This window comes from Silvimonas terrae, from assembly GCF_014202765.1.
GTDB lineage: Bacteria > Pseudomonadota > Gammaproteobacteria > Burkholderiales > Chitinibacteraceae > Silvimonas > Silvimonas terrae.
Map to the genome: position 1 here is coordinate 444,110 of NZ_JACHHN010000004.1, position 114,712 is coordinate 558,821.

Genomic DNA, 114,712 nt, shown 5'->3' on the forward strand with positions numbered 1-114,712 from the left:
GGAAGTGTTTCGGTTAAGGCATGCGCAAACTGGGGGCTCCAGTTACTGGTTCTGATGCGGAGCCCTAAATGACCCCCGTTCTTCTGTTACTTGCCAGGTTTCTTGTCAGCATGGTGGCCTGCCTGGCTATCTTGTGGGCGCTCTGTGTCCCGCTGGACAAAGTACTCAACCGGACCTGCCCGGATGAACACGCTGCCACGTTCTGGCTGACCGACACCAAAGTGATGCTGATGATCACGCCCTTGCTGCTGGTGCTGATCGTCGATTTGACCACGCACTTTAATGACCCGCTTGATAGCTTGCGCCTTGCCCTGATAGCCACCCTCGGCGGGTTGCTGCTGGGACTGTATGCCATCGGCAAACGGCTGGCCCAGTTTGTGGTTCTCCCCAAACAGCCCGGGAGTGCCCCATGAAAGTGCTACTTACCGGAGCCAGCGGCTTTATTGGCCGCAATATTTCGGCGGCGCTGACTACACAGGGGCATGAGGTGGTGCCGGTATCACGCCGCCACGGGGTAGATTTCGCGCAAATGCAGGCACCAGCGTGTTGGCTGCCATACCTTGATGGCGTCGGTGCAGTGGTCAACTGTGTGGGGATCATTGGCCCGCGCGGTTCACAGTGCTTCAACACCCTGCATACCATCGCCCCATCTGCCTTGTTCACCGCATGTGCCCAAGTGGGGGTTCGCCGGGTAGTGCAGATTTCCGCGTTGGGTGCTGATAACGCCGCTTTTTCTGCATATCACCGCAGTAAGCGCGATGCAGACGACCATTTGCGTAGCCTTGATCTGGACTGGTTTGTACTGCGACCGTCACTGATCTATGGCCGGGGTGGAACCAGCGCAGATCTGCTGCTACGCCTGGCGCGCCTGCCGCTGATTCCTGTGATTGCCGGGGGCCAGCAACCGTTGCAGCCAGTGCATATCAGCGACGTGGTCGCAGCAGTTTTGCAAAGTATCAGTGCCCCTCAAACCCGGCTCACCCTGGATGTTGCGGGCAGCCAAATCTTCAGTTTTATCCACTGGCTGGACTTGATGCGCAAAGCCCAAGGCCTGGCTCCGGGCCGCTTCGTGAGCATCCCGTTCGCCCTGGCCATGGCGGGCACCCGCCTGGGGCGCCCCATCAGCCCAATGTTGCAACCAGACAATCTGCGCATGCTGCAAGCTGGCTATCAATGCGATATCGAGGCTTTCGCCCGGTTCCTCGGCCGCATGCCCTTGGTGGTAGAACCAGACCTGTTTTTCTCCGACGCCACATTAAAAAGGGGCCAATCATGAGCTTCACCTTGATCAAGACTTTGCACATTCTCAGCATGGTATTGCTATTTGGTACCGGCCTTGGCAGCGCATTTTACAAATGGATGGCGGATCGCAGTGGCGTCGTGGCACATATCGCGGTGACCAATCGGCATGTGGTGCTGGCGGACTGGATATTCACCACCCCCACTGTGATCTTCCAGCCCTTGAGCGGCTTGTGGATGGTTCATCTGTTCGGCTTGCCACTGACCACACCCTGGGTGGCAGCAAGCTTGAGCCTCTATGCCCTGGCTGGTGCATGCTGGTTGCCCGTAGTGTGGTTACAAATCCGGATGAAACAGATGGCTGACGTCGCCCTGGCCAGGCAGACCGGGCTACCCCAGCACTATTGGCAACTGGCACGGTGGTGGTTTTGGCTGGGCGTACCTGCGTTTATATCAATGGTATTGGTTGTAGCACTGATGGTGTTTAAACATATCCCGGGAGCACAACTATGAAAAGTTTGATGCAACAAGCACTTGGTGACGACTGGGCTAAACTGCCGCCCGCCTTGCAAGCCCATTATCGTTCCGGCAAAACCACAGATATCGGCCATATGAATATCGAATACCCACGGTTTATGCAGTGGTACCTGAGCGTTCTGCATGTCTTTGGCGCGCTGATTAACCGGCGTGGTGAAAATTTGTCTACCACTGTGGAGAAGGACTTTGCCGGTGAGCGTCAGTACTGGCGGCGGACGATCAAGTACCCAGATGGCCGACTGGTCCGCTTCAACAGTTTCTGGATCGCAAAAGGCCCGAATCAACTTGTCGAGTTTGTGAACCCCCTACTTGGGCTGCAAATGAAGGTTCGTGTCCATGACAGCCAGTTGCATTATCAGGGCGTCAAATTTGTGGTGAAACTGGGGCCGCTGCTGCTACCGATTCCTGAATGGCTGGCCTTGGGTCACACCGATATTGTTGAAGTGGCCGTAAACGAAAAACAGTTCGTGATGGACTTCCGGCTGACTCATCCGCTGTTGGGACAGATATTTCGGTATTCAGGCAAATTCGAAGCCGCCGTAAGTCAAACTTGTGAATCGTCCCAAGCCCCGTAGCCCAATGCCAGCCTCAGGTTCGAGGCTGTTTCAAGACCCGGGACTAACGCCGTCCGAGTACCTGAGCAGTGGCGCATGCAAGCGCTAACAGAAGGCACGCAGAGCTGGCGGTAAGACCGCTTGGGCCGATGACCTGCCTGTGGTATTTGGGGACTGGCAGCAAATCGGCCGAAACAGAAGCTCGACCACTCATTTGATGCGTGGCCGCTATCCGCCAGTTCGCGCCCCTTCTGGTATCCAGAAACTCCAGGGCGATTCAGGGCGCGGCGATTTCATAGAGCCCGGTGGCGTTCGGATCTGCCACGTACACATTGCCTGCGCTATCCACAGCAATACCGTCAGGGGTCCGCAGTGACACTGTGCCGGTAGAAACCGGCGTTGCCGCTGCTCCGCCCGCCGCAAGCTTGTAAATGGTAGAGGTGTTGGGACTGGTCACGAAGAGATTGCCATTGGCATCTACGGCAACCTGCCAGGTGGACGGAATCGAGCTGGATCCTGGGACCAGGCTCACCGTTGTACTTCCTGCAGGGATGATATAAACGCCGGCAGCAAGGTTGGTCACATACAGATTACCCGCCGGGTCCACGGCGAGGAATGCCGGACCGAGGATCGCATTGGTGATCAGGGTTGCCGTAGAGCTACCCGGAGCGACTTTGTAAATGCTGGCGGTATTTTCATCCGTCACATACACATTGCCTGAGGCATCGACAGCCACGCCGGTGAGCGCACTGAATGTCTGATTAATTGTCAGTGTGGTTGCCGTATTGGCGCCTGGCGCAATTTTCCAGATCACATTGTTGTGAGTATCCGCCACATAAAGATTGCCGCCTGAATCCAGTGCCAGGCTCGCGCAATAGCCAAATGTCGTGCCTGGCACAACCGGGGTCGCGGTGGCAGCGCCCGGCGCAATTTTATAAACATGCCCGCCGAAAAATTCGCAGGTGTACACGTTACCGCTGCCATCCACCACCACGCTGGCAAGCCCGGAAAAAGTGGTTGAAGGGGCAAGCCGGACCACCTGAGAACAACTGACCGCGACCGTGGTGACATCCGCCACCACATTGGCACCGCTCCCGCCGCTGACCGAGCAGATCAGACCTGCTGGTTGGGTGCCGACAGTGACGTTATAACTTGCACCCTGGGTGATCCCGTTAGTAAACGTGAATGCGCCGTTGGCGGTTACGGTGAAGGTATCCGTACCGTTGTTTTTCAGAACCAGCGTGCCACTGGTCAAACCAGACACCGTGCCGCCAACGGTATAGGTGGTGACGACTGGCGTGGGCGTGGGTGTCGTCACGGGGGTCGGCGTACTCACTGGCGTCGGCTCTGCGGTGGCCTTGGTCGCAACCGGTGATGAATCACTGGAGTCAAGCACGCAGCCAGTCAGTGCAATCACCATTACGCCAGCGAGAAGATACGGGGACCAGTTCATGACATTCGCAAAAAAGGGGGGAAAGTGAGCGAATGTTAAGGTGCTCCCTGCAGTTGCGCACCTTAAGGACGTCAGCGTGTCGCATTATTCGTGAAAGCACGCAAGGCCTGGTCGACGTCACCCCGAATTTGAGTATGCTGCGATTCGGCCTCCATGGATCGCGCTGGTTTTCAATGTGCAGGATGGCCAATTGCCTGGCCAAAGTAGACTTTCGCTGCCGTACGCGCCAACTTCCGCTCTGGCCGATGAGCCGCTAGCGATCCCCCGGCGGCAAATCGGCCTGAGCGGACTTTCAGGCCAATGTGCTAAATTGGCCGCTGTGGGCCAGAAGCAGCCAATCGGCATGAGGCCGAAAAACAGTCGGCCCCGCGTAATAACGATAACGGCCGCCGTGGTTAGTCACTGAGTTTCGTTCCGTAGAACAGGCAGCCAAGGGGCGCCGTCGATTCTTGGCAGGATAGGCGGCGGAGTCTGCAGATAAGCTTTACGTTATGCACTACTGAATGCATGGACACTAATCCGATAAAAGCAGCCATTCCTCTCTGGTACGCTCAAATGGCGTGGGCAAAAGAACTCATCATGCGGAGCTTTTGCTTGCAGAGGGCAGACGATATTCTCATGAGAGAATTGCGCGGTTTTCGTGCCATACCCGGAACCGCATGGTTTATTCGCACGCATGGCATCGGCGTTGATATTTTCAAAACCCCGGACGTCGGTGGAATCGACTTTGATTTCGATAAACCTCACCCCGACCCTTGGCGTATGCGGATAGGTGATGATGTCGTTGTCTTTCAGGCCCAGTTCATCGAATGCTGCGCGCCGGAAACTGTAAATGGCAATCGCAGGCATGTTCCACAGAACGGCTTCAAAGGCGCGGTGGTATTTGACCTCGTAATCGAAATCCTTGATTGAGGTTTTGGCACCCGCAGGCGGCTGGCCACCCAGTGGTTCGCCTTTGCCGCCCGCCACGCCGGTCAGTTTGACGGGTTCGGTATCGGCCAATGCCTCGCTGGTAGAAAGGGTCACCGTGCTTGCTACTGCCGTTGCTGCACTCGCCAGCAAAAAATTGCGTCGATCCACTGCGGTCTCCCTGGTCGGTCCATTGCAAAAAAGACAAGCGCCTCGACGGATGCGAGGTCGCCAAAGGCAATGAATTATCTTAGGCAGACATGCCGCTTTATGCCCAGGGGCTACGGGGCGGACGCTGAGGATCACCCAAGCCCACAGGCAGGCCAGCAACTCAAGCCAGGGCCTGGAGGCAAGGGGTGAGGATGGGTGTAACCGCAATGAGTCGTTATGCCAGCTTTGGCCGCCTTGTCGCCAGCCTGTGTAGAAGCATCGGCAGATCATCTCCCGCCAGACCACTCAGTCAGACGGGCAGGAGATGATCAAACCCCCGTGCTTCAGGGGGCCGCAATCTCGTAGAGTTGATTCGGACTTTCTGCGGCAAAGTACACATTGCCCGCCGCATCTACCGCAATGCCCTCAGCAAGTCCCACCGTAATCGACCCTGTTGGAATAACGCTGGCAGACGATCCGCCTGCGGCAAACTTGTAGAGCGCGTTGTCAGAAAAGCCGGCCGCAAACAGGTTGCCATGTGCATCCACGGCCGTTTGCCAGGCTTGAAGGCCGCTTGAGCCGGGCACCAGCGTGGCGGTTGAACTGCCGGCAGGAATTTTAAAAATGCCCAACGCAGTTCCGGTTGATACATACAAATTCCCGCTAGCATCCACGCTCAGGAATGTCGGGGCCAGGAGTGAATTGATCAACAGCGTGCCGGTCGAAGACCCCGCCACAAACTTGTAAATACTGTGCGTGCTTGTATCCGCCACGTACATCGTCCCCGCCGCATCCACGGCGACACCTGTTGGTGCCGTGAATGTGGGCGACGTGAGCGCGAGCGCAGTTGCTGTATTTGCTCCGGCAGCAATTTTCCAGATCACGCGGTTGTGGTCATCTGCGATATACAGATTGTCGCTGGCGTCCAGGTTCATACTTGCGCACGAGGTAATACCGGAACCCGCGGCAATGATGGTGGCCGTTGCTGCACCGGGCGGGATTCTGTAGATGGTCGAATCGAATGCCTTGCAGGTGTAAACGGTGCCATCGCTCGCCACGGCGACGCTCCCGAGGGACGGGAAGGCGGTACTTGGGGCAATCTGCACTGTCTGACCACACACGACTGAGACGCTCGTGATATCCGTGACGACATTGGTGCCACTCCCCCCGCTGACCGTACAAATCAGGCCGCCCGGTTGTGTACCCACCGTGACCTGATAACTCCCATTAAGCGTGACACCATTGGCGAACTTGAAAGCGCCGCTCGCCGTCACGGTCAAGTCATCCGTCCCGTTATTTTTCAGCACCAGCGTGCCACTGCTCAAACCAGACACCGAACCACCAATCGTGTAAGTCGTCACTACCGGTGTTGGCGTCGGCGTCGGCGTCGGTGTAGGGGTGCTGGCCGGCTCCGCCGCCGAGCTGGCCGCAGCGGGTGCGGGATCACTGGAATCAAGCACGCAGCCAGTCAATGCCAGCACCATTACGCCAGCGAGAAAATACGAGGGAAGTTTCATGACAATCGCATCACTTGGGGAGGTGGGGCGGATGTTAAAGCGCTAGTCGGTGTTGTGCATCTTATAACCGTCAGCGTGTTGCATTCTTCGTAAAAGACCCAATGCCCGGCCAATATTTCGGCGCCGCTGTGGTGACCGTTCAGCTACGCATGAATGGCCCCATCGCCGACGACGTCGGGGTAGTAGCCCGATTCAGCATCCCATCCGTTTGGCTTCGCACGGAGGCCCCTGGGGGCAGGCACTGGCCAATTTGGCACGTTGGCCCCAATGACCGCTTCGGCTGAATTGCTGCCGGCCATGGGGAAACTCCGGCGCCACAGCCAGAACCGACAGCGTTAACCTGGATCAACCAAGCGGCAGATCGGAATCTGCATCTGCGTGTGGTTTCCGCAAGGCAAAAAAACAAGGGCTCCACTTGGAACCCTTGTTTTTTCTTAAAATGAGATATCAACTTTAATTGTTGATGTTGACAATTAAAGTTGATATCTCAACTGTGACCGCCCTCGTAGTCTCTTCCCGGGTGCCGACTTCTTTGAGCAACTACCCCTAAACCAGTACAAAAAACCAAGGTGCCCGCTCTCGGGGCCCAGGCAGTTCATTCCTGCAGTGTGCTGTCCAGATCCAAATGCCTTCATTCATGGCGGTGATTGCCTCCATGGCTGGCTGCAAATCGGCCAAAGCGGTCTTACCGACTATCAGCGCTGAATGTCCGCTTTGGAACGTGTATCCGTCATTGTCCCGGGGTCCTGGACTGCATCACTCCGGAGGCCCTTGTACCATCCGTCGAGGCCGGCAGTTGTCTGACGAAGTCGGGGCCGTCCACCGTTTATCAAATGACACCTGCAATCAATGCACTAGTGCGGCCGTGGCCTCAAAATATAGATGGACATGCGCTGTGTTAGGGGATACGGTGGTCTGGCTGATATGCACCAGACCGTCCGCTCTTAGGTCTTTCCCCTCGTTCACATGTTTTTCTGGTTTTCGAGTCGAACTCCCCCTTGAAGATATTCTTGGCGTTTATTCGCAGGGTGCAATTTTGCGCCTGATAACTTCGAAAGGAATTCGACATGACAACTCAAACAGGTACCGTGAAGTGGTTTAACGATAGCAAGGGATTCGGCTTCATCACTCCCGATGATGGTGGCAAGGATCTTTTCGCGCACTTTAAAGAAATACAGAGCAGCGGCTTCAAGACGCTGAGCGAGAGTCAGCGCGTGCAGTTTGAAGTAACCCAAGGGCAGAAAGGCCTGCAGGCGTCAAATATCCGCGGCCGTGGTTAATGCTTGCGGCTCTACCGGGTTAGACCGATCCTGACTCTCGTCCCTGAAGGCGCGGCTTGCCCGCGCTTTTTTCTTTGCTGCACAACAGTGCACCCTTTAAGAAGGCTGTGAGAAGCTACGGAATGCATCTTCGAGTTGAAGGGCAGTCTGTTCGCCAAAACAAATTGCTGGTAAGGAAGGCGCTAAAACTCCGCTCGGAGGATTTCGCCTTGTCAGTCACTCGATCTGCTGGTTTGAAAACGCACTGACCACTCATAGAGCGGGTGGGGATGCCCATGAAATGGAAGGCGAACGAAGCGGCCGCAGCTGGCGAACCCGGCTTTCAGTAGTCTTGGACTTCGTGTGCTACCGAACAGACCTGAAGGTTGCCGAAGCAAAAAATACTTTCAGGCAATCCGGGTGGACCTGCCTAAGTAGGGGCGGAGGTAAATATCATGAACAACCTGACATTGTTGGCAATGGCTATGGCGGCTGCCCCGCAGGAAATACGCCGTGAGGTCCGTATGAAGAAGCTCAGGAGGTCAGCTTGTGGCAATGCGTACAAGCAACATTTGCAAATCGTCGGTTACTCCAGCCAGCCACATGCACGAACCCGGGTTTCACCATCCAATAAAATCCTGTTTTTTCCCACGTAACCTGAAATAGGACCAGGACCATGATGACCATTTTCCCTGTAGCGATGGGTTTCTCAACTTTTTCACCGACCTTGCTCAATAAGCGCATTTCGCCTGCCCAGCGCATGTTTTTCCGGGCTCGGCTGTTTGCTCAGGGAGCGGAGTCAGCCAATGCTGTTGATTTCATTCCGCCCATCGCGGACCAAACGACTCACATGAAGCCAGTTTGACCAGGCTGGAGCAAAAAACCACCCCCATTGCATTGAGGGAGGAAACATTGGGGGTAATTATGGCAACGACAATCACTGTCTACAGAATCCGTTTCTGGGACATCAACACCTGCCAACATGTCCTTTCAGAAGGCTTCCTGACCAAAGAGGCGGCTGAGGCCGAGCATCTTGAAATTGAACCCAGAAGCGGGATCGATGTAGAACGCAGCGCTGTTTTACACGGACGTTATCCACCATCGAGAGCAGTCCAACAAACATTCTGAAAACCTTCGTCACGTTGTATGTGCGCTGCACATGTTCGCCCTGTTCCCGGTACCGGACACGCAAGGCATCTGCGGCAACCCGGAAGCATGGGTTTGCGGTCTGGTTCATTTCGGATTGGGGCAAGCCTCACTAATCGCATCAACTGACGGGTCGATTGGCAAGTCGCCACGGGGAGTCAGGAATGTCCAGCATCAAGGAACTGCGCACCAAGATCAAAAGCGTAAAAAACACGCAGAAGATCACCCGCGCTATGGAAATGGTCGCGACATCCAAGATGCGCAAGGCGCAAGAACGCATGCGTTCGGCCCGTCCTTATGGCGACAAGATCCGCGCAGTTGCGGCCAATCTTTCGCAAGCATTTGTGGATTACCCGCATCCGTACCTCCAGAAGCGCGAAAGCGTTAAACGGGTTGGCCTGATCGTGGTTACGTCGGACAAGGGCCTGTGCGGTGGTTTGAATACCAACGTGCTGCGCTTGGCCGTCAACAAGATGAAAGAGTTTCACCAGAATGGCGCCGAAGCCTCTGTTACTGCGATCGGTAACAAGGGCATGGCTTTCATGAGCCGCAACGGCGCCAAGGTGATTTCTTCTGCAGTTGCCCTGGGCGATACGCCTCACCTGGAAGCCTTGATCGGTCCGATCAAGGTGATGGTGGATGCGTTTGTCGCGGGTGAAGTGGATGAAGTCCATCTGGTGTACACCAAGTTCGTCAACACCATGAAGCAAGAGCCGACGGTAGAACAGTTGTTGCCGTTGTCGGGCGAGGCCTTTGGCCAGCCTGAACACAAGTACAACTGGGAATACCTGTACGAGCCGGATGCAAAGACCGTCATTGACGAGTTGATGAACCGCTACGTTGAAGCGCTGATTTTTCAGGCTGTAGCTGAGAACATCGCATCCGAGATGGCTGCGCGCATGGTGGCCATGAAGGCTGCAACCGACAACGCCGACAAGGTGATCGGCAACCTGCAACTGCTGTACAACAAGACGCGCCAGAGTGCGATCACGACTGAGTTGATGGAAATTGTTTCCGGCGCATCTGCGGTTTAGTTGAAAACGACGACTAGCGAGTCGGAGCTGTAATTGCCATCTCTGTGGCAGGTTCCTCTCAAGTGATTGGCACTATGGTCATGTTTCTTGTGCGTCACTGATTGCTCTACGGCTTATCAACGATCTTGAGTTACAGGTGGTGGATACCCCTGGTATTGCTCCACGTCTTGGGCAGTTCGAAGCGTAAAAGGACATTACCGATGAAAGCTTTCGTCTATAAAGGCCAGCTGTCAAAGGGCTTGGAGGACCGGCCCAAGCCGGAAGTAATTGCCTCCACAGACGCCATTGTCAAAATCACTAAAACCACCATTTGCGGCACCGATCTGCATATCCTTAAAGGGGATGTCCCAACATGTAAGCCAGGGCGCATTCTCGGGCATGAAGGCGTTGGTGTTGTTGAATCCGTGGGGCACGGGGTCAGCTCGTTCAAACCAGGTGACCGGGTATTGATCTCCTGCATCAGTGCATGTGGCAAATGTGATTATTGCCGCAAGCAGATGTTCTCTCATTGCACCAGCGGTGGCTGGATTCTGGGCAATACCATCGATGGCACACAGGCCGAGTTTGTGAGGGTTCCCCATGCGGACAACAGTTTGTACCCGATTCCGGAGGGTGCTGACGAAGAGGCGCTAGTGATGCTGAGCGACATTTTGCCCACTGGATTTGAGTGCGGGGTACTCAATGGCAAGGTACAGCCGGGTAGCTCCGTGGCTATTGTGGGGGCTGGACCGATCGGGCTTGCCACATTGCTCACTGCGCAGTTCTACTCGCCAGCAGAAATCATCATGATCGACCTGGACGATAAGCGGCTGGAGGTCGCAAACCGGTTTGGTGCAACGTCGGTGATAAACAGTGCAGATGGCAACGCAGTCGAAAAGATCATGCGACAAACGGGTGGCCGTGGGGTGGATGCGGCCATCGAAGCGGTGGGTATTCCTGCCACTTTTGCATTGTGCGAACAAATCATCGCGCCAGGAGGCACCATCGCCAATATTGGTGTTCATGGCGTAAAGGTCGATTTGCATCTTGAATTGCTGTGGAGTCGCAATATCTCCATCACCACGCGCCTGGTGGATACCTCCAGCACCCCGATGTTGCTCCGGACGGTTCAGTCGCGCAAAATCAACGCCAAACAACTAGTTACACATCACTTCAAACTCGATCAGATCATTGAGGCGTATGAGACTTTTGGGCAGGCCGCAACGACCGGCGCACTGAAGGTCATTATCGAGGCAGGCTGAATGATGTCTGACCCGATTATCTTTTCCCTTGGCCATACACCGATTCGAATAGGGCATTGCGTTGTCCTCATTCGCCTGCGCAACTGGCTGAACATGTACATCTTCAGATCAAACTGGCTGCGTGACCTGTTTCCCAACATGGCCATCCTGCTTTTGATCGGTCTTTGTTCCGTGCTAGGTCTGGCAGCGTACATGGCCATCGTGCTGTGTGTGGCCCTTAAAGCTTGAGGATGCGTTGTAACGTGGCAGACGAACGCCCGTGAAGGCATCAAATTTGCCAGAAATCCCTGATTTTCGCTGCTACGGTTTTGCGGGAGGAGATCAAAGTCGCAGAAGCCATGGGTGTGCCAACGCACAGATTGAGGGACGAGAAAGGCGCACATTGGCTACTTCTGTCTCAGATAGAAATATCTTAATGGCGTCTGATTTTGATCTGAATGGCATCTGATTTTGAGTTTCGAGCCAGGTTGAGCCAGACCGAAACTCTGATGAGGCGGTCAATAAAGGAGCACTGTAGAACCAGCAGGTGTTGGACAAATTCAGGTTCACCACGGGTTGGCGGCAGGGTAAGCAGAAGTGCCTCGTGCCTGACGGTACTGCTGCCGGTTAAGCCACCAGACCAAACGTCGTAGACGAGAACATGGTGTCGGTCGACCAGAATACATGGCGCTGCGCACCAGAAGCTCGTGTGCAAGGAGCAACGATCATGAATCTAATCACTATATTTCTGGTGGCTCTGCTTGTCCTTATGGGCCTAGCCGTCGGAGATTGGGTCAACCTTTACCTGGCTTTGCCAATTTTTGCTGTCGCACTCGTCGTTGGGGCCTCTCTTAAGGTGGCCAATGTATGGCAAAAATTTGTCATTCTGAGGCTGGGCAAGTTGCAGAGCGTCAAAGGGCCAGGGCTGTTTGCAATTATCCCGATACTGGACAAAGTAGTAGCCATCGTCGATGTTCGTATACAAACCACGGCTTTCAACGCCGAGCAAGCATTGACGAAAGATACCGTTCCAGTAAACGTCGACGCGATCATCTTCTGGCACGTTCACGATGCAGAAAAAGCGGCATTGGCCATTACCAATTACCGAGAGGCCATTGATCGGGTAGCGCAGACCTCGCTGCGGGAAATGATCGGTTCTTCGATACTGGCCTCACTGCTATCCGATCGCAAGGAGGCGGATTTGCAATTAAAGAACGAAATTGGAACAAAAACAGCGCCCTGGGGAATCTCGGTCAGTTCGGTGGAAATTCGTGACGTTGCCATTCCGGTAGCACTGCAGGATGCAATGTCACGACAAGCGCAGGCTGAACGCGAAAAGCAGGCGAGAGTGATTCTTGGGTCTGCCGAAGCTGCAATCGCTGGAAAATTTGTCGAGGCCGCAGACATATACGCCGGGCATCCGGCAGCTCTCCAATTGCGGGCGATGAACATTATTTACGAAACAACGAAAGAACGCGGCACAACCATTCTGATACCGAGCTCAATGGTTGATAGTCTGAATCCTTCAACGACGTTAGCCCTCGCTTTCGGAAGTAAAGCCGTGGCGGAGCCTTCAGTCGGGCGGACAACCAGAACAGAGTCGGGCTCTGTTTGACCCCAAAGTTGAAGTGCTGATTTGCATCCCAAATTGACCCATCGGGAGGGCGATAATCAGCACGCAGGAGTGCCGCAAGTCCAACTGAAGCAGAGCGGGTTGAGATTTAAACCGAGAAATCAGCTGCATGATCGGCATCTCATGAACGCCGTCTGTTTGTGCAAGTGGTTTTTCTGGCACGGCAATCCGGGTCAAGAAGCTAGCTAACAACTCTGCAGCTCTGTTGGCTATCGAACAATTGGGCCTCAGCCCGAAGGTCTAATTGGGGGTGTGCAAACGCAGAGCAGGTCCGGGCCATCATGATCAGCGAACACCATTATTTGCCTTACGAAGAGCCCGCAGTTATTTTTCTGGCAAAGACGTCAGGGTGCTCTATCGACTTCATAGTGCAACTTTACGAAGCCGAAATGGCAAAACTCAAGATTGGTGCCCACATAACCAGCTATATCCCATTGCTGGCCATGCGGAATGTCCGGAACAAGCTGGAAAAGGATCCCGCGCACTGGCCGCGTGCAAGGATCACCAATGGCACACGAAATGTGTATCAGCGTGATCACAACAGGTAAAGCATCATCGCGAATAGAGGCGCTGATCACGCCGCCAATCCCGACCAGCGCGAGCACCATCAATGAAGTTGCGACGACGCAATGAGTGGAAGTGGATTTATTTCAAATAGAACTTGGTGAGGAAGACGAAACCAATCCGGGCCACTTTGGCCGGGCATTTGCGCACTGGCTAGCTGAACCCTTCAAATTGCAGGGCGACCGAGTACAAGCAGTTTTGCCAGAAGACTGGGGCTGGTGCGTTATGCTTGCCGCGCAAGCCGTTTCCCTTTTAGGTGAGTTGCAGCCACAGGGATGGCTGCCTAAATGGATGAGGTGCGTTTGTGACCAATTAACCGGGAGTCTTGCAGTGGCTTTGTAGCGGACAAGCCAGGCTTGATCGTTGAAATACGCATCTGAAGTTTTGCCCATATCGCCATTTGTGGCATCAATCGTAAAGCGCTCATAATCATTCACATTGCGCAACATGGCCCTTCCCCTTGGCAATCTCTCATGCCCAGTGCTCGACAGAGCCCGACGGAGGCATCACGCGTGCGATCAAAAGTGCGAATACGATGCGCGTTGCTAGACACCGTAAGGTACTAAGACATCCATTTCGGTGCGCTATCGCACATACCCCCATTTTCTTTCGCTGGTATGCCAAATAGGTCAGGCATTGCTGCAAACCGCTGCGTCCAGGCAGCGCGTGAGTTAGTGCGGATTCTGGTCACCGGGAGGGTTGGTTCCAATTAATGCGGTCGGTGGCTCTCGCTCACTTTGGCGGCTGTAGCTTTTTTCGGGACCGGCAGTTGATTCCGGCGGTGGTAGCCGAACGGCCTGGCAGCTCCTCGTAAACCCGGCTACGGCATGCGGAGGGCGTTGGTGCAGCCCTGGCACATCGGGGTAGCGCAATTATTCCGTACTCATGATAATCAATTGACGCTTGGGTTATGAGCAAAGCTACTCAGCGTGCCAGTTTTGCATGTTTGGCGCGATACATTGCCTGGTCGGCTTTGCACACCAGTAGTTCAGGTGTATCTCCGTCCTCTGGAAAAACACTGCAACCGATGCTCGCCATCGCCACGACGTTGCGGCCTGCCAGTTCATGCGATCCCGCCATCAACCGGCTTAGCTTGTTTGCCATCCGGGTCACGTTTTCAGGTTTGATTTCGGATGCCACCACGACAAATTCATCTCCTCCGAGCCGGCATACCGTATCTACTTCTCTTACCGCGTCGCGCAAACGGACGGCAACGCCTTGTAATAACAAGTCGCCGATCGCGTGTCCCAACTGATCATTGATGGTCTTGAATCCATCGAGGTCGAGAAAATAAACAGCCAGATGACTCCTGTGCCTTTTGGCAATCGCGATATCCCGGGTTAAATGCCGCCATAACACTGACCTGTTAGGCAACCCTGTCAGTGGGTCGCTTTCCGAGGCCTTAATGGCTGCCGCCAGGACAAGCTGTACCGCATCTGCATCACGTGCAGCCTCACCGATCTGCGCCAGCAATCTTTGGTTTTCCTGGAGCACACCACGAACGCTGGTCAGGTCGCGCCACGCCTCAGATTCATTGATCTCGGCCTGAAGCAGGTCCAGCGTTGTCTCGGCCAGTTCAATCTGGTGCCGTAGCTCTCGCAGCCTGAGCCTGGCTCTTCCCGTATACGACGGGGCCCGGTTCATGACGCGCGATCTTTCAGAGCCCGGCAGGCGGGAAATATCTCCCATTGCGCACATCCGCTGCGTTGACTTCGACACCGGTACTGATATCAACCCGGGCGTGCGCGTTATGCGCAGCGATCAGGGTCACAAACCCTTCGGACAGCACCGAGTGACTGGTATTGATATCCCAGAAACGCACCCGGTAAACAGTCACTGAACGTCGGGGGTCTTCACTTTTATGTCGCCGTTTGAGCCATTGCCGGCGAGCGTATTTATGCTCAAACTGGCTGATTTCACCTTCTGCCTCATTGGGCGACATCCCATAGTTTTGCTGAAGATTCCGGGAAAGCTCATTGTGGCGCCCGGCTGTTTTGCGGCGCGCCTTATCCTTGGGTCGATACCAGCCCATTTCAACGCAGCCTCCCAGCCAGGACCAGCGCTTTGCGATCAGTTGCCAATTCATGCTACCTCCTGAAACTGCCCGGGCAGGCTCACCGTTGAACGTCAATGGCACGTTACGGAACAGAGGCCAAAGTTGTATCGTCCCGGCCTTATCGGCATAGCGTCAGGCAATGCCGGGGTTTTGTAGTGAGAGTGTCAATCAGACCATCCACACCGCGCATGTGGCGAACGGCTGAGATGATTCTTGCTCGCTGATGGTTCCATTCCAGCTGTCCCGTCAAAGTGACCCAGCCACATTCAACGCTGACTTGAATCTGGCTCGGAGCAAGCTCTGTCATTTGCTCCAGGAAACGCATAATTTCCGCCATCAGTTCATTATCTTGCTCCCGGCTCGCTTCCAGAAACTGGGAGGGACTGCCCCACGGGGTGTATTTGAAACCGCCAAGAGCAAGCGTCGTATGCTCGTTTTCTACCCACAGTTGCCCACGGGGTGCTTTTCTTGTTTCAGTCGGATCATTGTCCGCTTGATGATAGCGGGCAGACGTCGCCCACTTTCGGCGCGAACGAACTTTGGTTTCAAACTCGAAATCGGATTCCATGGTGGTTCTTCCACTTGCCAAGGAAGGTCCAGTGTGTGCCCTGCCTGCGCTTTCATCGGTGCGCCAGCGCACGCATGAGGTACGGCCAGGATGGACCGCTCCGCTGCCACCTGGGTACAACGATCAATCACGATCAGACCTTGCCATGCCGGGTACCTCTAGGGGCAACACAGCCTGCGGCCCTCTTCGGACCCACTTTCTACCATGCCTGAAAGGGTCATACCCTGCTGTCTGCCAACGCGTGCGCTTGCGTTTGAGGCCAGGGGGATCTGGCATCCGCAACACCAGGCGCTGTAAAAAGTGGTCCGGAGCAGGCGACCTGCTGAGGCGGATCTTCTGATGTATCAACATGCATCTTTCTCTCTCCTGACTAGGAAAAACCAAATTTGCGCAAGTCGATGCAATGTGATCTGTGCGGTACCGCACAAATGAGGGCTTTGTTGTTTTTAAACCACCAGTCACGCGGCGGGCTTCTGGCCCCGATCCATCAGATCACCCGATGTGGCGAGGCGTGAACGTGACCAGGGCGATGTCCATTGGATATAAAAACTGGGTCCCCGGGGCTTGGGCACGGAGGCCCCCGGCGAGATCCGGCAGACCTTGCCTGTACCACAACCTGCAACGTCAATACGGAGATGGATACAGACCCGCCTGCTGCGCTGCAATCATCGGCCGCGTAAATGGAAGTGTTGCAAGGGTGGATATGAACGCATTGGATGTCGTGCGAGATAGGGAGGAAATGCCTTACGATCTGCAACTTTTCTTTCGAGTGTTGAATTATGGCTTTCAACTCAAGAAACAAATGTCTTGCTGCTTATGCGCAGCGGCCGCCTTCTTGTGTACTGGCTGCGCCACAACCCGAACTTGAATAGCACCTGGGTAGGTGCAGCTGCCTTGGCATTAAAACTGGAGCAACGCTAACCATGAGCAGTGCAAAATCGTCACCATCAGTTCGCACAAGGATCCGACGGCTGCCGGAACTGGCTAATCACGACCGGAGTATGCTGCATCAGATCATCGATGAGGCCTATGTCTGTCATATCGCTTTCACAGCCGGGGGCGAGACCCATTGCATTCCAACGTCGCACTGGAGAAAGGATGATTATCTGTACATCCACGGCTCCAATGGCAGCCGCCTGATCAAGGCTCTGTCAGGTGGCAATGAGGCATCGGTAGCAATTACGCTCCTGGATGGTCTGGTGCTGGCCAAATCTGCATTCAGTCACACCATGAATTACCGCTCGGCTGTCATTTACGGTCAATTCGAAGTCGTGCAGGGCAAGACACAGAAGCTGGAAGCGCTGGATGTCTTCATGGACAAGATCGCGGAGGGACGCAAGTCCGAAGTACGACCAGGCAACGCCAGGGAGGTCAACGCGACCACCCTCTTGCGCATCCCGCTCACTGAGGCCGCAGTCAAGGTCAGCCAGTCAGGCCCCTCGGACAAGGAAGAGGACGTTGGTCTTGCGGTCTGGGCAGGGGTGCTGCCTTTGAAAATGACCGCCATGCCGCCTGTTGCAGCAGACTACACTGCGGATGTTGCCATTCCTGCTTATGTGAAGACCTGGACAGAATAATTTGCTGTTGGAACCGAACGCGGCGTGACCAATAGGGTGCGCGATAGTGTCGGTAACTGACATGCTGCGATCAGGGGACGGCGGATGCAGCGTCCCGGTTTGGCCCCAAAGTGGACTCCTGACAGAATACCTGGTGCTTTTCCAGTGAAGACAAGAACCCCCATGCAACGCTATCTAACATCAAGTAAGTACATTGATTTCGAAGATGCTGAAATTACAGCACTTGCTGCGGAGCTTGCGCAAGGCGCTACGTCTGAACATGAGCTAGTGCGCCGTTGCTTCGGGTTCGTGCGGGATGAGATTCGCCACAGCGCTGATTTCAAGCTCAATCCAGTGACCTGTAAAGCCTCCGACGTGCTTCGACACAGAACAGGCTTTTGCTACGCGAAGAGTCATCTGCTGGCTGCACTCTTGCGAGCCAATGGTATACCGACTGGCCTGTGTTACCAGCGCCTGTCTGTGCACGATAGCGGCCCGGCGTATTGCTTTCACGGATTAAACGCCGTCTATCTTCAAAATATCGGTTGGTATCGAATTGATGCGCGGGGGAATAAACAGGGGGTCAGTGCCGAGTTTGACCCGCCAAGGGAGGCTCTTGCATTTCTGGTTCGCGAACCGCAAGAGCGCGACTTGCCGGAAATCTGGGCTGAGCCGCTACCGATCGTGGTCGAAGTACTTGAGCGTTACACGAGCCATGACGAAGTCTTTGCCAATTTGCCTGACGTCGAACTCACCATTTCCCTGGATGTGAGCGCTGTTTCTGCATGCGCTCTTGGCCCATCCCGGGCTGGTTCCGCGGCGGAATCCATTTGTAGTCTGACATCGGGTCTGTCCCTGTAGCCGAACGATGCATTATCGCTGAGCGACTGCCCAAGTTGCAGTCGATCTGAGGTAATGAAACAAAAAATCACCAGCCTGAGCTGGTGATTTTTTGTTTCAGAAACGGAATTTAGCTGCCTTTGTGGCTTTGCTGGCCCGCCTTGACGTGTTGTTCGTGGGAGCCTTTGTCCTGACTTCCTTTGTTGGTGCTGGACTTGTCAGTGGTCGACTTGTCGTGTCCGGACGAGGAGCCCGTTTGCTCTTTTGGGGCAGTTTTCGAGCCGGTGTTATTGGAAGAATTGCGGGTGTCATTGCTGGCCATGATGTAACTCCTGTAGAAGCACTGAGTGCTCCCGATTTATGCGCTGCGCATCGCAACGTGAGATCACCATATGCCCTTCAACACACGGTCCACATCAGTCATATCATGAGTTCAGCGTGGGCCGCTCCGAGCCGGGTTGTAGGTACGCTGTCAGAGGCCATCCTTTTTTCTCACGCTCGGCCCACAACTATTGATTTGCATCCAAACCTGATGCAGTAATTTGCACCGAAAACTGACCCACGTAGAACACCGTTACGGCTCGGTCAGCACAAGCAGGATGTCGGCATACCAGGTGACATTGAGGCCCAGTTTTTCGTCCTCGAGCAGATCGTGTGAGCCGACGTCAATCCGCGATGAATGCACACCCAGCAGCAACCAGGGAAAATCATCATCGGGCAGGTTATTACCGGTGACACGCAAGACCACCGGTGCGCCGCTGGTGCCTCGGTGAGTGCGGCCATCCGTCAAAAAATAGCCTTTGCCCTGAAAACGCAAGCCAAACGCCGAAGCGATGATGGCATGCCTCACCACCGGCATATGGTGCAAAGTGTCATGAAAACCCAGCGGAAAGCCAACCACCAGCACGGAGCTGCCGACTATGGTCTGGTTTTGCAGGTTAAACAGATGATCGGGCGTGAAAGCCCGGTAGATCATGCCGGCAGGAAGCGCCGTGCGTTCCAGTTCAATCACTGCGACATCCACTTCGCCTGCTGAATCCGTCCCCTGACGCCAGACAGCTATGCCATTGCGGTACAGCGGAATCGAAAACCCGATGGATTGGGTCAGGTTGACCGGGTCGGTGTGCAACTCGATTTCAATCCGGTCCGGGAAGTGGTTACTGGGTTCATCAATCATGACGTGCCGGCTGGTCACCAGAAACAGACGTGCATCCCGCGCGAAGAAAAAACCACTGGCATTGGTCAGCGGCAATCGCTGTTGAAAGGTGTTCAACCGTGCCGCCGCAAGCAATAACGAATTTGTCATGAGGATATCTCCGCAGAGCGCCAACCCACTGATTCAAACTTCCCACGCTATCGCCAACCAGATCCGCGCTCCGTACGCTAGCGCACAGATTGCGGGGCTGACGCATGGTCCTATGATGCCTTTGGCGTGGAGACTGGTGCGATGAATCAACACACAGACGACCCGCCTCCAAAACCCACCTTCACCGGCCCACTCTTTACCGCTCAGGATGTGGCCAACGCAGCGCAGAGCCACTTTACCGGTCTTAAACGCGTTGTATTCCATGTGATGGCAGAGACAGGGGTCGTTACCATTTCTGGCACGGTAGAGAGCTGGGCCGACCACAATCTGGCCGGGCTGATCGCTTTACAAACGCCCGGGGTGCGTCAGGTGATCAATAATCTGACCGTGATTTACCGATAACCCCTCACTTGCCCGCATTGCCCCGCTGGTCATTACCCCGGACCCGAGTCTAAAACCACGGTTGAAACCGTCTACCCTCATCCAAGTGCGCGCGGGAAGGGAAGGCGTACACTGCATCGCAGGCGCAAATATTGTGGGCACACGTCAGAACTCACCCGGAGCGGCGTCATGGCAATTGGGTTGGACGCAATAAAAAATCATCTGTTGGCGGCGTTACCACCCGAAGAACTACAGCGCTGGTTACTTCATCTTGAACTGGTCGATCTGCCCTTGGGCCAGGCCCTGTATGAGTCCGGCTCAAAAATGAGCCATGTCTATTTCCCGACTACCGCGATCATCTCCCTGTTGTATGTCATGGAAGATGGCTCGTCCGCCGAGATTGCCATTGTGGGGAATGAGGGCATCGTCGGTATCTCGCTGTTCATGGGGGGCGAGTCGACACCCAGCCGTGCGGTGGTCCAGAGTGCGGGCCAGGGCTACCGGCTCAAAGCGCAAGTCATGAAAGATGAATTCAATCACGCACCAGTGCTGCATTTGATGCTTCGCTATACCCAAGCGCTGATCACCCAGATGGCGCAAACGGCCGTCTGCAATCGCCATCACTCCCTAGACCAGCAATTGTGCCGCTGGCTGTTGCTAAGCCTGGATCGGCTACCCGGGAATGAGCTGCTCATGACGCAAGAACTGATTGCCAATATGCTGGGCGTACGGCGCGAAGGGGTCACACAAAGTGCGCTCAAATTGCAGGAGGCAGGGCTGATCAACTACTCCCGGGGCCACATCAAGGTGCTTGATCGCGCCGGGCTGGAGAAACGAACCTGCGAATGCTACGCCGTGGTCAAAAGAGAATATGACCGGCTGCTTCCCCCAACATCAGGTGGTTAAGCGCAAGAAGATGCGTTTCGTGTGCTGCCGCACAGAAAGTATCCGGCAGCACCAGGTATATTGGACGTTCGATCTCGACCGGAAATGCCCCGATGACATCCGGCGTGGCGCTTCAAAATCCATATCTGCTCACGCCTCAGCCAGGCAACCTCTAACCGTCTTTGGCACGCCCCAAATGACCTTGCCGTGCATGCCAATAATATGAAACGGGCTACGCCGACAAGGTGTAGCTGATGCTGGTGCGCGTTCAACGGATTTCCCCGGGTTTCAATGCTGACACTAAAAGCGGGAGCCTCATCATGTCTTTACTCTCCATCCGTTACCGCACCGCCAGAGGGCCACGTTCGTTTGATCTTGAATACGATCAGGATATTTCGGCGGTACACATTGATTCACTTGTACTGCAAGCGGCCATCCAGAATGAGTTCAAGGAAGACATGTCCCTGAGACGCATTACTGATTTCGCTCTAGGCGAAAAAGCACACCTCGAAACCATCGAAGCGGTAGCGCGCCGTATTGGCCTTTTCGATATTCAATATCTCACCGGCGAAGGCATGAAACACATACAGGCAAAGCACCGCTTTCTATACCGGTAGCGGGTACATGACTTCTGGCTTGGCCTTGCGCACCATGCGCTCATGGTGTGGGTGGGTCTGTTTCACGTGCATACACACGTTGTCCGCTCAGCGCCTTGATAAACGGTGCAAGATCCGCCGCCGGGTCGTCTCCACCGACCAGAAACAGCGCTGGGTCGGGGGAACCGTCGGGTAAGGCGGCCGGTATGCCTGCTGCTGGCAAGAGATCCTGCGCGCGGCCGGTCATCAGCAGTGGCTTGCCATGTCGGTACTGCAACTTCAGGAACTCCAGCGCGAGGCCATTGTGGTCGAGCTCCTGCTCGATGGTCACACCATCCGCGACGATCACCGCGTCAAACAACACAGACGGGCTGGCTGAGAGCGGTATATCTACCGCCAGACTTTCACCGTCAGCGGAGATCACTTGCAGCCTGGCGGCGATCACCTTGACGTTTGCCCCTTGCTCTCGCAGCGTGTCACGCATGAGATTGACTTTGTCCGGAGGTGAATCCGCGTCCGCCAGGATGGCGATTTTGCGGGTTCGAATACCTTTTTCGCCAAGGCGAGACAACAAAGAAAGCCCCGGAGAGGGATCATATTGCACGTCAGGCGCTGGCCCGACCGCAGGCATGGCGAGGGGAACTTCAAACCCCAAGCCGACTGCAACTTGGGCAGCAAGCCTTGCATCTACATTGACCAGCATCGACACCACACGCTGGCGAATGGCCGGCGTTTGTACATGCGCCAGTTCAAAGCGAAACGCGTCAATAATGTGTTGTTGCTCCGGTGGCGTCTGGCTTTGCCAAAACAACCGGGCCTGAGAATAGTGGTCAGCAAATTTTTCAGGCTTGCCACGCACTTTGTCGGCAGCGATATGTTCGGCAAAGCTGGTAAAGCCGGCCATGCCGGCTTGAAACGGACAGCCGCCGCCCAGCGAATTGGGTTCATACGCGACGCGGCCACGCGGTATAGCCTGCCGGTGGATACCGTCTCGCTGGTTATTGTGAAGCGGCGCCAAGGGCGCATTGATAGGCAATTCGTGAAAGTTGGCACCGCCCAGCCGGCTGATTTGCGTATCCAGATAAGAGTGGATGCGCCCCTGCAGTAGTGGGTCGTTGCTGAAGTCGATGCCTGGCACCACGTGCGCGGTGCAAAAAGCCACTTGTTCGGTTTCGGCGAAGAAATTATCCGGATTGCGGTTCAAGACCATTCGGCCGACGGGTGTCAGCGGGACAAGTTCTTCAGGCACCAGTTTGGTCGGGTCCAGCACGTCAAACGGGAAGCTATCGGCCAGTTCTTCGTCAAAGATCTGCAGGCCAAGCTCCCACTCGGGAAATTCGCCCGCTTCGATGGCTTCCCATAAATCGCGTCGGTGAAAGTCAGGGTCGGCACCGGCCAGCCTGGTGGCTTCATCCCATACCAGCGAATGCGTTCCGTCGACGGGCGTCCAGTGAAACTTGCAAAATACGGACACCCCCTCGGCATTGACCAGCCGGAAGGTATGCACACCAAACCCTTGCATCATCCGGTAGCTGCGCGGAATCGCCCGGTCTGAGGTATGCCAGAGCAGCATGTGCGTGGCCTCTGGCGAGAGGGAGGCAAAATCCCAGAACGTATCGTGGGCACTGGCCGCCTGCGGGATGCCGTTGTTGGGCTCGGGTTTGACCGCGTGGATCAAGTCCGGAAACTTCATGGCGTCCTGAATGAAGAACACCGGGATGTTGTTACCGACGAGATCCCAATTGCCTTCATCCGTGTAGAACTTCACCGCAAAACCACGCACATCACGAACCGTATCGGCCGAGCCGCGCTCGCCCGCCACGGTAGAAAATCGTACGAATACTGGCGTGATCTTGCCCGGTTGCGCAAACGGTGTGGCGCGCGTGTGCTCAGACAAATCGACTAAGCTTTCAAAATAGCCATGCGCGCCAGAGCCGCGCGCATGCACAACGCGTTCCGGTATGCGCTCATGATCAAAATGGGTGATTTTTTCACGAAGGATAAAGTCCTCCATCGCAGTCGGGCCGCGCAAGCCCGCTTTCAGCGAATTCTGGTTATCTGCTATCGGAACGCCCTGATTGGTGGTCAAACGCTGCCCCGTGGCATCAGTGCGGGCGCGATCCAATGATTCGCTGGCCGGACTGGCACCAGCCAAAGGTTGCCCCGCGCCTGCTTTGGCAGAAGGGGTGATTTCACTGATCGTGCTTGCCGTGCCGGGCCATGATGGCGGGGGCAAATGAGCCCCTTCGGCTGGACGAAGAGCCAGTTCACCGTACTCACATTCTTTGGTGGAATTGAATGGCATTCCTTCGGCCAGCGTTTGCGCGGCCTGCACTTGCTCGGCTTGCGTATTCAGGCGCTGCTGCCGCTCAGCTGTCGTGACATCGGTTTTATTGGGGGCACCGTTCCCCGCGATTGGACGCTGGCCTTTATTTGGCCCCAACGGCTTTTTGAACTTGGTGTGCATAGTCCGCCTCACTCCTGACTGAATCACATACTGCCTCGTGCTATTTGGCCATCGGTGAACGGAAGTGGCCCTGTGGATGCGATCGGGTTCAGTGGGCGTCTACCACTTCGCTGTCGGGAGACAATGATTGCTTGAGCTGCTGCATTTGCTCTCCCAAGTCTTCCAGATTGAGCGCTTTCAGTCTGCGCACTTTGGGGAAAAGCTCGTTTTCTTCTTCCTTGACATGGTGTTCGATGAATTCCGACAACACCGTAAAACGGGAATCAAACATCTCCTCGCCCGGCTTCATGACGGAGAGTTGTGCGATCAGGTCTTTGCAACTGGCATGTTCAACTAAGGCTTCATCAATCATGTCGCCATCCTTGCCCAGCGCTGCTTTTACGGCCGGATAAAAGATTTCTTCTTCAATACGGGTGTGAATGCGCAGCTCGGAACAGGCTTGTTCCACGATGCGGGCTTTGTCTTCCAAAGCGTCTTTACCCTTGCTTTTTCCAAACTGCTTGAACAGTTTCTTGACCTTGGTGTGGTCCGCCATGAGCAAGGAAGTTGCCGGATCATGGCCTTTGCTGCTGTTGGCTTTGGTATGCGAAGCAGTTTTCGCGGACTTGCGGGCTGAACCAGATTGGGTATGCGTGTGTGATGTTGTCATCATGGATCTCCTGAGGTTGGAAGTAACCCCAGTTGATGGTATGCGCCCCTGCAAGGAGATGCTGTCCGCCTTCCCCGTATTTGAATGAGGGTGGCTGGCCTGCCTGCGCCTACAAGACGAAACCGGAAATGAATCTGTACACGAGCGGGAGCGTGAAATCCAATCGGCTACGCGCACTGCAAAAATCACCGTCCTGCCTGTGGAACGCCATGCCTTTTCAAGTCGCGTTTGATGAGAAGGCCGTTTTTTCTGGTACCCAGAGGGGAGTACCCGATGTTCGCAGATCAGTCACTGGCTTCTGGTTGCGGGGAGGCCTGCCTGGCGCATGGGAAGGCGCATGATCCGTGCAGTGTGGCGGAATGTCAGTGACGTGGCCTTCCAAAAACAGAATGTTGCTGTGCCCCGACTTGCCGCATCAGCCAGACCACACAAGGTTTGCTGCTACAACTTTGCCTGCAACTGCACCATTTCCGTGATATCCGTGAACGTAATGACCACGCCATCAATCACATCCTCCTGAGTACGGTAGGGCATGATTCGCACCCGGTACCATTGTCCTTTGCTGGTCCCAGCCTGTTTTTCCTGAAATACCAACGTCCGGAGCACCTCACGTGTATCTTGCTCCAGATCAAGCGAGTTAAAGTCAGTCACAATGTCTGACAAAGGGCGACCAATGTCACCCGGGATCAATTTAAACAATGGTGTAACGTGAGAGGTAAAACGCCGCACCCGCAAATCATTATCCAGGAAGATAGTCGCAATTTCCGTACTGTTCAGCAAATTCATTAAATCATTTTTGATTTCGGATAGATCCTCCATTTTGGATTGCAGTTCGGCATTCACGGTTTGCAATTCTTCGTTCATTGACTGCATTTCTTCTTTGGAAGTGGTCAACTCCTCATTGGTTGATTGCAGTTCTTCGTTGGTCGACTGCAGCTCTTCGTTCGCCGAGCGCAATTCCTCCATTGAGGATTGCATTTCTTCCTGCATTGCTTGCAGCGCCTCACGGGTTCGTTGCAATTCTTGCTGCAACATCTCGCTGGAAGACGATGTCGTCGACTTGTTGCCCTTCCTGGCTGGCTTTGGGGTTGCAACGTCATAAAAGACAATCAGGACCTGACCCCGCAGGACATCCGGTTTTTCAATTGCCCGCACCGTCACATCGACCACTTGCGCACCTCCGCCCCCGGGGATGACGACGCCCTTGAGGTAAAGAGGTCCCTCATGTTGCAGTGCTTTTCGAATAATGCCAGCCAATGCTTCACGCAGGCCCTCACGGGCCATGGCATGTATATTGATGTTGACCTTGCCAGCGGCCGGCTCAAGGTAAGTACCTGTGCGCCCGCTAATGTAAATGATGTCGCCTTCCGCGTTGACCAGCACCGCAGGCGGTGCGTAGTTTTGCTGGATTAACTGGTCGATCAGCACACCTGGGCTATCGGTAACAAGCGAACCATGCGAAGGGGTGGGACTCAAAGCGGTATGCTCCAGCGTTTTATTGGGAAATGCCAATTCTGACAAGGACATAAGTTGCTCAATACGCCAGTACACGCGGTTTTTGCTTGAGCCTGGCGAGAACAGGTGGCTGGACGTCCCTAGCGACTCCGCGCGGCCCAGGATCAAAAGTCCATCACGGTTCAACGCATAATGAAACAGGGGCAGCAGTTTTTTTTGCAGTTCAGCGCCAAAATAGATGAGCAGATTGCGGCAGCTTAGAATATCCAGCCTGGTGAAGGGTGGATCCGAAATGATATTTTGCGTCGCAAAAACAATCATATCGCGGACTTCTTTTTTTATTCGATAGCCATTTTCTTCTTCTGCAAAGTAGCGCTCCAGGCAGACCGCTGAAACCTCTGCGACAATTTGCCCGGGGAACAGCCCTTTTCTTGCGCGGTTGATCGCGTCTGGATCCAGGTCAGTTGCATAGATCTGCAAGGTAAAATGGCCAGCCGGTTTGAACCGGGCAAGCGCATCCATGAAAGTAATGGCGAGCGAGTAAGCTTCTTCGCCGCTCGAGCAAGCTGCCACCCACACACGCAATGGCTTGCCCCCTGGATTTCTGGCGAACAACGCCGGAAATGCTTGATCACGCAAATAGTCCCATACCTCTGGGTCACGGAAAAAATGGGTAACGCCAATCAACAATTCTTTGTGCAGGAGTTCAATTTCCTGAGGCGTGTCTCGCAGATACTGGACATATTGTGCCATGTCGTGAATGCGGTGAATGGCGGAGCGCCTTTCAATCCGCCGCTCCATGGTGTTGCTTTTGTAGAGCGAAAAGTCGTTATGGCAATGTTCTTGCAACAGGGCGATGATCTCTTGCAGCAAGTCTTGTTGATCTGGCGCCTGTTGCGACGTGACAGGGCGAGCCAGGTGCTTTGCAAGTAAAACTGGCAGTTGTTCGGGGGACGCAATGATATCCACAACGCCCGTTGCGATGGCAGATGCCGGCATACTATCTGCCGCAGCCGTCACGGGCTCCTGAGCAAGACACAGACCTTTGTTCTGCTTGATGGTGCGTAATCCGTCCGCACCGTCCGAGCCCATGCCCGACAACACGATGCCAACGGCTTTTTCACGTCGCTCCAGGGCGAGCGTCCCAAAGAAAAAATCAATCGGCAAGCGCAGTGCATGTGGTGCAGCCGGTTCAAATAGACGCAGCTTGTCGCCGGAAAGCGAGAGATTCCGGTTGGGGGGAATTACGAACACATGATTCGCCGCCAAGGGCGTATTGTCCGCGACCTCAATAACAGACATCGACGTTGACCGCTGCAGTATTTGCGGCAAAGCGCTGACATGTGCTGGCGCAAGGTGCTGAACGATGACAAAAGCAAAACCGCTATTAGCCGGGACGTGTGACAGGAATTTTTCCAGGGCATCGAGTCCCCCGGCCGAGCAGCCGATCCCCACAACGGGAAAATCGACGGGATGCTCTGCACTTTGGTCCGTCGATTCACATCCTTCAAAGGGAGGCAAATGCCGATGAGCGAAACGGGCTTTCTTTGCTGAACGCAGCATGCATACCTTTAGCCTAGGCCATCTGAACGTGGCACGCTAGACCAGCGCACCCTGTCAGGAAGAGGCAATCGCGTACTCTCTTTCGGTTTCCGCCTGCTTGATCTCATCCAGTCCGGTTAACGCGATCAACAACAGAGGGGTCTGGTCATTCCCAAGGTCCGGTTTGCATCGGATATGGACCAGAAAAGGGGCACCGCCCTTGCGCTCAAGAGCAACAACAAGACTGGTGCGCTGATTTTGTGCGGGTTTGAGCGCCCCGTCAAAGAAAGCGCACCATCTTTCTTGCTCATCCCGAGCCATGAAGGATTTGAAACTCTGACCAGAAAGCGTGTCCCGCGTGACGCCCAGTATGAGGACCGCGGCCAGATTGGCTTCCTGAATCGCGCCCTGCGGGTCGACGGACATGTACCCGGCCGGCGCAAATTCGTAAAGTTGCGAATAACGGTGACGAGCCTCGTCCAACAAGCTATTGGCCTCTTGTAATTCAAGCAGTTGCATCTCTAGTTCGATCTTGTGCACCAGCAACTCATGGGCCAGCGCCTCGGTCGCACGCGCTTCTTGCCGTAGTGGCGACAGGCTGCAAACCATGGCTTCGGCCACTTTTCTTTGTGAGGCCCTCTTTTCCATCCAATCTGTTGGCTGTTTCATGGAACGTGATCCTTTTCTGCAGTCCGGGGGAGGCTGTCCAGATGCTTTGGATGCAACGAATTGCTCTGCTCCCGAATCACGCAAAGGCGGCATGGATGGAAGTACTCAGCACGCGACAAAGCATCCGCGTCGCAGCACCGGAAACGGCCAAATCATCATATTCCTCTTTTATCACGGCGTTGCATCCGGGTATCTCTTTCTTCATTACTTGCCGCTTGGCTACTGAAATATACGCACGTCTCGGACTAATCAAACACCTGATATACCCAGTTGCCTGCGGTGCCAGAGCCAGTAAAAAATGAGGCCAGTGACAGCGTAGCGACAGCAATTCATTCAGCCAGACCAATAACGATTCAACAAATCACCAAAGCCCCAAATGACTGTCCCGACAAAGCTCACCGCAGGGCCCCACACACCAACTGCCGCCCGCGTTCGCTTATCCACAAGGACCCATTCCGGCGCCGGTACGCCCATTTGCTCATAATGCGCCGGATCGACATGACTGAGACCAGTCTCGACTTGCTGCACATGCGCGATGATGTCCTCACGGATAATGCTGGCCCTTGATAACAAGGTAATGCCAACCGAAACCACCAACGCACCAAAACGGGCAAACCATATGAAATTTCTCAGCAAAAATCCGAGTAGCAGCCCCGATAACGCCAATACGATGGCAAGGAATAACATCGCGCAGGTGTTGCCAAACAAGGTACGCATATCTCCTTTCCTTCTGCATCAAACCTCACAACTTTCAGCCCTTGGGGTTTGAACAGGGACGACTGAACATTGCGCGAAATTAGCGGGGGCCCTCAGGAAAAATGCACCTTACAGACCACGGGAAGGTCGGGTAATGGCAAAGATCGGTTTCAACATCATGCAGGCCGGAACAGTCCCGTCTTGGTCAGGTTCTAGCCTGCATTAGATGCTGCCTTACTTGATTTGCATCTCATCTTTGACGGACTTCACCCCACTAATGCCTTGGGCCACTTGAACGGCCTTGGCTGCTGTTGCCCTGGAATTCACAAGACCACTTAGCTTGACAGCGCCCTTATCCGTAATGACTTTGATATCGAACACCTTGAGCGTGGGCTCATCAAAAATGGCCTCCTTCACTTTGGTCGTGATGACGCTGTCGTCAAAATATTCACCAGTGGCCTCATGCTTTGACGTAGATGCACAACCCATGATCGATAACAGCGCAATCGCGGCAAAACACGTGAAAAGACATTTGCAGAATTGTTTCATGACTTGTTTCTCCAGTTTTTACAACCGGCCAACGCTAGTGAAATGGTTGGCTAGGGTCGGGAGCACTCTATGAAAAATGTACCCCGCGCTAACCGGGCCCCTGGAAGAAGCCGTGGATACGGTCAGCAACGCAGGGTGCTGTTGGCGGTGGCTCTACCCCGTCGAAGAGATTGGCCCCGATAATGCCGAACCTGTCCCGCTCAACTGCACCACACCTGGTCACTGAACGGCGCGCGTAATCCCTGAAAAGCGTGAGCATGTTGTGGGAAATAAACTTAAACTGGCTTGTGATCAAGCCACCACAACCGCGAAAAAGCAATGACACCAACACCAGCCAGAAATCCGATGCTCAAATAAAGACTGCCGCGCAGTGCGAGTATCGAACTGATGCCAGCCGCCATAGCCATTGCCAACAATGTCAGTTTGTTCATGATATTTACCTCCGCCCCTACTTAGGCAGGTCCACCCGGATCGCCTGAAAGTATTTTTTGCTTCGGCAACCTTCAGGTCTGTTCGGTAGCACACGAAGTCCAAGACTACTGAAAGCCGGGTTCGCCACCTGCCGTGGCTTTACAATCATCATCGCCGTCATTCGACCTTGGGGTATCTGACCCCGGTTGAGTTTAAGCAGCGCCATTCAGCACTCAGTGCTTAACCTGGTGTCCACGGGGACCGGGACAGACCAGTCCGCTTTGGATCGGTAGCTGAAATCGGCAAGGGTTACTATCAACTTCCGCTTTGGCCGATAAGCAGTCAAATCATCTTCGAGCAGTGGAACCGCAAACTACGCAAGTTCGCTAGGTGCCCCCTTTACGTCTACCTCGGCCCGAGCCATCCAAGCGGTTCTGGCAGGTAGGCTTCATGCGTGAATTCGATTACTAGTGCGTAGATTTTGTTAGAAATGGCACTTCGTGCTTATTTTTTATTACGAATTCGTGCTTCGTCATCAGTGGCGGTGGAATGGAACCTCTGGTCTGGCGGGTCTGCAACCCGGTTCGCAAACATTACACGCTCTCCTTGCCCAACCAGACCTTCCCATCTTGAGTTCGGAATGGCCGATTCGGTCGATAAGCAGTCGAACCCACAAAACTGCAAAGTGGTGGCAGCGGCAACACCATGTCCGGAATCTACGCGCGGTTTAGGCAAAGGCACAAAAGATAAGGGCTCCACCTGGAACCCTTGTCTTTGCTTAAAGTGAGATATCAACCTTAGCTTTGAGATATCAACTTTAATGTAGAGATATCAACTTTAATTGTCGAAATCAATTGTCGAAATCAACAGCCGCCCTCATTCCACGGTCACTGATTTTGCCAGGTTGCGTGGCTTGTCAACGTCGGTGCCTTTGCGGCAGGCGGTGTGGTAAGAGAGCATTTGCAGCGGCAGGGTGAGCACCACCGGGGCGAGCGGGCCGGCGGCGGCGGGCAGGGTCAGCACGCGGTGGCAGCCCTCGTGGGCGGCTTCGCAGCCGGGTTCGGCCAGCAAGAAGACCTTGCCGCTACGGGCTTGTACTTCACGCAGGTTAGAGACCACTTTTTCCAGCAACTCGTCGTTCACCGCGCAGGCGATCACGGGCATGTCTTCATCCACCAGCGCCAGCGGGCCGTGTTTGAGTTCGCCGGCGGCGTAGCCTTCGGCGTGGATGTAGGCAATTTCCTTGAGTTTGAGCGCACCTTCCAGGGCGATCGGGAACAGGGTGTGGCGGCCCAGGAACAGGGCATTGTGATAGTGAGCCAGTTCTTGCGCCCAGGCTTCCAGTTTGCTGTCCATGGCCAGTACTTCTTCTACCAGCACGGGCAGGTGGTTGAGGGCTTCGGTGATGTCTTTGAGTTGAGCCGGGTTCAGTGTCTTGCGGCTGTGCGCCAACGATGCGGCAAAGACGTACAGCGCCACCAGTTGGGTGGTGAACGCCTTGGTCGAGGCCACGCCGATTTCCAGCCCGGCCTGGGTCAGGAATAGCAGGTCTGATTCGCGGGTCAGGGTGGAGTGCGGCACGTTGCAGATGGCCAGCACTTTCACGTCGCCGCGTTCACGGGCGGAACGCATGGCGGCCAGCAAGTCGGCCGTTTCGCCGGATTGGGAGATCGCAATGATCAGCGTGCCGTCTTGTTCACGCCCCTTTCGGTAGCGGTATTCACTGGCGATATCAACACTGCACGGCAGGCCTGTCCATTCTTCAATCCAGTAACGGGCGACAAGGCCGGCGTGATAGCTGGAGCCGCAGGCCACGATGCGGATGGCCGGCGTGTGGGCAAAGAGTTCATCGGCTTGCGGACCAAACAGTGCGCTCTGACAACCCAGTTCCAGCACCCGTTGCAAGGTGTTGGCAATGGCAGTGGGTTGTTCAAAAATTTCTTTTTGCATGAAGTGGCGATAGTGGCCCAGGTCTGCCGAATCGGCCGCGACATCGACAGTCCGCGCCTGGCGGGTGACGGCTTCGCCAGCGGCGTTGAAGATGCGCACTTCGCTGCGGCTCAGTTCAGCCAGATCGCCTTCTTCCAGATAAATCATGCGCTGGGTGACGGGCAACAGCGCGGCAATGTCAGAGGCAAAGAATTGCTCGCCAAAGCCAAGGCCCAATACCAGCGGGCTGCCGCGACGGGCGCAGATCACACGGTCTGGATAGTCACGGCTAAGTACGCCAATGGCAAAGGCACCCGTCAGGCGGCCAACCGTGGCTTGGACGGCGGCCAGCAGATCGTTGGCGCGATGCAGGTAGTGATGGACCAGGTGGGCGATGACTTCGCTGTCGGTCTCGGAGGTAAAGCGGTAGCCCTGTGCCTGCAGTTCAGTGCGCAAGGCGTTGTGGTTTTCGATGATGCCATTGTGGACGATCAGCACGCTGTCGCCGCCCAGATGCGGGTGGGCATTCAGTTCGGTCGGGGCGCCATGGGTGGCCCAGCGGGTATGGGCCAGGCCCGCCAGGGCGGTATGGCCGTCTGCTTTGGCAGCCAGGTCAGCCACACGGCCTGCGGCGCGCACACGTTCAAAATGGTCGGCAGAGGCCAGCGCGAGGCCACTGGAATCGTACCCCCGGTATTCAAGCCGTTGCAGCCCGGCCAGCAGCATGGGCACAACATTGCGTTCCGAGATGGCACCAACGATTCCACACATGGGAGAATTCCTGTTTCACGATTTTGTTGCCGTGCACAAGACACGGTTGAGCACCGCAATGTACGCAACGGCACTGGTATCGTCGTTACACAAAAACCCTGAAACCACTTGGGGCGTTTGTAGCGGGCACTGTAACACTACTTCATGTGTAGACAATTGCCGTACAACCCGCAAAAATACTGTGTTTATTGTGAAAAAAGCCTGACTCGTCCGTACTGCACGGCGCACCATCCGATGATACCTTTTTTCAAAGTGGTATTATCGATCTGCGGTATCTCACCGGCATATTGCTGGTTTCCGACGGCGGTGAGGTGCGTGATTTCCCCGTCAAAGGGGCTCAGAAGTGAATCACGTCACCCGATTCCAGCCGCCGGATCAGTGCACTACCCCCGGTCTGGTCGTGCAATTCACGCATGATCAGGTCATGATCAAACGGTTTGAGATGCGTAATGCGAATATCCAGCCCTGCGGGTAACACCTTGAGGGCAGCAACCAGCCGTTGCGGGGTCAGGTGGCGTGAGGCGCGGGCCAGTGTGGCCTCGTGATCCGCAAACGCGGTCTCTATGATCAGTGTTTGCAGGTTGTCGATGGTGTTCACGGCCTGCCAGAACGGTGCGTGATCGTCCGTATCGCCCGAGAACACCACAGAGGCGTTGCCACTATCCATCTGGTAGGCCACGGCGGGCACGGTATGCAACACCGGCAGCGCGGTCAGCGTCAGACCGTCCAGTGTGAACACGTCTCCCCGCTCCATGACTTCATAGCGCAACAGGCCGCAATCCGGCTGCGGAATCTGGGTGAAATCCGGCCAGACTTGCCAGTTGAAAACGTGTCGCCGCAGCGTATCCAGCACAGACTGGCTAGCATGTACCGTGACTGGTGCGGTGCGTACCGGCGCCACGGTATCGAGCAGCAGCGGCAGGCAGGCGATGTGATCCAGATGGGCATGCGTCAGAAATACATGGTCGATCTGCGCCAGTTCTGCCAGCGGCAGGTCGCCAAGGCCGGTGCCGGCATCGACCAGAATATGTTTACCCAGACGCAGTGCCGTGGTGCGGTTACCCGCCCCGATCCCGCCGCTGCATCCCAAAACCTGCAGTTCCATCCTCTCTCCGCTTGCCAGGCCTGAGCCCGGTGGCTGGTCTGCGCCAAGTTTAACCCTGCTGAAGGGCGATCTGGCGCTGTTTATGTATCAAGCTCGTGGCACCTTGGCCCGGCCGGTTTTTATTTGCTTTCAAATACATGCACGCCATCCCAGGCTGCGGGTGGCGGCGTTTGCTGCAGGTATTCCAGCCGCGCTTGCCAGACGGCATACAACGCGCAATCGGCTTCGGCCCGCAGCGCTTGCAACAGCGCCAGCGCCGGTGCCCACTGGCGTGCCCGGTATGCGACCAGGACCTGGGCAAAGTCATCGACCTGCGCTTGCAAGACCGGGTCTGCAGCACTTGAGAGCGGTTCATACAAGGTCACGGCGTCTTCCCGCCCTTTGACCCGCACCCGATCGACTTCCCGGTAGATAAACCCGGGGGCTGCATCCCGCGTGGCCCCGGAGACCAGTACGGGCACACCGTAAAACTTGGTCAGGCTTTCGATCCGGCTGGTGAGGTTAACCGCATCGCCCATGGCCGTATAAGTAAGCCGGTAACTTGACCCCATGTCACCGACTGTGGCTACGCCGGTATGCACGCCCACGCCGACCACCACTTGCGGCCAGTTGCGCTCTGCAAAGCGTTCGTTCAGCGGGCCCATGGCCGCACTGATATTGAGCGCTGCCAGCACGGCGTTGTGTGCTTGCAACGGATCAGGAATCGGCGCACCCCAGAATGCCATCACGCAATCACCAATGTATTTATCGATGGTGCCCGGTTGGCCGCTACGGATGATGGTCGAGATCTCCGTCAGGAAAGCGTTCATGAACTGGGTCAGTTCCGCCGGGGGCATGCTCTCGCTGATGGAGGTAAAGCGGCGGACATCGGTAAACAGGATGGACAACTCGCGGCTCTGCCCCACCATGGTGTAGCGGCCAGGATCGGCACTCATGCGGTCGACCAGTTCCGGCACCACATACTGGCCGAACAACTCCCGCAGTTGCGATTGCCGCCGGGTCACGAACATATAGCCCCAGGCCATGTTCAGTACGTACAACAACAAGACCAATGTGAGGGTGGAGGCAAACGGGAAATCCACATGCTGCACCCGCCATAGCCAGATATCTCCGGCCACCAGAACGGCCAGCAACCCCAGCACCACCACCGATGCCTGCAGTGGCGGACGTCGCGCCAGTAACCAGACCAGCATGGGGGTGAGCAGCGCCAGCAAGACCACTTCGGCCCCCAGGAGGTAACCAGGTCGCTCTGGCAAAGCGCCATCCAGCATGGCGGAAACCAGGTTGGCATGGACTTCCACCCCAGGATAAGCCTCACCGACCGGGGTCACACGCAAGTCATTCAGGCCTGGCGTGGTGGCTCCCAGCAGAACAATCCGGTCTTTGAGTGCGGTGGGCGGAATATTGCCGTTGAGGACATCCACGGCCGAGAAATAATCAAACGAGTGCGCCGGGCCACGATACGGCACGGTGGCGCGACCAAAGCGATCTACGGCCAGCCGCAGCGGCCCCACCGTGAGCGCTTCCAGTTGTGGCACACCTGCCCCGGCTTCAATGACCGGTGCAATGGGTGCATTGCCCAGTGCTTCACGCACCAGTGCCAGCGAGAGTGCGGGGTAGAGCTGGCCGCCAATCTGCACCAGCAGCGGCACCCGGCGGATCACCCCATCCGCATCGACCGCCGGTACAAAATGTCCACCGGCCGCGGCCGCCCCCTGCAGTTGCGCCAGATTGGCACCGTAGTGTTGGGCACGCGGGATATCTGCGGCAACCGGGGCCAGGGCGTCTGCATCCAGCGCTGGTGGTGGTAAGGCACCCGTGGAGACGGCTTTGGGGTCCTGGCTGTAGTAGAAACCGAGCACAGTCTTGCGCTGCCGCAGTGCGGTGGCAAAGCGGGAATCGGTCTCCAGACGCGGGGCGATGCGTTTGAGGGTGGTGGCAAACTCGGGCACATCTGAGAGTTCACCGCTGGCCAGGCGACGCAAGGTGGCAAGGCCGGTACTGTCGTCGGTTTCCGCAAACACCACGTCAAAGCCGAGGGTGGCGGCGTGATCCCGGGTAAACACCTGATCCACCAATCGCGCCATGACATCACGTCGCCACGGCCAGCGGCCCAGCGCGGCCAGGCTTTTTTCATCAATATCAATAATGGCGACACGCGGGTCCGGGCCACTGGCTGCGGCCAGGCGTACCCGCGTGTCATAGAGATAGGCATCCAGCCGATCCAGTGCCGGCAAGCGCAGCATGCCCATGGCGTGAGCCGCCAGCAGCACGAAACAAAGCAGACCCATGATGATCTGCGGCCAGTGTTTTCTCAGCAAGCGTCACCCTTGGTGTGGCGGAGCATTCAGATAACAGCGGAATTTACGGGAAGTCTGTGGATGGGGCCAGTTGCACAACGCGTTCAGGCAGACCCAAGCCTTTCTGAATGTTGACCGGCAGGCGTTGGCAGTGGCCATCCGCCCCGTGACGGGTACTCCTCCCACCAGGCCACCAGACGCTGCAGGTGATCGTTGCAGCGGGGTGGAGGTAATCCGGAGTGACTGTCCTGGCCCCGATTGCCACCCCGGATTCTCGCCTGCGGCTTCATCCGGGCTACGGGCTGGCCAGGCGCAGACAGTACGAACTTGTACGGCAAGCGAGCATCACGCCGCCAGCGTGGCTTTATTCGCCGTAATCAGCGGTAGAAGAAGGCCATTTTTACTCCCGCCAGCTCAATCAAGTCTTCTTCCTTGAGCGGATGCGGTGTAGCACCGATTTCGCGGTTGTTCACCAGCGGGCGCTTGGGGCCTTCGATGTGCGAGATCGCGTAGCCGTCGCTGCGCCGGCCAATCGACGCCACCTGAATGCCGGCTTTGCCCAGCGTGGTACTGGCTTTGGAAAGTTCGACTTCGCGGCCGGCAGCGCTACCGGTCAGTACGCGAACGACCCCCATGCGCTTGCCTTGCGGGCGGGCGGCGCTGGTCGGCGGCACCAGCAATTGTGTGGCTTCAAAACCGTCTGCGGTCGCCGGGCGTGGTGCGGCGTTGCTGGTATGAAAGGTGAAGACGTGCTTGCCGATGCGCACCTGATCACCGTCATTGAGCTTGCACTGGACAATGCGCTGGCCATTCACCGAGGTGCCATTGGTGCTGCGCTGGTCTTCGATCACGTATTCGCCGCGCATGCAGCGGATCAGCGCGTGCTCGCCCGAAATCGACAGGTGATCCACCTGGATTTCATTATGGGGGCGGCGGCCAATGCGCGTGACATCCGGCTTGAGCTGGAATTCGTTGATGTAGTTGCCAGAGAGGCTCAGTATCAATTTAGCCATCGTCTTTCCCGTAATCCCTTCAACCTTTCTTGTGTTTATACGTCTGGCCGGCGTGTGGACTACGCGGCTCATGCCGACGGTTCATGGCCGTCTTTGGGCAAAAACTCATGCCACCATCCGGATAGCTTGTCGCGCCATCCATCCCCAGGTAGCGGTCGTTTGATCTCTGTCAGTACGACCGAGCTATTGTCCTTGCCTCCGGCATTATTTGCCTCCTGGATCAGATATGCGGCGGCCATCGGCAGATTGATGCGCATGGCGGTCAGCACATCTACAACGGTGGCCACGGGAACATCGTCTGAAACGCCGTCGGAACACAGCAGATAGACGTCTCCGACCTCGACGGCATGCTGGTGGATTTCCACCTCCACGGTCGGGCCGATACCCACGGCACGGGTGATCAGATTGCGGTGGCTCGACTGTTCTGCCTCAGCTTGCGTAATCAGCCCAAGGTCTACCTGCTCCTGCAAAAACGAGTGATCCCGGGTTAACTGATTCAGCGTTTCCCCGCGCAAACGATAAAGCCGGGAGTCTCCGACATGCGCCACATACAAACCGCTATCACGCCATAACGCCACCACCAGGGTCGTGCCCATGCCACGGTAATCAGCCTGACTGCTTGCCGCAGCAAACACCGCCATATTGGCCTGTTCGACGGCCTCAACCAGCCAGGAAATCCACTGCACGGGTTCCGGGGGTTTACCGGTGGCCGGTAGCGGCACCGTGCGCAAGAAGCTCACCACGCGCTCTACCGCCATTTCACTGGCGACTTCGCCCGCGTTGTAGCCGCCCATACCGTCGGCCAGTACGGCAAAGCCGTGCACCGGGTCCAGATGGATGGCGTCTTCATTGTGGCCACGCACCAGCCCGGTATCGGTCTGGCCGACCATGGTCAACGCGTGAGAGTAATCAGGCATGGGCCGCTCCTGTACTGCGCGCCAGAGGCAACCCGGCATTGGCGTTCCGGGCATCTGGCATGCGTCTGGTCCGCAATGGATTGCGGGCACGGTGTTGTTTTAGGTGTTATCGCTTTGCGCGCGGTTTTACGGTTTGGCAGCCCCGCATTCTAGGGGTTCACCGGAACGGGGCCAATCAAATCCAGCCGAGCTGCCTGGCGCCGTTGTTTTACTGTCACAGAAAGCAGCCACGCAGTCAGGCGGAAGTTTCCACGGAAACGTCATATTTGCGCGGGGTGGCCAATAAAAACGGGCAGCCGCTGTAAAGTGGCTGCCCGTTTGAAACGGCATATGAGAAACCCGGTGAGACACTCCCGGTTTCAAGGGATATCGGCGTAAGGCATGCGCCGGGCAATGATGCTGGTCTTGCGCAACAAACGCCGGTCGTTGCGGTGCGCATCATAAAACCGCGGGTCCGGCACCATGGCCGCCAGTTTGGCCGCCTGGCTCACGCCCAGATTCGCCGCGCCGGTACGGTAGTAATAGCGGGAGGCCGCCTCCGCGCCGTAAATACCGTTGCCCCACTCGATCACGTTGAGATAGATCTCAAAGATGCGGCGTTTATCCAGCATCTTTTCCAGCATGACCGTGATGATGGCTTCTTCCAGCTTGCGCCAGGGCGTGCGGCGGCTGGACAGAAACAGGTTCTTGGCCAGTTGCTGACTGATGGTGGAACCGCCCGCCACAATACGGCCCTTTTTCAGGTTTTTTTCCCACGCGGCCTGAATACCTTCCCAGTCAAAGCCATCATGATCCAGGAATTTGGCGTCTTCGGAGGCCACCAGCGCACGCTTGAGGTTGGGCGAAATCTGGCTGTACGGCACCCATTTGTGCCGCAACTCGGCCTCCGGGTCGTCTTTTTGCAGCCGCGCCAGACCTTCTTCCATAAACGCCGTGTCATCCGGGTTATGGTCTTTCCACCACCAGACGTGGCCGAAAATCCACAGGTTCCACACCAGGAACAACAACAGGATGGCCAGCACAATACGGCCCAGCCACCAGCCAAAAGAATGATTTTTCACAATGGGTTGCGACGAGCGCCCGCAAGATGAACAAAGACCGCCCAAGAGGACGGTCATCCGGTTTGCCGCGATTCTAGGCGCCTTGCTTACAAGCGGGCAATGGCGATTTTGTCAGGAACAGTACACCAGGCACCTTCGCCAGCGCTGCGGGCTCAGGCCGCCAGCCCGGCGCGCATCATCTCCAGCACGGGGGTGACGTCTGGCGTATGGCCGGTCCACAAGCGGAACGCCTCTGCGGCCTGCCCGACCAACATGCCCAGGCCGTCCACCCGCTGCGTGACGCCTGCCTCACGCGCTTGCGCCAGGAAAGCGGTTTCGCCTTTGCCGTACATCATGTCGTAGGCCAGTGCGCCGGACGCAAACACCCTGGCCGGCAGTGGCACACGCTCGCCGCCCAGGCTGGCGGAGGTGGCGTTGATCACCACGTCAAACGCCCCTTCAATCCCCGCAAAACCGCAGCCACGGAGCGGCACGTTTTTGGTGTGTGCTTGCAATTGCGCCGCCAGATCAACCGCCTTGGCTGCAGTCCGGTTGGCAAGCAAGATGGCTGCGGGTTGCTGACCGGCCAGCGGCAACAACACGCCGCGCGCCGCGCCGCCGGCCCCCAGCACCAACACGCGTTTGCCAGCCAGCGACGTGTGTCGCAACAGGTCTGCGACCAGGCCCGCGCCGTCGGTGTTATCCCCCAGCAAGGTGCCATCCTCTTGCACCTTGAGCGTGTTGACCGCGCCCGCTGCGGCAGCACGCTCGGTCAGATGCGTGGCCAGTTCATAGGCTGCCTCTTTGAACGGCACGGTGACATTGCAACCACGCCCACCCTCTGCCATAAAACGGCGCACGGTGCCGTCGAAGTCTTCCAGCGGCGCCAGCAGGCGTTCATAGCCGAAACCGGCCAGGGCGAACTGGGCGGCGAATGCAGCGTGGATTTGCGGAGACTTGCTGTGGGCAATCGGATTGCCAATGACGACGTAACGCATGATAGGGGGTCTGAACGTGGAAGCGGCCAGTGTGGTGCGCAGGGGCCAGCCGGTCAAGCCGCCAGCGCGGGTGTGGGCATGATGCCGGGCAAGCGCGCCATCTCACGGGCCAGGTAATCCACCAGCAGGCGCACCCGCACAATGGCGGCGCGTTCCGGCACGATCAACAGGTTCAAGGGCATGGGTGGCAGGGTGTAATCCGGCAAGACCCGCACGACCACCCCGCTCGCCAGCAGATCGTCAACCAGCCATAAATGGGTGGGAGAGAGCCCGCGCCCGGCCGCCATGGCCGCGCGGGAGGCCAGGCCGTGATCCACACGCAAGCGGCCGGTACTGGGTACGCTATGCGTTGCGCCATCCGGCCCACGCAAACTCAAGGTGTCGCTGCTGGCAATGTTGATCATGCGTATGCCTTCCAGCCCGATCAAATCTGCAGGCGTTTGCAGTTCGCCCTGGGTTGCCAGCCACGCCGGTGCGGCCACCAGCACGCGCTGGCTGAATCCCAATGCACGCCGCTTCATATTGCTGTCCGTCAGCGCGCCCAGCCGGATCGCTACATCCACGCCTGCTTCCACCAGGTCAATGCGCTCATCGGTCAGGCTCAGGTCAATCTGGATATCCGGATATTGGTCCTGGAAGGCAAAGATCAGCCGGCTGACATGCAGTACCCCCAGTGCCGCGGTGCAGGACACCCGTACCAGACCCGCGGGTGCGCCCCGGGCATCCCGCATGTCGTCACTGGCCTGATCCACCAGCCGCAGAATCTGCGTGCAATGCTGGTAGTAGCGGCGTCCTTCTTCCGTGAGGGTCACGCTGCGGGTGGTGCGGCTGAGTAGCGGCAGGCCGATAGCGGATTCCAGCTCATGCAAATGCCGGGTGACGGTGGATTGCCCGACGCGCAATTCGCGCGCCACAGCGGAAAGATTGCCGCGCTCGGCCACGCGCACAAAGGTGCGCATGCGTTCCAGCGTGATGTCAGCGCCAGCCAGCGAAGATTTATCCATATTTCGGCAAGATCATATGCGCTCAATGCGTATTCCGGATAAGTCTGGCACGCCCTACCATGGTGGTCAATTCACGTTGACGGAGCCAACACCATGAAAGTATTGATTGTTTTTGCCCACCCGGAACCCGCATCGCTCAGCGCTGCGTTGCGGGACGAAGCCGTTGCGGCGCTCAAGGCAGATGGGCACGCGGTCCAGATCTCCGATCTGTATGCCATGAACTGGAAAACCACCGTGGACAAGGCCGACTTCCCCGCCATGGCCCCGGATACCCGGCTGAAAGTGGCGGCCCAGTCCAGCGCTGCGTTCGCGGCGAACGCCCTCACCGATGACGTCAAAGCCGAGCAGGAAAAACTGCGCTGGGCCGATATGCTGATCCTGCAGTTTCCGCTGTGGTGGTACACCATGCCGGCCATTCTGAAAGGCTGGATCGACCGCGTTTATGCCTACGGTTTTGCCTATGGCGTGGGTGAGCATAACGATCGCTACTGGGGAGAGCGCTTTGGGGAAGGCACCATGGCCGGCAAGCGCGCCATGCTGATCGTCACCGCTGGCGGCTGGGCCGAGCACTACAGTCAACGCGGCGTCAACGGCCCCATTGATGATCTGTTATTCCCGATCAACCACGGCGTCCTGTACTACCCCGGTTACACCGTGCTGCCGCCCTTTGTGAGCTACCGGGTCGACCGGCTGGATGAAACCGGCTTTACCCGTACCGCCGCCGCACTGCGGGAACGCATGCAAACCCTGGCTACCACCGAACCCATTGCCTACCGGCGTCAAAACGGGGGGGACTATGTCATCCCGACGCTGGAACTGAAACCAGACCTGGAAGCGGCGGGCACCAGCGGCTTTGCCTTACATCTCAACCCGACTGTCTGATCGCCCGGTCAACAAAAAAGGCGTGCCGGTTTGACCGCACGCCTTTTCCAGTACCGCCTGTCTCAGCACATCAGCCTTGCGCCCACGGCAACTTGTGGCCTTTCCAGCCGTTTTTCTGGCCGCGATGCTGGTGCTCGTCCTTCTCGCCCTCAAAGCCTTCCAGGATGTTGTACGCCTCAGAGTAACCATGCTTGGCGGCCAATGCCGCAGCATCGTGCGAGCGTGCACCGGTTCGGCACAGAAACAGCACCACGTTTTGCGGATCAACCTGCGCCTTCAGTTGGGTGAGGAATTCCGGATTGAGTGCCATGTCCGGATAGCGCTTCCACTCAATCAGCAAGGCATTGGGCACCGTGCCGACAAACTGCCACTCGGCATGCGTACGTACATCCACAATTCTGGTTCCTGGCACCGCTTGCACCAGCGCCCAGGCCTCATCGGGGGTGACCGCCCCGGAATACGCCAGCGCAGACTCACTGGCGCGTTGACGGGCTTTTTCGAGGATGTTGCTCACGGTACTCATGACGGCATTCCTTTCTCTTTTTCGATCTACAAAATTCAGCGCCCCGGGCCGCAGCAGGCCCCACATACCAATTCTAGCCCTGTTCTTTGCGTCATGAACAATTCATAAAGCGGTGCATGCACGCACAACTTTGCCCCAAAATGATGCACAAAACTGGTGCATTTACGTGGTGCATGCACCATATCGGGTTGTATAGGTAAAACCCGCAATACGACGGATTGTTGTGGCACAATGACTCCCGGCAGGGAAAGTAGCCTGGCACAGTTTCTGCTTCATATCGTTCCGACCCGAGCCGGCAGTAGTGCTGCACCTGATACTGCGGCGACGAGACAACACTCATTCAAACTATCTCTTGCACCAAGGAGAGCTCAGATGGCGGTAGCCGACGTACTCAAGTTGATCAAGGAAAACGACATCAAGTTCGTTGACCTGCGTTTCACCGACACTATTGGTAAAGAACAGCACGTGACCGTGCCGTCCCACGTCGTTGATGAAGAATGGTTCGAACACGGCCACGCTTTCGACGGTTCCTCCATCACTGGCTGGAAGGGTATCCAGGCTTCCGACATGCTGCTGATGCCGGATGCTTCTACCGCCAATATCGACCCGTTCTTCGACGAACCGACCGTGTTCATGACATGTGACGTGATCGAGCCGGCAACCGGCAAGGGCTATGACCGCGACCCGCGTTCGCTGGCCAAGCGCGCTGAAGCCTATCTGAAGGCGTCCGGGATTGGTGACACGGCTTACTTCGGTCCGGAACCTGAATTCTTCATTTTCGACAACGTCCGCTGGAATGCCGACCTGTCCGGTTCCTTCGTCAAGATCGGCTCCGAAGAAGGTGCGTGGGCCACTGGTCAAGAGTTCGAAGGCGGCAACCTGGGGCACCGTCCGCGTCTGAAGGGCGGCTATTTCCCGGTCCCGCCGGTTGACAGCCATCAAGACATCCGCGCTTCCATGGTGCTGGTGCTGGAAGAACTGGGCGTGCCGGTTGAAGTGTTCCACCACGAAGTGGCGAACGCTGGCCAGAACGAAATCGGTACCAAGTTCAGCACCCTGACCCAACGCGCAGACTGGACCCAGATCCTGAAGTACGTGGTTCACAACGTGGCGAACCAGTACGGCAAGACCGCGACTTTCATGCCCAAGCCGATCGTTGGCGACAACGGTTCCGGCATGCACGTTCACCAGTCCATCTGGAAAGACGGCAAGAACCTGTTTGCAGGCAATGGCTACGCTGGCCTGTCTGAAACCGCCCTGTTCTACATCGGCGGTATCATCAAGCACGCTCGCGCACTGAATGCCATTACCAACCCGGGTACCAACTCGTACAAGCGTCTGGTTCCGCACTTTGAAGCACCGGTGAAGCTGGCTTACTCCGCCAAGAACCGTTCTGCTTCGATCCGCATTCCGCACGTTGCGTCCGACAAGGCTCGCCGTATCGAAACCCGCTTCCCGGATCCGCTGGCCAACCCGTACCTGTGCTTTGCGGCACTGATGATGGCCGGTCTGGATGGTATCCAGAACAAGATCCACCCGGGCGATCCTGCAGACAAGAACCTGTACGATCTGCCGCCGGAAGAAGACAAGCTGATCCCGACCGTGTGTGCATCCCTGGACGAAGCCCTGGACGCACTGGACAAGGATCGCGAGTTCCTGACCCGTGGCGGCGTGTTCACTGATGAGTGGATCGACAGCTACATCGAACTCAAGCAGAACGATGTGAACAAGATCCGCATGTGGACTCACCCGGTCGAATTCGACATGTACTACAGCCTGTAATTCTGATGCCTGTCTCAGACAGGCGCAGAACGACCCAAAAACCCGCACCAAGCCTGGCTTGTGCGGGTTTTTTTCATGTTTGGTCCCGGTCTTCAATGCCCGCACTCTCCGGTTTGAGGGCAGACTCGATGAGCGTATAGATGCCAGCAAAAAACCAGCCTGTATCAACCGGCCGGTTTCTTCCTGGGGGTCAGTTATAAGACATGGTAAATGTAGCCAGCGCCTTGATTGTGCCGGGCGAAACAGCACCAGTGCGGATATAACGCGCAGTCAGGGGTACTTGCAGTTTGCCGTTGGGAGACGCACCAATCAGCCATTGATTGGCCGTACCAGGCGCAGCAGAATCAGGGCCAAACAAGATGGGGGTGCCTGCCTTCAGTATCTGAATACCTACCCCACTGGCAGTTGAGTCTGAGGTGACGGCCAGCGTGTCCCCCCGATTTGCCTGATTCACGCTGTCCGTCAGGACCATTGAAATATTCGCACCCGTTGTACAGGTGAATTCCAGCATGAATGGCTGGCCACTGGCCACTGCACCCACGCCACTGGCCAGCGAGTTAACGCTTATTTTGGGTAGCGTGACGGTGACGTTGGCACTGTTGGCAGCGCACGTCGCTTGCGTCAGCGAGCCGGTTGCTACACCCGAATAAAGATTCCCCTGCCCCCAACTGGAGGGTGAATCTGATGCGACAAAAGCAATCGAGACGGCCGGTGATGTCGTGAGTGTAGAAATCCCCCCCTGGATCGGTCCGGTGACGACCAATTCTGCTTTTACGCTGATCGGGGTGCCCATATACCCTCCCCCGAGCGGGCCTGAATACGCGCAGGTGAAGGTCGCTTTACCGCTAGTCATGACAACATCGCCACTGCTGCAGGAGTCAGCATTAAAGGTATATCGCACCCCCAGACCTGCGATGTTGGTCTTGTAGACGGTTGTCCCGTAGGCGAGTTCAGCCGTGGTCGCAAAGGTCACCGTATTTGTCCCACTGGTAATCATGTTACCGCTCTGGAGAAACCGGCATTGCATCGTATAGGTTTGGGTAGCCAGGGTACCTATTGAGGTTCCGGCCGTGATATTCGCTGGAATAGCAATAGACCCGCCGGGCAGTGTCCAGTTGTAACTCCCACTATTATTGCAAGTCATATTCGCGTGGGCAGGTACGGACGCCAGCCCTAGCCACAAGGTCAACATTGCAAGGACAAGGAGCCTGATGAGCGATACCGCACGGCCATCGCCGTGTTGACCGCCAGAGAGCAAAACACAGCCTGGCGCTGTACCTGAAATACGCTGTTTATGTTTACGCATCGTGAACTCCAATCGTCTTGCAAGTGCGGCGGCGCGGGCTCACCGGTCGGTCAAAAAAGAGCCGGCAGTGGCGACCACAGTGGCCTCTGTTTGCGGCACACACCTGGCTTCCAGTGTGGCAAAACCACTCTTGGCCGTTTGGGGGGCTTTACCCAGTTGTTTCGGATCAAGCTGGTAGCTGATCCGGCATGCTTTGCCTTCGCTCAGTTGCAGCGTCAGCACACCTTTGTCGGCAATACCACGGGTAAAGACCGTGCCCCCCTGGCCCACAACCCCGACGTTAGCGCCGCTGTCATCCAGCACGCTGGCGCCAAACGGTGCGGGGCGGCCATCCGCCAGCACGGTATGGATAATGACGGTGCGACCACTCACGGTTTCAAACTCGATGCGCGACACCGCACCGGCACGTGGAACGACCTCACCACGGGTGCTCTTGAATTCCACATCACCAGTCAGGTTTTTGGGATCCAGCGTCACGGCGTTTGAACGATACGGCACCAGATCGGGCACCAGTGCATAACCAAACTGGTCCACTTGTACCCCAGCCAGGCCATTGATCTGCGCACCTTCTGCGCCCGGTGCGTGAACCAGCGCGACCGCGTCAAGATTGCGTGGCGACAGGGTGACGCCACCGCGATGCACCACAAGGCCACCGGTCGCCCCGGCGGAAACCTGGGTATAGCCGCTGCTGTGGCTCACGCTGCCATTCAAGGTGGTAACCGCACTGGCGTACTGCGCGTTGACACCCACGCTGGTCGTGGTGGTGCTGTTGTAGTTGGCATTCACGCCGTAAGACAGTGCCGCGTTTTCCAGCGCGGTGCCGGAAAGGCTGGTTTGTGCGGTCGTGCCACTGTCTTTGCCATAACCCACGGAGCTATACAGCGTTTGTGAATGCGTGCCGAAATTCAGCGGGAGCGACATCGACAGGTAGACCCGGTTGTCTTTCTTGCCAAAGCCATCATCGGTACGCTGCGCCGAGACACTGTAGGCAACGCCATGGTACGTATTGCTGTAACCCGCCTGGTAGTTGGCGTTACTACCGCTTTGTTGCCAATAATTTTGCACCGAGCCATTCACATAAATCTGCCCCTTGCCAATGCTCTGGTTCAGATTCAGTTCAAACCGGTTACGCGGCCGCTGATAGCTATCCAGCGTGCCACTGCCGCGCTTTATGGTGTCATACGCGGTTATGGCATCATTCAAGCCGAAATAACCCTGCGTTGAATACCGGTACGCGGCCAGACCCATGGTCGTGCCGGTATCGGCCACGGTTTTGCTGTAGCTGGTACGCATACTCAGCCCGCGCTGGGTTGCGGTGCCAGGCAATTGAGTGCTGGCCCCTGTCACGTCAAAGCCCACCGCGCCCCATGAGGTATTGAGCGCAGCGCCGCCCATTACGGTGACATAGCCCTGATTGGTGGCACCCGCAGCGCCATAACCGGTAAGCAGATTGGTCAAACCGCGTTGCATGCCAAACTGCGCCAGATACGGGCTCTGGAGCAGGTTATCGTTGCGCACCTGGCCTGCGCTGACGGCATAGCGTGTCACACCGGGGCGCAACGATTGCGGTACGGCAGAGTTGGCCACCGAATAGCTTTGCTGGCTGCCGTCGGCTTCGGTCACGGTAACCACCAGGTCACCGCCGTAGCCCGTGGGGTTCAGATCGGTGATCTCAAACGCGCCGGGCGCAACGGTGGTCTCGTAAATCACCTGGTTGTTCTGGCGTACCGTCACGCGGGCGTTGCTGTTGGCGGTGCCGCGAATGACCGGAGCATACCCGCGCAGTGAATCGGGCAGCATGCGGTCATCAGAAGACAATTGCACACCGCGCACACCCACCGAATCAAAGTACTCGCCGCTGGTATGGCTATCGCCCAGTGTTAATTGCGAGCGCCAGCCGGTGATATCACGCTGGGCATACGTATCCAGATTGGTCCAGGTACGGGTGCTTGTATCGCCGCTGTGGTTCCACTGCATGGAGCCGCGATTGCGCAAACGCCAATCACCCGCGTTCAGACCCGTCTCCAACCCAAGATAGGTTTGGCTGGATGAGCCATTCTCACCGGTGCTGTGATAGGTGTTGGCGTTGTAATTCAGAGTGAGCGCGGTTTCGCCACTATCCCAGCGCGACGGGTCAACCTGGCCACGGGCCGACTGGCGTAACGCCACCTGGGGAATGCTCAGATCCAGACGATAAGTGGCACTGTCGTAGCTCGCGGTGGCGTTTTTAATGGCCTCCGCGACATCAATACAGGCATCCGCCTGGTCCGCCGGGCTCAGTGTGCTGACGTTTACGCCGTAATGGTCCAGCATGGCGCGGGTAAAACACGGTCTGGCCACATCGCCGCCGGCCACGTCCGTGAACGCGACATCGCCGCGCTCAACAAAAAGGTTGTTCACATACAGGTCAACCCGGTAAGTCCCTGCCGCCAGCGGGCTGGTTCTGGCAAACTTGCTCACGTCAATGGCCGTACCGGTGCCCCGGAGAAACGCCGGGTTAAACATCAACGGTGCCGAACTCGCAGTCACATTGTCAGAAGTTGCTGCAAACGCATGCGGCGCGCTTAGCAAGGCGGTAGCGATCATGATGCTCAGGGTGCTGCGTTTCCATTGCGGAGCCAGGGGATGTACCCGGCAATGTGTCTGGTAAGAGCTGCTCATATCGAAACCAATTTTCATCAAGTGTGAGGCCCCGTCACCACGCGAAAGAAGCCAGGTACCGGTTTACGTTTAACGGGTCAACGTTGCGGTGTGGTCGTCCATGGCGCCGTAGTCATTCACGCTCTGGAACACCACGCTGGCGTCCGCTGCAGGGTGCGTATTCGCCGGCAAGGCAAAGTCATACGAACCCTTGGGCGGAATCATCTGGGGTTGCAGGTCAATGGCTTTGCTGCCAGAGAGACTCAGCTTGTTCAGCGAGATGTAATAACCGGTGGGGTTGGTTGCGCGTAGCACAGCGGCGCCGTTCTGATCAGTCACCAAAGACCAGCGCACCTGATCGACGACCCTGGAGGTATCCCCCGCCAGTTGAGCCGGGCGAAAAAACATCTTGATGCGGGTCCGGAAGGCAAATTGCAGTTGGTTGCCATCAGCGCCGTCTTCCGACGGTGGAATATCCAGGACGTTGAGGTAGAACACCGATTCACGATCCTGCGGCAGGGCTTCACCGGTATACACAATGCGCAATGCCTGGCCTTTACCCCCATTGACGCGGGAAACAGGGGGGGTGAGCGTAAAGGGCACGCGGATGTTTTCCGGCAATGCGTTTGCGTCGCCATCATCAATCCACGTTTGCACCAGCGAAGGCTTTTTCCCCTCATTGGTCATTTGCACGGTGACTTCACGGTTTTGCGCCGGATAAATCACCCGGGTGCCCGCCAACGAAATATTGGCATTGGCGGAAAAAGAGATAAAAGCAGTGGCCAATACGGCCCCGATCGCTGCAATGCGACGAATATCCAGTTTCATGGGGAACTCCAGTAAAACGAAAGACGCATGCAGTAACAGCAACCGGATACGCCAGAAAAAATAAAACGCCCGCGGGTCGATTCGCGGGCGTTTCAGCGCGGCGCGAGTAAAGCGAGGCTTAGTTGTAAATCATGGTGTAGGTCACGGAACCCGATACCGGACCGGCCTTCAGGGCGTCGGTATTGCGGTGATAACGTGCACCGTAAGTGATCTCGCCAGTCTTGGAAGCCGAGTCAATAGCGCCGCCCTGGATGGTGCTGGCAGTGCCTACCTTGATGGCAGACTGGTCTGCGTTCACCAGTTCAAAGTCAACGCCAGCGCCGGTGCCGGCAGCAATGACGCGACCTGCTGCATTGGTCGTGGCACTGGATTCAAAACCAGCCTTGGCGCTTGCGCTGGTACAACCGTCGCCGCTCAGGGACAACTTGAACCAGGTCAGGCCGGCCACATCATCGGCGTTCGGCAAAGCGGCAGTAGAAACCTTGGGCAAGGTCACTGTGCCGTTTTGACCACCGTCGCCACCGACGACCACGGCACATGTCGCTGCGGTCAATTCACCATTGATGGTGATGGTGCCGTCAGACGCCATGGCAGCCGGCGCAGCAACTGCGCCCACAACAGCGGCCATAACAATGGAAAGAAGATGATGCTTTTTCATGGTGAACATACCTTTCAGTTTGAAAATACAAAAATGTGACTCCCCTTTCACCATGCATGATTCGCCTGAGATTCAGTGGGATGGCTGAATGATGTCACCCGGTAAATTCGGGAAATATCGAACTAATTCGAAAGAGCGGCGCAGGGGTTCACTTTTTTCTGGTCAACGATTTGCGCCATAGGTCATTTTGAGAAACTGAAGGGCGGCACAAAGCCACGCGGGAGTGCTCGCGGCAAATCTGGACGCGCGCGGGGCCTGCCGCACTTTTCCTTGATTCATTTGTCATTCACTCAGCGTCGGTCCACCCAGGGAGTCGTTGCCATGAACACCGCTTTGCAAAATCTGAAGGCCGAGCTGGAACAATTTGGCGAAGCCAATGACAGCCAGGAAACCGGGCACGGCCGGCGCATGCTCAATATCACGCGGGATACCGGGGAGTTTCTGGCGGTGATGGTGCTCGCCACCGCCGCGCGGCGCATTCTGGAAATTGGCACCTCCAACGGGTATTCCACGCTGTGGCTGGCGCAAGCCGCGCAAACCACCGGCGGGCTTGTAACAACGCTGGAATACGCTGAAGACAAAGTCGCCATGGCCAGCGCCAATTTTGCCCGCGCCGGATTGGCGGCCCATATCAATCAGGTGCATGACGACGCCGGGCGTTATCTGGCAGAAGCGCATCCGGCCTCGTGCGATCTGGTGTTTCTGGATTCGGACCGGCAGCAATATGCGGCCTGGTGGCCTGTGCTGGCGCGGGTTTTGCGACCCGGTGGCGTGCTGATTGTGGACAACTTCATATCGCACAAAGCAGAAATGGCGGACTTTTATGCCCTCATAAAAATAGACACTGCTTTCGAGACAAGTATTGTCCCCGTAGGCAAAGGTGAGCTCATTGCCGTCAAACACCCCGATTAAAACCGAATATCCATGCGCTCTTTCCTTACCAACAAAGAAAGCGTAACCTCGTGGGGCTATGCACCAACCCACCCATACACCGGTTCTGCATGTTTACATTCAATCTGCCACTGCGTTCTCGCCTGCGTTATTTCCTGCCACTCCTGATCATTCAGGTCTTAAGCGGCTGGCTCAGCGTGGGTGCGGGTGCGCTACCGGGCGACAATGTATCGGCCATCTGGTTGCCCAGTGGTGTGGGCGTGGTTGCCATGCTGGTGTTGGGGCGGCCGGGGCTAGTGTGCGTATGGCTGGCCAGTTTGCTGGTATGTATTCCGGTTACGGCACAGATTACCGGTCTGAGCATGGCCTGGCGCATGGGCCTGGCCGCCGCCGCGCTGGACGCGTTGCAAGCCTGGCTGGCGATGCGTGCCTGGCGCATTCATGAAACACGCCATCACGCCAATTTTCTGCGCCAGCCACAAGACCTGATCTGGTTCTGGTTCTGGGTGTGCACAGTGCCCGCCGTCACCACGGCGCCGTTCATGACGCTGCTGCAGTGGTCTTGCCATGCTCTGCCAGATGCGTCGATCTCCGGCGTGGCCCGTCATTTTGTGATGCTGGTGTTGTCCAACCTCGCCGGCATCTTGCTGGCCACCCCGGCTTACGTGGTCTGGCGGGATCGGGGGCGCTGGGAATTGCGCTTTAATGCACTGCGCCACCTGTGGCCTGCGGTGTTGATCCTGTTGATTCTGGGCTCTGCCCTATTCATCTACCCGCCAGTGCTGATCCTGTTGCTGCCGGTGCTGCTGGCAACCACGGTGCGGTTTCGTTTGCCGGGTATGGTTGTAGCCATGCTGGGTACCGCAGTGTTTATTTCTGCGGCCACGGTGTTCCACCTTGGTCCGTTTGTGCGCGGCAACCCGGCGATGTCGTTTGTGAACCTGCAATTGTTCATGTTCTCGACCACCATCATGCTGCAATACCTGGCCCTGGCGCAGGAGTTGATCAAACGTCACCGCGTGCAGCTGGAGTCCGAAGTCGCCGCCCGTACGGAAGCCCTGGCGCAGGCCAACGAGCGCCTGAAAGAACTGGCGACAACCGATGAACTAACGGGTGCGCCCAATCGCCGCGAATGGCAGCGCCGTTGCGCCCAGGCCGTTTTGATGGCGCGCCGGCAAGACACGCCGCTCTCGATCCTGCTGCTGGATCTGGACCACTTCAAAATGGTGAATGACACGCACGGCCACCTTGTGGGTGATCTGATGTTGCGCGCCGTGGCGCATACCTTCCGCGAAACCTTGCGCGCCAGTGACAGTTTTGGCCGCTGGGGGGGCGAGGAGTTTGTGGTGGTGCTGCCCGATACCTCGCTCGATGATGCAGAACAAGTGGCCGAAAAACTACGCATGGCCATTGCCGCAACGCATGTGCCGCTGGATGGCGGTTTGTATGTGCGCATCACCGCCAGCATGGGCGTCGCCCGCCTGCGCCCGAGCGATGCCGATCTGGACGATCTGCTGACCCGTGCCGACCATGCGCTTTACCACGCCAAGGAATATGGCCGGAACCGGGTGGTGCTGGAGACAGAACTGCCAGCGAATGATTTGCCGGTGAAGCATGGGTGAGGTGTGAGGTGTGAGGTGTTCAGATTGTGAGCACCAGAATTCCACGCACACCACCACTTCGTCATTCCGGTCCTCGGCGGCCCCCTTGTGCCGGAATCCAGTCTGCCTACCAAAGGTGGGCTTGCTCTGACAAACCACGGACAAACCATTTGCAGTGCCTGCGGCACACCTGTTTACACCTGGATTCCGGCTCAGGGCCGGAATGACGAGTCCGGGGTATGCATCCTTCCCCCTCCTCACTCCTCACTCCTCACTCCTCACTCCTCACTCCTCACTCCTCACTCCTCACTCCTCACTCCTCACTCCTCACTCCTCACTCCTCATCCCGGCTACAATAACCGTCCCATCCCCGCATAACCCGGCGTTAACTCCATGACCGTGCGTGCAGTTGTTTTTGATTTTGGCGGCGTCCTGTTTGACTGGAACCCGGAATACCTCTACCGCGAACTGATCCCGGATGCCACAGAGCGCCAATGGTTCTTGCAGCATGTCTGCAACGGCGAGTGGAATCTGCAGCAAGACGCCGGCCGCACGCTGGCGGATGCCACCGCGATGTTGATTGCGCAATATCCGGATCATGCCGAGCTGATCCGTGCCTTCTACGGCCGCTGGCCAGAAACGCTGGCCGGTACGCTGCCTGAAGGCATCAAGCTGATGGAAGATCTGGAAAACGCGGCCATCCCACTTTATGGATTGACCAACTGGTCGGCGGAAACCTTCCCCTACGCGTGGGAGAACTACCCGTTTCTGCACCGCTTCAAAGACATCGTGGTGTCCGGCCGGCTCAAGCTCATCAAGCCAGATGCCGCCATCTATCACGAGATGTTCCGCCGCATCGCCCAAGACCTGCCAGACCTGGCGCCTGCAGAACTGGTGTTCATTGATGACAACGCGGCCAACGCAGCGGCGGCTGGTGCGTTAGGCTGGCATGGCATCCATCATGTGAGTGCGGCGCAGACTGAGTCAGCACTGCGTGAACTGGGTCTGTCTTTCTGATGTGTTTGTCCTGATCTGGAGTTCGTCATGCCCGGTGCGACACCCCGCGTGAGTATTCTTTACTGCACTCAGTGCAATTGGTTGTTGCGTTCGGCATGGCTGGCGCAAGAGTTGTTATCCACCTTTGCCGAAGAACTGGGCGAGGTCGCCCTGCAACCCGGGACGGGCGGTGTATTTGTGGTGCACTGCCAGGACGAGGTGATCTGGGACCGCAAGGTCGAGGGTCGTTTTCCGGAAGCCAAAGAACTTAAACAGCGCGTACGGGATTTGATCGCGCCAGAGCGGCCGCTCGGTCATAGTGACCGACCGGCTTGAGACAGGCTGTGTTAATGTTCCGCCCCATGTCCCGTTTGTCCTTTTTCCGTTTTGCCGCCATCACCGCACTGGTCGTGGCCGCCTGGCCTGCGCACGCCGATATCTACAAGTCTGTCGATAGCGATGGTCGTGTCACGTTTTCCAATATCCCCATGAAAGGTGCGATCCGGGTGTATACCGATCCGATCCCCATGGGCAGCAAAAGCCGTGGCAAGAGCAGCACCGGCGGCAGCAATGTGGCCGCCCCCAGCCCGGCCAACTTCCCGCGGGTGGATGCGGCCACGCAAAAATCGCGCGATACCAACCGCAAGCAAATCCTCAACGATGAACTGGCGACTGAACAGCAAGCGCTCACGGATGCGCGCAAGGCCCTGGCCGACGCGCAATCGAGTGCAGAGGCGCAAACCAACCCGCAAAAGTATCAGGAGCGGGTGGCACGGTTGCGTGACAACGCCACGCTGCACGAGAAAAACGTCGCCGCCCTGCAACAGGAAATGGCACGCGACCGTTAGGTGCTTGTCTGTTTTTGCCCCATACGCCCGCACCTTGCGGGCGTTTTGTTTTGTATCGCCCGCTTTTGACTCCTGGTGCGCCCCATCCTGCACCACAGCCGGCACGTCCCGCTGCGATGTTGATCCCCATACAGGGGCAATGCACCAGATCAAACCCTATAATGCACTCATGTGGTGCATTTTATAGTTTGCGCTAGCGCAAATCTTCGTTTGTGCGCTGTTACAGGCTGGCCCGCTAATTGCTTAATGATCCCGCATGAAGAAGCGGCGGGCCGCCACAAGCAGTTACGCCAGGCTTCGTGCCTGTTTGATCCACGATTTCATAGACCGCACCCTATGACCAAAAGCCCTATACCTGCCATCTTTGCCGGACTGGAATTTCTGGACGCCGCGGTCCTTGCCACGCGTGACGACGGCGCGCTGGTCTATTACAACCCGGCGGCCTCTGATCTGCTGGGCTTGCGCGATGACTGCCTGGGTATGGCCCTTACTGAATGTCTGGGGCCGGACAACCCGGTTGCGCAAGCGCTATCCAATGCCAGCCTGAACAATGTCAGCCTGACCGAGCATGAGATTGCACTCAGCACGACGCATGGCGAAGTGTATGTGTCGCTGACCGCCAGCCCGATCGAGTGCCCGGAAGCGGCCGCGATGGCGGAAATCCGCCAGATCGACCAGCAACGCAAGATTGCCAATGAAGAACGGTTGCAAGCGCAGCAACAAGCCAACCGAGAGCTGATCCGCAATCTGGCCCATGAAATCAAGAACCCGCTCGGTGGCATCCGTGGGGCGGCCCAATTGCTGTCGCGGGAGCTGCACGACCCGCAACTCAAGGAATACACGCAGGTCATCATTGAGGAATCACAGCGGCTGCAAAGCTTGCTGGACCGGTTGTTGACCCCGCACCGCTTGCCGCAACTGGCCGAACTCTCGATCCACGAAGTGCTGGAGCGCGTGCGCAGCCTGATGCTGGCCGAGACACCCAACGGTCTGGCGATCAAGCGTGACTATGACACCAGCTTGCCTTCACTGATTGGCGATCGCGAACAGCTGATCCAGGCCGTGCTCAACATCATGCGTAATGCCATCCAGGCCATGGATGGCGTGGGCGAGATCATGTTGCGTACCCGCGTGGCGCGGCAGGTGACATTGAACCGCCAGCGCTTCCCGATCGCCATTCAGTTGCAGATCATCGACAACGGGCCGGGGATTCCCGAGCACTTGAAAGAGACGCTGTTTTACCCACTGGTCTCTGGCCGGCCGGGCGGGACGGGCATTGGCCTGCATCTGGCCCACACCTTTATCAACCAGCACCACGGCATGATCGATTTCGACAGCCGCCCCGGTTACACCTGTTTCAATATGCTGCTGCCGCTCAATGGCTGGCAGGGATTTGAAAAAACAAATACAACCAAAGCCACGGAGCATCCATGAGTACTGTCTGGGTCATCGACGACGACCGTTCCATCCGCTGGGTCTTCGAAAAAGCGCTCGCTCGTGAAAACATCGCACACGCCTCTTTCGCATCCGCAACCGAAGCCCTGGCCCGCCTGGGCCGGGAAGTGCCTGAAGCCATTGTGTGCGACATCCGCATGCCCGGTGAATCAGGTCTGACCTTTCTGGAACTGGTCAAAAAGGATTATCCCGGCCTGCCGGTGATCATCATGACGGCGCATTCAGACCTGGAAAGCGCGGTATCGGCTTTTCAGGGCGGCGCCTTTGAATATCTGCCCAAGCCGTTTGATGTCGATCAGGCCATTGCCCTGATCCAGCGCGCACTGCAAGAAGGCGCACGGCAAGGTGGTGGCGAAGAAGCGCCGGTCTCCAACCCGGACATTCTGGGCCAGGCACCAGCCATGCAGGATGTATTCCGGGCGATTGGCCGCTTGTCGCAATCGGCCGCCACGGTACTGATCACCGGGGAATCCGGCGCAGGTAAAGAACTGGTGGCGCGCGCATTGCATCGCCACAGCCCGCGCTCGGCCCGGCCTTTCATTGCGATCAATACCGCCGCCATCCCCAAAGACTTGCTGGAATCCGAACTGTTTGGTCATGAACGCGGTTCCTTCACCGGCGCAGAAGCACGCCGCCAGGGTCGCTTTGAACAAGCCGAAGGCGGCACACTGTTTCTGGATGAAATTGGCGATATGCCGGCCGATCTGCAAACGCGGTTGCTGCGCGTGTTGTCAGACGGTTACTTCTACCGCGTCGGCGGGCAGGCCCCGATCAAGGCCAATGTGCGCGTCATCGCCGCCACGCACCAGAACCTGGAAGACCGCGTCAAGCACGGTGGCTTTCGCGAGGACTTGTTCCACCGCCTCAACGTGATCCGGCTGCGCCTGCCGCCCCTGCGTGAACGCCGCCAGGATATCCCGCTGCTGGCGAAACATTTCCTCTCCCGCTCCGCGGCCGAACTGGGCGTGGAGTCCAAGCGGCTATCCGAAGAAGCCATGACTGCACTCAGCAATTTCAGCTTCCCCGGCAACGTGCGGCAACTGGAAAACCTGTGCCACTGGATGACCGTGATGGCGCCTGGCGCCATTGTGGAAGGCAGCGATCTGCCACCGGAAATCAATGAAAGCCCAGACAGCGCAGATGGAGTGGTGCTGGCGGGCAATGGCGACTGGCGCGCCGCACTGGCCGCTGACATTGGCGGGCGCCTCGCCAAGGGTGAAAGCCGCGTGCTGGACGAGATCATGCCCGCCTTTGAGCGGACCGTGATTGAAAGAGCGCTGGCACATACTGGCGGCAAACGGATTGAAGCGGCAGAATTGCTGGGATGGGGGCGTAACACGCTCACCCGCAAGATTCAGGAACTGGGTATGGACGACGAAGTGTAAACGGTACGTTTTGCGCACCTGCCAGTACGTGGGGCGCGCCGTTTACGCGCGACGGGGCGACGCAAGCATGGGCGCCGCCCCGCAAAGGCCGGGAAACCGGCTTTTTTTGTGTCCGGGCGCGTTCAAAAGGGGTTCCTCCCTTACCGTAGCCCGGATGAAGCGAAGCGAGAATACGGAGTGGCAACGCGCCAGGGCTGCATTCTTTTCTGACACGAGCACCCCGGATTCCCGGCCGTTGGCCTTCATCCGGGCTACGTTGCTGCAAATAGCCAGCCGGGGTGCGGACTGGATTCCTGCACGCTCTTCGGGGTTAATTCAGCTTGTTAATGGCCATCTACTGCAAGCAAACACCGTAGCCCGGATGAAGCGAAACGGGAATCCGGGATGGCAACGCGCGCCAGGGGCACATTCTTTTCTGGCATGAGCGCCCCGAATTCCCAGCCATTGGCCTTCATCCGGTCTACGGCTCCGCAACGGTGTCAAACAACTGACGAAACGGAACTCATTCCCCGCCACCGCTCCGCCAACCCATCCAGCCGCTTCAACAACACATCCACACTCGCATGCCCGCGCCGATGCGGCCGCAACCACACCGTTTTCATCCCCAACCGCCGCGCCATGCGCAGATTGTCCAGTGAGTCCTCTACCAGGATGCACTGCGCCGGTTGTAGCCGGTATTTACGCAAGATATGCCGGAACGCAGCGGGCTGCGGTTTCGGGCTGAACCGGCCGTGCTCAATGGCATGAATGCCGATAAATTCGCGTTCGATGCCCAGACCTCTGACCATCGCCTCGGCATAAAGCCGTGCGCCATTGGTAAACAGGATTTTGCGGCCGGGCAATCGTGCCAGTGTGCGGCGCAAACCGGGCATGGGGTGCAACTGGGCAGTCAGATCGGCCAATGGGTGCGCAGCAGCCAGAAAATCATGCGGCTTGATCGCATGCGGGTAGTGCCGCAACAAGCCCAGCAAGGTTGCGCCATAGCGCCGCCAATAGTCGGTACGCAAGGCCGTGGCCGTGTCGGCATCCACACCCAGCGTGTCTTCCATGTAACGATTCATGGCCGCGTCAATGACCGGAAACGCGTGGCGGCTGGCGTTGTGCAGCGTGTTATCCAGATCAAACAGCCAGACCGGGGCGCGGGATGCGTGCATGCGGCTCCATCAAGATTCAATTACGCCCATGAAAAAAGCCGGCACAGGCCGGCTTTTTAAAAGTACACAGGCTCGGGTCAGGCCGCCATGGGGGAAGAGCGGCCGTGGATATAGCTTTCCAGCTGTTCGATCTGGAACTCCTGCTCGGCGATGGTTTCACGCACCAGGTCACCAATGGACAACAAGCCAATCAGCTCATCCTGATCGTTTACCACGGGCAAGTGGCGAATGCGCTTGTCGGTCATGATGGCCATGCATTCATCCACCGAGGCCTCTGGCGTCACACAGATCAGCTTGGAGGTCATGATCTCGGAAACCGGTGTCCCGGCCGAGGTCTTGCCCATCAGAACCACTTTGCGCGCGTAATCACGCTCAGAAAAAATGCCGGCCAGAACGTCACCGTCCATGACCAGAACTGCCCCGATATTTTTGTCAGCCAGAACCTGCAGAGCTTGATAAACCGTGGCTTGCGGCGATACGGTCACCGTGCCGTGTATCGACTTTTCAGCCAGCAGTTGACGTGCGGTCTTCATGATGTAGTTCTCCAGGAACAACAACGAGGGTTCTATTAATCTAGACCCCGCACGCCAGCTTGCAACCGTACTTGTCAGAAACCGCCGGTCAGTTGGCGCGAATCATGGTCCCGACGCCCTGGCTGGTCAGCACTTCCAGCAAGAGCGCGTGTTTAACGCGACCGTCAATGATATGCACCGTTTTGGCCCCGTTCTTGGCCGCATCCAGCGCGGACGAAATCTTCGGCAACATACCGCCGGAGATCGTGCCATCGGCAAACAGTTCGTCAATCTTGGCGGCGGTCAGGCCGGTCAACAGATTGCCTTGCTTATCCAGTACGCCCGGCGTATTGGTCATCAGGATCAGCTTTTCAGCGTGCAGTACTTCGGCCAGCTTGCCAGCCACGAGATCGGCGTTGATGTTGTAGCTTTCGCCTTCGCGGTCCACCCCGATCGGCGCAATGACCGGGATGAAGTCGTGTGCATCCAGATGCGCGACGATCGACGGATCAATACTTTCAATTTCGCCCACCTGGCCGATATCGATCATTTCGTCTTCGTTGGCACCTTTGAGATACATCTTGCGGGCGCGGATAAAGTGACCGTCCTGCCCGGTCAGACCCACCGCTTTGCCACCATGTTTGTTAATCAGAGACACAATCTCTTTATTGACGTGGCCGCCCAGCACCATTTCCACGACGTCCATCGTCTCGGCATCGGTCACGCGCATGCCCTGGATGAACTCGCCTTTTTTACCAATGCGATCAAGCAGTTCATTGATCTGCGGCCCGCCGCCATGCACGATCACCGGATTCATGCCCACCAGCTTGAGCAGAACCACGTCGCTGGCAAAGCCTTCTTTAAGCTCTTCGTCGATCATGGCATTGCCACCGTATTTGATGACAATGGTCTTATCGAAAAAACGCTGGATATAGGGCAGCGCTTCGGAGAGCACTTCGGCTTTCTGTTGGGCGGAAATTTCAGTCATGACTGTGTCCAGGCAAAGGCGAGTTCGGATAGGCGCAATTGTACCAGCGCAGTATCGCCAATCGGCAAAACAATAGTGTGACAAGGCGTAGCCGCACGCGGGAAGATCGTTTTCGCCCCTGCGGGGAATTATTTACGAGCGCTCCGGTCAACCGGTTTCGGCCCTCCTGATTACGCAGCCGTGCTGGCAATAAGTCACTACTTCTGGATATTGATTGTCTTGCTGATCTGGCGCAGTAAATTAAAGAGATCAGGCATGTGGATAAACATTTACTGATTAAGTCAGTGCATATATATCTGCCAATTGGCTATCTTCACGGGTCAGGCAATTACAAACCGCACTTGAATAGACAAAACACAGCATGCATAATCGGATCAGGGATTTAATTTTTTCTTGCGTGCGCACATTGTTCTGTCTTGCCTCTTGGCAAGTATTACCAAGGCTCCGGCCACGTTGCGCAATGCATCATCAAAACACCATTGCTGTGCTGAACATAGGAGCAACCAAATGGATTTGTCCGGCCTGAACCTGCCGCAACTGTACAAGCTGCAAAAAGACCTTGATGCTGAAATCATCCGCCGCAAGGAAACCGACAAGGTCACCCTGATTAATGAACTGCAGCAACTTGCAGCCGCCAAGGGTTTTTCGCTGAACGAAGTGCTGGGCCTGGAAGGCAAAAAAGCGGGCAAGAAAGCCGCTTCTGCAAGCAAGGCGCAATACCGCAATCCGGAAGATGCGACCCAGACCTGGTCTGGCCGTGGCCGCAAGCCGCAATGGGCTCTCAAGTGGCTGAGCGAAGGCAAATCGCTGGAAGACCTGCGCGTTTGATTGCGCGGCGCCAATCTGGATTGGTGCACGTACTAAATAAAAAAAGGCAGCCGCAATGGCTGCCTTTTTTGTTACCGGCAATACCCCTGAGCGACTAAGACTGCCGGTACAATGGTGAGGTTGATATCCTGCATAAAAAGCCCGGCATGTCCCACCCCCTTACCGCATCGCTCAACCCGCAACAGCGCGCCGCTGTTGAATTACCTGCAGAACACGCGCTGATTCTGGCCGGGGCCGGCAGCGGCAAGACCCGGGTGCTGACCACCCGTATTGCCTGGTTGTTGTCCACGGGGCAGATCAGCCCGGCAGGCTTGCTGGCCGTGACCTTTACCAACAAGGCGGCCAAAGAAATGCTGGCGCGCATTACCGCCATGATGCCCCTCAATCCACGTGGTTTGTGGGTGGGCACTTTTCACGGTTTGTGTAACCGCATGCTGCGCCTGCACCATCGTGATGCAGGTTTGCCTGCGGGTTTTGCCATTCTGGATTCACAAGACCAGTTAGCGGCAATCAAGCGCGCAATGAAAACGCTCAATGCCGATGATGAGCGCTATCCGCCGCGCAGCATTGCGCAATATATCAACGGCAACAAAGAAGCCGGCATTCGCGCCGCTCAGGCGCAGGCATGGGATGAATACTCCCGCACCCAGCGCATGATTTACGCCGAATATGAATCCCAATGTCGGCGTGAAGGCGTGGTTGATTTTGCTGAATTGCTGCTAGCCTGCTATGAATTACTTGAACGTAATGAACCGTTGCGCACCCATTACCGCAGCCGGTTCAAGCATATTCTGGTGGACGAATTCCAGGATACCAACCAGTTGCAATATGCATGGCTGAAATTGCTTACCGGCCCGGACAGCGCATTATTTGCCGTGGGTGATGACGACCAGTCCATTTATGCCTTTCGGGGCGCGAGGGTGGGCAACATGCTGGACTTCCAGAAAGATTACGAGGTCAAACATGTAATCCGGCTGGAACAGAATTATCGTTCCCACGGCAATATCCTGAACGCGGCCAACGCGGTGATCGAACATAACCGTGATCGCCTCGGTAAACAATTGTGGACCGATGATGATGCGGGCGAGCCAATCCGCCTGTATGAGGCCGCCACCGATAGCGAAGAAGCCGGCTTTCTGGTCGATGAAATATCAGCCCAGCAGCGTGATGGCATTGCCCTGGATGAGATCGCCATTCTTTATCGCTCCAATGCGCAATCCCGGATTATTGAGCATGCTCTCGTCGCGGCTGGCCTGCCCTACCGGGTTTATGGCGGTTTGCGCTTTTATGAGCGTCAGGAAATCAAACACGCGCTGGCCTATTTGCGTTTGATCGCCAATCAGGACGATGACAATGCGCTATTGCGGGTGATCAATTTCCCCACGCGTGGCATTGGTAATCGCACGATAGAAACCCTGACCGATACCGCGCGGATTTCCGGCAGCAGCCTGTGGCAGGCCGCATGCAGTGCAGGTAGCGGGCGCAGTGCGGCGGCAGTGGGCCGCTTTGTGTTGATGATCGAAAACATGCACGTGCAGGCGCAAGGCATGGCGCTGCCGGACCTCATCAACATGGTGTTATCGGTTTCTGGCCTGTACGAGTTCTATCAGAACGAAAAAGAAGGCGAAGAGCGCCTCGCCAACCTGAACGAACTGGTGAGCGCCGCCACCAGGTTTGTGACAGAAGACGAAAACAACCTGGTCGCCTTTCTGGCCAATGCCTCGCTGGAAGGCGGCGAGCACGCAGCCGAAGCCGGTGAGGCCGCCGTACAGTTAATGACCATCCATGCCGCCAAGGGGCTGGAATTTCACAGCGTGTTCCTGACCGGGCTGGAAGAAGGGCTGTTTCCGCACGACAACAGCCTGTCTGATCCCAAGGGGCTGGAAGAAGAACGCCGGCTGATGTACGTGGCCATGACGCGCGCGCGCCGACGGTTGTTTATCTCGCTCTCACAAAGCCGCATGTTGCATGGGCAGATGCGCTACGCCCCGGCCAGCCGCTTTCTCAATGAAGTGCCCGACACACTACTTAAATACCTCAACCGTGGTTACGCGCCCAACAGCTTCGGCAGCAGTAGCACCAGCAGCACCAGCGACTGGTATGCACCGCCCACCACACCACGCCATCTGGAAACGCCGGATCATGGTCTTGCGATTGGCATGAAAGTGCGGCATCCCAAATTCGGTCTTGGTGTCGTGCTCAATCATGAAGGCGGCAGCAACGGCAATATCCAGGTCGATTTTGGTCAATTGGGCACCAAATGGCTGGCCGTGGCCTATGCCAAACTGGAGGCTGTAAAAGGATGACCGCCAGCGACGCCACCATCAACGCCCGAGCCCTGGTCATCGACCGCGCCAGCGAAACCCGCGCGGCGCTGGGCCAGGCGCTGGCCGAAGCAGGCGTCGCGACCATTGATTACGCCAATCGGCAGACTGCCGCGCTGGGACTGATCCAGAATCACGATTATGACGTGGTGCTGTGCGAATACGATCTGGGCGGCGGCATGGACGGCGTGCATCTGTTTGAAGCCTGCCAACAGCACTACCTGCTCAAACCATCCTGCATCTTCATGATGGTGACGGGTGAGCGCCGCCAGGCCCAGGTCATGGGCGCGGCGGAACTGGTGCCGGATGGGTATCTGCTCAAGCCCTTCTCGACCGGTGACTTCATTGACCGCCTGAATCGCGCACAGCGACGCAAGGCGCGCTTTCGCGCGATCGATAACGCGGTACGGGCCGGCGATTACCTGGGCGCCGTGAGTGCCTGCGACCGGGAAATGGCCCTGCGCCCGCCCAACGAGGCAGAAGACTTCCTGCGCATGAAGACGTTTCTACTGCTGCGGCTGGGTGAACATCAGTCTGCCGTGGAATCGAGCACCGCCGCGCTGGATTTGCGGGATAGCGCCTGGGCGCGGCTGGGTCTGGGCAAGGCCCACTTTGGCCTGAAAGACTACGAACGGGCGCGTGAATGCTTTGAGACCGTCAAACGCGACCACGAACTGGCCATGGAGTCCTACGACTGGCTGGCGCGCACCCTGAGCGTGCAAGGCGACATGACCGCCGCCCAGGCCACGCTAGCCCAGGCCCTGCAACGCTCCCCCCTGACCGCACAACGCCAGACCGCGCTGGGGAGGCTGGCGGAACGTAATGGCGAACTGGATACCGCAGAAAACGCCCTGTCCCAGGCGCTCAACCTGTCACGCGGCTCTTTCTGGCCGGACATCTCGCTTTATTGTGAACTGGGCCGCGTGCAACTGGCGCGGGATGATATTGGCGGCGCGCGGCGCACCATCCAGCGTTTACGCCGAGAGGTCTCCAGCGCCAACGAGGCCGTCGAGCCAATCTGTGAGCTGATCGAAGCCGCAGCGCTGGAAAAACTGGATGATCGCAAAGCCGCAGCCGAACTGTTTGAACATGCCTGCGAAACCCTGCGTGAGCAGGATGACCCGCTGCCCGGCGTGTTGATTGAAGCCGCGCGCCAGGCCTATACCCGCCGCCGCCAGGAAGCCGGTGCGGCACTGGTGCGCAGCGCGCTGGGCGCGGCATCGGATGACCCGGCCGTGATCGCCAGCGTGGAAAGCCTGTACCACGGCCTGGGCGAACCGGAAATTGGCCGGCAAATGGTGGCGGAGGTCACACGCGATCTGAGCCAGCTCAATAATGACGCTGTCAATGCGGTGCGAGATGGTAATCTCTCCGCGGCTGCCGACATGTTTATCAATGCCTTGCATGGCCGCAGCGGCAATGTGCAGTTGCTGCTCAATGCCGTGAACACGCTGCTTTCTTGCGTGAATCAGCAGGGCTGGAACGATCATTACATGGACATGGCGCAACGCTATCTGGCGCGGGTGCGCAAACAAGACCCCACCAATGGCAAAGCGCGCCAACTGGCCGACGCCATGCGCCGTACACGCACGCGCTTCGGGATTGATGCCAGCGGCCAGCAACAACCGCCTGCTGCGGCCTGAGCCGCGCGACGGTCATCAAGACAACCGACAAGGAACAAGCCGTGCAGGCGATTCTGGAACTGGCGCAACCGGTGGCGCATATCCGGCTGGCAGGCCATTTTACGTGGGAAGGTCAGCGCAGTTTCCGGCAGGTCACGCAGGATATGCTGGGCCACGCGGATATCGAGGCCATTCACTTTGACCTTGCGCGGGTAGAGAGCATGGACTCCACGGCGCTGGGGATGCTGCTCTTGCTGCATGAACGCGCGCCGGGACGAGCGATTGTGCTGCACGGCCTGCGGGCGGATATCCGGGAGATGGTGGATATTGCCAATACTGGCGGGATTTTTGAATTACGGTAAGTGTGGTTGCCAGCAGTAGATGGCCAACAAAAAAGGACACCTTGAAGGTGTCTTTTTTGTTGGCTGGTGTTGAGGCTTTCGTCGCCTGGACGGAGTGGTCGCGGGAATCCAGTCCAACCGCTGCAAGTGGCCTTTGCCATGCTGGTTGTAGGGTGGATTCGGAGCGATAGCGACAATCCACCGATTGCGGTGCTTACGAGTCAGCGCCTGACGGCGCGGGTTTGAAAGGCATTTGATACCGGCGGTGGCCGGCGCACCCTACTTTCTTTGCTTCGCCAAAGAAAGTAGGCAAAGAAAGGCGACCCCAGCCCGGCGGCCCTCCGGGCTGCCCTCAGTCGGTCGGGAGCCTAAGGTCTCCCTCCACTCCTTCGGCGCTGGGCTTTAACGGGGGAGGAAAGTCAAAAGCAACCCCAACGACAACATCAAAAACAACAGCAACAGCAACAGCAACAGCAACAGCAACAGCAACAGCAACAGCAACAGCAACAGCAACAGCAACAGCAACAGCAACAGCAACAGCAACAGCTATTAGCCTCGAGTTACATGGTCGAAGGTCAACAAAAAAGGACACCCGAGGTGCCCTTTTTTTGATTCTATCGGCCTGATTACAACTCCACCTGCATCCCCATTTCCACCACACGATTCGGCGGAATCTTGAAGTAGCTGGTCGCGCGTGTGGCATTGCGGGTCATCAAAGAGAACACCTTGCGCCGCCACCAGGCCATAGCCGGGTATTTACCCTCAACGATGGTCTCGCGGGAGAGGAAGAACGACGTCTGCATCGGGTCAAAATCCAGCTCCGGCTGCAGTTCTGCCACCTGCTTCAAAATGGACGGTACCGATGGTTCTTCCTTGAAGCCGTAGGTGGCGATCACCTGGTAGAAGCTCTCGCCCAGCTTGGGCACCACTACCTTTTCACGCTTGGCCACAAACGGGATATCTGCCGTGCGGATGGTCAAGAACACCACCTTCTCGTGCAGCACCTTGTTGTGCTTGAGGTTATGCAACAGTGCATGCGGCACCGAGTCTGCACTGGTGGTCATGAAGATGGCCGTGCCTTCCACGCGTTGCGGTGGGGCGGCTTCCAGGCTTTCGACAAAACCCTGGAGCGGCAATTCGCCTTCACGCAGACGATCACCCAGCAAAGTGCGGCCGCGCTTCCAGGTGGTCATCAGGGTAAAGATAAACAAGCCCATCACCAGCGGTACCCAACCGCCGTCCGGCAGTTTGAGCATATTGGAGCTCAGGAAGATCAGATCGACCACCAGGAAACCGATCAGCACCACGCGGAACAGCATCTTGCGACCGGGGTCCAGCGTTTTGCCCAGCACATTGAAGGCCAGCAGGGTAGTCATTACCATGGTGCCGCAAACCGACAAACCATAGGCAGAGGCCAGGTTGTCAGAAGTGCGGAAAGCCAGCACCAGCAGAATCACCGCCACCATCAGGAACCAGTTGATTTGCGGCACGTAGATCTGGCCGATTTCCTGGTCAGAGGTATGGTCGATATCCACCCGTGGGCAATAACCCAGTTGCACCGCCTGGTTGGTCATGGAGAACGCGCCGGAGATCACGGCCTGCGAGGCAATCACGGTGGCGGCCGCCGCCAGAATCACCAGCGGCGCCAGTGCCCACTGCGGCGCCAGCAAGAAGAACGGGTTCTTGATGGCGGCCGGGTTATGCAAGAGCAACGCACCCTGGCCGAAGTAACACAAGACCAGCGACGGCAATACCAGACCAAACCACGCGATCTTGATCGACTTCTGACCAAAGTGGCCCATGTCGGCGTAAAGCGCTTCGCCCCCGGTGACTGACAGCACGACCGCGCCCATGATGATGAAGCCGCGCAGCGGGAAATCCGCAATAAAGCGCGCGCCATAGAGCGGGTTGATCGCGGCAAAGACTTCTGGTGCATGAACAATGCTGCGCAGACCCATCACCGCCAGAGTGATAAACCAGAACACCATGATCGGGCCGAAGAATTTGCCTACTTTGCTGGTGCCATGGCGCTGAATCGCAAACAGGGCCACCAGCACAATGATGGTCAGCGGCACGATGTACGGGTCAAGCGTATGCGAAATGACGCTGATCCCTTCAAAGGCAGAGAGGACGGAAATGGCGGGCGTAATGATGCCATCACCATAAAAGAGCGAAGCACCAAAGATGCCCAGCCCCATCAGCAACAGGCCCTTGCGCGAACGCGGGTCCAGGTCACGCAGCGCCAGCGCCATCAGCGCCAGAATACCGCCTTCGCCACGGTTGTCGGCACGCATGATCACAACCACATATTTGGCCGAGACCACGATCATGATCGCCCAGAAAATCAGCGACAGAATGCCCAGGATGTTTTCCGCGTTGATCGGCAGGTTGCCGTGTGCGGTCAGACAGGTTTTAAGGGTGTACAACGGGCTGGTACCGATATCCCCGTACACCACGCCAATAGCGCCAACGGTCAACCCGGCAAGCCGGGAAGCGGAAGGAGCCTGGCCATGATTTGCGCCCATGCTGCAGGAGTCTCTTGATATTGAATCGGGTAAATTATGTATAAAGCTTCAAGCGCCGCGATTATAGCCCCGCCTTACAGCTGTAGGCCCGCAGTATCCGGGTACAGGTGCGGCAACGCAACATAGACCCTTTGCCAGTCAAAACAGGGGCCGGGGTCCGTTTTGCGCAGTGGAGCGATATCGTTATGTCCCACTATGGCACGCAGCGGCCAGGTTTGCGCCAGTCCTGTCGCCAGGGTTATTAACGCGGCATATTGCGCATCGGTAAACGGCGTGTGGTCGGTGCCTTCCAGTTCGATGCCGACCGAAAAATCATTGCAGCGCTCTCTTCCCTGCCAGTCTGACACGCCGGCATGCGCCGCCCGGTGCGACACGGGGACAAATTGCACCACTGCACCGTCACGCCGGATAAAAAAATGGGATGACACCCGCAACGCGCCCAGATCGGCAAACAGCGGGTGATCAACGGGGATACTGTTGGTAAAGAGGCGTTCAACCAGATCGCCACCAAACTCACCCGGTGGCAGGCTGATGTTGTGGATCACCAGCAGGTCAATGGTGATGCCATCCGGGCGGGCGTCACAGTTGGGGCTGGGCACCGTTCTGGCCGGTGTATACCAGCCCGCCGCGTCAAACACCCCAGTCATCTGTGCCACCACAAGCTGGCAACCAGTGCCGCCAGCAGCACGGCGATCACACCCAGCAGCCAGTTGCGTTTTTTCTGTTCCCACATCAGGCCTTGATAGCCGGTGACCAGCAGTTCCGTGGTGTTCTGATTGGCCAGATCGTTGAGCTTGCGCGGCAAGGTGGGCAGCATGGCCGCCCACAGCGGGGCTTCATGCTTGATGTTGCGCCACAGGCCGCGCCAGCCAATCTGTTCATTCATCCAGCGTTCAAGGAACGGTTTGGCGGTTTTCCACAGGTCCAGGTCCGGGTCCAGCTGACGGCCCAGACCCTCAATGTTGAGGAGCGTCTTTTGCAGCAAGACCAGTTGCGGCTGGATTTCGACATTGAAGCGGCGCGAAGTCTCAAACAATCGCAACAGGACCTGACCAAACGAGATTTGCGAAATCGGCTTGTCAAAGATGGGCTCGCAGACGGTGCGTACCGCCGCTTCCAGTTCCTCAACCCGTGTCTCTTTGGGCACCCAGCCAGACTCGATATGCGCGGCGGCAACGCGGTGGTAGTCGCGGTTGAAGAACGCCAGAAAATTGATCGCCAGGTATTGTTTGTCGACTTCCGACAACGTGCCGACGATGCCGAAATCCAGCGCAATATAGCGGTTATCCGCCGCGACAAAGATGTTGCCCGGGTGCATGTCGGCATGGAAAAAACCATCGCGGAATACCTGGGTGAAGAAGATCTCTACGCCATAAACCGAGAGTTTTTTCAGATCAATCCCATTAGCGCGCAGTTCTTCCACGCGCCCCACTGGAATGCCGTCCATCCACTCCAGGGTCAGCACCTGACGCGCACACCAGTCGTAGAACACTTCCGGCACGATGAGCATGTCCGAACCGGTGAAATTACGCCGCAGTTGCGAGGCGTTGCCGGCCTCGATCATCAGGTCGAGTTCGTCGTGCAGATATTTGTCGAATTCGGCCACGACCTCTTTGGGGCGCAGGCGTTTGCCATCGGCAAACAAGCGCTCGACCAGGCCGGCCATGACGCGCAGCAACGCCAGATCGCTCTCGATCACCGGCAAAATGCCGGGGCGCAGCACTTTGACCGCCACGTTGCGCCCATCCGGCAAGGTAGCGCGGTGTACCTGGGCGATCGAGGCCGAGGCCACCGGCGTGCGGTCGAACTGACCATAGAGTTCGGATACCGGCCGTTTGAGGCTGCTTTCAATCACCGCGACCGCAATATCGCCGGAGAACGGCGGCACGCGGTCCTGCAAAAAAGCGAGCTCATCGGCAATATCAGCCGGCAGCAAATCTCGCCGGGTAGAGAGGACCTGGCCAAACTTGACGAAGATCGGGCCCAACGCTTCCAGCGCCAGCCGCAACCGTTCCGCACGTGGCTGATCGAGCTTGCGCCAGAAAAACAGGATGTTGACCAGGCGGGAGAGGCCGTGCACGCGCTCGTGGCCGAGCAGGAATTCATCCAGCCCATAGTGGATGACCACACGGGCGATTTTAAGAAGGCGGAATATCCGCATGCGTATCCATTTATCCCGTCCCCGCGGGAACGTGTATTTGATCAGTTAAATCCAGACGTGGCGCAAGGCGCTCAGAACGACTTCACCGTCAGCCGCTCCAGCCGGGCTTCCAGCCGGGCCAGATCGTCACGCAACGCATCCACACTGGTACAGAAGGTATCAACGTGGCGCTTGGTGACCACCAGCGGTGCTTCATCACGCCAGTATTCGGTCAGTTCAATCAGCAAGCGTGAACCGATAGCGCCCGGAATGCCGCCAATTTTGCCGGCGATCCAGGTGATCCGGTTGGCTGCGACGTCACCCACCAGTTGCGAGAGTTCTTCAGCCATATCCCAGCGCAGTTTGGCCAGCACCTGCCCCACGGCCGCCGCCAGTTCCGCATCGCCGTTCAATCCCACTTTTTTGCTGGCCGCATCACGATCAAACAGCCAGGTCGTAAAGAACGTGGGCGAGAGCAGAATGCTGGCTTCGGCAAGGCCGGTGGCCGACGCCACCGTGCCATCGGCCCCGATGATCAGGGTGCCCGACAATACCGGCAACACCAGGCGGATCACACGGCCCTGGTAAGGCGCGAGTGCCGTGCGGGCGGCTTCGTCATGGGCCAGCATGCGGTTCAGGATCGTGGCAAGCATCAATACAGACCTCATTTAAATCGGGACATGACCATGCCCGCCGCAGCGGGCAAACCGGCACTTCAGATTTTGATGCCCTTGTGCAGGGCAACGACGCCCGCCGACAGATTGTGGTAATCCACTTTGGCAAAGCCGGCATCAAGCATCATGCCCTTGAGCGTTTCCTGATCCGGGTGCATGCGGATGGATTCGGCCAGGTACTGGTAAGAATCGGCATCGTTGGCCACCAGTTTGCCCATGAACGGCAAAAGCTTGAAGGAGTACAGATCGTAAGCCGGCTTGAGCGGTGTCCAGACCTTGGAGAACTCCAGCACCAGCAAGCGTCCGCCCGGCTTGAGTACGCGATGCATTTCTTTGAGTGCTGCGTCTTTGTGGGTCATGTTTCTGAGACCAAACGCCACCGACACAATGTTGAAATAGTTATCCGGGAACGGCAGCTTTTCTGCATCACACAGCGCCACCGGCGTCGCCACGCCGGCATCCAGCAAGCGATCACGGCCCACGCCCAGCATGGAACTATTGATGTCGGTCAGCCAGACTTGCCCGGTCTTGCCCACTTTCTTGCAGAACGCTTTGGACAGATCGCCCGTACCGCCAGCAATATCCAGCACCTTGTCACCGGGCTTGGCGCCACTGGTTTCAATGGTGAAGAACTTCCAGGCGCGGTGCAGACCGGCGGACATCAGGTCATTCATTACGTCATATTTTTGCGCGACGGAATGAAAAACTTCGGCCACTTTCTGGGCTTTTTCTGATTCGTCGACCGTCTTGTAACCAAAGTGCGTGGTGTTATCGCTCATAGCGTGCTCACAGTCTTGTCAATTCATTGCGGGTCGCGACTGGCGCCGGCGGCGGCCAGATCGTTCAGATAGGTCTGCCAGCGCACGGCGTGTTCTGTGCCCAGTTCGTACAGGTATGCCCAGGAGAACAGGCCAGAGTCATGGCCGTCGTCAAACACCAGTTTGACAGCATAGTTGCCCACCGGCTCGATGGCGGTAATGGCGACGTTGCGCTTGCCCGTCTGCAACACGCCCTGCCCCGCACCGTGGCCCTGCACTTCTGCCGATGGGCTAAAGACGCGCAGGTATTCACACGACAGGACAAAGCGCTGGCCGTCATCAAACGCCACTTCCAGCTCGCGCGAGGCGCGGTGCAAACGGATTTCCACTGGCGTGGCGCTGGAGGAGGTGAGTCCGGCCATACTTGGTTCCTTTTTTCTGCTCTGGGGCAGAGCGACCGTTTCAAAGGCGCAATGATACCGCGTTGCCGCATGGGGCGCGATGGAGGGTGCGATTGAGGTGTGGAGGCATTGCAGGCAGGCGCCACTACGTAGCCCGGATGGAGGCCGTCAGGCCGGGAATCCGGGGTGGCTGTTCTGGTTAAGATTGTTGTGGGTGTTAGCGCCTTGCGGCGCGGTGTGAAAGGCATTTTGATACCCGGGGTGCCGGGCCCACGTCACTTTCTTTGGGGCCCTCCGGGCTTCCCTCAGTTGGTCGGGAGCCTGGCGTCTCCCTCCACGCCCTCGGCGCTGGGCTTTTATGGGGGAGAAAGTCAAAAACAGCCCCAACCGCAACGGCAACTGCCACAGCCACAGCCACAGCCACAGCCAATTCAACACGCATCCCATTGACTCGTCATTCCGGCCTTGAGCCGGAATCCAGCTGCGGTGCATGTACGCTGTTCAGAGTAAATTCGAAGTGAAGCGGTAGGCCACCGCAAGCAGCCCGTTGGGCTGCGGACTGGATTCCCGCCTCCGCGGGAATGACGAAGTGGTGGGCGTGGTGAACCGTTCTTGCAAGCAGGCGGTACTGGGTTGGGATTGCAGTGGCTTGGGCTTGGGCTTGGGCTTGGGCTTGGGCTTGGGCTTGGGCTTGGGCTTTTGATGTTGCCGTTGTTTTTGATGTTGAAGTTGCTTTTGATGTGTCTCCCCTCCGGCAGCGCCGAGCACAGCAGCGAAGTACGGGGGGCCGCCGAGGCGTTTCGGCGCAAGGGTGTTTGAGGCCGAAGGCCGAGTTCCTGCCCCTTGGGGGTACCCCCACAAAGTCGATCATCCCATCGGATGGCAGTGGCAGCGGGGCTGAAGCCAGCCGGACTTTGCGAGAAGCACAGGGAACCCCGAAGGGGCACTGCCGCAGGGTCGCCTTTCTTTTGGTTACTTTTCTTGGGGCCGCCGAGGCTGGCGAAGCAAAGTAACGTGGGCCCGGCACCCCGGGTATCAAATGCTTTTCAACCCCGCGCCGCAGGCGCTAACACACACATCGCCATGGTGGATTGTCGCCAACGCTCCGAATCCACGCGACACCCGCAGCAACATGCCCCCGCCTAATAAACAACCTCATCAGCAGAAACCATCGCCTTCCCCTTCCCCCGCGGCAACAAAATCGTCGCCACCAGCCCCCCGCGCGGGTGGTTAGCCAGCAGCAAATCGCCACCATGCGCATGCACGATATTGCGGGTGATCCCCAACCCCAGCCCCATACCATTGCTGTTGGATGCCCGCCCATGCTCCAGCCGCACATAAGGCTGGAACAGGGACGGTAGTGCTTCTTCCGGCACACCCGGACCATAATCGCGGATGGTGAGTTCGACTTGTTCTTCGGTCTGCGTCACCAGCACCTCGGCCCGGTTGCCGTAAAACAGCGCGTTATCCAGCAGATTGCCCACGGCGCGTTTCAGCGCCAGCGGGCGGGCAAAAACGGACACTGGGCCGCCAGCAAAGGTGGCGTCTTTTCCGGCCATTTGTGCGCCGTTCACGAGGCGCTCGATCAATTTGTCGAGGCGAATCTGTACCGGATTTTCGTGGATATCCGTGTCTTTCACGCTTTGCAGCGCGCCTTTGACCATCACGTCCAGGTCATCCAGGTCTTCATGAAACTCGGCGCGGGTCTGGTCGTCGTCCAGCATTTCCGTGCGCAATTTCAGCCGGGTAATGGGGGTACGCAGGTCGTGGGAAATCGCCGTAAACAAACGCTCGCGGTCTTCCAGATAGCGCTGCGTGCGCTCGCGCATGGCGTTAAAGGCTCGGGCCGTCTTGATGTATTCGCGGCTGCCGGATTCGGGTAACGGCACGGAAGGCATGCCCTGGCCGAAAGCGTCGGCGGCTTTGGAGAGTGCGGCAAAGGGCTTGGTCATCCAGCGCACCACCAGGAGCGACAACAGCAGCACGACGCCCACGGTAATCAGCAGCAACATGATGCGGTCATGCGCCAGCGGTTCATCGCTTTCCATGAAATAGGGGTCTGGCATCAGCGTCGCCAGATACAACCAGTTGCCCGGTTCGATCTCGGCCTGGATCACCAGAATCGGTGCGGGCCGGGGTTTGACCACCAGGGTGTTCTGCACCCAGCCGTCCGGCAGATCATCCAGCGTCACGCCATCGTCGGCCACCGGCAGGTTGTCGGGCCAGGCAAAGCCGACCTGGAAATCCAGCAGCTTGGCGTATTCCCGATGCAAGACGGCGACAATGCGGGCGCACACAGCATCGGCCAGCGGTGAGCCTTTGATGCGCTGGATTGGCACTTCACTGTGATTGACGCTGACAAAAAAGCGCGTGCCGCCCATTTCCCGTAACTGATCAATCAGGATGGGGCGATAGTTGGGGGGCAGGCTGCGAAAAAAGCGCAACGCGGCGGCGGCGCTACCGCCGATGTGTTCGCCGGCGTCCAGCGCCTCGGTCGAGACCTTCTGCCGGACTTCACTGGCCCAGATCAGATTGCCGACCACTTGCGTCAGCAGCACGCCCAGCACCATCACCACCGTCAGCCGCCCCAGTAACGAGGACGGGATCACGCGCAGATACCACGGTCGGCGGCGGCCGCCCTCAGCCATGGCTGACCGCCACTTCGGCCGAGAACACATAACCTGCACCGCGCACCGTCTTGATCAGCGCGGGCTGCTTGCCATCGTCCAGCAGACGCTGGCGCAAGCGGCTGATTTGTACGTCCAGCGAGCGGTCCAGCGGGCCCAGATCGCGGCCACGGGTTTCTTCGGCCAGCACACTGCGGTCAAGAATCTCGCCGGGGTGCTCAACCAGATACTTCAACAGTTGAAAGTCCAGCCCGGTGAGTTTGACAGTCTCGCCCGTCGGGTCAGACAGGGTGCGTTCGACCGTATCGAGCGTAAAGCCGTTGAAGCGGAAATAGCGGGCCGGCGCGCCGTTCTCCACACCCGCGCGGCGGTGGATGGCTTTGATGCGGGCCAGCAATTCACGCGGGTTGTAGGGCTTGCCCAGATAATCGTCGGCCCCCAGTTCCAGTCCGACGATACGGTCGGTGTCGTCCGCGCTGGCGGTCAGCATGATGACCGGCACGCTGGAGCGTTTGCGGATATGTGCACACAGCGCAAAACCGTCGGTGTCCGGCAGCATCACGTCCAGGATCACCAGACTCAGCTCATCCCGGTAGCGTTCGAACTCGGCCATGAAGCTGGCACCGTCATGCGCCAGCCGCACTTCATACTGGTTCTTTTCCAGGTACGCTTTGAGCAACGCCCGGGTTTTCTGGTCATCATCAACGACCAGTATCTTGCGAGTCATAACTGTTTCCTTCCAGCGACAAAGCCCGGATTACTGCGGCAATGCGCCGTTGCAGTTCCGATGTCGGAATGCGGTCATCCAGAAAATAACGGCGGATCAGGCTGACGATGGCGTCTTTGAGTGCCTCATCGGTCGCCATGCGGTGAACCAGACTGGGCGCCTGCACGGCCTGACCACGCCCGAAGGTGGTCCAGGATTGCCGCGCACAGGGGTCCAGTGTGGAGGGGTCGACATCGCGCCGCACCGGGACCGAGCCCTTGATCCGGTTGTACCCGGCCTGGATCGCCGGAGAAGCCACCAGTTGCGCCAGTTTTTCCTGCGCGCTCTGGTTGGCGTAGTCCCCGGTGAACATGACCAGCGTATCAATACTATATAAGTGCGCGTCCGCCGTCCCGGGCACGGCGGTGCAGCCAAACTGGTCACCCGGGGTCAGGCCCATGGCTTGCAACTCCCCTTTGCCCCAGTCCCCCATGATCCACATGGCGGCTTTGCCACGCGCCAGATCAGCGGCTTCATCTTGCCAGGGGCGCTCCGACAGGTTTTGCGGCATCCAGTGTTTTAGCCGGCGCAAGCGTTCCAGTGCCCGCGTCACCCGCACGTCGTACCAGCCGTTGGCGTTGCGGCGAACCAACAGGTCACGGTACATGGCCGGGCCGGTTTCCGACAGCAACAGGGTTTCGAACAGCGTGGCAATCTGCCAGGACTCGGTACTTTGCGCCAGCGGCGTGTAGCCGGCGCGGGACAGCGCATCGGCCACATGTTCAAACTCCGGCCAGGTGCGCGGGGCGGCCAGGCCCAGTTTGGTAAAGAGCGCCTGGTTATAGAACAGCGTGTTGATGCGATGAATGCCCAAAGGCGCAGCCACCACATGCCCACGCATGCGGATGACACTGGCCACCGTCGGGAACAGTTTGTCGTTCCAGTTGCTGCGACGGGCCACGTTATCCAGTTCCAGCAGCAAACCCAGATCAGCCCATTCTGAAATCGCCGGGCCAATCAATTGCGCAGCATCTGGCGCCTTGCCAGACAGTACGCGGCTTTTGAGCACCTTCATGGCGCCCACGCCCGCGCCGCCAGGAATAGCCGCGTCCTGCCAGGTCACGCCTTCGTCCTGCAGGCGATCAGCCAGGTAATCTGCAGCATGCCGCTCACTGGCAGACGTCCACCAGTGCAATACATCCACCGTTTCTTGCGCCCAGGCAGGGGCCCCCAGACACAATGCACCCAGCAGCAGCGCATAAACGCTGTACCGCATGTGCATGCGTCTCCCCCCTTGTGCCAGGTTCTTGCTTGCATCCATCAAGCTCGCCCCGTGTTTTTTTCGCCGCAGAATAACGTAACGTAGCAACCTGTTTTGTAAAGAAAGATTGCGATTACTTGCGATCTCTATTTGCGCCCGGCGGGTGTATCCCGCGAGGAATCCTTGATTGTTACAGTCATTGCCGCCCACAAGGGGCGCCGGAATGTAATAAAAGGTAACATCCCGACCTGACTGATTTGTTATTTTTCACATAATAATCAACATGTTATTTGTTTATTACCAATAAACACAAGCGGTTTTTGTGTCACGCAAAGGTGGATGCTAATTTCCTGGCCATGCCCCCAGCAAAACTTTTACACAGGGGTAAACCTGAGGAGATCGACCAATGCAAAGCAAGAACATCATGCGTGGCGCCATTGTCGCTGCGCTGTTGGCTGCAGGCGCCGCACATGCAGGCACCTTGACCATCGAAAGCTGGCGTACCGACGACAAAAGCCTGTGGGAAGAAGTGCTGATTCCGGCATTCCAGAAACACTACCCGAACATCCAGGTCAAGTTTGCCCCGACCGCACCGACAGAATATGACTCCAGCCTTAACGCACGCCTGGCTGGCGGCACTGCGGGTGACCTGATCACCTGCCGTCCGTTCGACAAATCCCTGGACCTGTACAAGAAAGGCAACCTGGAAAAACTGAACGGCAAGAAGGGTCTGGAAAACTTCCCGGCGTCCGCCAAGGTGGCCTGGGAAACTGACGATGGCAAGGATACCTTCTGCGAACCCATCGCTTCGGTGATCCATGGCTTCTTGTACAACAAGAAGATCTTCAAGGAACTGGGCCTGACCGAACCGAAGACCACGGATGACTTCTTCAAGGTCATGGACAAGGTCAAGGCTTCCGGCAAGTACACCCCGCTGGCACTGGGTACCAACGATCAGTGGGAAGCATCCCAGATCGTTTACACCAGCATTGGCGCTCCGTACTGGAAGGGCGAAGAAGGCCGCAAGGCTTTGATCGCTGGCAAGGCCAAGTTCACTGACCCGGCGTTTGAACAACCGCTGGAAATCGAAGCCAAATACGCACCGTACCTGGCCAAGGGCTACAGCGCTCAAACCTACCCGGATACGCAGAACCTGTTTGCATCCGGCAAGGCTGCCGTGGTGGCCGCGGGCTCGTGGGACATTGGTTACTACAACCAGAACGCCGCTGGTTTCGAACTGGGCGCTTTCCCGCCTCCGGTGCCGAAGGCTGGCGACAAGTGTTACATCTCGGACCATACCGATCTGGGCATGGGCGTGAACAGCAAGTCCAAGAACAAGGACGACGCCTACAAGTTCGTGGAATGGCTGGGTTCGCAAGAGTTTGCTGACCTGTACACCAACAAGGTCACCGGCTTCTTCAGCCTGTCCAACCACCTGATCGCCGTGAAAGATCCGGTTGCCAAGGAATTCCTCGACTGGCGCAAGAGCTGCGGTTCCACCATCCGTGTGAACGCGCAGATCCTGAACCGTGGCACGCCGAACCTGGAAAACGAACTGTGGAACGTGAACTCGCAAGTCATCAACGGCAAGCTGTCGCCGAAAGATGGCGCGGCCCGTCTGCAGTCCGGTCTGGCCAAGTGGTACAAGCCGGCTCAATAAGCTGAGTTAGCGGTATTGCAGGTGGCCGTATGGCGGAACAGCCCATGGGTTCCGCTCGGCCCGGTGCGACGGAGACGTGCCGGTCTGGTCGGCCACCTGTTGTTGTTGTTCTTCCTCTCCATACCCTCGACTGTGAGTTAGGCCGGCGGTTCGCCGCCGGCGTTTTTTTTGGTTGTTTCGCCAGAAAGTGTTTACGCACTCTGGCGCGCAATAGATAAACACAAATAAAGAATCACCGACAAAACGCGGGTGCCGGCAGGTCCGGGCAGTCAAGGGCAACCGCGTTTTGTCGGTGATTCATAGGGAGTTAGGCCATGAAACGTTCGTTTCCCTGGCATATCGTGGTCTTTCTGGCCCCGGCATTTCTGATTTACCTGGTGTTCAGCGCCTGGCCACTGATCGATACCTTGCGTTTGGGGTTCTTCAGCACCAACGACAATGGCTCGCAAACCTGGGCGGGCCTCGCCAATTACCATTCCCTGTTGTTCGACCCGCTATGGTCTGAAGGCTTCTGGAATGCCATGAAGAACAATTGCAAGTTCTTCCTGGTTCACATGTGCATCCAGAACCCGCTGGGTCTGTTACTGGCGGCCCTGCTGTCGATGCGCGGGGTGAAGTTTGCCAAGGGTTATCAGACGGCGATCTTTTTGCCGACGCTGTTGTCCGTTGTGATCATTGGTTTTATCTGGCAGCTGATTCTGTCCCCGCTGTGGGGCGTATCCGAAAAACTGCTGGGCCTGGTGCATCTGGATAGCCTGTTCCAGCCTTTCCTGGGGCAGGAAGAAACCGCGCTCTATACGCTGTCCGCCATGTCGGTCTGGCAGTTTGTCGGTATCCCGATGATGCTGATCTACGCCGCCCTGATTGCCATTCCGGACGAAATCATCGAAGCCGCTTATGTCGAAGGCGCATCTGCCTGGCGCATTTTCTGGACGATCCGCGTACCGCTGATTCTGCCGACGCTGGGTCTGACCACCATTCTGACTTTTGTGGGCAACTTCAACGCGTTTGACCTGATTTACTCGGTCAAGGGTGCGCTGGCCGGCCCCAACTTCAGTACCGATATTCTGGGTACGTACTTCTACCGCGCCTTCTTTGGTTATCAGAGCCAGATTGGCAGCCCGACCATGGGTGCCGCCGTGGCCACACTGATGTTCCTGGTGATCCTGTTTGGCGTGGGCGTGTATTTCTACTTTATCCAGCGCAAGCTGCAACGCTTCAGTTTTTAAGGGGAGGCCACTACACATGTCGCAAAACAAAGCTTCCCGCTTCCTCGGCGCAGGCCTGACGCAGGTCATCCTGGCGGGTTACACAATCCTGGCGCTGTTCCCGATCGCGCTGATCATCATCAACTCGTTCAAGAGCCGCGGCGCCATTTTTGATAACCCGCTGGCCCTGCCGACCAGCGAGACGTTCTCGTTGATCGGTTTCCAGAAAGTGCTGCGCGAGTCCCACTTCACGCTGTATTTCGGTAACAGCCTGACGGTGACGATTACCTCGCTGGTGCTGATTTTGCTGTTTGGCGCGATGGCTGCCTGGGCGCTGTCTGAATACAAGTTCAAGGGCAGCCGGATTCTGGCGCTGTTCTTTGCCTTCGGCATCATGGTGCCCATTCGCCTGGGCACCGTGTCCATCCTGAAACTGATGGTGAGCCTGAGCCTGGTGAACACGCTGACCGCACTGGTTCTGGTGTACGTGGCGCAGGGCCTGCCGCTGGCGATCATGATCCTCTCCGAGTTCATGCAGCAGATTCCCAAAGAGCTGAAAGAAGCCGCCCGTTGCGATGGCGTGGGCGAATTCAAGATCTTCTTCCAGGTGATCCTGCCGCTGATCCGTCCGGCCGTAGCTACGGTGGCAGTGTTTACCATGGTGCCCATCTGGAACGACTTGTGGTTCCCGCTGATTCTGGCACCGGGTGAGGCCACCCAGACCGTCACGCTTGGGGTACAGCAGTTTATTGGTCAATACGTCACCAACTGGAACGCGGTGCTGGCATCGCTGACGCTGGCCGTACTGCCGGTACTGGTGATGTATGTGTTCTTCTCTCGCCAGTTGATTCGCGGCATTACCGCTGGTGCCGTCAAGTGACGGCGCGGTGAGGAGAGAGGTGAGAGGGGTGAGGTGTAAAAACCCGCCCCGGCGCACCAAGTGCCGTAGTGTGGGTTCGGAGCAAAGCGACAACCCACCACTGCAACGGTGGGTTGCTTCGCGAATCCACCCTACAGCCAACAAAACAGAATTCATATCGTAAACGGTCGAGCATCAAAGGTTTTGGGGTTACACCTCACCCCTCACCCCTCACCGTTTGCGACCAATGGGAGCAAACAAGATGTCTCATGTAGCACTGAAAAACCTGACCAAATCCTACGACGGTAAAACCAATGTGCTGTCCGGGATTAACCTGGAAATCAACGACGGCGAATTTGTCGTGCTGGTCGGCCCGTCGGGTTGCGGCAAGTCCACGCTATTGCGCATGATTTGCGGCCTGGAAGAAATCACCGGTGGCGATCTGGAAATTGATCACAACCGCGTCAACGACCTGCCACCCGCCTTGCGCGGTATTGCCATGGTGTTCCAGAGCTATGCGCTCTACCCGCACATGAGCGTGTACAAGAACATGGCATTTGGTCTGAAGGTGGCCGGCAAATCCAAGGATGAAGCCGACACCCGTATCCGCAACGCGGCCAAGATCCTGAAGATTGACCACTTGCTGGAACGTCTGCCGCGCGAATTGTCGGGCGGCCAGCGCCAGCGCGTTGCCATTGGCCGCGCCATTGTGCGTGAACCCAAATTGTTCCTGTTTGACGAACCCCTCTCCAACCTGGACGCCGCCCTGCGCGTGCAAACCCGGCTGGAAATTGCCAAGCTGCACCGCGAACTGGCCGCCACCATTGTCTATGTGACGCACGATCAAGTTGAAGCCATGACCCTGGGCGACAAGATTGTGGTGATGCATGACGGGCTGATCCAGCAAGCCGGTTCGCCGCTGGAACTGTATCAACAACCCGCCAACCTGTTTGTCGCCACCTTTATTGGTTCGCCCAAGATGAACCTGCTGGAGGGCGTGGTGGAAACCGCCACTGCCGACCACCTGATCGTCACCCTGGCCGGCGGCCAGAGCGTGCGTGCCGAGGTCGATGCCAGCACCGCCACCGTGGGCGACCGCGTGACCGTGGGTATCCGCTCTGAACACCTGTGGGAAGACACCAACGGCAGCGAGCGTTTCTCTGGCACCGTGAACCTGGTCGAACACCTGGGTGAATCCAACTTCCTGTACCTGACGCTTTCCACCGGCCAGGACCTGACGGTGCGCGGCCATGGCGATCGGGAAGTGAAGATTGGCGATGTGATCAATATCTCTGCCCCTTCCGCCGCCTTCCATGTGTTTGATCGGGATGGCAATGCATTCAAGCGCCTGAAGCCGGGCAATATGGTGGCTGCCAAGCGCGTGGGGTAAGGGTTAAATGTGTTGTTGCCTTACCAGAGGCTGGACGCCCTGTGTGCTGATGCATGCAGGGCGTTTTTCTTTTGGGGAATGGGTTGCTCAAAGGCGGGTTTCAGCGCCTGCGGCGCAGTCGGTCACAACTGGATTCCCGCCTTCGCGGGAATGACGAAGTGGTAGGCAAGGTAAAACATCCTTGCATGCAACTAGTTTGCGGGGTTGGGGTTGTTTGTTGCCGTTGCTTTTGACTTTCTCCCCCATCAAAGCCCAGCGCCGAGGGAGTGGAGGGAGACCACAGGCTCCCGACCGACTGAGGGGGCCGCCTCCCCGCTGCAACTGCCATTTGGTACGCCAGTATCTTTGTGGGGGTACCCACCGAGGGGCAGGCTGGGGTCGCCTTTCTTTGGGCACTTTCTTTGGCGAGGCAAAGAAAGTGCCGTGCTCCGGACACCCCCGGTATTAAAACACCGCGCCGAGGGCGCTAATAGATGTTCGGGTTTTCCAACGGCCACTAAGGTGGATTGTCGCTGACGCTCCGAATCCACCCTACATCCCAAGGCCACCTGCGGCGGCCGGCTGGATTCCGGCTTCCGCCGGAATGATGAAGTAGTGGGGGGAGCACACGTCCCGCTTCGCATCCCACAAACAAAAAACGCCACCTTCAACAGGTGGCGTTTTTTTGCAGTACCGCAGACTTCAAAAAGCAGATCCAAAGGCTGCTTAAGCCTTCTCCCCACCCCGCATCCGTAAAATCCGGAACACACTCGGCAATTGCCGCAAAGAGCGCATCACCCGTGCCAGATGTATCCGGTTCGAGACCTGCAGCACAAAGGCGATCTGCATGAACCGGTCTCCTTCGTGTTCCGCATTCTGCGTGGCTACCGACACAATATTGGCCTCAGCCTCGGCAATGGCCGCGGAAATCTGCGCCAGGGCGCCCCGCGTGTTCTCGGTCAGCACACGGATCGGTACGTCAAATAGCCGGTTGGAGTCCGGGTCCCACTCCACGTCGATGAATTTGTCGGCATCAATGCGGCCACGCCCGGAAATCTGCGGGCAATCATGGGTATGGACCAACAGACCCTGGTCTTTTTTCACCAGGCCAATAATCGGGTCGCCCGGGATCGGGTTACAGCAACGGGCAAACTGGATCGCCATTCCTTCCGTGCCGCGAATGGTGACAGATGACGTTTTGCGCCCACCCGCCGCAGCCGCAGCGGTGTCGTCCAGCCACTGGCCGGACAACTGCAACAGCCGCTTGGCGACGACCACGGCCAGACGCTGGCCCAGGCCAATGTCTGCCAGCACATCTTCACGCGTGCGGGCGCTGCTTTCTTTCAGATAGCGATCCCAGGTGTCTTCGGTGATCGGCAAGAACTGTTGGTGCAGCGTGGCAAAACCTTGCGCCAGCAAACGCTCACCCAGATGTACCGACTCTTCAAAGCGCATGGTCTTCAAAAAGTGACGAATATGCGAGCGCGCCTTGCCGGTCGACACAAAGGTCAGCCAGGACGGATTGGGCTTGGCGTGCGCGGCAGTGACCACTTCCACCTGGTCGCCACTCTTGAGGCGCGAGCGCAGCGGCACCAGTTCGTGGTTCACTTTGGCGGCAATACAGCGGTTGCCGATGTCCGTATGCACGGCATAGGCAAAGTCCACGCAGGTAGCACCCTGCGGCAGGCTCATGATCTTGCCCTTGGGCGTAAAAACGTACACCTGGTCGGGGAACAGGTCGACCTTGATGTGCTCCAGGAACTCAACCGCGTCGCCGGATTCCGCCTGGATTTCCAGCAAGGATTGCAGCCATTGGTGGGTCTTTTGCTGCACGTCAGAGAAGCTTTCGTCGCCACTCTTGTACATCCAGTGACTGGCCACGCCGGCGTCCGCAATGCGGTGCATGTCCTGGGTGCGGATCTGGATTTCAATCGGCAGACCGTACGGACCAAACAGCGTGGTGTGCAGGCTCTGGTAGCCGTTGGCCTTGGGGATGGCGATGTAATCCTTGAACTTGCCGGGAATGGGCTTGTACAAGGCATGCAGCGCGCCAATGGCCAGGTAACACGTGGGCACGTCTTTGACGATGACCCGGAAACCATAGATATCCAGCACTTCAGAAAACGAGAGGCTTTTTTCCTGCATCTTGCGGTAAATGCTGTGCAGGTTCTTTTCGCGGCCAGAGACTGTGGCCTCGATGCTGGACTCGGCCAGCTTGTTCTTCAGACCATCCAGAATCTTGCCCACCACTTCGCGGCGGTTGCCGCGCGCGGCCTTGAGCGCTCTGGATAAAACTTCATAGCGATTGGGGTAGGTGTACTTGAACGAGAGGTCGTCCAGCTCCAGGTACACCGCATTAAGCCCCAGGCGGTTGGCGATCGGCGCGTAGATTTCCATGGTTTCGCGCGCGATGCGTTTTTGCTTGTCTGGCCGCATCACGCCCATGGTGCGCATATTGTGCAGCCGGTCTGCCAGCTTGATCAGTATGACGCGCAGGTCGCGCGCCATGGCCAGCAGCATTTTGCGGAAGTTCTCCGCTTGCGCCTCTTCCTTGCTCTGGAACTCCAGCTTGTCGATCTTGGACATGCCATCGACCAGTTCAGCCACGTGGCGGCCAAACTTCTCGGTCAGTTCCAGCTTGGTGATACCGCTGTCTTCCATCACGTCGTGCAACAACGCAGCCGCCAGCGCCTGGGCATCCAGATGCCAGGAGGTGAGGATACTGGCTACGGCCAGCGGATGGGAGATATAAGGTTCGCCGCTTTGGCGGCTTTGTCCGCGATGCGCCGCTTCAGAGAATTTGAAGGCGACGGCAAGGAACACCCGGTCTTCGGGTTTGAGGTAAGCGGTGTCTTCGGTCAGGAACCGGTTTGCCGCAGCAATCACCGCTGGCGCTTTGGCAGCCAGGTCGGGTACATCAGCAGCAGCAAGCAACGCTTCCATAAGGGGACACTCCACCCCGGCCGTCGTGGGTGACGGCCGTTTCCATATTCAATATATAGATGTCAGGTGGGGTGAAACGCGCTGCGGATCAAGTGCGACGGTTCAGCATTTCGCGGCCAACCAGGCCGGCAGCCATTTCGCGCAGAGCCAGCACGGTGGGCTTGTCACGGCCCGGAGCATCGACTTGCGGGGTCGAACCGTTGGCGATCTGGCGGGCGCGGTAGGCGGCGGCCAGGGTCAGGTCAAAACGGTTTTCGATGCGGTTCAGGCAGTCTTCAACAGTAACGCGTGCCATATCAGTGATTCTCCAATCTAACCGGGGTCAGGCGTTGCAGCGCTGCCCCAAAAAACCAAAACGGCCATGACGAGAACCCGTTATGGCCTTGAATGGTGCTTATTGTACCAGATCAAGCTTTGAGCGAGTTCACGAGGTCCGCATGACGCACGGCCTGACGATCGCCGCGCAGACGTTCGGCACGCACCACACTGATGATGTCACGCACGGCGTCATCAATATGCTCGTTGATGATCACGTACTGGGCTTCGCTGACATGACCCATTTCTTCACGCGCCTTGGACATGCGACGCTGAATGGCATCTTCCGGATCTTTGCCACGCGCACGCAGGCGCTGTTCCAGGGTGTTGATGGAAGGCGGCAGCACAAAGACACCCACGGAATCCGGGAAGAGCTTGTGGACTTGCTGCGCGCCCTGCCAGTCGATTTCCAGCAGGATGTCACGACCATCGTCAATGACCGATTCCAGCCATTTTTTCGAGGTGCCGTAATAGTTGCCGTACACCTCGGCCCATTCGATGAAATCGCCCGCCTGGATCATGCCTTCAAACGCGGCACGATCAACAAAGTGGTAGTCCTTACCATCCACTTCACCGGCACGCGCCACGCGCGAGGTGTAGGAAACGGAAAGCTGGATTTGCTGGTCAGCGGCAAGCAAAGCCGCAACCAGGGTGGTCTTGCCAGCGCCCGAAGGGGCCGTCACGACAAAAATGGTGCCTTTAGCCATCGATATGAAACCTGTGGGAAAACTTGTCTTGCAGGTTAGCACAAAGACCAGTTGCTGTTTACAAGCATCGGCGCAGAAAGCGGCCTGAGGCCGGGTTGGCGCAGCGCGAGCGGGCAATTCTGACGGGGTCGGTCATCACCGTGCATTTTTCGCATAACTAATTATTAGATACCTTGTTCAAATGCCTGTCGGATCGATTTCAGGTGAAATCGTTTGCACGAAATGTTGCTACTGTCCATTTTTTGCAACATTTTTTAACAGGCACCCAAAACGCCAAAAAAAGTAGCAAAGCAGCCTCCGACTACAGAGAACACCTTAAAAATCGGTATGTTTTTCACTGTGTCCAGTGTTTTTTTGAGCAAATTTGGCCAAATCGCATAAGGACATTTACCTAAGAAAAACACCCGACAGGTGTTCTACTGATTCCTGCAAAACACGCCCCTGCTTATCGTCAACGCACAGTTTCGGGACAACCTTACGGTCGGTTGCACGCTTTTGAGCTAACCGCCCGGCAAGCATTAATACATTATTCAAACCTAATAAACATGCGGGTTTGCGTAGGTAAGACGCGAGGAACCCGAAATAAAAGAAGCCCCAAGGCAGTGCCTTGAGGCTTGAAGGGAGGACCTGTTTCACCATTCAACTTTCCACGGCCGACTGGTGAAGCGGGCAAGTGATTACTACGGCGGCAATTATGTAGTCTGCCGCTTTGTGTTCCCGAATGTAGCAAGCGTCGTGGCAGCGACCCTGGCTATTTTGAGTCCCCGTGCAGACGGGTTTACACACTCGAGCAAAGAGAGAGTACCAAAAATGGACTTCAAGTTCCGTATTACCCACTTCGCGGCAGCTGCCATGCTGGCTACCGGCGCGATGGCAATTGCTGATGATGCAACTCCGACTCCGCTGCAAGCCGCTGTCGGCAGCGTAACGTCCAACGGTTACTTCCGCGCAGGTTGGGGCGAAGCCGGCAAGGGCGGCAACATGCAATGTTTCGGCGTTGGCTATGCCAAGTTCCGTCTGGGTAACGAGTGCGATGCCTACGGCGAAATCGGTCTGGACATTCCTGTGTTCAACCAATCCAACGGTGCTGTGTGGACTGCACACACCATGGTTAACACCGACATTCCGTATTCCGCTGACTACTGGGATACCAAGCTGGCATTTGCCCAGAACTACATCAGCGTTGCTCACTGGGGCGACGGTGCTCTGAAAGATGCTGTGCTGTGGGCCGGTCTGCGTTACTACGATCGTCCTGACTTGCACATGCTCGATTACAAGTACTTGGTCGGTGACGGCTCCGGTGCTGGTATCGAAAACATCAACCTGGGTAACGACGTGATGTTCAGCTACGCTTTGATGCGTCCGGCTGACTCCAACGACCTGGGCCGCACCTGGCTGGAAAACCTGTTCAAGGTTTCCAACATCAAGGCAGGTCCTGGCGCGTTCACGTTTAACGCTGGCCTGACTGGCGCATGGCACTCCGACAACACCACCGTGACTGATGCCACCACCGGTATCACCACCACGACTCCGACTGCTCAAACCAGCAGCGGTTGGTACCTGTCGGCTCTGTATGACCATCCGCTGGGTGATGTTGGTTCCAACCGTATTGGTCTGCAATACGGCCGTGGCGCCAACGCTACTGGTAACTTCAGCAGCATCAACCAGTCCGCCAACACCGACGACAACACCTTCCAGATTCTGGATAACTTCACTCTGGAACCGAAGGACAGCAAGTTCACCATGCTGGGCCACGCCGTGTACCGTCAAGACAAGTACTCGTACGCCGGTGCCAGCAATGACACATGGTGGGCCGTTGGTATCCGTCCGCAGTACCACTTCACTGACATCTTCGGTTTCGCAACCGAACTTGGCTATGAATCGTACAAGCCGGATAGCACCAACCAGTCCGAAAACATCACCAAGCTGACGCTGGCTCTGACTGCAGCCGCTGGCAAGGGCGCTTATGCCCGTCCGGAACTGCGCTTGTTCTACACGTACGCCAAGTGGAACGATGCAGCTCGTGACGACATGAGCAACCCGATGAATGCTGTTTCCAGCAAGGGCGTTCATAGCGTCTACGAAGGCAGCACCAACGGTAGCTCCTTCGGCGTGCAAGCTGAAGCATGGTGGTAAGAATCTGATGGTGATTGCCGTGTGAACGGTCCGGTCCACGCGGCAATCAATCAATCGGATGGAGGAGATCTGGCAGCAATGCCAAAGGATGAGACACGGACAGCCTGGCTACGGCGAGGTTGTCCGTGCATCACCTTGATATTGTTCTAATGTTGAAGTGGTGTTGAAGTGATGTATCAGGGGTCCGGTCGCGCCCCGCCTGCAAGTCAAAATGAAACCAGAACAGTCGACCATTCTGTTCGACCCCGGAAACGAAAACCAATAAAGCAATAACGATAGTCGTGATTTAAAAGCCGGTGCAGCAATGCACGGTGCTGTCACGCCCTGCCAGTCGCGTCTGCGCGGCGGTAACCTGGGTTGCAGCCGGTTTTCAAATCACGTGCTGGGGCGTCCTCAGGCGCAACAGTGTGTTGATCACTGCCTTTCTTGCCAGCGCAAAATATCGCGCCGGGGCAGTCTGCCGCAAGGCAGCCAGCAAGAGCACGCTAACTTATCAGCCCCCGATCGTCTCCTGGCGTTCGGGGGATTTTTTTACCCTGCGTGTTCCGTTGTTGCGTCTGCGCCATTCATTCTGGCCGCTCGCCAGAAAGGTCAACACCTTTAACCTTTCTCTGCATAAAATTTCAGGTAGATATGACAACAGGCATACCCATTGCTTGAGTGTCATCGGGCAAAGCCAGTCTTTACCCACACCACCCGCGCCGGCCACAAGCCATCTACGCGGATTGATCCATTTTTTTCCTACAGGAAAAAAGCATGTCTACCACCCCGCATTCGCGGCCAGTTGTACTGGCCACGCTCGCCGCGCTGTTCTGGGCCGGCAACTTTGTCGCCGGGCGTTTCCTGCACGGCCAACTCTCCCCATTGACGATCTCCTTCGGCCGCTGGCTGGTGGCATTGTTATGTCTGGCGCCGGTGGTGCTGCCACGCTGGCGCACCACACTGCCGCAATTACGCCCGCACTGGCGTGCCATTGTGGTGCTCGGTCTTGCCGGCATTGCGCTGTGTAATACGCTGATCTATCGCGGCGTCACCCAAACCAGCGCCACCAACGCCGTCATGCTCAGCGCGTTTATCCCCATGGGTGTTTTACTGGGCGGGCATTTGTTTTGCGGCCTGCGCATGACGGTGGCCCAGACGATGGGCACTGCCCTGTCATTCTGCGGCGTCGCGTTCATTCTCACGCGCGGGCAACCGGCAGCGCTCTTGCAACTCACGCTCAACCCGGGTGACTTGTGGATTCTGGCCGCCGTGGTGTGCTGGGCGGCGTATACGCTCAAACTGCGGCATATTCCCGCCAGCGTGGACAAACCCGCCCTGCTGTTTGCCGTGATTGCTGCCGGGGCATTGTGCCTGGCGCCCGCAGTGGCGCTGGAATGGTCCCTGCGTGGCCTGCCGCACATCACGCCGCAAAGTGGCGGCGTACTGCTGTTCCTGGGGGTGTTCCCATCGGTGTTGTCTTACCAGTTCTATAACGTGGCCGTGGGGGGACTGGGCGGCGCACGGGCCAGCAGCTTCATGCATCTTATCCCGCCGTTTGGCACGATCATGTCGCTGGCACTGCTGGGTGAGCAATTGCATTGGTGGCATGTGGCAGGGCTGGCGGTCATTCTGGCCGGGGTTGCCGTCGCCAACGGCGTCTTCAAAGGGCACGGTTTTGCCCCGACACGGCCCCTGCACTCGCGTTAGCCCGCTGTTTATTCGACATCCTCTCTGGCCGATATTGCAGCGGCCAGATGGGGATCAATCATCTGGTAGCCGCCCTGGGCTTCCTGTATCAGCACCCGATTGCGTACCAGCTTCTTCAGGCTACTTTGCACCTGGGAAGTAGAGACGTCCGCCACCCCGATTTTTTCTGCCAGCCAGGCCCGTACCCGCACGCCATAAAACCGGTTTACCCCTTTGGCGACCTGCATCAACAAGAGCCGGTCCAGTCGGCTCATTTCTTCCCATACCAGCGTCGCCACACTGTGGCGCTGCAAATGGGCCAGTTGCAACTGCAGGGCCTGCTCTGGCGGGCAATCCGGATTAAGCACCAGGTATTGCACGAGGGCGCGCAGGTAATACGGGATGCGCTGCAAACGGTTAAACGCGTCCAGCACCATCCCGTCATCGACCTGCCCCCAGGTAATGCCGTGATACGGACTGGCAAGCTCCAGCAGGACACGGCCATCCCCATACTGATTTGCGGTCAGTTGCTGATACTGGCCCACCAGGTGCCGGGCAAATGCGTCGCCAATATCTGGCAAATTGAAAACCGTGCTTTGTTGCTGCAACAGCAGAGGCAAACCCTGGTTGCGCCCCGGCAAGGTACAGGAGAGCACCAGTTTGGCGTGGCGCGCCGCACCGGCAAATGCCCGCAACAGCTCCCGCAGCCTGGTTTCACCCTCCACCAACTGCAATAGCCGGTCTGCGTCATCCAGCAAAAATAGCGCGGTCTTTTGCTCTGCCCAGCGCTGCGACCAACTGTGAACCATGCGCTGGGCCAACCCGCGCTGTGGTTTGCTGGCTGCACCTGTCCAGCCTGCGAACGGGTGCTCCAGCCACTTTTGCTGGCTGGCAACTTCACTCAGCGCCTCTTCCAGTCGGCGCATCAACACCCGCGTCGCCACGCCGCCACAGCAAAAAGAATGAACCTGCCAGCCCATTTTTTCGGCGTGGGCACGTAAATCCTGCTCCAGGAATTCGGTCTTTCCCATCCGGCTTGCCGCCGCCACGGTCACCACTTCCGCCAGCCCGGTCTGTAGCGCACGCAGGACCACTTCGGCAAGCTTTTCACGGCTGAAATGCCAGTCCGTCTTTTCAATCATCGGCAGATTCCTTTATGCACTCAAACATAATTATGCACGGCTGATATATTTCGAATAATTATGCATAAGCCGGAAATGCATTTAGCGAAAAACCCCATCAAACCCCTGTTTATATTGAGTCAATTTATTTTAATAAATCCGAACCCATTACATGTACCAGGAAAATATGCACCTCCGCAAACCTTCAATATTTTTTAATTATGGGCATTCTTCCAATTTCGGTATTTAACGGCCCGTCGGAATATGGTTTCCCAACCTGCCATTTCCGGTAAAGACCATGACGCTTGAAGAAATGATCCCCGCTGGTAACATCCGCTTTGCCGAAGGCTTTGACGACTGGCATGACGCCATTCAGGCGGCCTGTACTCCGCTGCTGGAGCGTGGGGCGCTGGTGCAGCAACACGTCAATGCCATGATTCGAAAGGTACAGCGGCACGGCCCTGTCGCCATATCTCCCGGAATAGTCATTTTACGAACAGATCCGCAATTGAATGCATATGCCGTCGCAATGTCTTTGTTGAAAATCAGCAGACCAGTGCAATTCGGCATTCATATGCAACATCGTGTCAAGCTGATCTTTTCCGTTGCCATCACAGACAGCAAAAGTCATCAGCCCGCATTATGCCAACTCGCCCGTCTCATTATGCATACGGAAAAACTGCGGCAATTGCACGATTGCAATACCGCCAGCGCCCTGGCAGCGCTGATTTCATCCATCCCGGATGAATTTTCCAGCAAAACCTGACGACACCATTTGGATATAGCGCGCTAAATGTCCATTCACAGGTAATGCGAAGCACAAAACATGAGGTTAACGATACATACGCAAGGCAGCCAGCGCAGGGTCCGCCCCTGGCATGGCCGCTCTTCGAGACCGGAGTGTCATCGCATCATGACCGCATTTCTGTTCGATAGCTTGTCAGAGCCTGCGCTGGTGATCGGGCTTTTCGCCCTGATCGGCCTGTTAGTGCAAAAGGCCAAGGTGACAGACGTGGTCGCCGGCACCTTCAGAACTGTGCTGGGTTTTTTGATCCTGAATGCCGGGGTGCAAACCCTGGCAAACCCGCTGGATATTTTTCGTCTGGTGTTCAATCACGCCTTCGGTCTGAAGGGGACCATTTCCAGCAACGAAGTGGTCGTCGCCCTCGCCCTGAAGCAATTGGGGGCCCAGACTGCCTGGGTGATGATCCTTGGCATGCTGTTCAATCTGCTGCTGGCACGCACCACCCCGTTCAAATACATCTTCCTGACTGGCCACCACACTCTTTTTATGGCGTGTTTGCTGGTGGCAGTCATGAGCGCCGGCGGCATCACCGGCTTGACGCTGATTGTGACCAGTGGGCTGTTGTTAGGCGTGCTGATGGTGTTGATGCCAGCACTCTCACAACCTTTTACCCGCAGGGTGACCGGTCATGACCACTTTGCGCTGGGGCACTTCGGCAGCATCGGCTATATCTTTGCCGCGCTGATTGGCCAGATTTTCGGCAAACGCGGCCTCAGCACGGAAGACATCAAGGTGCCCGAATCGCTGCTTTTCCTGCGGGATACCTCGATCAGCATGGCACTGGCCATGTCTCTGCTGTTTATGGTGGTTTCGTTGATTGCCGGCCCGGCCTTTGTTGAGCGCGCTCTGTCAGGCGGCACGAATTTCCTGGTGTTCTCCGTCAAGCAGGCGCTGGTATTCTCGGCCGGGGTGTACATCATTCTGGCTGGCGTGCGGCTGTTGATCTCGGAAATCATCCCGGCCTTCAAGGGGATTTCTGACAAGCTCATTCCCAACGCCAAGCCCGCACTGGATTGCCCATCGGTATTCCCGTTTGCCCCCAATGCGGTGGTCATTGGTTTTATGTCCAGCTTTATTGGCGGCCTGTTGACCATGTTTGTCACCCCTGCCTTTGGCCTTGCCGTGATCGTACCAGGACTGATTCCACACTTTTTCACCGGTGCCACGGCGGGCGTGTATGGCAATGCCACGGGCGGGCTTCGGGGCGCGGTGCTGGGTGCTTTCGGCAACGGCATATTGATCAGCTTTTTGCCGGCCATGTTGCTCTCCGGGCTGGGGGCGATTGGTTTTGCCGGCACCACCTTCGGTGATGCGGATTTTGGCGTGGTGGGCATCCTGCTGTCTTTTGCCACTCGGGCGTTCTGAATCTGAGGCGATCCACCCGCGTTCATACGCATGAAAAAAGCCGGCAAATGCCGGCTTTTTTGCCACGCTGCGCGAACGGGTTACTCCAGATTCTGAATTTGCTCACGCATTTGTTCGATCAACACCTTGAGCGCCATCGAAGCACGGCTGGTTTCCACCGAGACCGACTTGGAGCCCAGCGTATTGGCTTCGCGGTTCAGTTCCTGCATCAAAAAGTCCAGGCGCTTGCCCACTGCGCCACCCTTGTCGAGGATGCGGCGCACTTCATCCAGATGTGCGGCCAGGCGCGACAGCTCTTCGTCCACGTCGATCTTCTGCGCGAACATCACGATTTCCTGGCGGACACGGTCGTCATCCAGCGTGCCCATGGCTTCCAGAAAACGGCTTTTCAGGCGGGCTTCGTATTCGGTAACCAGTTGCGGAATCTTGGGTTTGACCTCCGCCACAATGGCTTCCATGCCAGCCACCCGCTCCAGCAAGTGCGCCTTGAGCTTTTCGCCCTCGCGGCCACGGCTGGCCGTGAAGTCTTTGATCACCTCGCCCAGCAGAGACAAACATGCCTCGCCCAGATCTTCACCTTGCGGCGCAGCCTGAGTCAGCACGCCTGGCCAGCGCAAGAGTTCGCCCAATTTGAGTACGCCTGCATCCGGCGCCAGTTCTTGCGCGGTTTGCGCTGCGGCAATCAAGCCTTGCAGCAACTGGCGGTCCAGTTTCAGTTCTCCGGTGCCGCCTGCCGTGGCGTTAAAACCAATCCGGCATTCCACTTTACCGCGCGCCACACTGCCGGCCACTTTCTCGCGGATGGCACCTTCAAAGGCGCGGAACTCTTCTGGCAAACGCACAGAGAGGTCCAGGAAGCGGTGATTCACCGCGCGCAGCTCTACCGTCAGTGTGCCGGAGGCCAGTTCACGCTGGGCCACCGAAAAGCCCGTCATGCTGTAAATCATTGCTCGTCCTTGCTGTTGTTCTGTTGCGGCGGCGGGCCGTTTGCCCGCTGCTCATGCATGCTGTTGCTGGTGCATCCCCAAGAGGGGTTCGGGGCTGTCACTCTGGAATATGTTGCTACCTTACTACACAACGGCGACCGGACAGGGGCCAGAAACACCGGCCAGCCACCTTCTGCCACCGCCCACTAATTCTTGTAAGCAAGCGCCTTTACTTTCGAGAGGCCGCCACTCACAATGCGCCGAAGTGAGTGAGTATACCAACCCCCATAATGACGACGCCGAGTAATCAACCGCTGGCACGCGGCTATCAGCTGCAGAACTACACGATTGCCAAGCTGTTGTCCGCTGGTGGCTTCAGTATTGTCTATCTGGCGCACGACGAGAACGATTATCCCGTCGCCATCAAAGAATATCTGCCCAACTCGCTGGTGCTGCGCCGCGAGGGGGATGCCGTGCAGGCCACCAGCGACGAAAATCTGGCGCTGTTCCGCCATGGTCTGAAATGCTTCTTTGAAGAAGGCAAGACCCTGGCGCACATCTCCCACCCCAATATCGTGCGGGTGCGCAATTTCTTCCGGGCCAACGACACCGTTTATATGGTCATGGAATACGAACGTGGCCGCACGCTGCAAAAAGAAATCCAGCTCAAGCATGACCGCGAAGGCGTTGATGAAAAACTCATCCGCCACGTGTTCTACACGCTACTGAACGGCTTGCGTGAAGTACACCTGAACAAGCTGTTGCACCTGGATATCAAGCCGGCCAATATCTATATCCGCAAGGATGGCTCCCCGGTTTTGCTGGACTTTGGCTCTGCCCGCCAGACGCTGACCAGTGAGCACAACCGGCTGACGCCGATGTACACCCCCGGTTTTGCCGCGCCCGAGCAATACGGCAAGAAAGACGCGCTGGGGCCGTGGACCGATATTTACGGCGTGGGCGCCACCATGTACGCCTGCCTGGCGGGCACCGCGCCACCCCCGGCGGATGTACGGCTGAAAGAAGACAAGTTGCCCGATCTGGCCGCGCGCTATGGCGATCGTTATTCGCCGGAGTTACTCTCCCTGATTGATCGCTGCCTGCGCATGAATGCCGATGAACGTCCGCAAAGCGTGCATCAGGTGCAAAAACAACTGGCGGAAGCCGGATCACGCCCGGCACGTCGCCGTAGCATCATTCATCAATTGCGTCGGACCTGGCAGAACCTGACCACCAAACCTGCACGAGTGACCGAATGAAGTTTTCCATTTACCAGGACAGCCGCACTGGCGGTCGCAAATACAACCAGGATCGCGTGGGCTATTCCTACAGCCGCGACGCCTTGTTGCTGGTAGTGGCCGACGGCATGGGCGGGCATTTGCATGGCGAAGTGGCCGCGCAGATTGCCGTGCAGTTGTTGACCGATCAGTTCCAGAAAAAAGCCCAGCCCTCGCTCGATAGCCCCAGCCAGTTTCTGGCCGAGGCGTTCCAGCGCGCGCATGAGGCCATTTTTCATTACGCTGCCAACCATCAGTTGGTTGAAGTACCGCGCACCACCTGTGTGGCGTGCGTTATCCAGGACGGCATTGCCTACTGGGCGCATGTGGGTGATTCGCGCCTGTATCTGGTACGCAAAGGGCGTATTGTCGGCCGCACGCGCGATCACTCCAAAGTGCAGCGCATGGTCGATGAAGGCAAGATCACCGCAGAAGAAGCGCTGATCCACCCTGAAAAGAACAAGATTTACAGCTGCCTGGGCGGCTCTTACCCGCCCGAGATTGAAGTGGGCGGCAAAGTGGCGCTCTCTGACGGCGACAGCATTTTGCTGTGTACCGACGGCTTCTGGGCGTCGGTCGATCATGATGAGCTGACGCAGTTTCTCTCGGCCTTCCCGGTGTTGTTCTCGATTCCGCAACTGATGGATCGGGCTGACCTGCGCGGTGGCAAGTTTGGCGATAACCTCACTGCGCTGGGCATCAACTGGCACGAAGAGGAAGACGACAACGTGTCATCCAGCGCATTTGTGTCCACCCAGAAGCTGGATCAGGTCACCATTGCCACCCACGTGGACCCGATCGATATCAAGAAAACCGGCGAAATCACCGAAGACGATATCGAAAAAGCCATCTCGGAAATCCAGAGCGCGATTGCCCGCTATTCGAAGTGAGATGTGGGTTGCGTAAGGGCCAGCGCGTCGGCCGCAACAGCCCTTTTGCGCACGCTACCACTGCGTCATTCCGGTCCTGAGCCGGAATCCAGCAGGCCGCCAGACGTGGCCTTGCCCACGCAAACCACAAGCGCCCCATTTTCAGTGCCTGCGGCACACCCGTTTACACCTGGATTCCGGCGTCCGCCGGAATGACGAGTCTGGGGTATGCATCCTTCCCACTCCTCACTCCTCACTCCTCACTCCTCACTCCTCACCAGCAGTTATACTTCGCTCAATTCCCATAAAGCCAAGGACCACCGCATGCGCCCCTCCAACCGCCAAGCCAATGAACTGCGCCAGGTGCGCCTGACCCGCAACTACACCCGCCATGCCGAGGGCAGCGTGCTGGTGGAATTTGGCGACACCAAAGTCATCTGCACCGCCACGGTGGAAGAAAACGTCCCGCCGTTTCTCAAAGGCAAAGGCCAGGGCTGGGTGACGGCCGAATACGGCATGCTGCCGCGTTCCACCAACAGCCGCATGCGTCGCGAGGCCTCGCAAGGCAAGCAATCGGGCCGCACCCAGGAAATCCAGCGCCTGATCGGCCGCAGCCTGCGCGCGGTGGTTGATCTGGAAAAACTGGGCGAACGCCAGATTCTGGTGGACTGCGACGTGATCCAGGCCGACGGCGGCACTCGCACCGCCAGCATTACCGGCGCTTTTGTGGCCATCAGCGACGCCATCAATGGCCTGATCGCCGCCGGCAAACTGACGGAAAGCCCGCTCAAGGATCACGTGGCCGCCATCTCCGTCGGCATCTTTGAAAACAGTCCGGTGCTGGATCTGGACTACCCGGAAGACTCCGCCTGCGAAACCGACATGAACGTGGTCATGACCGGCAGTGGTGATTTTGTGGAAATCCAGGGCACGGCGGAAGGCGTGCCGTTCAGCCGCGCGGAAATGAACCAGCTGCTGGACCTGGCAGAGAAAGGGATCAAGGAGTTGATTGTGTTGCAGAAAGCGGCACTCTCTCAATAAAGCCGGGCACAGGCCAGAGCATGCAACTTATTTCATCCAGTCCCTTTTTCATGAAAAAAGTGTTTCCGTTCATCTGGTTCGGATTCCTGGTGATCTTTTTTCTGGGCATGTTCGCCAGCGGGCAAGCGAGTCAGGACCCCATGATCCTGCTGGGTCCGGTGTTCATGGCTATTTTTGGCGTTGTGCTCATGCGCAAGCTGGTGTGGGGCCTGGCCGATGAAGTGTATGACTGTGGCGACCAGCTCTTGGTCCGCAAAGGACAACAGGAGGAATATGTTGCTCTGGCCAACATCATCAATGTCAGCACCACTTTTACCTCGAATCCGCCCAGAATCACGTTGCGACTGGCCCAACCGGGCTTGTTTGGAGATGAAATCGCATTCTCGCCACCAACACCCATTTTCAGACTGAACCCATTCAGTATTTTCCAACGTAACCCGCTGGCAGAAGACCTGATGGTTCGCGTGGACAAAGCGCGTCGACTTCGTTGAACTGGCTGTAGTAGCGATCAACGCGGATCACCTTTCCTCTGTCTACATCAGGGCGGGCTCTCGTGAACTGGAAGACCGCATCAGTCTGTGTCGCAACAGGCGTAGGGCTCGAAATCTGGTCAATGGCATCTGCACACCAGATCATCTTTTATTTCGCCACCCTGTTGTTCTATATCGGCTGGGAATCCTTATGGTAGCGCCCCTATATATTCCCAGCCGCATCCAGCCACCCCGCAGCCCGGTTTGACCCACCCCGCCCAACCCCGGATAATGGTTTGTTTTTGTTGATGATTCCGGATCGCTCCGGCTGATCCGGAACCACCCATATGTCCGTAGAAAACAACGCCTTGAACCCGATTACGCCTTCCCGCCGTTACAGCATCGCGCCGATGCTGGATGGGGCAAACAGCCATAAAATTTCAATAAAAATCAAAACATTGAAAAACATGAATTGGGCTATGTAGCACGTCCTGACGCACTTACTGTCTGAGAGCAGATGAAAAGCGTAAAAGCACTTGTCGCCCAGTACGCAAAAAGGCCCCGCAATGCGGGGCCTTTTTGCAACAAATTCAGCCAAGGTTGCTCTACGAATCACAACCCCGCTTCTTCCAGCAGCCTGGATGGCGCATATCCAAGCGCCCGCGCGATTCTCAAAACATTGAGAATCGTCACATTCCGCTCCCCTCTCTCGATCTTCCCCATGTGACTTCGGTCGACGCCTGCCGCATCGGCCAAGGCCTCCTGCGACAGTCCGCATTGTTTTCTCATCTTCCGAATTGCTGCACCAAGCAAGACGAGTTCAGGCAGTCGTTCTTCACCCAGCCCAGAGACTCTTTTCATCCCCTCATAATCAAATTATGATGCACCTACGACCACGGCATTTACGACCCATTTTGCAAACAGTGAGGCGTCATATGAATAGGCAGTTACTGAAAGTGCTCTGTATTTCGACCTTTGCTGCGATTTGCCTGAGTGCATGCGGTGGGGGCGATAGCACCACTTTGACGGAGATGACCCAGCCAGAGACACGCGACAAGGTGGTGATGTCCCTCTCCCCCTCAGATCGCGCTTTGTATCTCGACTTTCTGGCCGGTCACTCGGTGGCCGAGCTGGATGGACATATGACGGTCCGGGAGGCGATCAACTCTGCGCAAAAGGACTGTGATGTAAAGAAGGCAATCCAGAAAGCAGGTAGCCAGATCAAATAAGGCATGCAATGCCGGGCAGAACGACTGTCATGACAAATCAGGGAACAAAACCATGAAGCCAGGTAACCTGCAACTGCGGTACAACAAGACGCGCCAGACCACGCTTACCACCGAGTTGATGGAATTTGTTTCGGGTGCGTCTGCCGTTTAAATACAGAAGGTGATCAAAGAGCCTGGCTGCAATGGCCATTTCCGTGGCAGGTACTTCCCAAATGTTTGACGCTACGATCGGTTGCCGGCTATGTGCTTCGGCGAACAGACCAAAACAGCAAGGGCGCAAAAGATAGCGCAGGTATATACGCGCTTGGCGTTGCGCCAGGTCTTTGCGGTTGGAAACTGAAGAAGGACATGACCAATGAAAGCATTCGTCTATAAAGGCCCCTTATCCAAGGGTTTGGAGGACAGGCCCAAGCCAGAAGTGGTCGCTCACACCGATGCAATCGTCAAGATCAGCAAAACCACCATTTGCGGGACCGATCTACACATCCTTAAAGGCGATGTCCCGACTTGCGAGCCGGGTCGCATTCTGGGGCATGAAGGTGTTGGCGTTGTTGAATCCGTGGGAGTTGGGGTGAGCGCATTCAAACCCGGTGATCGGGTATTGATCTCATGTATCAGTGCTTGCGGCAAGTGCGACTATTGTCGCAAACAGATGTTCTCCCATTGCACCACCGGGGGCTGGATTCTGGGCAATACCATCGATGGCACCCAAGCCGAGTTTGTGCGGATTCCGCATGCCGACAACAGTTTGTATCCGATTCCAGCCGGCGTGGATGAAGAGGCGTTGGTGATGTCGAGGAGATCACACTGGGCGTATGAACACGGTGTCAAACTCGACTTCTCACGTCCGGGCAAACCCACGGATAATGCGTTTATCGAGTCCTTCAACGGCAGCCTGCGGGATGAATGCCTGAACGTGCACTGGTTCCTGTCGCTGGACGATGCGCGGGAAAAGATTGAGCGCTGGCGGGTCGATTACAACGAGTTCAGGCAGCATAGCTCACTGGGAAACCGGGCCCCGAGCGAGTTCCGGCTCGCACGCCTTGAAGCCGGGAATCTCCAGTTCTAGACGCTCGGTTAGGCGGGAGGAGATCAAGCGGACAAAAACAAAAACTGATATTCATTCTACGGCATCGGTTTTGACCCGTTTTTCAGCGGTCTGAAAGATACGGGTGTGCACTTCTATTGATAAGAAAAGGTATAGGTTGCAAGGCCCATCAGCGTTCCCGGCGTTATATTTCCGGTGCGTATGTAGCGGATGCCCAGCGGAATGTTGAATGTACCGCCAGTTGAGGTGCCGACAATCCTCTGGTTTTCCGTATTGTAATTGGGTGAGTCAGGGCCCATCAGCACAGGATTTCCTGATTCATCCACAAACTGGAAACTCAGGCCGGTGGCCGTTGACCCGCTTGCGTTGGTCAGCACAGAGGTTCGGTTACTGTTCTGCGTGCTGTCAGTCAGTGTGATCCCGACTTTAAGTGTTTCGTCGGGGCAGTCCAGCGAGATATTGAAAATTTTGGGAGCGCTTGTAGCTCCGACGATAGATAGATCCCCTGAATTGACTGGGTCCAGATTTACGGTCAAATTCTTGCTGGGAATGGAGCAGGTTGAGCCCACAATCGCGCCTGAATATGGGCCGGAAAGGGGGTTGACCTGAGCCCATGGGCCGCCGGAGTCAGATTCGGTATAACTCATTTTTAGTTGCGGACCGCCACTTCCGAGAGTTCCTGCCGGTAGTCGGTAGGATCTATTACTTAATTTGGTGGTTACTGTCATCAATTCTTGCTGATACGTATTGCCGACATTCGTTCTCGGGCACACCATCGTTAGCGGAATGTTTTGGTGTATGACCTGGTTGAAAACGTTGCATTGTGGGTAAGTGATATAAATACGTAGCCCGATTGCAGAGCTACCTGTATTAAAGCTAGTATCTTCCCCACTGGTACTGCTGGTTGATATCAGTGTAATGGTGTTGGTGAAACTTATCGTGCCTCCAGCAGTATCTTTACACTGAATGATCACGTCATTGGAAACTGACGCGATATCGGATCCTGGAGCCAAATGGGCGGGACCAGTTACTGTGCCGAAATTCGGGGCGATATTTCCCCCCAAAGAGTTACACGTTGATGCGGCCTGTGCCCCGGACCAGTCGATCATCAGAAGGGCAAATAAAAAAAATGAGTGCTTTTTCATAAAAAAGCGTCCTTGCTTTTTTCTGACTCAAAAAAGAGACTGCAACAATGCTGTTTTTGGGAGCTCGCTTGATCAGCGGGGGCACCATCAACCAGCCGCTGATATGACCACAGGCGTTTTTCACGGGCCGCTTTATGCTAGAGCGAAAAATCAGCCGCATAATCGGCGTCTGTCCGCGCCCGTAGTTTGCCGGTTTGGCACGCCTGGGCAAACACTTGGTAGTCTTTCTCAACCTGATCGGCATAGTCGAGGGAATACTGCGCCAGCGCTTTGGCAAAGCTGTCGCTATCGCCAATGTAGCCACTGATTTCTGGCGCCACCCCGCCGGCGTGGGCGCGAGCCAGTACCCAACCGCAAATCCGGCCATACCCTTTCAGCCACGTAGCATCCATCAGTTCTACTTCAGCGGATATTTTCAGGTCACGCAGTTGCCGCAAATAGAAGTGACAACCAGACGGGCCGGTAGACCAGCCCAGGAATAAATCGCTGGAAGCCTGAGTCAGGCGTTGCCCTTCGACCACACGACGCCCCTGATGATTGTAGGGGCTGCGGGGTTTGACAAAGTCAGCCAGCACCGAATGACGGGCCTCCTTGATTTGTAAAAACAGTGGAGCGTTCTGACCATCCATCATCAGCACAATCAAGCAACGCGTTCCTACGCTACCCACGCCCACCACTTTGAACGCCACATCATGGACGGTAAAACGTTCCAGCAATTGACGGGGACTACTTGATATTGTGGTGAAGTATTCCTTGCGCAGTTTTTCCAGCAGGGCTTCGCCGCTTCCCAGCTGAATCCAGTCATCGTTTTTATCGAACAGCGACGTATTGCCGTGAATATGAAATACCCCTGGCGGGGCATCACGAATTTTCCAGGTGCCATTTTCCTAGACGCCCAGCTTGGGTAGTAGCTCTGCGGCCGTGCGTCGCCCTGCCTTTTCAATGGCCGCCTTGACCAATTTTCTGCCGGTATCTGTCGTGGTGATCTCTATCAGTCGATCAAAAGTGATGCGCTCGTACCAGATATCCAATGGCTCCATCAGCGCGTATTTGGCCATGTTTTCCTGATAACTGACTGCCGCCTCGTAAGCGGCCTCGCGCGCCTTGTTTTTGCCGTGCCCCAAATGGCGTGCTGCCACTGTCAGACTTGCTGTGAGCCGCTTTAAATCCCATTCCCAGGGGCCGGGATGGGTTTCGTCAAAGTCATTGAGATCAAACAGCAAGTTGCGCTCTGGCGTGGCAAATCCGCCAAAGTTGGATAGGTGCGCATCGCCACAAATTTGCAGCTGCAAACCGCTATCCGGGGTACCTGCCAGATCGTGGGCCTGAATAATGGCACTCCCGCGATAGAACGTAAATGGCGAAGCCATCATGCGTGCGTACCGTAATGACACGAGGCGGGCAACGCGGCCTTCACTGTTGGCCGCCAGCAGTTCAATCACGTCCGCTTGGTATTGCCGGTGCGGGTGTGGCCAGAGCGCTTGCTGGACTGGCGCAGTGCCCGGGCATTTTCAATGCGCTTTGCAACGGTTAAATCTACTTGGGTCATGGTGTTGCCCCGTTCGTTTATCATGTCGAGTATCAGGTATAGGTAATACGGGAACGTCTCGCCAATCCAGGGTTACCAACGGTTGCAACCCTCGGGCTTAAGGGTTTGCCTCGCTCGGCAGGCTCAGGACTGCATGGCGTCAATACAAGGCCGTACCCTGGCGGGTACGGCCTTGTATTGACGCCGGAATCTGCTTTGAAACTTTCCGGTATGAAAAACGTTTGGCAATGTTCGGTTTCTTCGACAAGAGGTCCGGGCTTCCACTGACCTTCGCTTTCGATCAAGACGCCTTTAGCCCCGGTGACGTTTACATCCAGCTTTTCTTCTGCCATCGACTTTAAAAAGCTGAGCGATGGGATCATGCGCATTGCTACACCTTCCACAGAGTCGCCCATCATCCGGACCACCGTGGCGCGCTGTAACAGCAAACCAAGCAAAAAACAGAACAGTAACAACAGCCCAACCGCAAATACGTGAATTCCCCCAGCAAATGTTCCACGCCCATTTTGTCGGCCAGCGGCGCCTCAAGCTTTTTGAGAATGCCCAGCACCCTGAAAAACACATAAACCAGCGCACCCCGGGGTAAAGCGAATAACACACCACTCACCATGATCGAGATGAATCGTTTGAGCATGCCCACTTTCCTTAGGGAACTACACTGCCTTGTGTTTCAGGGAGACCGAACACGCTTGCCAAGTCTGCCCGGCAAGGATGGGCCCCCCTAAAAGCTCATCGCCAGCCCCAGCGATACGCCCGAGACGTTGTTGCCGAATACATAGCGGGCCACCAGCCGAGTGCGGGTGACGAAGACATCGTATTTGCTGGAGTCCAGCTCCATGCCGACGCCCAGCGAGGTGAGGTAGTCAAAACCCAGCGCGCCGCGCAACTGGCCCAGGTATTGCGTATGCGCAAATTCCAGCACGTAGCGTACCGGCCGATCCAGCGCGGTCATCCCTGTGGGGGCCCGATACCGCGCCCACACGCCAAGACTTTGCGCGACGGCACGGCCCTGCACCGATTCATCAGTGCCGCCATAACTCTGCAAGACGATGTTGGAGTAGCGCACTTCCACTTCCTGTTCGCGCTCGGGCTTGAAATCTTCATACACCAGCATGAGCGAACCACCCAGCCCATAGGCGTTGAGTGTTCCCCCATTCAAAAAACTGATGTCACGGTCAGTCCTGTGGTTGATCAGCCACTCTCCGGCCGAGAGATCACTGACCACCTTGGCCAGGGCAATGTTGAAAATGGGCCGGATCTTGACGTACTCAGAGATGGGGAAGTCCCAGCCAATCCCGCCGCTGACATCGCCGGTGTTCCAGCGCAGCGGCAATTTGCGGTCTTCTTCGCCATTTGTGGCCAAAAAAGTGGGGTCATAGCGGGTGTAGGCCGCCAACCCCTCCAGATAGAGGGGCGTGGTGTCGCTGATGGTGGCCCCGCCGCCCAGCTGGGTTGACCATAAGCCTGGATTACCGGAATTCCCGTTACTGATGGCCAACGAACTGGTCGTGACATCCGGCACTACGGCGTAACCGATCAGTGCAACCACACCATTGGCCTGGCGTTGGACATCTGCACCCACCACTTTGTAAGGCAGAACAGGATCGGCATGCGCCGCAATGCAGCAGCACATGCTGATTGCCAGCAAGGCCATTGTGCGCAGAAAGTGAGGCCACGTGATTGCCTTGATTCCGTGCCGATGTGGAGCCCCAAGGCAAGTGACATCCATGCTCAAAGGGAGATTTCGTCGGGGCGAACGCGGGTGGCTGAAAACGCTAAAGGCCATCGTGATGGCATCCCGAGGTCTCGTTCCGCAATGTCTGCGCTGACGCATGCTTGATTGATCGAGCGCACCTCACGTCAGTAGGCTGCATCACGGTATCCAGACAAGTATCCAGGAATCGAAATTTCTCACCATCGGGAAGTAACCCCAGGCTGAATTTACCTTCTATAGCACTTGGTAATACGACTTGCGCCCATGGGAGGAGTTTTGTGGTGAGCGTCGGCACGCACCAGTCCCGTCCAGCGCGGAATCAACGCGTGAAATGTTGGAAGTACGGGTTGTCTGGGTCCGTGCGTAATGCCCTTTCCAGGGACATTTGCCAGTTCTCTTTATCGCCCGCATAGGCGTATAACCCGGCATCGTAAAAATCCAGCAATCCTTGTTGTTGCACTTCTATCTGGGAGTGCAGGTCTATGTCGCCCCCTACTAACGGGATGGTAGTGCGCACATTAAGTAACTGCGGCAAAACGCGCTCAAACTCGCCTGGGCGCAACCAGTCGGCGTATTCAATAAGGGGGTGGTCATCGGTCACGGGTATTCAAAACGGGCATCGTTGAAGTTGCCCTGCACGGTGTCAGCCGTCGGGGCTGCCATGGCTTTGGCATGATGCGAATTTTTCCAGGATGCAAACTCTGCGGCGTGACAGGACACACAGGTTTTTTCATCCACAAAACTGGCGTGGGCAATGATGGCGTCATGCGGGCCATTGCGGGCCAGCACAAGGTTTTGACCCAGTACGGCGTACTGCCAGCTTAGGAACAGGATGAGCGCCAACCCAACAAAAACACCACCGATCCACAGCCATTTTCTGTGTCTGGTGGGGTGAGTTTCAGCGGTATCGGGCGACTGCGGGGTAACCGCTGCCGTAATGCTAGCCTGGCGTTGTTTGCGGCGAGCGGCCTTACCCATGGCGCAGTGCGCCTGGCAAGCGAGCGTGATCAGACGACAACTTCGGCTCCCCGGACCACGCAAAGGGCGTGGCGAAAGTGATGCGGATCGTTTTATGGTTTATTGTCGAGCGCTGTGTTGCGCGGGCGACCATGAAGCAATAGCACACCAACCCTGGGTATGTATCCAGGGTTGGTGTTTTCAACTCGCAGTAGATCAATCCGAAGGCATCGGGATCTGGAAGCCTTCCTTGGACAACTGATCCCGTATGTACTGGAAGCGCTGGTATTGCGTCAGCGTAATCGGGCCTGAATAGCCTTCGCCCTGCATCTTGCGCGGTGGATACTTCACGTAGGTGGCCATCAAGTCCTTGATCGCCTTGTTGAACGTCACCAGCGTCCAGGTCCGTTCTGTGTAGTTGTTCATGAAGATGTCGTAACGCTCTTGCGGGTCTTGCCACAGGTCAAAGATTTGCGGCACGGTCGCCACATAAGACTCTGGGCCTTTCCAGCCGAGGTTGGAATCCACCGCCAGGCCGCCCGTTGCCTGGCCATTGTCGCCACGCAGGTTGAACTCTGCCTTGTAGTGGCCGACGCGCACAGCGCCCGGGGTGAGTTCGTTTTCGGTGAAGTAGAACCACACGTTACGGGCAGACTTACCGGTGCCCATCAGTTCCGGCAGCATGTCGTAGCTATCAAAAATGATGGGTTTACCTTCGCGGTCATTGGTGGGCAATTTGACGCCCGCTGCATCGGCAAAGGTAGCCATCAAATCCAGGCCGCCGTTGATTTCATGATTCTTGGCATCTGCCGGAATCTTGCCTGGCCACCACGCAATGGCCGGCACGCGGCTGCCGCCTTCACGATCCGTACCCTTGGTGCCACGGAACGGGGTGTAACCGGCGTCCGGGTAAACGTCCTGCCAGGCGCCGTTATCGGTGGTAAAGAACACCAGCGTGTTTTTATCCAGACCCAGCGCGCGCACTTTGTCCAGGATGCGGCCAACGCGGGAGTCCATTTCCACCATGGAATCTGCGTATTTGGATTTGGACAGGGATTTACCGATGTAATCCGGGTCTGGCATGTTGGGCTGGTGGTTCTTCATGAAGTTGATGCTCATGAAGAAAGGCTTGCTGTCTTTACCGTGCTGATCCAGGTATTCCAGCGAGGCTTTTTCTACATATCGATCAAAAAACGGAATACCCACTACGCCTTTTTCCGGCGTATCTACATACTGGCCGTTGATCTTGAAGTCTTCTTTCGGTTTTTCACCGGCTTTGGCAGACAGCGCCCCCTTGGTCACTTTCGCAAACATGGCCCGCATTTCGGGTTCCATATCCGGGAACCAGGTCGGGTCGGCATAGGTGTAGGCATTCAGGTGATACAAGCCCACGTAGCGCATTTCGTCGTAACCCTGCGCATTGGGCAAGGCGTAGTCGGATTCACCCAGGTGCCATTTACCGGTAAAGAAGGTGTTGTAGCCGCCGGTTTTCAGCACAGAGGCCAGTGTCCATTCTGCGGCCGGCAAGCCGCCGCCATCACCCTGGAATGCCACGGTGGTCATGCCGCTGCGGTTAGGGTTGCGGCCAGTCTGCAGAGCGGCCCGGCCCGGTGTGCAACTGGGCTGGCCATAAAACGAATAGAAGGTCATCCCTTCCTTAGCCATACGGTCAAGACTCGGTGTGGGCATACCACGACCCTCGCCACCACCGTAGGCGCCGAGGTCACCATAGCCGGTGTCGTCGGCAACAATCAGAATGATATTGGGTTTATCCGCTGCACTGGCGAGTGGGGCTAAGGCCATCAAAAACACATTCAGAACACACAGTAATCCTATCCACAGCAGTTTCCCTGGGGAACGCATGACAGTTTTCTCCACATGATTGGTCAAAACCCGGCATGTAAAACATGTTCGGGCGCCTGCCAGCGCTAGTTGTTGTTGAGCGGGGAATCTGTCGTATGAAGCTGTTTTGAGTGCGGTATTCACTATGCGCTGGCTGTGGCTCGCTCTCTTGCTTACCAACAATGAGTTATTGGCTTTCTTTACTCACAAGTCCAGCGGTTTCTTATACCGCAGCAAGTATCAAATACGGCGCAGGTGTCAGAAGCTGACACATTTGCTGAGCGTCTTGAATCCGCAGCAAGGGCAACTGGACTACCCCGGGTTCAGTAGACAAACCCCAGCCTCACGCCGCGGCCACTTCAAAGGCCTCGGGACTGATGCCGCCCAGGCGGCTGTGGCGGCGGGTACGGTTGTAAAAGGCTTCGATATAGTCGAACACGTCTGACCGCGCTAGGTCACGGGTTTTGTAGACCCATTTGCGGATGCGTTCCTTTTTCAGGCTGCTGAAGAACGATTCAGCCACAGCATTATCCCAGCAATTGCCGCGTCGACTCATGCTCGGTTCAAGGTTGTTGGCTACGCAGAACCGGCGCCAGTCATCGCTTCCGTATTGCGAGCCCTGATCGGAATGGACCAGCACCCGTCCCGGTGGTTTGCGGCGCCAGACGGCCATTAGCAGGGCATCAAGCGCCAGTTCACGCGTCATGGTCGGTTTCATGGACCAGCCCACGACCTTGCGGGAATACAGATCGATCACCACGGCCAGATAAAGCCAGCCCTGCCAGGTACGGATGTAGGTAATGTCCGTGACCCAGGCCTTGTCAGGCTGATCGACCGTAAAGCAGCGATTCAGATGATTGGGTGCCAGCAACGACGGCCGGCAATCGGGCGTGGTGCCTTGTAGCCGCGCTGGGCCTTGATCTTGTGCATGCGCATGATCCGGGCGACCCGGTGCTTGCCGCACACTTCGCCGATTTCGCGTAAATCGCCCAGCACCCGGCGTGAGCCGTAGACGCCACCGCTGGCCACCCAGGACTCGCGAATCAACTCAAGCAGGCGAGCATCCTCACGCGCATGTGACGAATCAGGTTGATGCAGCCAAGCGTAGAAACCGGCCCGGGCGATCTGCAGGATCCGGCACAGCGTGGTGATGGCATGGTGATGTCGCATGTCATTCATGAAGCGGTACTTCACTCGGGTTCCCTGGCAAAGTACCGCGCGGTGGGTTCAACCGGTCAGCGCAACAGTTCTGATTTAATGGCATTTTTAAGGAAGCGGCGATGCCAAGAACTGGTAGACCGGGGTTATCTGCCCAACAGAAGAAAGATCTTTGGAATCGATGGAAGGATGGCCAATAGCTTAGCGAAATTTGACGGGCACTTGGCAAGCATGCCGGTTCCATTCATGGCGTACTATCAGCACATGGTGGGATTGCCCCACGCATAAGGAAGGTCCGTTCGGGATCGTTAACTTTGGTAGAACGAGAAGAAATATCTCGTGGCCTGGCGGCAGACCGTTCACTACGTAGCATGGCAAAGCAACTCGGGCGGGCACCGTCGACGATCTGTCGTGAAATTGCACGTAATGGCGGGGCAAACAATTATCGTGCGGCAAGCGCCAATACTCGCGCTGCCAATAACGCATTGCGCCCCAAGGTTTGCGCATTGCAGGCCAACAAGCCATTGGTAACAGTGGTTGCCGATTGCCTCAAAAATGATTGGTCGCCACAACAGATTTCTGGATGGCTGGCCCGCGTCTATGGCGGCGACAAAACAATGCAAATCTCCCATGAAACGATATACCGTAGCCTGTTTATCCAGGCACGTGGTGTCCTAAAAAAAGAATTGATATCCCACCTGCGCAGCAGACGCATGATGCGAAGAGGTAAAACAGCATCAACCGCCGGACAGCCCCGTGGTCAGATCATTGATGCTGTTTCCATTCGCGATCGGCCTGCAAGCGTTGAAGACCGGGCTGTTCCGGGGCATTGGGAAGGAGACCTGATATCCGGCTCAAAAAACAGCCACATCGCGACCTTGGTTGAACGTCATTCCCGGTTTGTTATGTTGGTGCAGGTCGCGGGCAAGCGATACGACCAGCGTGGTCAGCGCCCTGGTGCGTCAGGTCAGGACACTACCCGATGGGATCATGCAATCCCTGACCTGGGATCGAGGCAGCGAACTTGCTCAACATAAAAAATTTACGCTCGCTACGGATGTCGCGATGTATTTCTGTGACCCCAGAAGTCCATGGCAGCGCGGAACAAATGAAAATACCAATGGACTGCTTCGTCAGTACTTCCCGGACGGAACGGACCTCTCGCTCTTCACACAAAAAGATCTTGATGTCATCGCAAACAGGCTCAATTCAAGACCACGAAAGACGCTTGCATTTATGACGCCGGGCGACAAGCTCGCTGAAGCGTTGCGCTGACCGGTTGAACCCACCGCGGCTTTTTTAGGATGTCACGCTCTTCTTCAGTACGCCGCAATTGAGCCTTCAGGCGAAGGATCTCGCTCCTGGCCTCGATCAGTTCGGTCGCCTGCTTCTCGGTGTCGTCCGGCATGACCGCTTTGACCCACTTGTACAGACTGTGGCTGGAAACGCCGAGTCGTGCTGATACTTCGGCGACGGAATAGCCACGCTTCGTGACCTGCTTGACGGCCTCTTCTTTGAATTCAGGGGTAAAACGCAGGGTACTCATGGACATCCTCCTATGCTCAAAATCATAGGCCGGATTGCCTGCTTTACCCGGGGCAGTCCAGAACGCAGCGCTGCTTTTAACGGACGTTATCCTTACTAGCTACTAGTAGCTGAATCTCAAACCTTTCGGCTGGTGATTCAAAGTAGTCGCACAAACGTCAAATCCCTGCCGCGACAAATGGCTTTTACAGGCCAGGCAATCTGCAACTCGCCACTAGACCGGGGAGCCAGGCCAGGCAAGAACGACAAGCAAATCGTCACGTTGCCGAACTACTAACGGCCTGGGTGTGCTCGCGAAATAACGCCTCTGCCAACACATTCAGCTCATCGAGCTCACCTTGCCAAGTTTGCGGGTCGGTGCTGGTGGTTGTGGCGTGCTCCAGGTGGATGCACGCCTCTACAAAAGGTGTCCATTCCAGCATTCTGAACGGCCCTTTCATGCGATGCGCGCGGGCTTTGAGTGCCACCATATCGCCAGCGGTGAGTTCCGTCTGTGCGCTGGCCAGGTCTTCACGCAGGCTGCTGACCAGTGTTTCCAGCAATAACGGATGTATTTTGCCGTCGGCTGTACGCATGGCGCTGCCTTGCGACTGGGGGCGGGCGCCCTCCTCTGTCAACACCACCTCCTCTGCAAAATGCGCCGCCAGCAAGGCCCCAAGTTGTTGTTGCCCAAGGGGTTTTACGTGGCATTCGTTCATCCCGGCGGCCAATGCGGCTGCGGCCACTTCGGGTTGCACGTAGGCGGTTAACCCGACAATCACCATCGGCAATGCGTTCTGGGTGTTTTCCTGCTTGCGGATGGCGCGCGCCAACTGGTGGCCATCCATGATCGGCATGGAGATATCCGTAATCACTACCTTGAACGGATATCCGGCCAGCTGTTTGAGTGCTTCGGCGCCGTCCTGGGCTTCTGTCACCACGCAGCCCAGTTGTTCCAGTTGCTCACGCAAGATCAAGCGATTGGAGGGGTGATCATCTGCAATCAGTACGGGCAGCCGGTCAAACACAATCCGCTGCGGCAAGGCCAGATCGCTGGATTTTCTTGGCAACGGTGGCGCGGCGCGCGGCAGGGTCAGGCTTACCGTAATGCGCGTGCCCAGGCCCGGGGTGCTTTCCAGTGCCACCTGACCATTCATCATGGCGGCCAGACGCTTGCAGATGGATAACCCCAGACCGGTGCCGCCGTGCCCGCCGGAAGGCATGCTGGTGGCTTGCACAAAGGGCTGGAATAGCGCCGCTTGATCATCGGGCGAGATGCCGATGCCGGTGTCTTCCACTTCAAAAATCACGGCCGCCAAGTCTGGCTGGGCGCCCTCGCTCACCCGGCAGCGCAGCACAATGCCGCCTTGCGTGGTGAACTTGAGCGCGTTGGAGAGCAGGTTGCTCAAGATTTGCCGCAGCCGGGTGGCGTCTGCCATCACGTGGCACGCGGCTTCGTCCGCATGCAGATGGAAGTGCAGTTGCTTTTGCTGCGCTAACGGTCCGTACATGCGGGCCATTTGGGTGGTGAGATCGGCCAGACACAAGGGCTCTGGTACCAGCGTCATTTTGTCTGCGTCTATTTTTGAGAAATCGAGCACATTGTCGATCAGCCCCAGCAAATGATGCGCAGCGTCGCGCGCGGCCTGCATAGAGGCAGAAGTGCGGGATCGCCCGTCATCCGCGCTGGCGCCAAGCTGCAGATCAAATGCGCCAATGATCACATTCAGCGGCGTGCGGATTTCATGACTCATGCCAGACAGAAACACAGATTTGGCATTGCTGGCGGCATCGGCCGCCACTTTGGCGGCGCGCAATTCCTGCTCCAGGCGGATATGGTCGGTAATTTCAACGCCACCCGACACAATCCCCGCCAGTTGGTCTTCTGCGTCATAAAACGGTGTTACCTCAAAAAACAGCGTGCGCAGGCCTTCGCCAAAGTCTGCAGTTACTTCAAATTTCTGGCGTTGTTGCTGAATGGCGACCTCGGCATAAATGCGATTCAGGTCTTGCGCCAGTGATGCTGGCAGCCGCATTTCATCCAGTGTGCAGCCCATCAGATCGGCAGGGCTGCAACGCAGCAGGTCGGCAAAGGCTTGGTTGCACGACACCAGTCGCCCCGCTACATCGCGCACATAAACGGCAGTGGGGATGCCTTTAAGTAACGCCGCCTGAAACCGCAGTTGGTTCTTCAGGTGCTTTTCTGCCTGGTCGCGCTTGCTGATCTGACGATACAGCAATAAACCCCACACCAAGGCAATGGCGATGAAAATGGCAAGCACCACCACTGCAATCACCAGTTCGCGCCGGATTTGTTCCGAGGCCATTGCGGGCAGTAACTGTTCTGTCCAGCCTTGCCGCAAGGTGGCCACCTGCCCTGCCGACAGGCTGCTGGTCACTTTGTTGAGAATGGATACCAGTTCTGGCGCGCGGGCACTGACGGCGATCGATACCGGCATGGGGTGTGGCTCCAACGCGCCGTTGACGGCCAATTTGCCGGCATACAGGCGCGGGATCAGAAAATTGGCGACGCTGACATCGCACACCACCGCAGAGACATTGCCTTTATCCAGCAAGTTGAAGGCCTCCACCACCGAGGCCACCTTGACGATTTTTGCCTTGGCCAGCGCCGTGGCCGCGCCTTCCGCGCCCATGGGGGATGTCACCACCGCAACGGATTTGCCATCCAGGGCCTGCCGGTTGGCGATCTTCACCCCCGCCCGGCTGACAATAACCGGAAACCAGTTGCCGTAGGGTTGGGTATGCAGAATCTGCGATCCCGTACTGCCGCCGGTGGGGTCGATATCTGCCAGACCACGCGCCAACAGTTGATTGGCGGCGGCTGGGGAATCCGAATCCTGCGCCACAAATTGCAGGCCGGTTTGCCGCGTTACTTCGGCAAACAGATCCACCGCCATGCCATGCGCGGCGCCTTGCTTGCTGCGGAACAGAAACGGCGGGGAATTGTGCTGCACCAGAAAGCGCACTTGCGGGTGCTGTTTGATCCACTCTTGTTCAATGGGGGTCAGCACAACCGGTTTGGGCCCTCCCCCATGCCCCCAATCGCTATCCCACGGCGTGACCAGCTCTGCAATCCGGCCCGGTGGCAATGCCAGAATGGCGGCATCGACCAGATTGCGCAGGGTGCCGTCTGATGCGCGCGTGGCAAAGCCCTCGCCATGCAAGGGGTTGGGCAGCACGGCAGAAACCTGCAGGTTGCCCAGTTGCAGTTGTTGCACCAGCCAGCCCGCAGTCAAGCGACTGCCGATATAGCCCTTGGCCTGGCCAAACGCCACGGCCTGTAGTGCTTCCATTGCCGAGGCATACGCTTTCAGCGGTTCGTGCGGATAGAGCGCCTGCAGAGTGGGCAAGTCTATGCTGCCCGGCACGTAAGCGAGTGCCTGACTGGGGGTCGTCAGATTTTCATTGGGCGCAGGGGTGATGGCTTTTCGGGTAACCAGCACCGGATGTTCGGTATACCAGGCGCGACTGAAAAGTGTGTCGGGGATCAGCGCATCCGTACTCATCGCGGCCAGGTCAATCTCGCCACGTGCCAGCGCGCCGCGTTGGGCCGCAACGTCCGGGTAAGAGCGAAACACCGCGTGCAGGCTCAGTGCGGCGGCCACCTCTCGGGTGACGTCAATCGATAGCCCAGAGAACGCATTGCTGGTATCAGCCAGCGCGAACGGTGGCTGCGCATTGGCTACCACGCCCACCCGCAACTCACCATTCAGGCGGGCCAGTTGCTGTCGTTCTACGGGCGTGAAGGCCTGCCATTTGATCGGGGCGTCAGTCACGGATGGCTCTGCGGCAAAGGCGCAGCTGCTGGCCACCAGCAAGCAAGTGGCCAGGCCCAGCACGGCCCACAACAGCCATGTGCCCGTGCGCAAATGACGGCATAGTTGGGCATTGACCGCAGGGCTGAACTTGACGCGTTCGGCGTTGCCGGGCAATGAATTCTGCGAATGATCGGTTTTACGTAAAAACATCAGATAGCCAACCCTCGTGGCGCTGATCTGATCGGCAAGGCAAAGACGCTCGATACATTGGGTGCCACGCAACCATGGCGCGGCGACAATCAGGGATCAGCTGGGTAAAACAAATTGGACGTAACTCGCCCGCCCCGCAAACCCGCATGGAAAGGCGTCTTCGTGGGTTGTCAGAACGGGTATGGCCTCAATGGCAAGGGCAAATCGCCCGATCCTGCGTGCGGACTACTCTTTTTCTTTGCGATGTGCGCAATTGAAGTAGCCGTTCACGCATAACGTGGAGCACGGGTCTTGCGCTTTCACGGCTTGCTCATAACTACGTAGCCGCAGGCGCAGGCGGATCAAGTCGCCCACCCAATACGCAATCAACGCACAACCCATGGCCACGCCAATGCCGCAAACCACCAGGGTCACCGTTGCGCCGGGCATGCTCATGGTGAGCATGGCTGCGCAGATCAGCGTGCTGGTGGTGACAAAGCTCATCAGCCAATAACGTGCCGCGCCACGCAGATCGCCCATATACAAGCTGTGCGCACCAAGCAGGCCGCCGCATAACCAGTACAACAAAGCGGTTTTCCAGCGATGCTGAGCAGCTAGCGGCTGCGGCCCGGTGCCCGCCTCCGGCTTACCGCCAGACTGCAGTTCGCATAGTGGCATCAGTTTGATAACGGTTTTGGGGTGCCGGGGTCGGGAATTGCCGACTGAAGGAGTGTTGATATTGGAAATAATCAGCCCCTTTACATTCAATAAAGGTAAAGGGGTAATTTATGAGAATTACGCGATGGTGGATTTAGTCCGCTTCGCAGTGGGATGTAGGCAATTTCCCATTCGCCAATACATGCAAAACAAAGCCCGGTCGCATCAGAGTGCATGGCCGGGCCAAGAGTTTGAAAGCGTGATTGGTTGGCGCCTATTGATAAGTTGTGTAAACGGTTATCAACGTCGTATATGTGTTGGCGCCTGGCGCAGTGCCATTGCGCGCTGTAGGAAATGCCCTCAGCGCCAGCCCCGCGGTTGTGTTTCCATCCTTATCAACGCTGATTACGCCCGCTTTGGTTCTGGGCAGGATATTTACACCGTTGGCATCCTGAATGATGACCGAAATATCAGATCTGTTTGTCGCCCAGCCAGACTTGGTGTCGCTAACGCCGTCCAACGTGACGTCTGCCGCGAAACCACTCCCGATAAGGCTGGTATCGCACTTCACCTTGATCAAAAAATTTCTGGGCGTGTAGCCGTTGGGTGGGTTGCCGTAACCGACACCGCTAAAGTTTGGCGACAAAGCGGTTCCCAGGTCTACGCTCATTGTTCCGCCGTCCGATAAAACGCATGTGGTCGCGCCCACTGGGACGGATGCAGGTGCCTCGTATTGTTGCAGGGTATAAACCCCCCCAGCGCTACTGCTGTTGTAGCGGGCAGTCACAAAATTGACTGAGGGAGAGAAATCGAGGCTCAACAGGCCGTTGGGGGTAGTGATGACGCCTTTTTTTATGTACTGCCCCATGTTGTAACTGATGTGCCCTCCGTCACACTCATTGCCTCCGCTCGTTCTTGATCCAATGACCGCAAACTGGATTCGATTCACAGTGCCACCAACCTGAGCGAGCAATGTAGGCTGAAAGGCGACGCCTGCTGTCGTCGTTCGCAACAGGCCGGCGCTCAGTAAAGCGGTTTCTGTATTCAGGCCCAGGATAAGGTATCGATCGGTTGCGGTGGCCACCAGGCACGTATAGTCGAAGTCGGTGGTGTTGGTACCAATCACAGTGCCATCCGCCAGGGCATTGGATAACGCTTGCGTCGGGGTAAATTGAGACGTTTGATTAGTGATGCGGCATTGACTTGTGTTCAACCCAGTACAATCTGCCGCCCAGGTAAAGTTGAGCCAGAGCGCTGAAAATAGCGCCAGACCCAGTTTTAATAACGAATTACGCATGGTGTTTTTCCTGCATTAGTTTCAGGTGCTGTGGTTGCGTGTAGCTGCGCGGACTTACTTGCCGGCCATCACCTCGGCACAGCGTGCAGCGGTTTGCTGATAGGCAGCGGTGACTGCGTCGCCCTTCTCACTCAGTTCTACGTGATAACGAAGCGAACAGCTTTCGTCTGCGCCTTCACCCCATTTCACCTGCAAGGTGCCCTCTTCCGGTTGACCGCGCAGGAAGATCTGTCCGGCCTGACCCACCACGCCCACACTTGTACCTTTGGCATCGAACACATCGGCACCAAACGGCGCGGGTTTGCCATCGG

104 protein-coding genes and 6 pseudogenes (1 of these 110 only partly in view) are annotated in these 114,712 nt (G+C 57.1%); 48 read left to right on the forward strand and 62 right to left on the reverse strand.

The window, feature by feature from the left end; all coding sequences use genetic code 11:
• Nucleotides 1-68 precede the first annotated feature (68 nt).
• The 4 genes from HNQ50_RS12050 to HNQ50_RS12065 are packed head-to-tail and all read left to right on the forward strand — an operon-like array spanning nucleotide 69 to nucleotide 2,351.
• Nucleotides 69-413, forward strand: a complete 345-nt coding sequence (locus HNQ50_RS12050) for a hypothetical protein (protein WP_184101004.1) — start codon at nucleotides 69-71, stop codon at nucleotides 411-413.
• On the forward strand, nucleotides 410-1,276 hold the full coding sequence (locus HNQ50_RS12055; protein WP_184101006.1) for an NAD-dependent epimerase/dehydratase family protein: 867 nt from the start codon (nucleotides 410-412) through the stop codon (nucleotides 1,274-1,276). The genes HNQ50_RS12050 and HNQ50_RS12055 overlap by 4 nt, the downstream gene beginning before the upstream one ends.
• A complete protein-coding gene (locus HNQ50_RS12060) occupies nucleotides 1,270-1,752 on the forward strand; it encodes a DUF2269 family protein (RefSeq protein WP_308419158.1) in 483 nt (160 codons plus the stop codon). Before HNQ50_RS12055 ends, HNQ50_RS12060 begins: the two co-directional genes overlap by 7 nt.
• Nucleotides 1,749-2,351 (forward strand): DUF4166 domain-containing protein, encoded by a 603-nt coding sequence (locus tag HNQ50_RS12065; RefSeq protein WP_184101010.1) that lies wholly within the window; start codon nucleotides 1,749-1,751, stop codon nucleotides 2,349-2,351. The genes HNQ50_RS12060 and HNQ50_RS12065 overlap by 4 nt, the downstream gene beginning before the upstream one ends.
• Nucleotides 2,352-2,607: 256 nt before the next feature.
• Here HNQ50_RS12065 and HNQ50_RS12070 read toward each other — a convergent pair whose 3' ends face one another.
• The 3 genes from HNQ50_RS12070 to HNQ50_RS12080 all read right to left on the reverse strand — a co-directional run bounded on the left by HNQ50_RS12070 (nucleotide 2,608) and on the right by HNQ50_RS12080 (nucleotide 6,359).
• On the reverse strand, nucleotides 2,608-3,783 hold the full coding sequence (locus HNQ50_RS12070) for an NHL repeat-containing protein (RefSeq protein ID WP_184101012.1): 1,176 nt from the start codon (nucleotides 3,781-3,783) through the stop codon (nucleotides 2,608-2,610).
• Nucleotides 3,784-4,272: 489 nt separating this feature from the next.
• Entirely contained in the window at nucleotides 4,273-4,863 is a 591-nt protein-coding gene (locus HNQ50_RS21930; protein WP_221303148.1) for a hypothetical protein, read from the reverse strand.
• A gap of 323 nt (nucleotides 4,864-5,186) precedes the next feature.
• Entirely contained in the window at nucleotides 5,187-6,359 is a 1,173-nt protein-coding gene (locus HNQ50_RS12080; RefSeq protein WP_184101014.1) for an NHL repeat-containing protein, read from the reverse strand.
• 1,067 nt (nucleotides 6,360-7,426) lie between these two features.
• On the opposite strand from HNQ50_RS12080, the gene cspE reads away from it, so the two are divergent.
• From cspE to HNQ50_RS12120, 8 genes are all read left to right on the forward strand, one after another.
• Nucleotides 7,427-7,639, forward strand: coding sequence for a transcription antiterminator/RNA stability regulator CspE (cspE, locus tag HNQ50_RS12085; protein WP_184101016.1), 213 nt, complete (start codon nucleotides 7,427-7,429; stop codon nucleotides 7,637-7,639).
• A gap of 434 nt (nucleotides 7,640-8,073) precedes the next feature.
• Entirely contained in the window at nucleotides 8,074-8,274 is a 201-nt protein-coding gene (locus HNQ50_RS12090; RefSeq protein WP_184101018.1) for a hypothetical protein, read from the forward strand.
• Nucleotides 8,275-8,294: 20 nt separating this feature from the next.
• Nucleotides 8,295-8,483, forward strand: coding sequence for a hypothetical protein (locus HNQ50_RS12095; RefSeq protein WP_184101020.1), 189 nt, complete (start codon nucleotides 8,295-8,297; stop codon nucleotides 8,481-8,483).
• Entirely contained in the window at nucleotides 8,480-8,746 is a 267-nt protein-coding gene (locus HNQ50_RS12100; RefSeq protein WP_184101022.1) for a hypothetical protein, read from the forward strand. The genes HNQ50_RS12095 and HNQ50_RS12100 overlap by 4 nt, the downstream gene beginning before the upstream one ends.
• A 182-nt stretch (nucleotides 8,747-8,928) precedes the next feature.
• On the forward strand, nucleotides 8,929-9,798 hold the full coding sequence (gene atpG, locus HNQ50_RS12105) for a F0F1 ATP synthase subunit gamma (protein WP_184101024.1): 870 nt from the start codon (nucleotides 8,929-8,931) through the stop codon (nucleotides 9,796-9,798).
• Nucleotides 9,799-9,998: 200 nt separating this feature from the next.
• Nucleotides 9,999-11,039, forward strand: a complete 1,041-nt coding sequence (locus tag HNQ50_RS12110; protein WP_184101026.1) for a zinc-dependent alcohol dehydrogenase family protein — start codon at nucleotides 9,999-10,001, stop codon at nucleotides 11,037-11,039.
• Entirely contained in the window at nucleotides 11,040-11,267 is a 228-nt protein-coding gene (locus HNQ50_RS12115; RefSeq protein WP_184101028.1) for a hypothetical protein, read from the forward strand. It abuts the gene before it with no gap.
• Nucleotides 11,268-11,745: 478 nt separating this feature from the next.
• Complete coding sequence (locus tag HNQ50_RS12120; protein WP_184101030.1) at nucleotides 11,746-12,633, forward strand: slipin family protein; 888 nt, start codon at nucleotides 11,746-11,748, stop codon at nucleotides 12,631-12,633.
• A gap of 362 nt (nucleotides 12,634-12,995) precedes the next feature.
• Here HNQ50_RS12120 and HNQ50_RS22130 read toward each other — a convergent pair whose 3' ends face one another.
• The 4 genes from HNQ50_RS22130 to HNQ50_RS12140 form a co-directional block, all read right to left on the reverse strand.
• Nucleotides 12,996-13,259 (reverse strand): hypothetical protein, encoded by a 264-nt coding sequence (locus HNQ50_RS22130; protein ID WP_246428687.1) that lies wholly within the window; start codon nucleotides 13,257-13,259, stop codon nucleotides 12,996-12,998.
• Between the two features lie 880 nt (nucleotides 13,260-14,139).
• Entirely contained in the window at nucleotides 14,140-14,904 is a 765-nt protein-coding gene (locus HNQ50_RS12130; RefSeq protein ID WP_184101033.1) for a GGDEF domain-containing protein, read from the reverse strand.
• The gene (locus tag HNQ50_RS12135; RefSeq protein ID WP_184101035.1) at nucleotides 14,873-15,301 is read right to left on the reverse strand and encodes a hypothetical protein; all 429 of its coding nucleotides are present in this window, start codon (nucleotides 15,299-15,301) and stop codon (nucleotides 14,873-14,875) included. The genes HNQ50_RS12130 and HNQ50_RS12135 overlap by 32 nt, the downstream gene beginning before the upstream one ends.
• Before the next feature lie 88 nt (nucleotides 15,302-15,389).
• Nucleotides 15,390-15,839, reverse strand: a complete 450-nt coding sequence (locus HNQ50_RS12140) for a BON domain-containing protein (RefSeq protein ID WP_184101037.1) — start codon at nucleotides 15,837-15,839, stop codon at nucleotides 15,390-15,392.
• Between the two features lie 1,001 nt (nucleotides 15,840-16,840).
• Between HNQ50_RS12140 and HNQ50_RS12145 the strand changes: the two genes are divergently transcribed.
• Nucleotides 16,841-17,416 carry a pyridoxamine 5'-phosphate oxidase family protein gene (locus HNQ50_RS12145; RefSeq protein ID WP_246428688.1) on the forward strand — a complete coding sequence of 192 codons (576 nt, stop codon included), beginning with the start codon at nucleotides 16,841-16,843 and terminating at the stop codon, nucleotides 17,414-17,416.
• A gap of 162 nt (nucleotides 17,417-17,578) precedes the next feature.
• Nucleotides 17,579-18,256 (forward strand): transglutaminase-like domain-containing protein, encoded by a 678-nt coding sequence (locus tag HNQ50_RS12150; protein ID WP_184101041.1) that lies wholly within the window; start codon nucleotides 17,579-17,581, stop codon nucleotides 18,254-18,256.
• Nucleotides 18,257-18,365: 109 nt separating this feature from the next.
• On the opposite strand, the gene HNQ50_RS12155 is transcribed toward HNQ50_RS12150, so the two are convergent.
• Together HNQ50_RS12155 and HNQ50_RS12160 are read right to left on the reverse strand one after the other, a co-directional pair.
• Nucleotides 18,366-18,557, reverse strand: a complete 192-nt coding sequence (locus HNQ50_RS12155; RefSeq protein ID WP_184101044.1) for a hypothetical protein — start codon at nucleotides 18,555-18,557, stop codon at nucleotides 18,366-18,368.
• A 252-nt stretch (nucleotides 18,558-18,809) separates the two neighbouring features.
• Nucleotides 18,810-19,541, reverse strand: a complete 732-nt coding sequence (locus HNQ50_RS12160) for a trypsin-like peptidase domain-containing protein (protein ID WP_184101046.1) — start codon at nucleotides 19,539-19,541, stop codon at nucleotides 18,810-18,812.
• A 141-nt stretch (nucleotides 19,542-19,682) separates the two neighbouring features.
• Here HNQ50_RS12160 and HNQ50_RS12165 point away from each other — a divergent pair, with 141 nt between their 5' ends.
• The 3 genes from HNQ50_RS12165 (at nucleotide 19,683) to HNQ50_RS12175 (ending at nucleotide 21,424) form a co-directional block, all read left to right on the forward strand.
• On the forward strand, nucleotides 19,683-19,943 hold the full coding sequence (locus tag HNQ50_RS12165) for a BON domain-containing protein (RefSeq protein WP_184101048.1): 261 nt from the start codon (nucleotides 19,683-19,685) through the stop codon (nucleotides 19,941-19,943).
• 168 nt (nucleotides 19,944-20,111) lie between these two features.
• Nucleotides 20,112-20,828 carry a Crp/Fnr family transcriptional regulator gene (locus HNQ50_RS12170; protein WP_184101050.1) on the forward strand — a complete coding sequence of 239 codons (717 nt, stop codon included), beginning with the start codon at nucleotides 20,112-20,114 and terminating at the stop codon, nucleotides 20,826-20,828.
• Between the two features lie 299 nt (nucleotides 20,829-21,127).
• Entirely contained in the window at nucleotides 21,128-21,424 is a 297-nt protein-coding gene (locus HNQ50_RS12175) for a hypothetical protein (protein ID WP_184101052.1), read from the forward strand.
• Nucleotides 21,425-21,464: 40 nt separating this feature from the next.
• Here the strand turns inward: HNQ50_RS12175 and HNQ50_RS22355 are convergent, their stop codons facing one another.
• The 15 genes from HNQ50_RS22355 to HNQ50_RS12250 form a co-directional block, all read right to left on the reverse strand.
• Nucleotides 21,465-23,870 carry a catalase gene (locus tag HNQ50_RS22355; RefSeq protein WP_184101054.1) on the reverse strand — a complete coding sequence of 802 codons (2,406 nt, stop codon included), beginning with the start codon at nucleotides 23,868-23,870 and terminating at the stop codon, nucleotides 21,465-21,467.
• An 88-nt stretch (nucleotides 23,871-23,958) separates the two neighbouring features.
• Entirely contained in the window at nucleotides 23,959-24,573 is a 615-nt protein-coding gene (locus HNQ50_RS12185; protein ID WP_221303149.1) for a hemerythrin domain-containing protein, read from the reverse strand.
• A 387-nt stretch (nucleotides 24,574-24,960) separates the two neighbouring features.
• Nucleotides 24,961-27,537 carry a chemotaxis protein CheB gene (locus tag HNQ50_RS12190; protein WP_184101056.1) on the reverse strand — a complete coding sequence of 859 codons (2,577 nt, stop codon included), beginning with the start codon at nucleotides 27,535-27,537 and terminating at the stop codon, nucleotides 24,961-24,963.
• A gap of 54 nt (nucleotides 27,538-27,591) precedes the next feature.
• The gene (locus HNQ50_RS12195; protein WP_184101058.1) at nucleotides 27,592-28,185 is read right to left on the reverse strand and encodes a PAS domain S-box protein; all 594 of its coding nucleotides are present in this window, start codon (nucleotides 28,183-28,185) and stop codon (nucleotides 27,592-27,594) included.
• Nucleotides 28,186-28,518: 333 nt separating this feature from the next.
• Nucleotides 28,519-28,902 carry a hypothetical protein gene (locus HNQ50_RS12200; RefSeq protein ID WP_184101059.1) on the reverse strand — a complete coding sequence of 128 codons (384 nt, stop codon included), beginning with the start codon at nucleotides 28,900-28,902 and terminating at the stop codon, nucleotides 28,519-28,521.
• A 213-nt stretch (nucleotides 28,903-29,115) separates the two neighbouring features.
• Nucleotides 29,116-29,430 carry a BON domain-containing protein gene (locus HNQ50_RS12205; protein ID WP_184101061.1) on the reverse strand — a complete coding sequence of 105 codons (315 nt, stop codon included), beginning with the start codon at nucleotides 29,428-29,430 and terminating at the stop codon, nucleotides 29,116-29,118.
• A 275-nt stretch (nucleotides 29,431-29,705) separates the two neighbouring features.
• Nucleotides 29,706-29,861, reverse strand: a complete 156-nt coding sequence (locus HNQ50_RS12210; RefSeq protein WP_184101063.1) for a hypothetical protein — start codon at nucleotides 29,859-29,861, stop codon at nucleotides 29,706-29,708.
• 856 nt (nucleotides 29,862-30,717) lie between these two features.
• Nucleotides 30,718-32,541, reverse strand: coding sequence for a glutamine--fructose-6-phosphate transaminase (isomerizing) (gene glmS / locus HNQ50_RS12215; protein WP_184101065.1), 1,824 nt, complete (start codon nucleotides 32,539-32,541; stop codon nucleotides 30,718-30,720).
• A gap of 337 nt (nucleotides 32,542-32,878) precedes the next feature.
• On the reverse strand, nucleotides 32,879-33,646 hold the full coding sequence (locus HNQ50_RS12220; RefSeq protein ID WP_184101067.1) for an MBL fold metallo-hydrolase: 768 nt from the start codon (nucleotides 33,644-33,646) through the stop codon (nucleotides 32,879-32,881).
• Nucleotides 33,647-33,765: 119 nt separating this feature from the next.
• Complete coding sequence (locus HNQ50_RS12225; RefSeq protein WP_184101069.1) at nucleotides 33,766-35,937, reverse strand: CHASE2 domain-containing protein; 2,172 nt, start codon at nucleotides 35,935-35,937, stop codon at nucleotides 33,766-33,768.
• A gap of 386 nt (nucleotides 35,938-36,323) precedes the next feature.
• A complete protein-coding gene (locus tag HNQ50_RS12230; protein ID WP_184101071.1) occupies nucleotides 36,324-36,959 on the reverse strand; it encodes an FHA domain-containing protein in 636 nt (211 codons plus the stop codon).
• Nucleotides 36,960-37,027: 68 nt separating this feature from the next.
• Nucleotides 37,028-37,876 (reverse strand): Stp1/IreP family PP2C-type Ser/Thr phosphatase, encoded by an 849-nt coding sequence (locus tag HNQ50_RS12235; protein ID WP_221303150.1) that lies wholly within the window; start codon nucleotides 37,874-37,876, stop codon nucleotides 37,028-37,030.
• 359 nt (nucleotides 37,877-38,235) lie between these two features.
• Entirely contained in the window at nucleotides 38,236-38,910 is a 675-nt protein-coding gene (gene mtgA / locus HNQ50_RS12240; RefSeq protein ID WP_246428703.1) for a monofunctional biosynthetic peptidoglycan transglycosylase, read from the reverse strand.
• Nucleotides 38,911-39,089: 179 nt separating this feature from the next.
• Entirely contained in the window at nucleotides 39,090-39,914 is an 825-nt protein-coding gene (gene aroE / locus HNQ50_RS12245) for a shikimate dehydrogenase (RefSeq protein WP_221303151.1), read from the reverse strand.
• A 53-nt stretch (nucleotides 39,915-39,967) separates the two neighbouring features.
• Nucleotides 39,968-40,918, reverse strand: coding sequence for a LysR family transcriptional regulator (locus HNQ50_RS12250; RefSeq protein ID WP_184101075.1), 951 nt, complete (start codon nucleotides 40,916-40,918; stop codon nucleotides 39,968-39,970).
• A 93-nt stretch (nucleotides 40,919-41,011) separates the two neighbouring features.
• Between HNQ50_RS12250 and HNQ50_RS12255 the strand changes: the two genes are divergently transcribed.
• Nucleotides 41,012-41,800 (forward strand): NAD(P)H-dependent oxidoreductase, encoded by a 789-nt coding sequence (locus HNQ50_RS12255; RefSeq protein WP_184101078.1) that lies wholly within the window; start codon nucleotides 41,012-41,014, stop codon nucleotides 41,798-41,800.
• 70 nt (nucleotides 41,801-41,870) lie between these two features.
• On the opposite strand, the gene HNQ50_RS12260 is transcribed toward HNQ50_RS12255, so the two are convergent.
• The gene (locus HNQ50_RS12260) at nucleotides 41,871-42,323 is read right to left on the reverse strand and encodes a rhodanese-like domain-containing protein (protein ID WP_184101080.1); all 453 of its coding nucleotides are present in this window, start codon (nucleotides 42,321-42,323) and stop codon (nucleotides 41,871-41,873) included.
• Nucleotides 42,324-42,695: 372 nt separating this feature from the next.
• Between HNQ50_RS12260 and glnA the strand changes: the two genes are divergently transcribed.
• Nucleotides 42,696-44,105, forward strand: a complete 1,410-nt coding sequence (gene glnA, locus HNQ50_RS12265) for a glutamate--ammonia ligase (RefSeq protein WP_184101082.1) — start codon at nucleotides 42,696-42,698, stop codon at nucleotides 44,103-44,105.
• Nucleotides 44,106-44,295: 190 nt separating this feature from the next.
• On the opposite strand, the gene HNQ50_RS12270 is transcribed toward glnA, so the two are convergent.
• The 4 genes from HNQ50_RS12270 to HNQ50_RS12285 all read right to left on the reverse strand — a co-directional run bounded on the left by HNQ50_RS12270 (nucleotide 44,296) and on the right by HNQ50_RS12285 (nucleotide 49,537).
• A complete protein-coding gene (locus tag HNQ50_RS12270) occupies nucleotides 44,296-45,411 on the reverse strand; it encodes a fimbrial protein (protein WP_184101084.1) in 1,116 nt (371 codons plus the stop codon).
• 39 nt (nucleotides 45,412-45,450) lie between these two features.
• Nucleotides 45,451-47,997 (reverse strand): fimbria/pilus outer membrane usher protein, encoded by a 2,547-nt coding sequence (locus tag HNQ50_RS12275; RefSeq protein ID WP_184101086.1) that lies wholly within the window; start codon nucleotides 47,995-47,997, stop codon nucleotides 45,451-45,453.
• 144 nt (nucleotides 47,998-48,141) lie between these two features.
• Nucleotides 48,142-48,879, reverse strand: a complete 738-nt coding sequence (locus HNQ50_RS12280) for a fimbrial biogenesis chaperone (RefSeq protein ID WP_184101088.1) — start codon at nucleotides 48,877-48,879, stop codon at nucleotides 48,142-48,144.
• Between the two features lie 118 nt (nucleotides 48,880-48,997).
• Nucleotides 48,998-49,537, reverse strand: coding sequence for a fimbrial protein (locus HNQ50_RS12285; RefSeq protein ID WP_184101090.1), 540 nt, complete (start codon nucleotides 49,535-49,537; stop codon nucleotides 48,998-49,000).
• Nucleotides 49,538-49,858: 321 nt separating this feature from the next.
• On the opposite strand from HNQ50_RS12285, the gene HNQ50_RS12290 reads away from it, so the two are divergent.
• From HNQ50_RS12290 to ntrC, 7 genes are all read left to right on the forward strand, one after another.
• Nucleotides 49,859-50,449, forward strand: coding sequence for an O-methyltransferase (locus tag HNQ50_RS12290; protein WP_184101092.1), 591 nt, complete (start codon nucleotides 49,859-49,861; stop codon nucleotides 50,447-50,449).
• A gap of 89 nt (nucleotides 50,450-50,538) precedes the next feature.
• Nucleotides 50,539-52,050 (forward strand): sensor domain-containing diguanylate cyclase, encoded by a 1,512-nt coding sequence (locus HNQ50_RS12295; RefSeq protein WP_184101094.1) that lies wholly within the window; start codon nucleotides 50,539-50,541, stop codon nucleotides 52,048-52,050.
• A gap of 372 nt (nucleotides 52,051-52,422) precedes the next feature.
• Complete coding sequence (locus HNQ50_RS12300) at nucleotides 52,423-53,046, forward strand: HAD-IA family hydrolase (RefSeq protein WP_184101096.1); 624 nt, start codon at nucleotides 52,423-52,425, stop codon at nucleotides 53,044-53,046.
• Nucleotides 53,047-53,073: 27 nt separating this feature from the next.
• On the forward strand, nucleotides 53,074-53,361 hold the full coding sequence (locus HNQ50_RS12305; protein ID WP_184101098.1) for an Rdx family protein: 288 nt from the start codon (nucleotides 53,074-53,076) through the stop codon (nucleotides 53,359-53,361).
• A 26-nt stretch (nucleotides 53,362-53,387) separates the two neighbouring features.
• On the forward strand, nucleotides 53,388-53,873 hold the full coding sequence (locus tag HNQ50_RS12310; RefSeq protein ID WP_184101100.1) for a DUF4124 domain-containing protein: 486 nt from the start codon (nucleotides 53,388-53,390) through the stop codon (nucleotides 53,871-53,873).
• A 336-nt stretch (nucleotides 53,874-54,209) separates the two neighbouring features.
• Nucleotides 54,210-55,307 carry a nitrogen regulation protein NR(II) gene (gene glnL, locus HNQ50_RS12315; protein WP_184101102.1) on the forward strand — a complete coding sequence of 366 codons (1,098 nt, stop codon included), beginning with the start codon at nucleotides 54,210-54,212 and terminating at the stop codon, nucleotides 55,305-55,307.
• Complete coding sequence (ntrC, locus tag HNQ50_RS12320; protein WP_184101104.1) at nucleotides 55,304-56,713, forward strand: nitrogen regulation protein NR(I); 1,410 nt, start codon at nucleotides 55,304-55,306, stop codon at nucleotides 56,711-56,713. Before glnL ends, ntrC begins: the two co-directional genes overlap by 4 nt.
• Before the next feature lie 479 nt (nucleotides 56,714-57,192).
• Here the strand turns inward: ntrC and HNQ50_RS12325 are convergent, their stop codons facing one another.
• The 3 genes from HNQ50_RS12325 to argB form a co-directional block, all read right to left on the reverse strand.
• Nucleotides 57,193-57,867, reverse strand: a complete 675-nt coding sequence (locus tag HNQ50_RS12325) for a pyrimidine 5'-nucleotidase (RefSeq protein WP_184101106.1) — start codon at nucleotides 57,865-57,867, stop codon at nucleotides 57,193-57,195.
• A 77-nt stretch (nucleotides 57,868-57,944) separates the two neighbouring features.
• Nucleotides 57,945-58,400: a CBS domain-containing protein gene (locus tag HNQ50_RS12330; protein WP_184101108.1), complete on the reverse strand. Its 456-nt coding sequence runs from the start codon at nucleotides 58,398-58,400 to the stop codon at nucleotides 57,945-57,947.
• Nucleotides 58,401-58,488: 88 nt separating this feature from the next.
• The gene (gene argB / locus HNQ50_RS12335; protein WP_184101110.1) at nucleotides 58,489-59,367 is read right to left on the reverse strand and encodes an acetylglutamate kinase; all 879 of its coding nucleotides are present in this window, start codon (nucleotides 59,365-59,367) and stop codon (nucleotides 58,489-58,491) included.
• A gap of 507 nt (nucleotides 59,368-59,874) precedes the next feature.
• Here argB and HNQ50_RS12340 point away from each other — a divergent pair.
• The 4 genes from HNQ50_RS12340 (at nucleotide 59,875) to HNQ50_RS12355 (ending at nucleotide 64,503) form a co-directional block, all read left to right on the forward strand.
• Nucleotides 59,875-60,195, forward strand: a complete 321-nt coding sequence (locus HNQ50_RS12340; protein ID WP_184101112.1) for an H-NS histone family protein — start codon at nucleotides 59,875-59,877, stop codon at nucleotides 60,193-60,195.
• Between the two features lie 146 nt (nucleotides 60,196-60,341).
• Complete coding sequence (locus tag HNQ50_RS12345) at nucleotides 60,342-62,501, forward strand: UvrD-helicase domain-containing protein (RefSeq protein WP_184101114.1); 2,160 nt, start codon at nucleotides 60,342-60,344, stop codon at nucleotides 62,499-62,501.
• Complete coding sequence (locus HNQ50_RS12350) at nucleotides 62,498-64,162, forward strand: response regulator (protein WP_184101116.1); 1,665 nt, start codon at nucleotides 62,498-62,500, stop codon at nucleotides 64,160-64,162. The genes HNQ50_RS12345 and HNQ50_RS12350 overlap by 4 nt, the downstream gene beginning before the upstream one ends.
• A gap of 41 nt (nucleotides 64,163-64,203) precedes the next feature.
• Nucleotides 64,204-64,503, forward strand: a complete 300-nt coding sequence (locus HNQ50_RS12355; protein ID WP_184101118.1) for an STAS domain-containing protein — start codon at nucleotides 64,204-64,206, stop codon at nucleotides 64,501-64,503.
• 381 nt (nucleotides 64,504-64,884) lie between these two features.
• Here HNQ50_RS12355 and HNQ50_RS12360 read toward each other — a convergent pair whose 3' ends face one another.
• From HNQ50_RS12360 to HNQ50_RS12405, 10 genes are all read right to left on the reverse strand, one after another.
• Nucleotides 64,885-65,025 (reverse strand): hypothetical protein, encoded by a 141-nt coding sequence (locus HNQ50_RS12360; protein ID WP_184101120.1) that lies wholly within the window; start codon nucleotides 65,023-65,025, stop codon nucleotides 64,885-64,887.
• 83 nt (nucleotides 65,026-65,108) lie between these two features.
• Nucleotides 65,109-67,007, reverse strand: a complete 1,899-nt coding sequence (locus tag HNQ50_RS12365; protein WP_184101122.1) for a potassium transporter Kup — start codon at nucleotides 67,005-67,007, stop codon at nucleotides 65,109-65,111.
• Between the two features lie 74 nt (nucleotides 67,008-67,081).
• Entirely contained in the window at nucleotides 67,082-67,654 is a 573-nt protein-coding gene (ampD, locus tag HNQ50_RS12370) for a 1,6-anhydro-N-acetylmuramyl-L-alanine amidase AmpD (RefSeq protein ID WP_184101124.1), read from the reverse strand.
• Nucleotides 67,651-69,168 carry a ubiquinone biosynthesis regulatory protein kinase UbiB gene (ubiB, locus tag HNQ50_RS12375; RefSeq protein WP_184101126.1) on the reverse strand — a complete coding sequence of 506 codons (1,518 nt, stop codon included), beginning with the start codon at nucleotides 69,166-69,168 and terminating at the stop codon, nucleotides 67,651-67,653. Before ubiB ends, ampD begins: the two co-directional genes overlap by 4 nt.
• Before the next feature lie 71 nt (nucleotides 69,169-69,239).
• Complete coding sequence (locus HNQ50_RS12380) at nucleotides 69,240-69,800, reverse strand: ubiquinone biosynthesis accessory factor UbiJ (protein WP_184101128.1); 561 nt, start codon at nucleotides 69,798-69,800, stop codon at nucleotides 69,240-69,242.
• 62 nt (nucleotides 69,801-69,862) lie between these two features.
• The gene (ubiE, locus tag HNQ50_RS12385) at nucleotides 69,863-70,600 is read right to left on the reverse strand and encodes a bifunctional demethylmenaquinone methyltransferase/2-methoxy-6-polyprenyl-1,4-benzoquinol methylase UbiE (RefSeq protein ID WP_184101130.1); all 738 of its coding nucleotides are present in this window, start codon (nucleotides 70,598-70,600) and stop codon (nucleotides 69,863-69,865) included.
• A 23-nt stretch (nucleotides 70,601-70,623) separates the two neighbouring features.
• A complete protein-coding gene (locus HNQ50_RS12390; protein ID WP_184101132.1) occupies nucleotides 70,624-71,001 on the reverse strand; it encodes a gamma-butyrobetaine hydroxylase family protein in 378 nt (125 codons plus the stop codon).
• 1,121 nt (nucleotides 71,002-72,122) lie between these two features.
• Entirely contained in the window at nucleotides 72,123-73,628 is a 1,506-nt protein-coding gene (locus HNQ50_RS12395; RefSeq protein ID WP_184101134.1) for an ATP-binding protein, read from the reverse strand.
• Nucleotides 73,621-74,334 carry a response regulator gene (locus HNQ50_RS12400; protein ID WP_184101136.1) on the reverse strand — a complete coding sequence of 238 codons (714 nt, stop codon included), beginning with the start codon at nucleotides 74,332-74,334 and terminating at the stop codon, nucleotides 73,621-73,623. The genes HNQ50_RS12395 and HNQ50_RS12400 overlap by 8 nt, the downstream gene beginning before the upstream one ends.
• The gene (locus HNQ50_RS12405; protein ID WP_184101138.1) at nucleotides 74,309-75,589 is read right to left on the reverse strand and encodes an ABC transporter substrate-binding protein; all 1,281 of its coding nucleotides are present in this window, start codon (nucleotides 75,587-75,589) and stop codon (nucleotides 74,309-74,311) included. Before HNQ50_RS12405 ends, HNQ50_RS12400 begins: the two co-directional genes overlap by 26 nt.
• Nucleotides 75,590-75,980: 391 nt before the next feature.
• Here HNQ50_RS12405 and HNQ50_RS12410 point away from each other — a divergent pair, with 391 nt between their 5' ends.
• From HNQ50_RS12410 to HNQ50_RS12425, 4 genes are all read left to right on the forward strand, one after another.
• Nucleotides 75,981-77,234, forward strand: a complete 1,254-nt coding sequence (locus HNQ50_RS12410; protein WP_184101147.1) for an ABC transporter substrate-binding protein — start codon at nucleotides 75,981-75,983, stop codon at nucleotides 77,232-77,234.
• 314 nt (nucleotides 77,235-77,548) lie between these two features.
• Nucleotides 77,549-78,463 (forward strand): carbohydrate ABC transporter permease, encoded by a 915-nt coding sequence (locus HNQ50_RS12415; protein WP_184101150.1) that lies wholly within the window; start codon nucleotides 77,549-77,551, stop codon nucleotides 78,461-78,463.
• 16 nt (nucleotides 78,464-78,479) lie between these two features.
• Nucleotides 78,480-79,322 (forward strand): carbohydrate ABC transporter permease, encoded by an 843-nt coding sequence (locus tag HNQ50_RS12420; RefSeq protein ID WP_184101152.1) that lies wholly within the window; start codon nucleotides 78,480-78,482, stop codon nucleotides 79,320-79,322.
• A gap of 241 nt (nucleotides 79,323-79,563) precedes the next feature.
• On the forward strand, nucleotides 79,564-80,691 hold the full coding sequence (locus HNQ50_RS12425) for an ABC transporter ATP-binding protein (RefSeq protein WP_184101154.1): 1,128 nt from the start codon (nucleotides 79,564-79,566) through the stop codon (nucleotides 80,689-80,691).
• Between the two features lie 705 nt (nucleotides 80,692-81,396).
• Here the strand turns inward: HNQ50_RS12425 and HNQ50_RS12430 are convergent.
• From HNQ50_RS12430 to gmk, 3 genes are all read right to left on the reverse strand, one after another.
• Nucleotides 81,397-83,613, reverse strand: a complete 2,217-nt coding sequence (locus HNQ50_RS12430) for a RelA/SpoT family protein (RefSeq protein ID WP_184101156.1) — start codon at nucleotides 83,611-83,613, stop codon at nucleotides 81,397-81,399.
• 88 nt (nucleotides 83,614-83,701) lie between these two features.
• Nucleotides 83,702-83,908, reverse strand: coding sequence for a DNA-directed RNA polymerase subunit omega (gene rpoZ / locus HNQ50_RS12435; protein WP_184101158.1), 207 nt, complete (start codon nucleotides 83,906-83,908; stop codon nucleotides 83,702-83,704).
• A gap of 112 nt (nucleotides 83,909-84,020) precedes the next feature.
• Nucleotides 84,021-84,635 carry a guanylate kinase gene (gene gmk / locus HNQ50_RS12440; protein WP_184101160.1) on the reverse strand — a complete coding sequence of 205 codons (615 nt, stop codon included), beginning with the start codon at nucleotides 84,633-84,635 and terminating at the stop codon, nucleotides 84,021-84,023.
• Nucleotides 84,636-85,445: 810 nt separating this feature from the next.
• Here gmk and HNQ50_RS12445 point away from each other — a divergent pair.
• Both HNQ50_RS12445 and HNQ50_RS12450 read left to right on the forward strand, forming a co-directional pair.
• Entirely contained in the window at nucleotides 85,446-86,771 is a 1,326-nt protein-coding gene (locus HNQ50_RS12445; protein ID WP_184101162.1) for a carbohydrate porin, read from the forward strand.
• 756 nt (nucleotides 86,772-87,527) lie between these two features.
• Nucleotides 87,528-88,460 (forward strand): DMT family transporter, encoded by a 933-nt coding sequence (locus HNQ50_RS12450; RefSeq protein ID WP_184101165.1) that lies wholly within the window; start codon nucleotides 87,528-87,530, stop codon nucleotides 88,458-88,460.
• A gap of 8 nt (nucleotides 88,461-88,468) precedes the next feature.
• On the opposite strand, the gene HNQ50_RS12455 is transcribed toward HNQ50_RS12450, so the two are convergent.
• Nucleotides 88,469-89,581: a hypothetical protein gene (locus HNQ50_RS12455; RefSeq protein ID WP_184101167.1), complete on the reverse strand. Its 1,113-nt coding sequence runs from the start codon at nucleotides 89,579-89,581 to the stop codon at nucleotides 88,469-88,471.
• 277 nt (nucleotides 89,582-89,858) lie between these two features.
• On the opposite strand from HNQ50_RS12455, the gene HNQ50_RS12460 reads away from it, so the two are divergent.
• The gene (locus HNQ50_RS12460; protein ID WP_184101169.1) at nucleotides 89,859-90,326 is read left to right on the forward strand and encodes a PTS sugar transporter subunit IIA; all 468 of its coding nucleotides are present in this window, start codon (nucleotides 89,859-89,861) and stop codon (nucleotides 90,324-90,326) included.
• Between the two features lie 147 nt (nucleotides 90,327-90,473).
• Entirely contained in the window at nucleotides 90,474-91,730 is a 1,257-nt protein-coding gene (ulaA, locus tag HNQ50_RS12465; RefSeq protein ID WP_184101171.1) for a PTS ascorbate transporter subunit IIC, read from the forward strand.
• An 80-nt stretch (nucleotides 91,731-91,810) separates the two neighbouring features.
• On the opposite strand, the gene HNQ50_RS12470 is transcribed toward ulaA, so the two are convergent.
• The gene (locus HNQ50_RS12470; RefSeq protein ID WP_184101173.1) at nucleotides 91,811-92,677 is read right to left on the reverse strand and encodes a YicC/YloC family endoribonuclease; all 867 of its coding nucleotides are present in this window, start codon (nucleotides 92,675-92,677) and stop codon (nucleotides 91,811-91,813) included.
• A 269-nt stretch (nucleotides 92,678-92,946) separates the two neighbouring features.
• Between HNQ50_RS12470 and HNQ50_RS12475 the strand changes: the two genes are divergently transcribed.
• From HNQ50_RS12475 to HNQ50_RS12495, 5 genes are all read left to right on the forward strand, one after another.
• Entirely contained in the window at nucleotides 92,947-93,915 is a 969-nt protein-coding gene (locus tag HNQ50_RS12475; protein ID WP_184101175.1) for a serine/threonine protein kinase, read from the forward strand.
• Nucleotides 93,912-94,823, forward strand: a complete 912-nt coding sequence (locus tag HNQ50_RS12480; RefSeq protein ID WP_184101177.1) for a PP2C family protein-serine/threonine phosphatase — start codon at nucleotides 93,912-93,914, stop codon at nucleotides 94,821-94,823. Before HNQ50_RS12475 ends, HNQ50_RS12480 begins: the two co-directional genes overlap by 4 nt.
• Before the next feature lie 303 nt (nucleotides 94,824-95,126).
• Nucleotides 95,127-95,843, forward strand: a complete 717-nt coding sequence (gene rph / locus HNQ50_RS12485; RefSeq protein ID WP_184101179.1) for a ribonuclease PH — start codon at nucleotides 95,127-95,129, stop codon at nucleotides 95,841-95,843.
• Between the two features lie 20 nt (nucleotides 95,844-95,863).
• A complete protein-coding gene (locus HNQ50_RS12490) occupies nucleotides 95,864-96,334 on the forward strand; it encodes a hypothetical protein (protein ID WP_184101181.1) in 471 nt (156 codons plus the stop codon).
• Nucleotides 96,335-96,660: 326 nt separating this feature from the next.
• Nucleotides 96,661-96,798, forward strand: a complete 138-nt coding sequence (locus HNQ50_RS12495; protein ID WP_184101183.1) for a hypothetical protein — start codon at nucleotides 96,661-96,663, stop codon at nucleotides 96,796-96,798.
• A gap of 127 nt (nucleotides 96,799-96,925) precedes the next feature.
• Here the strand turns inward: HNQ50_RS12495 and HNQ50_RS12500 are convergent, their stop codons facing one another.
• Nucleotides 96,926-97,174: a helix-turn-helix domain-containing protein gene (locus HNQ50_RS12500; protein WP_184101185.1), complete on the reverse strand. Its 249-nt coding sequence runs from the start codon at nucleotides 97,172-97,174 to the stop codon at nucleotides 96,926-96,928.
• A gap of 74 nt (nucleotides 97,175-97,248) precedes the next feature.
• Between HNQ50_RS12500 and HNQ50_RS12505 the strand changes: the two genes are divergently transcribed.
• The 4 genes and pseudogenes from HNQ50_RS12505 to HNQ50_RS12520 all read left to right on the forward strand — a co-directional run.
• Nucleotides 97,249-97,542 carry a hypothetical protein gene (locus HNQ50_RS12505; protein ID WP_184101187.1) on the forward strand — a complete coding sequence of 98 codons (294 nt, stop codon included), beginning with the start codon at nucleotides 97,249-97,251 and terminating at the stop codon, nucleotides 97,540-97,542.
• Nucleotides 97,543-97,594: 52 nt separating this feature from the next.
• Entirely contained in the window at nucleotides 97,595-97,693 is a 99-nt protein-coding gene (locus tag HNQ50_RS12510; RefSeq protein WP_184101189.1) for a F0F1 ATP synthase subunit gamma, read from the forward strand.
• Nucleotides 97,694-97,897: 204 nt separating this feature from the next.
• Nucleotides 97,898-98,293, forward strand: a pseudogene (locus tag HNQ50_RS12515) (alcohol dehydrogenase catalytic domain-containing protein); the annotation flags it as partial.
• Between the two features lie 57 nt (nucleotides 98,294-98,350).
• Nucleotides 98,351-98,611, forward strand: a pseudogene (locus tag HNQ50_RS12520) (integrase core domain-containing protein); the annotation flags it as partial.
• A gap of 113 nt (nucleotides 98,612-98,724) precedes the next feature.
• Here HNQ50_RS12520 and HNQ50_RS12525 read toward each other — a convergent pair.
• The 9 genes and pseudogenes from HNQ50_RS12525 to HNQ50_RS12565 all read right to left on the reverse strand — a co-directional run.
• Complete coding sequence (locus HNQ50_RS12525; RefSeq protein ID WP_184101191.1) at nucleotides 98,725-99,735, reverse strand: fimbrial protein; 1,011 nt, start codon at nucleotides 99,733-99,735, stop codon at nucleotides 98,725-98,727.
• 137 nt (nucleotides 99,736-99,872) lie between these two features.
• Nucleotides 99,873-101,177 (reverse strand): annotated as a pseudogene (locus HNQ50_RS22145) (DUF2252 domain-containing protein).
• A 139-nt stretch (nucleotides 101,178-101,316) separates the two neighbouring features.
• On the reverse strand, nucleotides 101,317-101,652 hold the full coding sequence (locus HNQ50_RS12535) for a hypothetical protein (RefSeq protein WP_184101193.1): 336 nt from the start codon (nucleotides 101,650-101,652) through the stop codon (nucleotides 101,317-101,319).
• A 26-nt stretch (nucleotides 101,653-101,678) separates the two neighbouring features.
• Nucleotides 101,679-101,918, reverse strand: coding sequence for a hypothetical protein (locus HNQ50_RS12540; protein WP_184101195.1), 240 nt, complete (start codon nucleotides 101,916-101,918; stop codon nucleotides 101,679-101,681).
• 87 nt (nucleotides 101,919-102,005) lie between these two features.
• Entirely contained in the window at nucleotides 102,006-102,917 is a 912-nt protein-coding gene (locus HNQ50_RS12545) for a hypothetical protein (RefSeq protein ID WP_184101197.1), read from the reverse strand.
• A gap of 400 nt (nucleotides 102,918-103,317) precedes the next feature.
• Nucleotides 103,318-103,599, reverse strand: a complete 282-nt coding sequence (locus HNQ50_RS12550) for a hypothetical protein (RefSeq protein ID WP_184101199.1) — start codon at nucleotides 103,597-103,599, stop codon at nucleotides 103,318-103,320.
• The gene (locus HNQ50_RS12555; RefSeq protein WP_184101201.1) at nucleotides 103,596-103,976 is read right to left on the reverse strand and encodes a multiheme c-type cytochrome; all 381 of its coding nucleotides are present in this window, start codon (nucleotides 103,974-103,976) and stop codon (nucleotides 103,596-103,598) included. The genes HNQ50_RS12550 and HNQ50_RS12555 overlap by 4 nt, the downstream gene beginning before the upstream one ends.
• A gap of 195 nt (nucleotides 103,977-104,171) precedes the next feature.
• Nucleotides 104,172-105,758 (reverse strand): arylsulfatase, encoded by a 1,587-nt coding sequence (locus tag HNQ50_RS12560; protein WP_221303153.1) that lies wholly within the window; start codon nucleotides 105,756-105,758, stop codon nucleotides 104,172-104,174.
• Nucleotides 105,759-106,140: 382 nt separating this feature from the next.
• Nucleotides 106,141-107,015, reverse strand: a pseudogene (locus tag HNQ50_RS12565) (IS3 family transposase); the annotation flags it as partial.
• Nucleotides 107,016-107,077: 62 nt separating this feature from the next.
• Between HNQ50_RS12565 and HNQ50_RS12570 the strand changes: the two are divergent.
• Nucleotides 107,078-108,230 (forward strand): annotated as a pseudogene (locus HNQ50_RS12570) (IS30 family transposase).
• Between the two features lie 19 nt (nucleotides 108,231-108,249).
• Here HNQ50_RS12570 and HNQ50_RS12575 read toward each other — a convergent pair.
• The 5 genes and pseudogenes from HNQ50_RS12575 to HNQ50_RS12595 form a co-directional block, all read right to left on the reverse strand.
• A pseudogene (locus tag HNQ50_RS12575) lies at nucleotides 108,250-108,501 on the reverse strand (transposase); the annotation flags it as partial.
• A 256-nt stretch (nucleotides 108,502-108,757) separates the two neighbouring features.
• Nucleotides 108,758-112,468, reverse strand: a complete 3,711-nt coding sequence (locus HNQ50_RS12580; RefSeq protein ID WP_184101205.1) for an ATP-binding protein — start codon at nucleotides 112,466-112,468, stop codon at nucleotides 108,758-108,760.
• Between the two features lie 225 nt (nucleotides 112,469-112,693).
• Entirely contained in the window at nucleotides 112,694-113,125 is a 432-nt protein-coding gene (locus HNQ50_RS12585; protein WP_184101207.1) for a hypothetical protein, read from the reverse strand.
• Between the two features lie 253 nt (nucleotides 113,126-113,378).
• The gene (locus HNQ50_RS12590; protein WP_184101209.1) at nucleotides 113,379-114,401 is read right to left on the reverse strand and encodes a fimbrial protein; all 1,023 of its coding nucleotides are present in this window, start codon (nucleotides 114,399-114,401) and stop codon (nucleotides 113,379-113,381) included.
• Nucleotides 114,402-114,455: 54 nt separating this feature from the next.
• Nucleotides 114,456-114,712 carry the end of a fimbria/pilus outer membrane usher protein gene (locus HNQ50_RS12595; RefSeq protein ID WP_184101211.1) on the reverse strand. 2,272 nt of this gene lie beyond the right edge of the window, so the window shows 257 of its 2,529 coding nt (coding positions 2,273-2,529); its start codon lies off the right edge, out of view — the gene reads right to left on this strand; it ends in the stop codon at nucleotides 114,456-114,458.

Bases quoted from the DNA above. Each gene is read 5' to 3' on its own strand.
- HNQ50_RS12300 (WP_184101096.1), top strand. From the start codon at position 52,423: ATGACCGTGCGTGCAGTTGTTTTTGATTTTGGCGGCGTCCTGTTTGAC.
- HNQ50_RS12295 (WP_184101094.1), top strand. From the start codon at position 50,539: ATGTTTACATTCAATCTGCCACTGCGTTCTCGCCTGCGTTATTTCCTG.
- HNQ50_RS12165 (WP_184101048.1), top strand. From the start codon at position 19,683: ATGAATCAACACACAGACGACCCGCCTCCAAAACCCACCTTCACCGGC.
- HNQ50_RS12130 (WP_184101033.1), bottom strand. From the start codon at position 14,904: ATGGGAGATATTTCCCGCCTGCCGGGCTCTGAAAGATCGCGCGTCATG.
- HNQ50_RS12230 (WP_184101071.1), bottom strand. From the start codon at position 36,959: ATGGCTAAATTGATACTGAGCCTCTCTGGCAACTACATCAACGAATTC.
- HNQ50_RS12495 (WP_184101183.1), top strand. From the start codon at position 96,661: ATGTCCGTAGAAAACAACGCCTTGAACCCGATTACGCCTTCCCGCCGT.
- HNQ50_RS12285 (WP_184101090.1), bottom strand. From the start codon at position 49,537: ATGAAAAAGCATCATCTTCTTTCCATTGTTATGGCCGCTGTTGTGGGC.
- HNQ50_RS12390 (WP_184101132.1), bottom strand. From the start codon at position 71,001: ATGGCCGGACTCACCTCCTCCAGCGCCACGCCAGTGGAAATCCGTTTG.
- HNQ50_RS12120 (WP_184101030.1), top strand. From the start codon at position 11,746: ATGAATCTAATCACTATATTTCTGGTGGCTCTGCTTGTCCTTATGGGC.
- HNQ50_RS12395 (WP_184101134.1), bottom strand. From the start codon at position 73,628: ATGGCTGAGGGCGGCCGCCGCCGACCGTGGTATCTGCGCGTGATCCCG.
- rpoZ (WP_184101158.1), bottom strand. From the start codon at position 83,908: ATGGCACGCGTTACTGTTGAAGACTGCCTGAACCGCATCGAAAACCGT.
- HNQ50_RS12095 (WP_184101020.1), top strand. From the start codon at position 8,295: ATGATGACCATTTTCCCTGTAGCGATGGGTTTCTCAACTTTTTCACCG.
- HNQ50_RS22355 (WP_184101054.1), bottom strand. From the start codon at position 23,870: ATGCACACCAAGTTCAAAAAGCCGTTGGGGCCAAATAAAGGCCAGCGT.
- cspE (WP_184101016.1), top strand. From the start codon at position 7,427: ATGACAACTCAAACAGGTACCGTGAAGTGGTTTAACGATAGCAAGGGA.
- HNQ50_RS12115 (WP_184101028.1), top strand. From the start codon at position 11,040: ATGATGTCTGACCCGATTATCTTTTCCCTTGGCCATACACCGATTCGA.
- HNQ50_RS12200 (WP_184101059.1), bottom strand. From the start codon at position 28,902: ATGCGTACCTTGTTTGGCAACACCTGCGCGATGTTATTCCTTGCCATC.
- HNQ50_RS12135 (WP_184101035.1), bottom strand. From the start codon at position 15,301: ATGAATTGGCAACTGATCGCAAAGCGCTGGTCCTGGCTGGGAGGCTGC.
- HNQ50_RS12445 (WP_184101162.1), top strand. From the start codon at position 85,446: ATGGACTTCAAGTTCCGTATTACCCACTTCGCGGCAGCTGCCATGCTG.
- aroE (WP_221303151.1), bottom strand. From the start codon at position 39,914: ATGCGTTACGTCGTCATTGGCAATCCGATTGCCCACAGCAAGTCTCCG.
- HNQ50_RS12150 (WP_184101041.1), top strand. From the start codon at position 17,579: ATGCAACGCTATCTAACATCAAGTAAGTACATTGATTTCGAAGATGCT.
- HNQ50_RS12250 (WP_184101075.1), bottom strand. From the start codon at position 40,918: ATGGATAAATCTTCGCTGGCTGGCGCTGACATCACGCTGGAACGCATG.
- HNQ50_RS12490 (WP_184101181.1), top strand. From the start codon at position 95,864: ATGCAACTTATTTCATCCAGTCCCTTTTTCATGAAAAAAGTGTTTCCG.
- HNQ50_RS12220 (WP_184101067.1), bottom strand. From the start codon at position 33,646: ATGGAACTGCAGGTTTTGGGATGCAGCGGCGGGATCGGGGCGGGTAAC.
- HNQ50_RS12080 (WP_184101014.1), bottom strand. From the start codon at position 6,359: ATGAAACTTCCCTCGTATTTTCTCGCTGGCGTAATGGTGCTGGCATTG.
- HNQ50_RS12190 (WP_184101056.1), bottom strand. From the start codon at position 27,537: ATGCTGCGTTCAGCAAAGAAAGCCCGTTTCGCTCATCGGCATTTGCCT.
- HNQ50_RS12340 (WP_184101112.1), top strand. From the start codon at position 59,875: ATGGATTTGTCCGGCCTGAACCTGCCGCAACTGTACAAGCTGCAAAAA.
- HNQ50_RS12305 (WP_184101098.1), top strand. From the start codon at position 53,074: ATGCCCGGTGCGACACCCCGCGTGAGTATTCTTTACTGCACTCAGTGC.
- HNQ50_RS12455 (WP_184101167.1), bottom strand. From the start codon at position 89,581: ATGATTGAAAAGACGGACTGGCATTTCAGCCGTGAAAAGCTTGCCGAA.
- HNQ50_RS12275 (WP_184101086.1), bottom strand. From the start codon at position 47,997: ATGATCGCTACCGCCTTGCTAAGCGCGCCGCATGCGTTTGCAGCAACT.
- rph (WP_184101179.1), top strand. From the start codon at position 95,127: ATGCGCCCCTCCAACCGCCAAGCCAATGAACTGCGCCAGGTGCGCCTG.
- HNQ50_RS12505 (WP_184101187.1), top strand. From the start codon at position 97,249: ATGAATAGGCAGTTACTGAAAGTGCTCTGTATTTCGACCTTTGCTGCG.
- HNQ50_RS22130 (WP_246428687.1), bottom strand. From the start codon at position 13,259: ATGGTGCTCGCGCTGGTCGGGATTGGCGGCGTGATCAGCGCCTCTATT.
- HNQ50_RS12540 (WP_184101195.1), bottom strand. From the start codon at position 101,918: ATGCTCAAACGATTCATCTCGATCATGGTGAGTGGTGTGTTATTCGCT.
- atpG (WP_184101024.1), top strand. From the start codon at position 8,929: ATGTCCAGCATCAAGGAACTGCGCACCAAGATCAAAAGCGTAAAAAAC.
- ntrC (WP_184101104.1), top strand. From the start codon at position 55,304: ATGAGTACTGTCTGGGTCATCGACGACGACCGTTCCATCCGCTGGGTC.
- HNQ50_RS12400 (WP_184101136.1), bottom strand. From the start codon at position 74,334: ATGACTCGCAAGATACTGGTCGTTGATGATGACCAGAAAACCCGGGCG.
- HNQ50_RS12330 (WP_184101108.1), bottom strand. From the start codon at position 58,400: ATGAAGACCGCACGTCAACTGCTGGCTGAAAAGTCGATACACGGCACG.
- HNQ50_RS12050 (WP_184101004.1), top strand. From the start codon at position 69: ATGACCCCCGTTCTTCTGTTACTTGCCAGGTTTCTTGTCAGCATGGTG.
- HNQ50_RS12170 (WP_184101050.1), top strand. From the start codon at position 20,112: ATGGCAATTGGGTTGGACGCAATAAAAAATCATCTGTTGGCGGCGTTA.
- HNQ50_RS12235 (WP_221303150.1), bottom strand. From the start codon at position 37,876: ATGCCTGATTACTCTCACGCGTTGACCATGGTCGGCCAGACCGATACC.
- HNQ50_RS12055 (WP_184101006.1), top strand. From the start codon at position 410: ATGAAAGTGCTACTTACCGGAGCCAGCGGCTTTATTGGCCGCAATATT.
- ubiB (WP_184101126.1), bottom strand. From the start codon at position 69,168: ATGCGGATATTCCGCCTTCTTAAAATCGCCCGTGTGGTCATCCACTAT.
- HNQ50_RS12420 (WP_184101152.1), top strand. From the start codon at position 78,480: ATGTCGCAAAACAAAGCTTCCCGCTTCCTCGGCGCAGGCCTGACGCAG.
- glnA (WP_184101082.1), top strand. From the start codon at position 42,696: ATGGCGGTAGCCGACGTACTCAAGTTGATCAAGGAAAACGACATCAAG.
- HNQ50_RS12475 (WP_184101175.1), top strand. From the start codon at position 92,947: ATGACGACGCCGAGTAATCAACCGCTGGCACGCGGCTATCAGCTGCAG.
- HNQ50_RS12140 (WP_184101037.1), bottom strand. From the start codon at position 15,839: ATGGAATCCGATTTCGAGTTTGAAACCAAAGTTCGTTCGCGCCGAAAG.
- HNQ50_RS12425 (WP_184101154.1), top strand. From the start codon at position 79,564: ATGTCTCATGTAGCACTGAAAAACCTGACCAAATCCTACGACGGTAAA.
- HNQ50_RS12460 (WP_184101169.1), top strand. From the start codon at position 89,859: ATGACGCTTGAAGAAATGATCCCCGCTGGTAACATCCGCTTTGCCGAA.
- HNQ50_RS12070 (WP_184101012.1), bottom strand. From the start codon at position 3,783: ATGAACTGGTCCCCGTATCTTCTCGCTGGCGTAATGGTGATTGCACTG.
- HNQ50_RS12585 (WP_184101207.1), bottom strand. From the start codon at position 113,125: ATGCCACTATGCGAACTGCAGTCTGGCGGTAAGCCGGAGGCGGGCACC.
- HNQ50_RS12155 (WP_184101044.1), bottom strand. From the start codon at position 18,557: ATGGCCAGCAATGACACCCGCAATTCTTCCAATAACACCGGCTCGAAA.
- HNQ50_RS12110 (WP_184101026.1), top strand. From the start codon at position 9,999: ATGAAAGCTTTCGTCTATAAAGGCCAGCTGTCAAAGGGCTTGGAGGAC.
- HNQ50_RS12280 (WP_184101088.1), bottom strand. From the start codon at position 48,879: ATGAAACTGGATATTCGTCGCATTGCAGCGATCGGGGCCGTATTGGCC.
- HNQ50_RS12535 (WP_184101193.1), bottom strand. From the start codon at position 101,652: ATGCGCATGATCCCATCGCTCAGCTTTTTAAAGTCGATGGCAGAAGAA.
- argB (WP_184101110.1), bottom strand. From the start codon at position 59,367: ATGACTGAAATTTCCGCCCAACAGAAAGCCGAAGTGCTCTCCGAAGCG.
- HNQ50_RS12415 (WP_184101150.1), top strand. From the start codon at position 77,549: ATGAAACGTTCGTTTCCCTGGCATATCGTGGTCTTTCTGGCCCCGGCA.
- HNQ50_RS12380 (WP_184101128.1), bottom strand. From the start codon at position 69,800: ATGCTTGCCACGATCCTGAACCGCATGCTGGCCCATGACGAAGCCGCC.
- HNQ50_RS12430 (WP_184101156.1), bottom strand. From the start codon at position 83,613: ATGGAAGCGTTGCTTGCTGCTGCTGATGTACCCGACCTGGCTGCCAAA.
- HNQ50_RS12210 (WP_184101063.1), bottom strand. From the start codon at position 29,861: ATGAACAAACTGACATTGTTGGCAATGGCTATGGCGGCTGGCATCAGT.
- ubiE (WP_184101130.1), bottom strand. From the start codon at position 70,600: ATGAGCGATAACACCACGCACTTTGGTTACAAGACGGTCGACGAATCA.
- HNQ50_RS12090 (WP_184101018.1), top strand. From the start codon at position 8,074: ATGAACAACCTGACATTGTTGGCAATGGCTATGGCGGCTGCCCCGCAG.
- HNQ50_RS12350 (WP_184101116.1), top strand. From the start codon at position 62,498: ATGACCGCCAGCGACGCCACCATCAACGCCCGAGCCCTGGTCATCGAC.
- HNQ50_RS12325 (WP_184101106.1), bottom strand. From the start codon at position 57,867: ATGCACGCATCCCGCGCCCCGGTCTGGCTGTTTGATCTGGATAACACG.
- HNQ50_RS12260 (WP_184101080.1), bottom strand. From the start codon at position 42,323: ATGAGTACCGTGAGCAACATCCTCGAAAAAGCCCGTCAACGCGCCAGT.
- HNQ50_RS12545 (WP_184101197.1), bottom strand. From the start codon at position 102,917: ATGTGCTGCTGCATTGCGGCGCATGCCGATCCTGTTCTGCCTTACAAA.
- ulaA (WP_184101171.1), top strand. From the start codon at position 90,474: ATGACCGCATTTCTGTTCGATAGCTTGTCAGAGCCTGCGCTGGTGATC.
- HNQ50_RS12270 (WP_184101084.1), bottom strand. From the start codon at position 45,411: ATGCGTAAACATAAACAGCGTATTTCAGGTACAGCGCCAGGCTGTGTT.
- glmS (WP_184101065.1), bottom strand. From the start codon at position 32,541: ATGTGTGGAATCGTTGGTGCCATCTCGGAACGCAATGTTGTGCCCATG.
- HNQ50_RS12205 (WP_184101061.1), bottom strand. From the start codon at position 29,430: ATGAAACAATTCTGCAAATGTCTTTTCACGTGTTTTGCCGCGATTGCG.
- HNQ50_RS12160 (WP_184101046.1), bottom strand. From the start codon at position 19,541: ATGACAAATTCGTTATTGCTTGCGGCGGCACGGTTGAACACCTTTCAA.
- HNQ50_RS12225 (WP_184101069.1), bottom strand. From the start codon at position 35,937: ATGGGTCTGCTTTGTTTCGTGCTGCTGGCGGCTCACGCCATGGGCATG.
- HNQ50_RS12450 (WP_184101165.1), top strand. From the start codon at position 87,528: ATGTCTACCACCCCGCATTCGCGGCCAGTTGTACTGGCCACGCTCGCC.
- HNQ50_RS12290 (WP_184101092.1), top strand. From the start codon at position 49,859: ATGAACACCGCTTTGCAAAATCTGAAGGCCGAGCTGGAACAATTTGGC.
- HNQ50_RS12405 (WP_184101138.1), bottom strand. From the start codon at position 75,589: ATGCGGTACAGCGTTTATGCGCTGCTGCTGGGTGCATTGTGTCTGGGG.
- HNQ50_RS12345 (WP_184101114.1), top strand. From the start codon at position 60,342: ATGTCCCACCCCCTTACCGCATCGCTCAACCCGCAACAGCGCGCCGCT.
- HNQ50_RS12255 (WP_184101078.1), top strand. From the start codon at position 41,012: ATGAAAGTATTGATTGTTTTTGCCCACCCGGAACCCGCATCGCTCAGC.
- HNQ50_RS12555 (WP_184101201.1), bottom strand. From the start codon at position 103,976: ATGGGTAAGGCCGCTCGCCGCAAACAACGCCAGGCTAGCATTACGGCA.
- HNQ50_RS12145 (WP_246428688.1), top strand. From the start codon at position 16,841: ATGCTGCATCAGATCATCGATGAGGCCTATGTCTGTCATATCGCTTTC.
- HNQ50_RS12590 (WP_184101209.1), bottom strand. From the start codon at position 114,401: ATGCGTAATTCGTTATTAAAACTGGGTCTGGCGCTATTTTCAGCGCTC.
- glnL (WP_184101102.1), top strand. From the start codon at position 54,210: ATGACCAAAAGCCCTATACCTGCCATCTTTGCCGGACTGGAATTTCTG.
- ampD (WP_184101124.1), bottom strand. From the start codon at position 67,654: ATGACTGGGGTGTTTGACGCGGCGGGCTGGTATACACCGGCCAGAACG.
- HNQ50_RS12365 (WP_184101122.1), bottom strand. From the start codon at position 67,007: ATGGGCGCAAATCATGGCCAGGCTCCTTCCGCTTCCCGGCTTGCCGGG.
- HNQ50_RS12065 (WP_184101010.1), top strand. From the start codon at position 1,749: ATGAAAAGTTTGATGCAACAAGCACTTGGTGACGACTGGGCTAAACTG.
- HNQ50_RS12410 (WP_184101147.1), top strand. From the start codon at position 75,981: ATGCAAAGCAAGAACATCATGCGTGGCGCCATTGTCGCTGCGCTGTTG.
- HNQ50_RS12195 (WP_184101058.1), bottom strand. From the start codon at position 28,185: ATGAAACAGCCAACAGATTGGATGGAAAAGAGGGCCTCACAAAGAAAA.
- HNQ50_RS12580 (WP_184101205.1), bottom strand. From the start codon at position 112,468: ATGTTTTTACGTAAAACCGATCATTCGCAGAATTCATTGCCCGGCAAC.
- HNQ50_RS12175 (WP_184101052.1), top strand. From the start codon at position 21,128: ATGTCTTTACTCTCCATCCGTTACCGCACCGCCAGAGGGCCACGTTCG.
- HNQ50_RS12560 (WP_221303153.1), bottom strand. From the start codon at position 105,758: ATGGCCTTAGCCCCACTCGCCAGTGCAGCGGATAAACCCAATATCATT.
- HNQ50_RS12470 (WP_184101173.1), bottom strand. From the start codon at position 92,677: ATGATTTACAGCATGACGGGCTTTTCGGTGGCCCAGCGTGAACTGGCC.
- HNQ50_RS12310 (WP_184101100.1), top strand. From the start codon at position 53,388: ATGTCCCGTTTGTCCTTTTTCCGTTTTGCCGCCATCACCGCACTGGTC.
- HNQ50_RS12480 (WP_184101177.1), top strand. From the start codon at position 93,912: ATGAAGTTTTCCATTTACCAGGACAGCCGCACTGGCGGTCGCAAATAC.
- HNQ50_RS12510 (WP_184101189.1), top strand. From the start codon at position 97,595: ATGAAGCCAGGTAACCTGCAACTGCGGTACAACAAGACGCGCCAGACC.
- gmk (WP_184101160.1), bottom strand. From the start codon at position 84,635: ATGGCTAAAGGCACCATTTTTGTCGTGACGGCCCCTTCGGGCGCTGGC.
- HNQ50_RS12500 (WP_184101185.1), bottom strand. From the start codon at position 97,174: ATGAAAAGAGTCTCTGGGCTGGGTGAAGAACGACTGCCTGAACTCGTC.
- HNQ50_RS12525 (WP_184101191.1), bottom strand. From the start codon at position 99,735: ATGAAAAAGCACTCATTTTTTTTATTTGCCCTTCTGATGATCGACTGG.